This window comes from Soonwooa buanensis (assembly GCF_900167905.1).
Classification (GTDB): Bacteria; Bacteroidota; Bacteroidia; order Flavobacteriales; family Weeksellaceae; genus Soonwooa; species Soonwooa buanensis.
Map to the genome: position 1 here is coordinate 1 of NZ_FUYZ01000005.1, position 115,343 is coordinate 115,343.

Annotated in this window: 101 protein-coding genes (1 of these 101 running past the window's edge); 68 read left to right on the top strand and 33 right to left on the bottom strand. The window is 34.5% G+C overall.

Going from position 1 to position 115,343, the window contains the following annotated elements; all coding sequences use genetic code 11:
* Window positions 1-498 precede the first annotated feature (498 nt).
* Window positions 499-801 (top strand): ATP-dependent Clp protease adaptor ClpS, encoded by a 303-nt coding sequence (locus B5X62_RS08160; RefSeq protein ID WP_079666940.1) that lies wholly within the window; start codon window positions 499-501, stop codon window positions 799-801.
* 54 nt (window positions 802-855) lie between these two features.
* On the opposite strand, the gene B5X62_RS08165 is transcribed toward B5X62_RS08160, so the two are convergent.
* From B5X62_RS08165 to B5X62_RS08180, 4 genes are all read right to left on the bottom strand, one after another.
* Complete coding sequence (locus tag B5X62_RS08165; RefSeq protein ID WP_079666941.1) at window positions 856-1,464, bottom strand: DUF4230 domain-containing protein; 609 nt, start codon at window positions 1,462-1,464, stop codon at window positions 856-858.
* A complete protein-coding gene (locus B5X62_RS08170) occupies window positions 1,451-2,023 on the bottom strand; it encodes a TlpA family protein disulfide reductase (protein WP_079666942.1) in 573 nt (190 codons plus the stop codon). Before B5X62_RS08170 ends, B5X62_RS08165 begins: the two co-directional genes overlap by 14 nt.
* Before the next feature lie 17 nt (window positions 2,024-2,040).
* Complete coding sequence (locus B5X62_RS08175) at window positions 2,041-2,505, bottom strand: pyrophosphohydrolase domain-containing protein (RefSeq protein ID WP_079666943.1); 465 nt, start codon at window positions 2,503-2,505, stop codon at window positions 2,041-2,043.
* A gap of 151 nt (window positions 2,506-2,656) precedes the next feature.
* A complete protein-coding gene (locus B5X62_RS08180; protein WP_079666944.1) occupies window positions 2,657-3,793 on the bottom strand; it encodes an acyl-CoA dehydrogenase family protein in 1,137 nt (378 codons plus the stop codon).
* A 186-nt stretch (window positions 3,794-3,979) separates the two neighbouring features.
* Here B5X62_RS08180 and B5X62_RS08185 point away from each other — a divergent pair, with 186 nt between their 5' ends.
* The 5 genes from B5X62_RS08185 to purF all read left to right on the top strand — a co-directional run bounded on the left by B5X62_RS08185 (window position 3,980) and on the right by purF (window position 9,562).
* Window positions 3,980-5,812, top strand: coding sequence for an endonuclease (locus B5X62_RS08185; protein WP_079666945.1), 1,833 nt, complete (start codon window positions 3,980-3,982; stop codon window positions 5,810-5,812).
* 137 nt (window positions 5,813-5,949) lie between these two features.
* A complete protein-coding gene (locus B5X62_RS08190) occupies window positions 5,950-6,555 on the top strand; it encodes a SatD family protein (RefSeq protein ID WP_079666946.1) in 606 nt (201 codons plus the stop codon).
* Window positions 6,552-7,253 carry a DUF3307 domain-containing protein gene (locus B5X62_RS08195; protein WP_079666947.1) on the top strand — a complete coding sequence of 234 codons (702 nt, stop codon included), beginning with the start codon at window positions 6,552-6,554 and terminating at the stop codon, window positions 7,251-7,253. Before B5X62_RS08190 ends, B5X62_RS08195 begins: the two co-directional genes overlap by 4 nt.
* Before the next feature lie 61 nt (window positions 7,254-7,314).
* Window positions 7,315-8,034: a phosphoribosylaminoimidazolesuccinocarboxamide synthase gene (purC, locus tag B5X62_RS08200; protein WP_185116714.1), complete on the top strand. Its 720-nt coding sequence runs from the start codon at window positions 7,315-7,317 to the stop codon at window positions 8,032-8,034.
* A gap of 19 nt (window positions 8,035-8,053) precedes the next feature.
* Window positions 8,054-9,562 (top strand): amidophosphoribosyltransferase, encoded by a 1,509-nt coding sequence (gene purF, locus B5X62_RS08205; RefSeq protein WP_079666948.1) that lies wholly within the window; start codon window positions 8,054-8,056, stop codon window positions 9,560-9,562.
* Between the two features lie 179 nt (window positions 9,563-9,741).
* On the opposite strand, the gene B5X62_RS08210 is transcribed toward purF, so the two are convergent.
* Window positions 9,742-11,055 carry a helix-hairpin-helix domain-containing protein gene (locus B5X62_RS08210; RefSeq protein WP_079666949.1) on the bottom strand — a complete coding sequence of 438 codons (1,314 nt, stop codon included), beginning with the start codon at window positions 11,053-11,055 and terminating at the stop codon, window positions 9,742-9,744.
* Window positions 11,056-11,211: 156 nt separating this feature from the next.
* On the opposite strand from B5X62_RS08210, the gene B5X62_RS08215 reads away from it, so the two are divergent.
* Together B5X62_RS08215 and B5X62_RS08220 are read left to right on the top strand one after the other, a co-directional pair.
* Window positions 11,212-11,757, top strand: a complete 546-nt coding sequence (locus tag B5X62_RS08215; protein WP_079666950.1) for a hypothetical protein — start codon at window positions 11,212-11,214, stop codon at window positions 11,755-11,757.
* Window positions 11,758-11,783: 26 nt separating this feature from the next.
* The gene (locus tag B5X62_RS08220; RefSeq protein ID WP_221405224.1) at window positions 11,784-12,344 is read left to right on the top strand and encodes an OmpA family protein; all 561 of its coding nucleotides are present in this window, start codon (window positions 11,784-11,786) and stop codon (window positions 12,342-12,344) included.
* Window positions 12,345-12,384: 40 nt separating this feature from the next.
* On the opposite strand, the gene B5X62_RS08225 is transcribed toward B5X62_RS08220, so the two are convergent.
* Together B5X62_RS08225 and B5X62_RS08230 are read right to left on the bottom strand one after the other, a co-directional pair.
* Window positions 12,385-12,726, bottom strand: a complete 342-nt coding sequence (locus B5X62_RS08225) for a MerR family transcriptional regulator (protein WP_079666951.1) — start codon at window positions 12,724-12,726, stop codon at window positions 12,385-12,387.
* A 33-nt stretch (window positions 12,727-12,759) separates the two neighbouring features.
* Complete coding sequence (locus tag B5X62_RS08230) at window positions 12,760-14,067, bottom strand: DEAD/DEAH box helicase (protein WP_079666952.1); 1,308 nt, start codon at window positions 14,065-14,067, stop codon at window positions 12,760-12,762.
* Between the two features lie 252 nt (window positions 14,068-14,319).
* Here B5X62_RS08230 and rpsA point away from each other — a divergent pair, with 252 nt between their 5' ends.
* From rpsA to B5X62_RS08245, 3 genes are all read left to right on the top strand, one after another.
* On the top strand, window positions 14,320-16,110 hold the full coding sequence (gene rpsA / locus B5X62_RS08235; protein WP_079666953.1) for a 30S ribosomal protein S1: 1,791 nt from the start codon (window positions 14,320-14,322) through the stop codon (window positions 16,108-16,110).
* 142 nt (window positions 16,111-16,252) lie between these two features.
* A complete protein-coding gene (locus B5X62_RS08240; protein ID WP_079666954.1) occupies window positions 16,253-17,215 on the top strand; it encodes an EamA family transporter in 963 nt (320 codons plus the stop codon).
* 105 nt (window positions 17,216-17,320) lie between these two features.
* Window positions 17,321-18,079, top strand: a complete 759-nt coding sequence (locus tag B5X62_RS08245) for a T9SS type A sorting domain-containing protein (protein WP_079666955.1) — start codon at window positions 17,321-17,323, stop codon at window positions 18,077-18,079.
* 54 nt (window positions 18,080-18,133) lie between these two features.
* On the opposite strand, the gene B5X62_RS08250 is transcribed toward B5X62_RS08245, so the two are convergent.
* Both B5X62_RS08250 and aroB read right to left on the bottom strand, forming a co-directional pair.
* Complete coding sequence (locus B5X62_RS08250; protein ID WP_079666956.1) at window positions 18,134-18,730, bottom strand: porin family protein; 597 nt, start codon at window positions 18,728-18,730, stop codon at window positions 18,134-18,136.
* A 220-nt stretch (window positions 18,731-18,950) separates the two neighbouring features.
* Complete coding sequence (aroB, locus tag B5X62_RS08255) at window positions 18,951-19,994, bottom strand: 3-dehydroquinate synthase (protein WP_079666957.1); 1,044 nt, start codon at window positions 19,992-19,994, stop codon at window positions 18,951-18,953.
* A gap of 131 nt (window positions 19,995-20,125) precedes the next feature.
* On the opposite strand from aroB, the gene B5X62_RS08260 reads away from it, so the two are divergent.
* Both B5X62_RS08260 and B5X62_RS08265 read left to right on the top strand, forming a co-directional pair.
* Window positions 20,126-21,295, top strand: coding sequence for a proline dehydrogenase family protein (locus B5X62_RS08260; protein WP_079667141.1), 1,170 nt, complete (start codon window positions 20,126-20,128; stop codon window positions 21,293-21,295).
* Window positions 21,296-21,385: 90 nt separating this feature from the next.
* Complete coding sequence (locus tag B5X62_RS08265; RefSeq protein WP_079666958.1) at window positions 21,386-23,638, top strand: glycoside hydrolase family 20 protein; 2,253 nt, start codon at window positions 21,386-21,388, stop codon at window positions 23,636-23,638.
* Window positions 23,639-23,650: 12 nt separating this feature from the next.
* Here the strand turns inward: B5X62_RS08265 and B5X62_RS08270 are convergent, their stop codons facing one another.
* On the bottom strand, window positions 23,651-24,226 hold the full coding sequence (locus B5X62_RS08270; protein WP_079666959.1) for a hypothetical protein: 576 nt from the start codon (window positions 24,224-24,226) through the stop codon (window positions 23,651-23,653).
* A gap of 50 nt (window positions 24,227-24,276) precedes the next feature.
* Window positions 24,277-25,236 carry a hypothetical protein gene (locus B5X62_RS08275; protein ID WP_144038335.1) on the bottom strand — a complete coding sequence of 320 codons (960 nt, stop codon included), beginning with the start codon at window positions 25,234-25,236 and terminating at the stop codon, window positions 24,277-24,279.
* A gap of 415 nt (window positions 25,237-25,651) precedes the next feature.
* Here B5X62_RS08275 and B5X62_RS08280 point away from each other — a divergent pair, with 415 nt between their 5' ends.
* The 9 genes from B5X62_RS08280 to B5X62_RS08320 all read left to right on the top strand — a co-directional run bounded on the left by B5X62_RS08280 (window position 25,652) and on the right by B5X62_RS08320 (window position 33,896).
* The gene (locus B5X62_RS08280; protein WP_079666961.1) at window positions 25,652-26,650 is read left to right on the top strand and encodes an isoaspartyl peptidase/L-asparaginase family protein; all 999 of its coding nucleotides are present in this window, start codon (window positions 25,652-25,654) and stop codon (window positions 26,648-26,650) included.
* A gap of 165 nt (window positions 26,651-26,815) precedes the next feature.
* Window positions 26,816-27,358 carry a hypothetical protein gene (locus B5X62_RS08285; RefSeq protein WP_079666962.1) on the top strand — a complete coding sequence of 181 codons (543 nt, stop codon included), beginning with the start codon at window positions 26,816-26,818 and terminating at the stop codon, window positions 27,356-27,358.
* 28 nt (window positions 27,359-27,386) lie between these two features.
* Complete coding sequence (locus B5X62_RS08290; RefSeq protein ID WP_079666963.1) at window positions 27,387-28,040, top strand: hypothetical protein; 654 nt, start codon at window positions 27,387-27,389, stop codon at window positions 28,038-28,040.
* A 13-nt stretch (window positions 28,041-28,053) separates the two neighbouring features.
* Entirely contained in the window at window positions 28,054-28,740 is a 687-nt protein-coding gene (locus B5X62_RS08295) for a hypothetical protein (RefSeq protein WP_079666964.1), read from the top strand.
* Between the two features lie 13 nt (window positions 28,741-28,753).
* Window positions 28,754-29,566 (top strand): hypothetical protein, encoded by an 813-nt coding sequence (locus B5X62_RS08300; protein ID WP_144038336.1) that lies wholly within the window; start codon window positions 28,754-28,756, stop codon window positions 29,564-29,566.
* Window positions 29,567-29,577: 11 nt separating this feature from the next.
* The gene (locus B5X62_RS08305; RefSeq protein ID WP_079666966.1) at window positions 29,578-30,084 is read left to right on the top strand and encodes a hypothetical protein; all 507 of its coding nucleotides are present in this window, start codon (window positions 29,578-29,580) and stop codon (window positions 30,082-30,084) included.
* A 53-nt stretch (window positions 30,085-30,137) separates the two neighbouring features.
* The gene (locus B5X62_RS08310) at window positions 30,138-30,686 is read left to right on the top strand and encodes a hypothetical protein (RefSeq protein WP_079666967.1); all 549 of its coding nucleotides are present in this window, start codon (window positions 30,138-30,140) and stop codon (window positions 30,684-30,686) included.
* 60 nt (window positions 30,687-30,746) lie between these two features.
* The gene (locus tag B5X62_RS08315) at window positions 30,747-31,409 is read left to right on the top strand and encodes a copper homeostasis protein CutC (RefSeq protein ID WP_079666968.1); all 663 of its coding nucleotides are present in this window, start codon (window positions 30,747-30,749) and stop codon (window positions 31,407-31,409) included.
* Window positions 31,410-31,460: 51 nt separating this feature from the next.
* The gene (locus B5X62_RS08320) at window positions 31,461-33,896 is read left to right on the top strand and encodes a beta-mannosidase (RefSeq protein ID WP_144038337.1); all 2,436 of its coding nucleotides are present in this window, start codon (window positions 31,461-31,463) and stop codon (window positions 33,894-33,896) included.
* A 209-nt stretch (window positions 33,897-34,105) separates the two neighbouring features.
* On the opposite strand, the gene B5X62_RS08325 is transcribed toward B5X62_RS08320, so the two are convergent.
* Together B5X62_RS08325 and dusB are read right to left on the bottom strand one after the other, a co-directional pair.
* On the bottom strand, window positions 34,106-34,705 hold the full coding sequence (locus tag B5X62_RS08325; protein ID WP_144038338.1) for a hypothetical protein: 600 nt from the start codon (window positions 34,703-34,705) through the stop codon (window positions 34,106-34,108).
* A 4-nt stretch (window positions 34,706-34,709) separates the two neighbouring features.
* Window positions 34,710-35,702 carry a tRNA dihydrouridine synthase DusB gene (gene dusB, locus B5X62_RS08330; RefSeq protein WP_079666971.1) on the bottom strand — a complete coding sequence of 331 codons (993 nt, stop codon included), beginning with the start codon at window positions 35,700-35,702 and terminating at the stop codon, window positions 34,710-34,712.
* Between the two features lie 279 nt (window positions 35,703-35,981).
* Here dusB and B5X62_RS08335 point away from each other — a divergent pair, with 279 nt between their 5' ends.
* The 20 genes from B5X62_RS08335 (at window position 35,982) to rsgA (ending at window position 57,465) form a co-directional block, all read left to right on the top strand.
* A complete protein-coding gene (locus B5X62_RS08335) occupies window positions 35,982-36,371 on the top strand; it encodes a c-type cytochrome (protein WP_079666972.1) in 390 nt (129 codons plus the stop codon).
* Between the two features lie 4 nt (window positions 36,372-36,375).
* Window positions 36,376-37,305: a 23S rRNA (adenine(1618)-N(6))-methyltransferase RlmF gene (rlmF, locus tag B5X62_RS08340; RefSeq protein ID WP_079666973.1), complete on the top strand. Its 930-nt coding sequence runs from the start codon at window positions 36,376-36,378 to the stop codon at window positions 37,303-37,305.
* Window positions 37,306-37,392: 87 nt separating this feature from the next.
* Entirely contained in the window at window positions 37,393-39,087 is a 1,695-nt protein-coding gene (gene lysS, locus B5X62_RS08345; RefSeq protein WP_079666974.1) for a lysine--tRNA ligase, read from the top strand.
* Window positions 39,088-39,277: 190 nt separating this feature from the next.
* Window positions 39,278-40,681, top strand: a complete 1,404-nt coding sequence (aspA, locus tag B5X62_RS08350) for an aspartate ammonia-lyase (RefSeq protein ID WP_079666975.1) — start codon at window positions 39,278-39,280, stop codon at window positions 40,679-40,681.
* A complete protein-coding gene (locus tag B5X62_RS08355) occupies window positions 40,681-41,481 on the top strand; it encodes a class I SAM-dependent methyltransferase (RefSeq protein WP_079666976.1) in 801 nt (266 codons plus the stop codon). Before aspA ends, B5X62_RS08355 begins: the two co-directional genes overlap by 1 nt.
* An 11-nt stretch (window positions 41,482-41,492) precedes the next feature.
* Window positions 41,493-42,344, top strand: a complete 852-nt coding sequence (locus B5X62_RS08360; protein ID WP_079666977.1) for a glycosyltransferase family 2 protein — start codon at window positions 41,493-41,495, stop codon at window positions 42,342-42,344.
* Window position 42,345: 1 nt separating this feature from the next.
* Entirely contained in the window at window positions 42,346-43,395 is a 1,050-nt protein-coding gene (locus B5X62_RS08365; protein WP_079666978.1) for a hypothetical protein, read from the top strand.
* Between the two features lie 138 nt (window positions 43,396-43,533).
* Entirely contained in the window at window positions 43,534-45,864 is a 2,331-nt protein-coding gene (locus B5X62_RS08370) for an ATP-dependent helicase (RefSeq protein ID WP_079666979.1), read from the top strand.
* A gap of 15 nt (window positions 45,865-45,879) precedes the next feature.
* On the top strand, window positions 45,880-46,545 hold the full coding sequence (locus B5X62_RS08375) for an ABC transporter ATP-binding protein (protein ID WP_079666980.1): 666 nt from the start codon (window positions 45,880-45,882) through the stop codon (window positions 46,543-46,545).
* A gap of 9 nt (window positions 46,546-46,554) precedes the next feature.
* On the top strand, window positions 46,555-47,139 hold the full coding sequence (locus B5X62_RS08380; RefSeq protein ID WP_079666981.1) for a murein L,D-transpeptidase catalytic domain-containing protein: 585 nt from the start codon (window positions 46,555-46,557) through the stop codon (window positions 47,137-47,139).
* A gap of 8 nt (window positions 47,140-47,147) precedes the next feature.
* On the top strand, window positions 47,148-47,825 hold the full coding sequence (radC, locus tag B5X62_RS08385) for a RadC family protein (RefSeq protein WP_079666982.1): 678 nt from the start codon (window positions 47,148-47,150) through the stop codon (window positions 47,823-47,825).
* A 2-nt stretch (window positions 47,826-47,827) separates the two neighbouring features.
* Entirely contained in the window at window positions 47,828-48,730 is a 903-nt protein-coding gene (locus tag B5X62_RS08390) for a hypothetical protein (RefSeq protein WP_079666983.1), read from the top strand.
* Between the two features lie 109 nt (window positions 48,731-48,839).
* Entirely contained in the window at window positions 48,840-49,349 is a 510-nt protein-coding gene (locus B5X62_RS08395) for a DUF7935 family protein (RefSeq protein WP_079666984.1), read from the top strand.
* A 22-nt stretch (window positions 49,350-49,371) separates the two neighbouring features.
* The gene (locus tag B5X62_RS08400) at window positions 49,372-49,983 is read left to right on the top strand and encodes an inorganic pyrophosphatase (protein ID WP_079666985.1); all 612 of its coding nucleotides are present in this window, start codon (window positions 49,372-49,374) and stop codon (window positions 49,981-49,983) included.
* Window positions 49,984-50,197: 214 nt separating this feature from the next.
* Complete coding sequence (locus B5X62_RS08405) at window positions 50,198-52,921, top strand: sodium-translocating pyrophosphatase (RefSeq protein ID WP_079666986.1); 2,724 nt, start codon at window positions 50,198-50,200, stop codon at window positions 52,919-52,921.
* 294 nt (window positions 52,922-53,215) lie between these two features.
* Entirely contained in the window at window positions 53,216-54,298 is a 1,083-nt protein-coding gene (gene dnaX, locus B5X62_RS08410) for a DNA polymerase III subunit gamma/tau (RefSeq protein ID WP_079666987.1), read from the top strand.
* 191 nt (window positions 54,299-54,489) lie between these two features.
* The gene (locus B5X62_RS08415) at window positions 54,490-54,909 is read left to right on the top strand and encodes a hypothetical protein (protein WP_079666988.1); all 420 of its coding nucleotides are present in this window, start codon (window positions 54,490-54,492) and stop codon (window positions 54,907-54,909) included.
* A 154-nt stretch (window positions 54,910-55,063) separates the two neighbouring features.
* A complete protein-coding gene (locus B5X62_RS15720) occupies window positions 55,064-55,195 on the top strand; it encodes a hypothetical protein (RefSeq protein ID WP_262507647.1) in 132 nt (43 codons plus the stop codon).
* 148 nt (window positions 55,196-55,343) lie between these two features.
* Window positions 55,344-56,423 (top strand): chorismate mutase, encoded by a 1,080-nt coding sequence (locus tag B5X62_RS08420; protein WP_079666989.1) that lies wholly within the window; start codon window positions 55,344-55,346, stop codon window positions 56,421-56,423.
* Between the two features lie 115 nt (window positions 56,424-56,538).
* On the top strand, window positions 56,539-57,465 hold the full coding sequence (gene rsgA, locus B5X62_RS08425) for a ribosome small subunit-dependent GTPase A (RefSeq protein WP_079666990.1): 927 nt from the start codon (window positions 56,539-56,541) through the stop codon (window positions 57,463-57,465).
* 96 nt (window positions 57,466-57,561) lie between these two features.
* On the opposite strand, the gene B5X62_RS08430 is transcribed toward rsgA, so the two are convergent.
* From B5X62_RS08430 to B5X62_RS08445, 4 genes are all read right to left on the bottom strand, one after another.
* Window positions 57,562-58,806 carry a DUF1015 domain-containing protein gene (locus tag B5X62_RS08430; RefSeq protein WP_079666991.1) on the bottom strand — a complete coding sequence of 415 codons (1,245 nt, stop codon included), beginning with the start codon at window positions 58,804-58,806 and terminating at the stop codon, window positions 57,562-57,564.
* Entirely contained in the window at window positions 58,806-59,765 is a 960-nt protein-coding gene (locus B5X62_RS08435) for an NAD(P)-dependent oxidoreductase (protein WP_079666992.1), read from the bottom strand. Before B5X62_RS08435 ends, B5X62_RS08430 begins: the two co-directional genes overlap by 1 nt.
* A 180-nt stretch (window positions 59,766-59,945) precedes the next feature.
* Complete coding sequence (serC, locus tag B5X62_RS08440) at window positions 59,946-61,004, bottom strand: 3-phosphoserine/phosphohydroxythreonine transaminase (protein WP_079666993.1); 1,059 nt, start codon at window positions 61,002-61,004, stop codon at window positions 59,946-59,948.
* Between the two features lie 36 nt (window positions 61,005-61,040).
* On the bottom strand, window positions 61,041-61,391 hold the full coding sequence (locus B5X62_RS08445) for a 4Fe-4S dicluster domain-containing protein (protein WP_079666994.1): 351 nt from the start codon (window positions 61,389-61,391) through the stop codon (window positions 61,041-61,043).
* A 50-nt stretch (window positions 61,392-61,441) separates the two neighbouring features.
* Between B5X62_RS08445 and B5X62_RS08450 the strand changes: the two genes are divergently transcribed.
* Entirely contained in the window at window positions 61,442-62,476 is a 1,035-nt protein-coding gene (locus tag B5X62_RS08450) for an acyl-CoA reductase (RefSeq protein ID WP_079666995.1), read from the top strand.
* A 66-nt stretch (window positions 62,477-62,542) separates the two neighbouring features.
* On the opposite strand, the gene B5X62_RS08455 is transcribed toward B5X62_RS08450, so the two are convergent.
* Window positions 62,543-66,217, bottom strand: a complete 3,675-nt coding sequence (locus tag B5X62_RS08455) for a metallophosphoesterase (RefSeq protein ID WP_079666996.1) — start codon at window positions 66,215-66,217, stop codon at window positions 62,543-62,545.
* A 24-nt stretch (window positions 66,218-66,241) separates the two neighbouring features.
* Between B5X62_RS08455 and B5X62_RS08460 the strand changes: the two genes are divergently transcribed.
* Entirely contained in the window at window positions 66,242-67,444 is a 1,203-nt protein-coding gene (locus B5X62_RS08460; RefSeq protein WP_079666997.1) for a Pycsar system effector family protein, read from the top strand.
* Between the two features lie 68 nt (window positions 67,445-67,512).
* On the opposite strand, the gene B5X62_RS08465 is transcribed toward B5X62_RS08460, so the two are convergent.
* Complete coding sequence (locus B5X62_RS08465; RefSeq protein WP_079666998.1) at window positions 67,513-69,846, bottom strand: hypothetical protein; 2,334 nt, start codon at window positions 69,844-69,846, stop codon at window positions 67,513-67,515.
* 146 nt (window positions 69,847-69,992) lie between these two features.
* Between B5X62_RS08465 and rlmN the strand changes: the two genes are divergently transcribed.
* The 4 genes from rlmN to B5X62_RS08485 are packed head-to-tail and all read left to right on the top strand — an operon-like array spanning window position 69,993 to window position 73,924.
* On the top strand, window positions 69,993-71,027 hold the full coding sequence (gene rlmN / locus B5X62_RS08470) for a dual-specificity RNA methyltransferase RlmN (protein ID WP_079666999.1): 1,035 nt from the start codon (window positions 69,993-69,995) through the stop codon (window positions 71,025-71,027).
* 23 nt (window positions 71,028-71,050) lie between these two features.
* Window positions 71,051-72,004, top strand: a complete 954-nt coding sequence (locus B5X62_RS08475) for a sterol desaturase family protein (protein WP_079667000.1) — start codon at window positions 71,051-71,053, stop codon at window positions 72,002-72,004.
* A 6-nt stretch (window positions 72,005-72,010) separates the two neighbouring features.
* Window positions 72,011-72,886: a hypothetical protein gene (locus B5X62_RS08480; protein WP_079667001.1), complete on the top strand. Its 876-nt coding sequence runs from the start codon at window positions 72,011-72,013 to the stop codon at window positions 72,884-72,886.
* A gap of 60 nt (window positions 72,887-72,946) precedes the next feature.
* On the top strand, window positions 72,947-73,924 hold the full coding sequence (locus B5X62_RS08485; RefSeq protein WP_079667002.1) for a polyprenyl synthetase family protein: 978 nt from the start codon (window positions 72,947-72,949) through the stop codon (window positions 73,922-73,924).
* A gap of 9 nt (window positions 73,925-73,933) precedes the next feature.
* Here the strand turns inward: B5X62_RS08485 and B5X62_RS08490 are convergent, their stop codons facing one another.
* Window positions 73,934-74,629 (bottom strand): hypothetical protein, encoded by a 696-nt coding sequence (locus tag B5X62_RS08490; RefSeq protein ID WP_079667003.1) that lies wholly within the window; start codon window positions 74,627-74,629, stop codon window positions 73,934-73,936.
* 267 nt (window positions 74,630-74,896) lie between these two features.
* On the opposite strand from B5X62_RS08490, the gene B5X62_RS08495 reads away from it, so the two are divergent.
* Window positions 74,897-76,177, top strand: a complete 1,281-nt coding sequence (locus B5X62_RS08495; protein WP_079667004.1) for a replication-associated recombination protein A — start codon at window positions 74,897-74,899, stop codon at window positions 76,175-76,177.
* 101 nt (window positions 76,178-76,278) lie between these two features.
* On the opposite strand, the gene B5X62_RS08500 is transcribed toward B5X62_RS08495, so the two are convergent.
* Window positions 76,279-78,516, bottom strand: a complete 2,238-nt coding sequence (locus tag B5X62_RS08500) for a DUF2339 domain-containing protein (RefSeq protein ID WP_079667005.1) — start codon at window positions 78,514-78,516, stop codon at window positions 76,279-76,281.
* A gap of 450 nt (window positions 78,517-78,966) precedes the next feature.
* Complete coding sequence (pheA, locus tag B5X62_RS08510) at window positions 78,967-79,818, bottom strand: prephenate dehydratase (RefSeq protein WP_079667007.1); 852 nt, start codon at window positions 79,816-79,818, stop codon at window positions 78,967-78,969.
* Window positions 79,819-80,198: 380 nt separating this feature from the next.
* Here pheA and B5X62_RS08515 point away from each other — a divergent pair, with 380 nt between their 5' ends.
* From B5X62_RS08515 to B5X62_RS08540, 6 genes are all read left to right on the top strand, one after another.
* Window positions 80,199-80,951, top strand: a complete 753-nt coding sequence (locus B5X62_RS08515; protein ID WP_079667008.1) for a hypothetical protein — start codon at window positions 80,199-80,201, stop codon at window positions 80,949-80,951.
* Window positions 80,952-81,150: 199 nt separating this feature from the next.
* Window positions 81,151-81,426 (top strand): hypothetical protein, encoded by a 276-nt coding sequence (locus tag B5X62_RS08520; RefSeq protein WP_144038339.1) that lies wholly within the window; start codon window positions 81,151-81,153, stop codon window positions 81,424-81,426.
* A gap of 94 nt (window positions 81,427-81,520) precedes the next feature.
* The gene (locus tag B5X62_RS08525) at window positions 81,521-82,198 is read left to right on the top strand and encodes a CsgE family curli-type amyloid fiber assembly protein (RefSeq protein WP_159447640.1); all 678 of its coding nucleotides are present in this window, start codon (window positions 81,521-81,523) and stop codon (window positions 82,196-82,198) included.
* Window positions 82,199-82,201: 3 nt separating this feature from the next.
* Complete coding sequence (locus tag B5X62_RS08530) at window positions 82,202-82,633, top strand: curli assembly protein CsgF (RefSeq protein WP_079667011.1); 432 nt, start codon at window positions 82,202-82,204, stop codon at window positions 82,631-82,633.
* A 32-nt stretch (window positions 82,634-82,665) separates the two neighbouring features.
* Window positions 82,666-84,072, top strand: coding sequence for a CsgG/HfaB family protein (locus tag B5X62_RS08535; protein ID WP_079667012.1), 1,407 nt, complete (start codon window positions 82,666-82,668; stop codon window positions 84,070-84,072).
* A 22-nt stretch (window positions 84,073-84,094) separates the two neighbouring features.
* Window positions 84,095-85,591 carry a carboxypeptidase regulatory-like domain-containing protein gene (locus B5X62_RS08540; protein ID WP_079667013.1) on the top strand — a complete coding sequence of 499 codons (1,497 nt, stop codon included), beginning with the start codon at window positions 84,095-84,097 and terminating at the stop codon, window positions 85,589-85,591.
* Between the two features lie 62 nt (window positions 85,592-85,653).
* On the opposite strand, the gene B5X62_RS08545 is transcribed toward B5X62_RS08540, so the two are convergent.
* Together B5X62_RS08545 and B5X62_RS08550 are read right to left on the bottom strand one after the other, a co-directional pair.
* Window positions 85,654-86,307: a response regulator transcription factor gene (locus B5X62_RS08545; RefSeq protein ID WP_079667014.1), complete on the bottom strand. Its 654-nt coding sequence runs from the start codon at window positions 86,305-86,307 to the stop codon at window positions 85,654-85,656.
* 138 nt (window positions 86,308-86,445) lie between these two features.
* Window positions 86,446-86,856, bottom strand: a complete 411-nt coding sequence (locus B5X62_RS08550; RefSeq protein ID WP_079667015.1) for an acyl-CoA thioesterase — start codon at window positions 86,854-86,856, stop codon at window positions 86,446-86,448.
* A gap of 136 nt (window positions 86,857-86,992) precedes the next feature.
* Here B5X62_RS08550 and dnaA point away from each other — a divergent pair, with 136 nt between their 5' ends.
* From dnaA to B5X62_RS15470, 7 genes are all read left to right on the top strand, one after another.
* Complete coding sequence (gene dnaA / locus B5X62_RS08555) at window positions 86,993-88,444, top strand: chromosomal replication initiator protein DnaA (protein WP_079667016.1); 1,452 nt, start codon at window positions 86,993-86,995, stop codon at window positions 88,442-88,444.
* A 71-nt stretch (window positions 88,445-88,515) separates the two neighbouring features.
* Window positions 88,516-88,980 carry a low molecular weight protein-tyrosine-phosphatase gene (locus tag B5X62_RS08560; protein ID WP_079667017.1) on the top strand — a complete coding sequence of 155 codons (465 nt, stop codon included), beginning with the start codon at window positions 88,516-88,518 and terminating at the stop codon, window positions 88,978-88,980.
* Between the two features lie 3 nt (window positions 88,981-88,983).
* Window positions 88,984-89,682 (top strand): SAM-dependent methyltransferase, encoded by a 699-nt coding sequence (locus B5X62_RS08565; protein WP_079667018.1) that lies wholly within the window; start codon window positions 88,984-88,986, stop codon window positions 89,680-89,682.
* A 22-nt stretch (window positions 89,683-89,704) separates the two neighbouring features.
* Window positions 89,705-90,772, top strand: a complete 1,068-nt coding sequence (locus B5X62_RS08570; RefSeq protein ID WP_079667019.1) for an AI-2E family transporter — start codon at window positions 89,705-89,707, stop codon at window positions 90,770-90,772.
* Window positions 90,773-90,894: 122 nt separating this feature from the next.
* On the top strand, window positions 90,895-91,272 hold the full coding sequence (locus B5X62_RS08575; protein ID WP_079667020.1) for a hypothetical protein: 378 nt from the start codon (window positions 90,895-90,897) through the stop codon (window positions 91,270-91,272).
* A gap of 167 nt (window positions 91,273-91,439) precedes the next feature.
* Complete coding sequence (kbl, locus tag B5X62_RS08580) at window positions 91,440-92,633, top strand: glycine C-acetyltransferase (protein WP_079667021.1); 1,194 nt, start codon at window positions 91,440-91,442, stop codon at window positions 92,631-92,633.
* A 106-nt stretch (window positions 92,634-92,739) separates the two neighbouring features.
* A complete protein-coding gene (locus B5X62_RS15470) occupies window positions 92,740-92,913 on the top strand; it encodes a phosphatidate cytidylyltransferase (protein ID WP_144038340.1) in 174 nt (57 codons plus the stop codon).
* A 44-nt stretch (window positions 92,914-92,957) separates the two neighbouring features.
* Here the strand turns inward: B5X62_RS15470 and B5X62_RS08585 are convergent, their stop codons facing one another.
* Both B5X62_RS08585 and B5X62_RS08590 read right to left on the bottom strand, forming a co-directional pair.
* Window positions 92,958-93,449, bottom strand: coding sequence for a DinB family protein (locus tag B5X62_RS08585; RefSeq protein WP_079667022.1), 492 nt, complete (start codon window positions 93,447-93,449; stop codon window positions 92,958-92,960).
* 20 nt (window positions 93,450-93,469) lie between these two features.
* A complete protein-coding gene (locus B5X62_RS08590; protein WP_079667023.1) occupies window positions 93,470-93,763 on the bottom strand; it encodes a rhodanese-like domain-containing protein in 294 nt (97 codons plus the stop codon).
* Between the two features lie 130 nt (window positions 93,764-93,893).
* Here B5X62_RS08590 and queG point away from each other — a divergent pair, with 130 nt between their 5' ends.
* From queG to alaS, 4 genes are all read left to right on the top strand, one after another.
* Window positions 93,894-94,820 carry a tRNA epoxyqueuosine(34) reductase QueG gene (queG, locus tag B5X62_RS08595; RefSeq protein WP_079667024.1) on the top strand — a complete coding sequence of 309 codons (927 nt, stop codon included), beginning with the start codon at window positions 93,894-93,896 and terminating at the stop codon, window positions 94,818-94,820.
* Window positions 94,821-95,023: 203 nt separating this feature from the next.
* A complete protein-coding gene (locus B5X62_RS08600) occupies window positions 95,024-95,701 on the top strand; it encodes a TIGR02117 family protein (protein WP_079667025.1) in 678 nt (225 codons plus the stop codon).
* A gap of 79 nt (window positions 95,702-95,780) precedes the next feature.
* Complete coding sequence (locus B5X62_RS08605) at window positions 95,781-96,353, top strand: murein L,D-transpeptidase catalytic domain-containing protein (protein ID WP_245797175.1); 573 nt, start codon at window positions 95,781-95,783, stop codon at window positions 96,351-96,353.
* A gap of 507 nt (window positions 96,354-96,860) precedes the next feature.
* Window positions 96,861-99,464: an alanine--tRNA ligase gene (gene alaS / locus B5X62_RS08615; protein WP_079667028.1), complete on the top strand. Its 2,604-nt coding sequence runs from the start codon at window positions 96,861-96,863 to the stop codon at window positions 99,462-99,464.
* A 347-nt stretch (window positions 99,465-99,811) separates the two neighbouring features.
* Here alaS and B5X62_RS08620 read toward each other — a convergent pair whose 3' ends face one another.
* Entirely contained in the window at window positions 99,812-100,957 is a 1,146-nt protein-coding gene (locus B5X62_RS08620; protein ID WP_079667029.1) for a hypothetical protein, read from the bottom strand.
* 18 nt (window positions 100,958-100,975) lie between these two features.
* Window positions 100,976-104,455 carry a hypothetical protein gene (locus B5X62_RS08625; protein ID WP_144038341.1) on the bottom strand — a complete coding sequence of 1,160 codons (3,480 nt, stop codon included), beginning with the start codon at window positions 104,453-104,455 and terminating at the stop codon, window positions 100,976-100,978.
* 540 nt (window positions 104,456-104,995) lie between these two features.
* On the opposite strand from B5X62_RS08625, the gene B5X62_RS08630 reads away from it, so the two are divergent.
* Window positions 104,996-106,354, top strand: coding sequence for a T9SS type A sorting domain-containing protein (locus tag B5X62_RS08630; RefSeq protein WP_079667031.1), 1,359 nt, complete (start codon window positions 104,996-104,998; stop codon window positions 106,352-106,354).
* 49 nt (window positions 106,355-106,403) lie between these two features.
* Here B5X62_RS08630 and B5X62_RS08635 read toward each other — a convergent pair whose 3' ends face one another.
* The 5 genes from B5X62_RS08635 to B5X62_RS08655 form a co-directional block, all read right to left on the bottom strand.
* Window positions 106,404-107,288, bottom strand: a complete 885-nt coding sequence (locus B5X62_RS08635; protein ID WP_079667032.1) for a hypothetical protein — start codon at window positions 107,286-107,288, stop codon at window positions 106,404-106,406.
* Between the two features lie 124 nt (window positions 107,289-107,412).
* Window positions 107,413-107,889, bottom strand: coding sequence for a SixA phosphatase family protein (locus B5X62_RS08640; protein ID WP_079667033.1), 477 nt, complete (start codon window positions 107,887-107,889; stop codon window positions 107,413-107,415).
* A 289-nt stretch (window positions 107,890-108,178) separates the two neighbouring features.
* The gene (locus B5X62_RS08645) at window positions 108,179-110,866 is read right to left on the bottom strand and encodes a T9SS-dependent M36 family metallopeptidase (RefSeq protein WP_079667034.1); all 2,688 of its coding nucleotides are present in this window, start codon (window positions 110,864-110,866) and stop codon (window positions 108,179-108,181) included.
* Between the two features lie 505 nt (window positions 110,867-111,371).
* Entirely contained in the window at window positions 111,372-112,643 is a 1,272-nt protein-coding gene (locus B5X62_RS08650; protein ID WP_079667035.1) for an aminotransferase class I/II-fold pyridoxal phosphate-dependent enzyme, read from the bottom strand.
* Between the two features lie 50 nt (window positions 112,644-112,693).
* Window positions 112,694-113,731, bottom strand: a complete 1,038-nt coding sequence (locus B5X62_RS08655) for a PLP-dependent cysteine synthase family protein (protein ID WP_079667036.1) — start codon at window positions 113,729-113,731, stop codon at window positions 112,694-112,696.
* 216 nt (window positions 113,732-113,947) lie between these two features.
* Between B5X62_RS08655 and B5X62_RS08660 the strand changes: the two genes are divergently transcribed.
* Window positions 113,948-115,343: the start of a glycosyltransferase family 117 protein gene (locus B5X62_RS08660; protein ID WP_079667037.1), read on the top strand. The gene runs 2,093 nt beyond the window's last position; 1,396 of the gene's 3,489 nt are visible here — the first part of the coding sequence; its start codon is at window positions 113,948-113,950; its stop codon lies beyond the right edge, outside the window.

Below are 115,343 nucleotides of genomic sequence, written 5' to 3' on the forward strand. Positions count from 1 at the left end.
TTTGATAATGCTTTTCCGTTTTGTTGGATTTTACAAATAAATCCAAGGTTAATTTGCTAACATCTACTCCAATAAAAACTTTTTCCATAACTTTGATTTTAAGATTTTAAAGAGAAACTTATCTAGAGCTCAACTCCTTTATAATGGGTTTTAAACCCGAATTTCTATCTGAGTTTATGATAAGAAGTGTTTAAGTCTAAATCGAAGTATGAGCCACAACTCTGAGTAAATATTAGTTTACTTAAACACTTTTCTCTTTATCTTAAAGTTATCTCTTTTCTTGTTACAAATCTAAAGGAATAAAAATCTGAAAGATTTTGTATCGAGAAGCTTTAATAATAAGAAAATTAACTTGTTTTCGATACAATTTTCTTCGAAAACCACTCAAGGTGACGTTAATTTTCTTATCCCGAACTCAGGTTAATCTAAGTTTCAATAATATTTAAATAAAACTATTTTGTTTTTTGTGGTTTTAAATGAAATTTTAAATTTTAAAAAATGAAAATCTATAATCACGATTCTTTTGATAAACCGCAACGTCAGTACGAAGAAGACGTTTTGGTTTTGGAAAAAGAAGACGAAGTCTATAAGTTGGTGTTGTACAATGACGATGTTAATACATTCGATTTTGTAACAGATTGCCTTATTGAGATTTGCAAACATACCTTAGAACAAGCCGAACAATGTACAATATTAGTGCATTACAAAGGGAAATGTACAGTGAAAACTGGCGATTTGGATTTGTTAAAACCAATGAATCAAATGTTGTCCGAACGCGGATTAACCTGTGAAATTTTATAAAAGAATTTAATTTTTAAACATAAAAAAGTCCCGAACAATTCGGGACTTTTTGTTTTATAAATCAGGAAGTTTGATTGTGTTGGTTCGGTCTTCAATTTTATAATTGAGTGCTTTTGCGAGAACAAAAATCTCGTTAAGATTATCGATTAATTGTTTGTTACCTTCTTGTTTTAGTTTGGTATAATCAATGTTTTTCTCCATGTTTTTCTTCGCAGAATCCATAATGCCGTTGATGTCAGCTTGGCTAAAACGGTTGATCGCGTAATCGTCCATAAAGTGGATTTTAACATCAGGAAAAACCTTGATGTCCGCTTGTGGAAGCGCGTCAATCACCAATTTTTTGTTAACTGTGTCGACATCAATTTTCATCTTTTTTAAGTCATAAGAAACCTGTGCTTTTGCTGTTGTATAAAGCACCATTTCTTTAGGCAAGACATCATAACCGCCAATCGAAAAAGCCTTGCTTTTATGCGTTTGGAAACTAGAAAAATCCTGTTCCATAACCACCATTTTGTTCATTTTGGTGATTTGGTTGGTCAGTAGATAATAATCTTTGTTGATGACGGCGCCTTCTTCTTTGTGGCAGCCTTTCCACGCTAATAGACAAAAAATGGTTAGAAGAATTCCAACCACAAAAGATAATATTGTATTAATATTTTTCATTAACCTCTGGTGCTAATTTGGTTTGACCTTTCTTTTTTAAAATATTTAAGAGATCTTTTTCCAAGAATCCAGATTCAGGATATTCAATAATTCTGCCAACTTCGTTTCCATATTTTTTAACGATAAAAGTTGGTACTCTTTGGATATTAAAAAGTCCTTCTTCACCGTTTGGAGATTCTTTTTTGCGATTAACAGTGATAATTTGGATTTTGTTATGATTGACACCTGCTGCATCCATAATCTTCATAAAACGAGGGAACTCTCGATGACTATCGCCACACCAAGTTCCTAAAAATACGATGTAAGAATAACCCGAAACCTTCTCTTTTTTAAGCGCTTTTAAGCTTTCTTCATCTATTTTGTAATCGTTGTATTCTTTGTCATACCAATCCGAAAACGGTTCTTTTTTAAACTGTTCCAAAGTCTGTTCACCTAATAACATTTTGCCGTCAGATTGTGTGTCAACTTCGCGGTTAACGACAACTTTTTGTGCGAAACAACTTTGCATGCTTAATGCTAAAGCACCAAATAACATTAGTTTTGAAATTGATTTTATCATCTTTTTGTTTTTTTTAATTAAGATAGAAGAGACTTAAGGTCAGCAGGTGAGTAGTTGATACTTTTCAAAACTTTGTTGTCTTCTTTGCGATAAACATTAAATTTTTCGCCTGATTTTTCGAAGAAAACATCAACACCTTTGTCTTGATAATTTTTAACTGTTGCTTCTGCTTCTTCCTCTGTAGAACAAGCTTTTGACATGTTAGAACGTTGCACCTCGTCGAAAAGTTCCACAAATTTGTCACCCATCCCGAATTCTAAAACTGCACCAGAAAGTACATATTGAAGATCACAAAGTGCATCTGCAATTTCTACCAAATCATTATCAGCAATCGCTTGTTTTAGCTCGTTAAGTTCTTCTTGTAAAAGACTAACTCTTAGATCGCAACGTTCTTTTGACGGAATTTGTGGCGTATCCAGAATTGGTGCTTTAAAGGTTTTATGAAATTCTCCTACTTGGTTCAAGCTATCTATTTTGTCCATTTTTTTATAAAAGTTTAAGCAAATATAATGATTAAGGTGCAAAGAAAAAGACCGAAACAATTTTCCGGTCTTTATTTTTATTTAAAATCTTTTGGTTTTAGTTTACAATCATAGAATCATAAATTAAAACTCTTTGATCAAAAATGTATTTCTATTTTGTGATATCTCTTCCGATAACCAATCTTTGGATTTCTGAAGTCCCTTCACCAATTGTACAAAGTTTAGAATCTCTGTAGAATTTCTCAGCAGGGAAGTCCTTCGTATAACCGTAACCACCGAAGATTTGTACCGCATTATTAGAGATTCTTACACAAGCTTCAGATGCATAAAGTTTTGCCATTGCGCCTTCTTTAGTCATTGGTTTTTTAGCCATTTTTAAAGTTGAAGCTCTTTGGATCAAAAGTTCAGAAGCATCGATTTCTGTTGCCATATCAGCTAACATAAAGTTAATCGCTTGGAATTCTGAAATTGATTTCCCGAATTGTTGTCTTTCTTTAGCGTATTTAAGAGCGGATTTGTAAGCGCCTCTCGCAGTTCCTAAAGATAAAGCAGCGATAGAAATTCTACCACCATCCAAGATTTTCATCGCTTGTTTGAAACCTTCTCCAACTTCGCCCAATCTGTGAGAATCTGGTACACGTACATTATCAAAAATAAGCTCAGCTGTTTCTGAAGCACGCATTCCTAATTTATTTTCTTTTTTACCAGAAGAGAAACCTGGCATTCCTTTTTCTAAAACGAAAGCTGTAGAATTATTTTTAGCGCCTTTTTCTCCTGTTCTTGTCATAACAACAGCAATATCACCAGAAATTGCATGTGTGATAAAGTTTTTAGCACCGTTGATAACCCACTCGTCACCATCTTTAACCGCAGTTGTTGACATACCTCCAGAGTCAGATCCTGTGTTATGCTCTGTAAGTCCCCAAGCTCCGATAACTTTACCAGAAGCTAGTTGTGGAAGCCACTTCATACGTTGTTCTTCGTTCCCGAATTCGTAGATGTGGTTAGTACAAAGAGAATTGTGTGCTGCTACAGACAGTCCAATTGATGGATCAACTTGAGAAATTTCGTCTAAAATTGCTACATACTCGTGATATCCAAGTCCAGAACCTCCGTATTGTTCAGGAATAACAATTCCCATAAAGCCCATTTCGCCTAGTTGATGAAAAAGATCTTTTGGAAAAGTTTGACTTTCGTCCCATTCCATAATATTTGGGCGGATATTTTTTTCTGCAAATTCTCTAGCCGTTTCAGCGACCATTTTTAAACTGTCGATAGTATTGTCCATATTAATTTTTTGAATCCCAAATATAACTCAATTTAGAAAGGAGACAAAATTTTTCTTTTTAATGCTTAAGTTTTAGTTTATTAAAGTATTAGTAGTTAGTTTATTAGCTTTTAATAATATATTAATAATGTGTTTCAGTTTTCCAATAGATAATTATTTATCTTTAACGCCCTATAATTTTAGAGTATGAAAAAACTTTATTTTGGATTATTAATTCTACCAAGTTTGTTTTTTGGTCAAACAGGTGATTATTACAATGGTACCGAAAATCTTTCTGGTTACCAATTAAAATCAAAACTACACGACATTATTTCTGCCAAACCTATTAGCTGGAATTATGGTGATTTGCAAACTTTCTATGCGACGACGGATGTAGATCGTTATTACGAAAAGGATGGAAGTTTGTTGGATATGTATTCTGAAATTCCGACTGGTCCAGATGCTTATGTATACAATTTTAGTCAAATGATTGGCTCTGCTAATGCCGAAGGTCTTGGCTGGAATCGTGAGCATGTTATGCCTCAAAGTTCCTTCAATAGCAATTATCCAATGTATTCGGATTTGTTTTTTGTGATTCCGACGGATGCAAGAATCAATCAGTTGAGAAGTAATTATCCGTACGGAATAGTGGGATCAACAATTTTTCATACTTTTACGAATACTTCAAAAATTGGGAATAGTGCAGTACCAAACGCAACTTACACAGGTCGAGTTTATGAACCAATTAACGAATTTAAAGGTGATATAGCTAGGTCTTTACTTTATTTTGCTGTTCGTTATGAAGGCAAGTTGGGAAATTTTAATTTTGATACAAACGCAGATCCTACAAAAGATCAAAACCCTTTGAATGGCAGCGAGGAGCAAGCTTTTGAAAAATGGTACATCCAGATGTTGATTAATTGGCATAATCTAGATCCTGTTTCGCAAAAAGAAATTGATCGTAACAATTACGTTTATCAAATTCAGAAAAATAAAAATCCTTTTATCGATCACCCAGAATGGGTTAATTCAATTTGGAATCAAACTGTTGCGACAACTGCGCCACAAGCGGTTTCGGATTTAGTAACAACCAAAACTTCTGCGTATTTTGCTAGTTTGCAATGGATACCAAGTCAAGATCCAACGGTTATCGGTTATGAAGTTTACCAAGACGGAACGTTAATCGGTAAAACTTCTTCTAATAAATATGTTGCCAATCGTTTAACACCATTAACGACTTATAACTTCAGCGTTATTGCATATAATAATGCTTATTTGAAAAGTCCGCAAAGTAATATGCTATCAACCACGACTTTGGAAAATGATGCCTACGCCAGCGATTTGATGATTGATAAATATATCGAAGGGACGTCTAATAATCGTGCTTTAGAAATTAAAAACCTTACTGGACACGATATCGATCTCAAAAATTATCGTTTATCTGCGCAATATAAAAGTGGCGCAAACTACTATTTTGAAAAACCATTAGAACTAGAAGGAATTTTGCCACATGGGGAAAGTTTTGTAGCAATTAATCCTAATGCAACTTTGTCGTGTTATCCAACGGAAAATGCAAGATTCCAATCGGCGTCGCCAGCTTTGACATTTTCGGGTTACAATTATGTAGAGCTTAACTATAAAAATTTCCCTGTTGATGCGATTGGTAATAAAGGGATTGATAATACGAATACGGATAAATCTTTGTATCGTTTGGCAAGTGTTAAAAATCCGACCAAAACTTATGATGTCGCAGAATGGCAATCTTATCCAAAAGATTATTGTCAGAATTTAGGATCTTTGGCGACACAAGATGTGAGTTTGTTGGCAAATACAAGCATCTATCCAAATCCAGTTTTAGATATTTTGAATGTTAAATCAGATCAAATTATTGTCAATTTCCAGATTCTAGATTCTATGGGAAGATTGGTGAAATCAGGAACTTTGAATGCTAAAAATGCTTCAGTAAATGTTGCTAATCTGTCTGCTGGTGTGTATTTCTTAAAATTGGACGACAAAGTTCAGCAGTTTATCAAGAGATAAGCTATTTCGCTAATATGTGATAAATATAAGTTATTTTGCTAATATTTATTGATTATAATGTTTTTCACTAATATTTTAATTTATAAGCTTTTTGTATTATATTTTAAAATATTAGCGATTTTTATTATATTTGCATTATGAAAGCGGTCATCACAGGCGATATAATTGACTCTCAAAAATTCGGGGCAGAAGTTTGGTACAAAGCTTTGCAAGAGATTTTTGAAGGGAAAACTTCGCAAGAGTGGGAAAACTACCGCGGTGACGAGTTTCAGTATCTTATTCCAAATGCTGAAGATGCTTTTTTAGAGTTTTTAAAAATAAAAGCAGGCATCAAAAAAATCCAAGATTTAGACGTTCGTATCTCGATTGGTTTGGGTGATCAAAATTTTGTTGCTGATAAAGTGTCACAAAGTAACGGCAGCGCTTTTGTCAATTCTGGACGCAATCTCGAACGTATAAAAGCCGAAAAAATTAATCTTCACATCGCTTCAGAAAAACCAGAACTTGATGCTCAACTTAACCTTATTTTTAAATGGGTGAGTTTAACCGTTGATAGTTGGAGTGTGATGTCGGCAGAAATCGTTGATTTGTTTTTGAATAAAAAAGACATCAACCAAGACGAAGCTGCGAAGCAACTTAACTTGACACAATCCTCCATTAGCCAACGTCTAAAACGCGCTAACTACGATCTTTTGATGGAAACCGAAGCTTATTATCGACAACTAATCTCTCAGCAAAAATGATTTTTTTACCACTCATATTGGCTCATTTACTCGGAGATTTCGTCTTCCAGCCAAATGCGTGGGTTAAGGATAAAGAGCAAAAAAAACTAGCAAGTCCATATTTGTACATTCATGTGTTGTTGCACACAATTTTGAGTTTCGTATTTCTTTGGAATCTTAATTATTGGTGGGTTGCATTGGTTGTTGGCGTAACACATTTTGTGATTGATGCTGCAAAACTTCAGTTTCAAAAAACTAAAAATAAACGATTATGGTTTTTCATCGATCAATTTTTACATATTGCAGTAATTGTTGCTTTGAGTTTAATCATTAAACAAAATATAGATTGGAGTATTATCTTTAATGAAACCAATCTCAAACTATTTACAGCAGCTGTTTTCCTAACGACGCCTTGTTCCATTATCATTAAATTACTGATAAGTTTTTGGACGCCCAATCCACAAGATAAAGATTCGGTTCAGACAGATTCTTTAGCCAACGCAGGGAAATATATTGGGATTTTGGAACGATTGATGGTTTTCGTTTTTATAGTTGTTAATCATTGGGAAGGTGTGGGTTTTATGATTGCTGCGAAGTCGGTTTTTAGATTTAGCGATTTGGCACAAGCTAAACAACGGAAACTGACAGAATATGTATTAATAGGGACTTTATTAAGTTTTGGAATCGCAATTTTAACGGGAATTTTGGTTCAGATTTAAACCAATTATTTCCGTAAATTTGTATAGAAATAAATTAAAAGTAAAAAAGTAAAAAGAATAAATGGAAAAGAAAGAAATGCTTTATGAAGGTAAAGCAAAACAAGTTTTCGCAACAGACAAAGCTGACGAAGTAGTTGTAAGATACAAAGATGATGCAACAGCTTTCAATGCACAAAAGCGTGGTTCTTTCGCTAGAAAAGGCGAATTAAACAATGCTATTTCAACTTTAATTTTCGAATATTTAGCAAAAAATGGAATCCCGACACACTTTATCGAAAAGCTTGGTGACATCGAGCAATTGGTGAAAAAAGTGGACATTATTCCGTTGGAAATGGTGGTGCGTAACTATGTTGCAGGAAGTATGGCGCAACGTCTTGGTGTCGAAGAAGGTCTTAAATCGCCAGTAACTATTTTTGATCTTTGCTACAAAAAAGATGAGTTGGGAGATCCGCTAATCAACGATCATCACGCTGTATTTTTGGGCGCTGCATCTTATGATGAACTAAAAGAAATGTACGCTTTAACGGACAAAATCAACCAATTGTTGATTGCTCTATTTGATAAAATGAATATTATCCTTGTCGATTTTAAAATCGAATTAGGAAAAACTTCGGACGGGAAAATTGTTTTAGCAGACGAAATTTCACCAGATACTTGTCGTCTTTGGGATAAAGATACGATGAAGAAGTTGGACAAAGACCGTTTCAGAAGAGATCTTGGAGAAGTTACAGAAGCTTACGAAGAGATATATGATAGATTACAAAAAGCAGTTAATTCATAAGTTCTATAGAAATTAAAAAATGAATTTAGAATTTCAAAACTTCAGTTCGTTACCAAAATATGCGTTTCAGAATCGCTATAACGAATTCGAAGAATTAAAAAATCAAGAACCAGAAGCTGGCGCTTACCCATTTGACAAAATGGAAGAAGAATGCGGGATTTTTGGTTTGGTTTCCGACGAAAATACAGACACATTTTCGTTATCACAATTTGGACTTTTTGCATTGCAACATCGTGGGCAAGAAGCTTGTGGTATTACTGTTGGTAATGATGGGAAAATGTATTCTATAAAAGATGAAGGTTTGGTTTTGGACGTTTTTAAAACCATCGAAAATCCCGAAACTTTCATGGGAAATTGTGTTATCGGTCATACGCGTTATACAACAGCTGGCGACAAAAAGAAATACAATTATCAACCTTTCTTTGCAAAGAACGAATATGATCAAATTATCTTATCCATCGCACATAACGGAAATCTGACCAATGCCAAACAACTTAAAAAAGAGTTGGAAGAAGAAGGTGTGGTGTTCCGTGCGACTTCGGATTCTGAGGTTATTTTAAGATTAATTCAGAAAAACCTAGATCTTGGACTTCGTGGTGCGATTAAAGCAACGATGGAAAAGATTGAAGGTGCTTATTCTGTAGTTGGCGTTACTCGAAATAAATTCTTTGCGTTCCGTGATTTTAATGGTATTCGACCTTTAGTTTTAGGAGCAATCGACGAAAAAACTTTTGTTGTTGCTTCGGAATCTTGCGCTTTGGATGGCGTTGGTGCGCAATATGTACGTGATATTCTTCCAGGCGAAATCGTGTATACCAGCGATAACGAAGAAGGGCTTCAATCTTATTTGGTTAAAGAAAACTGCACAAATAGAATTTGCTCTTTCGAATATATTTATTTTGCACGTCCTGACTCGATGTTGGAAGGCATCAATGTGCACGAAGTTCGTGAGAAATCTGGTATGAAAATCTGGGAACAAGCGCCTGTTGAAGCGGATGTTGTGATTGGTGTTCCAGATTCTGGCGTTCCGGCGGCGATTGGTTTTGCAAAAGCTTCGGGAATCCCTTTCCGTCCAGTGTTGATCAAGAATCGTTATATCGGGAGATCATTTATCATTCCGTCGCAAGAGATGCGCGAGCATTATGTGAATCTTAAACTCAACCCGATTGTTTCCGAAATTAAAGATAAACGTGTTGTGATTATCGACGACTCGATTGTTAGAGGAACGACGTCAAAACGTTTGGTTAAAATTCTTAAAAAAGCAGGTGTTAAGGAAATTCACTTTAGAAGCGTTTCGCCACCAATTATTGCGCCATGTTTCTTAGGAATTGATACGCCGACGAAAGATGATTTAATTTCTGCAAACATGACCAAAGATGAGCTTAGAGATTATCTAGAAGTCGATAGTTTGGAGTTTTTGTCTGTTCCTAATTTGCAAGATATTTTAGGATCTAAGAATCATTGTTTCGGATGTTTCACAGAAAAATATCCTGTTGAAAAACCAGTAGAAGAAGATTTATTCCAATAATAAATTTCAGAAATATAACAAAAACAGCGCTTCGATTTTGAGGCGCTGTTTTTTTTGAATTAAGAATTAGGAATTAGGAATTAGGAATTAGGAATTAGGAATTAGCTTTACCTTAAACCTTAAACCTTAAACCGTCAACCAACAACCAACAACCATCACCCATCAACCTCAACCAAGACCTATTTCGTGTACCAACGCATTCTCGTTTCGTATTCGGGTTTTAGTTTTAAAAACTTCCAAATTTTTTCATCATTTGGATATGTTGTTCTGTAGAAGATAATTTTGTCCGCTGAATATTTGAAGTAAGGATGATTTTTCAACCATTCTTCAGGCGCTTCAACAAGCGTGTGTTTTTGGACATCATCTGTTGAAAATTTACAAGTGTTTATCAACTTTTGCATGAGGTCTTTGTCGATGTTGTAAGTGTCAAGCATTTGTTGTGTGTTCATAAATCCGCCAAGTTTTTTACGAAAACCAATAAAACTTCCTGCTGCTTTTTCATCAAAACCAAATTCTATCAGTTGTTTAAAAGTAATTTTATTTAAGTCTAATTTCGAGAAGTCAGTTTCTTGTTTTACAATAATTTTTTCAGAATTTGTTGTTTTAAAATTATTTGGATTGAGAATAATATAAGCTTTTAAATCATTGAATTTCTCCTCAGAAATCACAAAACACGACTTGAAATCTTCCAAACTGCGAAAACTTCCTTTGAGGTTTTTTTCACGATAATTAACGATAACTTGCGCTTGTTTATCACTAAAACCAAGCTTTTCCCAATCGTCGATTTCTAAAAGATTTGGATCAAAATTTTTGTATTTAATTTCTTTTTTAGTTTGAGTAAAAGCTTTGAAATTTTCAGGCGTTTTTTCAGGAAGAAGTAAATAAGGCTTCATTTGAGAAAACTGTTCATCATTAATGATAAAACAATCTTTAAGCTTTTCTTTTGATACAAAACTTCCGCCGAGATAGTTTTTATATTTTAAAATCGCTGCGGCTTGCTTTTCCGAAAATCCCATGTTTTGCCAATCTTGTTGCGAAAGTTTATCAGGATCGAACTTCCTATTTATATTTAAATTTTTTGCAATTTTTGAGTGGCTAGACTCTTCTTTCGGTTCTTTATTTTCCAACAAAATAAATGCTTCAAGCTCTTTGAATTTTTCTTCTGAGATAGCATAACACTTTTTTAGTTGGTTTTTCGAAACAAAATTTCCACCAACCAAATCTTTGTATTTCAGAATGGTTGAAGCTTGCTTTTCTGAAAACCCCAAGTCTTCCCAATCCTCGATGTGTAAGTCATTCGGGTTAAACGGCGTTATTGATTTTTGTGTCTTCTCGGTTGGTGCAAAAGTCAGATTTTCAATGTTTTCTGAGGATTTAGAAAATTGATTTTTGTAAAAATGGAATGTAATTTGAAGGCTTAAAAGAAACAAACTACTTATTAATAAAGCAATTATTTGTTTCCGTCTCATTTGATAGGAGAATTGCGTTTTCATTTTGTTTGTGTTTACTGTTAAAATTACAATATTTATAGAGAATATTTTACTTTTTTACTTTCTTTTTAATTAAGATTAAATTTAATTATGAATATTTCATTGAAATGCTTGTAATGATTTAAAATAAAATTTACAAACACCAAAAAATAAAAAATTATGAAAAAGTTAGTATTTGTCCTCGCTTCTCTTGCACTTGTTGCGTGTAAAGAGGCGAAAAAAGAAGAGTCGGTAGAAAGTGCATCAAGTTCTGAGGTTACAAAATCTGAAGAGAAAGCTCCTGATGATACCGCAACACCAAAAGTTGAAGCGCCTATTTCGTTAAGTACAAAATCTTTAGGAGGAGAGGTGATTTCTGTAATTAAAGCTAAAGTTATTGGTAAAGTTTTGTATGTTGAACTAACTACTAAAGCGGAGAATGCAGATGCGGGGAACACATCACTTCATGTTATTGATATTGGCGAAATTAATTATGTTGATGATGCTGAAGCAAAAAAACATGACGTTCTAAAAGATGATGAAGGTGTGTATCAAGCTTCACCATTGCAAACTTCGGGTTCTAGTAGATTGCAGTTTTCAACAAAGTATAAGGCGAGGGAAGTTTTAGTTAGTTTAAAATTTGCTGCACCGCCAGAAACAAGCAAAACGATTACGTTAAATATTCCAGATTTTGGTTCGTTTGACTCCATTCCAATAACACGATAGTCATGAGGTTTTCATATATATTAGCAATGTCTACTTTAGGTTTTATGGCTTGTACTAAAACTGAAAAAACTACAGTTGTTATCAAATCAGATTCTGTCCAGCAAAATGTTTTGACGGAAAACCAAAGCGAAATTGTTGGCGAAACAAAACCGACGACTACAACGGAATCTTCTGACAATGGAGGAAGTAGTTTGACGGGAAGTGTTAGCAACCTTAATATTAAAATAAATTTGTCTGCCGATCAATTATTTGATTTTGATAAAGCGGTTTTAAAACCTGAAGTTGACGTAGAATTGCAAAAAGCATTTGACGATATCAATGGAAAAACAGAAGCCAATGTTTTGGTTGTAGGTTACACCGATGCAAAAGGTTCTGACAGTTATAACAAAAGATTATCGGATCAACGAGCGATGGCAGTTAAAAAATGGTTAGAAGATAAAGGTCTTAAAAATCAAATTTTAACAGAAGGAAAAGGTGCAAAAGATCCAATAGCACCTAATACGAATCCCGATGGATCGGATAATCCTGAAGGACGAGCAAAAAATAGACGGGTAGAAATAAAAGTAACCACACAGAAATCTATTTAATTTTTAAACAAAAATGCTAACCAAAAAGTTAGCATTTTTTTTATTCAGGAATCGTGTCTAAAGATTTTTTTAGCTTTTTAAGTTCAGCTTTTACAAATTCTAAGCGGTCGATTATACTTATAGTTTCAGAAATTTTGGTATTCGTTGTTAACGCGATGCGTGCTCCGTCCAACGTATAGCCTTTTTCCTTCACCAAATGGTAAATCATCTTTAAATTTTTGATGTCTTCAGGCGTAAAATATCGGTTTCCTTTTTTATTCTTTTTGGGTTTAATAATAGGAAATTCTTGCTCCCAATATCTTATTAAAGAAGTATTTACGTCGAAAGCTTTTGCAACTTCGCCAATAGAATAATAAAGTTTGTCCGGTAGATTAATTTTCATGAAACAAGTAAATAATTACAAAATTAAGAAAATTTAATAAGCAATTTCCATTTTTACTTTCTTGCCTTTGAGTTTTTCGTTGGCTAGTTTTTTAATTAAATCTTTTATTTTCTTTCTAGAAATTGCAACGTAGGAAGTCGTGTCTTTCACTTCAATTAAACCAACGTCATCCTTTTCTAATTCACCTTTCTTCATCAAATAACCAACAATATCTACTTTGTTGATTTTATCTTTTTTTCCTGCGCTGATGTACAAAGTTTCAAACGGTGTTGCGGCTGGAATTCGAGTTTCGTCATTGACATTAACAACTGGAATATCTTTTTCTAAAAAAGGAAAATTATCGCCTTCTTTCATAATTAAATAGGCAAAACCTTTCGCGTTCATACGAGCTGTACGTCCGTTTCTATGAATAAACGCATCTTCTTTCGCAGGAAGTTGATAATGAACAATAGATTCCACTTCAGGAATATCCAAACCACGAGCTGCCAAATCTGTTGTAATTAAAATTCTCGCCGAATCATTTCTGAACTTCAACAAAGAACGTTCGCGTTCGTCTTGCTCCATTCCGCCGTGGAAGGTTTCTCTTTCAATTCCCTTTTCACGTAAAAGTTCGGAAATTCTATCAACAGCTTCACGGTGATTACAGAAAATCAAGGTTCTTTTATTTCCGATTTTACAAATCAAATGGAAAAGTGTATCCAATTTATCTTCGGCTGTTGTCATCACTTTTTTGAAGTGAATATCAGGTTTTGCTTCACCCAATTTCAAAAAGTCGATGTATTTTTCGTTCTGCAAGCCTGTAAAATCTGGAATTTCTTCCATCGCAGTTGCAGAAGTTAGGATTCGTTGTGAAAGATTTTCCAAAGTCGAAATAATAAAACTCATTTCCTCTTGAAAACCAAACTCCAACGATTTATCAAATTCATCCAAAATCAAGGTCTTGATGCTTGACGGATCGAAATTATTTTGTCTTAAATGATCGGCAACACGACCAGGCGTTCCAATCAAAAGAGCAGGAGCTTCAATCAGATTGTTAGCTTCAATCTTTTTGTCGTGACCACCATAACAAACGGTCACTTTAAAATCTGTTTTCATGGCTTTAAAAACTTGCTCAATTTGCAAAGCCAATTCACGCGCAGGAACCAAAATTAGAGTTTGAACACCTTTAGTTTTCGGTTTTAAATTTCGAAGAACGGGAAGCAAGAAAGCTAATGTTTTTCCTGATCCAGTCGGCGAAAGCAAAACAGTATCTTGGTTGTTTTCCGTCGTTTTGTATGTTGATTTTTGCATTTGATTCAGCTCCTGAATCTGCAAGTTTTTAAGAATAGATTCTAAATTCATGCTGCAAAGATAAGGTTTCGTGTTTAGTTTTAAGTTTAAGCTTGAAAGTTTAATGTTTTCAAACCGAAACAAAAAAACTTAAAACATTAAATAAAATATATCCTCATGTCAATAAAAAATTGTATTTTTGCACCACTTTTTATGGAGTGATTTCAGCGAGGTAAATGATTATAAATTAACATCTTCCGAATTTCTTTAGTCCATTTTAGCTGAAACTAAAAAGAAATAGGAATACAAATTAAAATTAGAATTATGTCAAAAGAGACAAATTCAGCAGAGGTTTTATTAAACCAAAACGTAGCACCAGAACAATTTGATTGGGATTCTTTCGAATCAGGTCTTAACGCAGAAGACAGATCAGAGAAAAAAGAATTAGAAGAAATCTACAATGGTTCTCTTAACGATCTTGCAGAAAACGACGTTATCGTTGGTAAAGTTGTAAGATTGACTGATAAAGAAGCTATCGTTGATATCAACTTCAAATCAGAAGGTGTAATTTCTCTTAACGAATTCCGTTACAACCAAGGTCTACAAGTAGGTGACGAGGTTGAAGTAATGGTTGACAAAAGAGAAGACAAAACAGGACAATTACAATTATCTCACAGAAAAGCTAGAACGCTTAAAGCTTGGGATAAAGTTAATGAGCTTCACGAAACTGGAGAAATCGTTAATGGTTTTGTTAAGTCAAGAACTAAAGGTGGTATGATCGTTGACGTACACGGTATCGAAGCATTCTTACCAGGTTCTCAAATCGATGTTAAGCCAATCAAAGATTACGATCAATACGTTGGTAAAACAATGGAATTCAAAGTTGTTAAAATTAACCCTGAGTTCAAAAACGTTGTTGTATCTCACAAAGCGCTTATCGAAGCTGATATCGAAGGACAGAAAAAAGAAATCATCGCTCAACTTGAAAAAGGTCAAGTTCTTGAAGGTACTGTTAAGAACATTACTTCTTACGGTGTATTCATCGATCTTGGAGGTGTTGATGGACTTATCCACATCACTGACCTTTCTTGGTCTAGAGTTAACCACCCATCAGAAATCCTTGAAGATGGACAAACAGTTAAAGTGGTTATCCTTGACTTCGACGATGAGAAAACAAGAATCCAATTGGGTATGAAGCAATTAGAAGCACACCCTTGGGATGCTCTAGATGCTAACCTAAAAGTTGGTGATAAAGTTAAAGGTAAAGTAGTTGTTCTTGCTGATTACGGTGCTTTCGTAGAAATCGCTCCAGGTGTAGAAGGACTTATCCACGTTTCTGAAATGTCTTGGTCAACACACTTAAGATCTGCAGGTGACTTCGTGAAAGTTGGTGATGAGGTTGAAGCAGAAGTTTTAACTCTTGACAGAGAAGAAAGAAAAATCTCTTTAGGTATCAAACAATTATCTAAAGATCCTTGGGAAAATATCGAAACTAAATATCCAGTAGGTTCTAAGCATGTAGGAACTGTAAGAAACTTCACTAACTTTGGTGTATTCGTAGAGTTAGAAGAAGGTATCGACGGTCTTATCTACATCTCTGATCTTTCTTGGACTAAGAAAATCAAACATCCATCTGAGTTCTGCAACGTAGGAGATAAGTTAGATGTTGTTGTATTAGAATTAGATACTCAAGCTAGAAGACTTTCTTTAGGTCACAAACAACTTCAAGAAAATCCTTGGGATAAATTCGAAACTAAATATGCTGAAGGAACTGTACACACTGGTACTGCAGTAGAAGTTCATGATAAAGGAGCTTCTGTACAATTCGAAGATGCTGAAGTTGAAGCATTCTGCCCATCAAGATTATTAGAGAAGGAAGACGGATCTAAAATCAAGAAAGGAGAAACTGCTGAGTTCAAAGTAATCGAATTCAACAAAGAATTCAAGAGAGTAGTTGTATCTCACACAGGTATCTTCAGAGACGAGGAGAAAAAAGCTGTAAGAGAATCATCTAACAAAGCAGTTGCTGGATCTTCTAGCAACGAAGAAAAATCAACTCTTGGAGATATCGACGCTCTAGCAGAATTGAAAAAGAGAATGGAAGAAGGTAAATAATCCTTAATCCACTTTTAAATACTAAGCCGCTTCAGAAATGAAGCGGTTTTTTTGTGGGATGTTTTTAGGATTCAAAAAATAGGCGTAATTTTGTCGCCCTTTGTTTTTAAATATCAAAAAGACATTGGATTAAAAAGAAATTATGCAACAGAATAATGTTTTGAAAGGTGTGATCTTAGTAGGACTAGGAGCCAGCTTTTATGGGATGTTGGCCACTTTTGTTAAGTTGGCTTACAAAGAAGGGTATACAACAGCCGAAGTAACAACCTCTCAATTTGTTTTGGGGATTTTAGGGATGCTATTATTAAATCTTTATCAGGCTAAATTTTCTAAAAAAGCTTATCCAAGCATCACTGCAGTTGATAAAAAGAAGTTACTGCTTGCAGGGACTTCCATGGGATGTACCAGTTTGTTTTATTATCTAGCGGTACAATATATTAATGTTTCGGTGGCGATTGTGCTATTGATGCAATCGGTTTGGATCAGCGTTGTTATCGAAGCTTTTATTAAAAAAGAATTACCAAGTCTTCGAAAAATGATTTCTGTCGCAATTGTACTTGCGGGGACACTTTTGGCAACCAACATTATCAATCAGGATATTGCAATGGATTGGCGAGGAATTATGTGGGGATTGTTAGCTGCATCGTCGTTTGCTACAACAATGTTTGCTGCTAATACGATTGCAACCTATGCGTCGCCACTTCGTAAAACTTTATTCATGCTTTGCGGTGGAGGGATTATTGTAAGTTTGTTTTTATTCTTTGGCCAGATTGGACCTTATTATTTTGATGGATTAAAGGCTTTTTATTCTAATTTTTCGGATAATCCTGCTAATATCCGAGCATTTGACTTTAGTATTTTTATTAAATATGGTTTGATTTTATCTTTGTTTGGAACAATTTTACCACCGATTTTATTTAATTCAGGCTTTCCAAAAGCCGGGTTAGGATTGGGAAGTATTATCAGTTCTATGGAATTACCAGTTTCTGTTGCCATGGCGTTCATTCTTTTAGATGAAAAAGTAGAAGCCATCCAATGGTGCGGAATTGCAATGATACTATTTGCGATAGTCTTAATGAATCTACCGCAGAAAAAACTAAATTAATAAGCTTTTGCTTTAAATATTATGAAATTCGCTCGTTTTTACTTGCGAATTTTTTTGTTTCTAAAATTTTGATTATCCTTGCAGTCCTAAATTTAAAATAATTTTATGAAAAAAGTTTTATGTTCTTTAGCAGTCGGGATTGCTGCTTTATCTTTTAGTCAAATTAACGATAACCAAGGTTTTGAAGTTGATAATGGAAACTATAGTAATGTTAGTTTTTTTAGAAGTAAAACAACACCAGTTTGTGAAGGCTCTTATGCTCTTATCCGTAGTTTTTGGAGCGGTGGAAAAGTTGGTTCTACGACTTTTTCATCATTTTCGTCTAATGGAGCTTCAATTACTGTCGATTTCAAATACAGAACTTACCTATTGGGTACTTCTGGGAAAGTAGAAGGAAGTATGAAAGTAGAATATTCTGCCGATGGTGGTACAACCTATACAGAGATAGGAAATTTTACTTTGGATAAAGTGATAACCTGCACAACTTTTTCTTACCAGATTCCGCAAGGTGAGGTGCCTAAAAATGCGGGTTTCAAACTTCGTGTTTCTGGAGAGCAAGCTGGGACAGGGGATTTCTATTTAATACTTGATGATTTTAAAATTTCCCAAGGTACTTTAGCGGTTTCTGATGTTGCTAAAAATGATGTTAAAATATATCCCAATCCAGTCAAGAATATGTTAATCATTAATTCTTCTTCAAAATTGACAGAGGCGAAAATTTCCGATTTCTCTGGTAGGTTGATAAAAGCTGAAAGTTTGAAAGATAATAAAATCGATGTTTCTTCTCTTAAAGCAGGAAGCTACATGATTACAGTAACCGACGAAAATTCTAAACAAACGACTTCAAAGTTCGTGAAGAATTAACACTAAATAATAAAGGCTGTCAATTGACAGCCTTTTCGTTTTATAATATCAAAATTAGAATTTATAATTCAATCCAACTTGGAAAGTATTATTTCTGTTTGTATGTTTTTCGTTATTAAGTGACGTTTCGCCGTCTTTGTTAATATCGGTGAAACCAGCAACATATCTCGCATTAATACCAATATTTTTATTGAAGTTAAATCCAAGACCAAGACCAGCTCCCATGTTAAAAGAGTTGAAATTATCCTTATCTAGATCTACCGTTTGCGTGTTACCGTTAACTTCACCTTTCGCTTTAGAGCTTACTAAGAATCCAAACTCAGGTCCTGCCTCTAGGTAGAATTGTGGCGTTGCATTAAACTGGAACATAACAGGTACTGTGATGTAATCTAACTTTAGTGTAGCAGACGCATTATCTGTAAAGTTAACTTTTGATCCCATTTGGCTATACATAACCTCTGGTTGAATACTGAATTGTTCTGATAAAGGAGCATTCATGAATACACCAGCGTTGAAACCTACTTTTGATTTTGTATCCTCGAATCCATCTTTAGATATTGATGAAATGTTAGCTCCCGCCTTGATACCGAATTGTTGTGCGAATGACATTGATCCTACTACAACTGCTAATCCTACAAATAACTTTTTCATAATATTAAATTTTTAAATTTCAATTTTAAATTTTGTTTTACGCCAAGAGTACTTTCAAATACTTTGCCAAAATCTTTATTTATTTCGAAATTTAATTCAATTATTCTTCATTATTTGTTAAAATTTTGAGTTTAAAATATTGATATTTAATGGGTTGTAATTTGTTTACAAAAATGTCAAAAACACTCGAATTTTAGTTGAAAATGATCCCAAATTTTGACTAATTTTTTAAGTTTTTGTAAAAATCTAAGGCTGAAATTAGCTTAGATTCGCTTACTTTTTGATCAAAAACACCAATTCCTATACCTTCGATTAATGAGAAATTGATGTTGCCATCCGTATTTTTTTTATCATTAAACATCAGCGCCAAAATATCTTCTTCTTTATATTGAGAAATATCAACATAAGGGAAAAACTTCCTGATATTATTGATGATTTCTAAACTTGTTTCTTCAGTTATTAATTGATTTAGGTAAGATAAATGCGTCTCGATAATCATGCCCAAAGCCACAGCTTCGCCATGAGGAAGTAATTGATTATTGGCTAAGTAAAGACTTTCGATGGCGTGACCAACGGTGTGTCCGAAGTTTAGATTTTTACGAATATTCTGTTCTTTAAAATCTTTTTCGACAACGTCTTGTTTTATTTCTGTACTTCTAAGAATGTAGGGTTCAAGGTTATTTTCGGATAGTTCTGTTATATTAATTAGATCTTCCCAATGTTTGGCATCTGCGATAAGACCATGTTTTAGCATTTCAGCAAAACCACTCCTAAGTTGGATAAAATCTAATGTTTTTAAAAATTTAGGATAAATAAAAACCTGCTCACTTTCTGCAAAAGTGCCAATAATATTTTTTAAAAATTGATGATCGATTCCAGTTTTTCCACCGATGGAAGCATCACACATCGCTAATAAACTTGTCGGAATATTGATGAATTTAATTCCTCTTTTATAAGTCGACGCCACAAAACCGCCCATATCAGTGATAACACCCCCTCCAAGATTGATAACCAAAGCTTTTCTATCAGCTTCAAACTCGGAAAGGATTTCCCAAAGTTGAACTGCCGTTCCGATATTTTTATGTTCTTCACCAGCTTCTATTTCGATAATCTCAAACGGAACATTGGTTTCCATATTGGCAAGCAAAGTAGGAAGGCAATATTCGTGGGTGTTTTCGTCAACCAAAATGAATATTTTGCTCGTCGAATTGTCATTTAAAAATTGATTTAATCCCGAGAAATCATCATCTAATAAAGTAATCATAAAATGCTTTTTTGCAAAAATATGAGAATTTTCATCAAGAATAGGTTTTTAAAATGTATTATTTTTTGGCTTAATCCAAGTTTTAATGCTTAGGAATGCTTAATTTTGAAGATTCAAATTTTATTCAAGATATGAGTATTTTTAATGATACTAAATTGGCCTTTGCAGATAAAACAGATGCACAACTTAAGAAGGCTTTTTGGATGTTCAAGGCGATCGAAAATCCAAGTTTGACGAGTGTGGGCGTTTCGATGCTTAACTTTGTGGTTAGAAATAATTTTCCTTTTGTTGACGGTATTGTAAAGCAAACTTTGTTCGAACAATTTTGCGGTGGCGAGACGCGTGAGGAAAGTATGAAAGTTGTAAAAACTTTATTCAAACATAGGATAGGAAGTATTTTCGATTACTCTATCGAAGGAAAAGTTGATGAAGAGACTTTTGATGCTTTTTGTAAAGAAATTAAAGATATTGTTCGTTTTTCTGTTGGTAATCCAGCCATTCCGTTTGTGGTTTTCAAGCCGACCGCTTTTGGTAGAATCGACTTATATGAAGAAGTAGGAAAGGGCGCAGAGTTGACGACAAGTCAAAAAGCAGAGTGGGAGCGTGTTGTTAAACGTTTTGATGATGTTTGTAAATTGTGCTACGAAAGCGATAAAAAAGTGATGGTTGATGCAGAGGAAACTTGGATGCAAGGTGCTGCAGATCAACTTTGTGAAGAGATGATGGAGAAGTACAATAAGGAAAAACCAATCGTTTGGAATACCATCCAAATGTACCGAACTGGCCGTCTAGAATATATGGCAGAACATCTTGAAAGAGCGAAGGAAAAAGGCTACTTCATCGGTTACAAAATCGTTCGTGGCGCTTATATGGAGAAAGAAAGAGCGCGTGCTGCGGAAAAAGGCTATCCAGATCCAATCCAACCAAACAAAGAAGCTTCTGATATTAATTACAATGCTGGTATCGACTTTATGATGAATAACCTTGATAGAGTTTCTGCATTTTTTGGTACGCATAACGAAAAGTCAACCGAGCTAATTATGGACAAAATGCAAGCTAAAGGTTTGGAACACGACAATCCGCATGTATATTTTGGACAATTGTACGGGATGAGTGATAATATCAGTTATTATCTTGCGGACAAAGGTTACAATGTTGCCAAGTATCTTCCTTATGGACCTGTGAAAGATGTAGTGCCATATTTGACAAGAAGAGCACAAGAAAATACGTCTGTTGCTGGACAAACTGGACGTGAGCTTGGTCTTATCGAAAAAGAATTGAAACGTAGAAAACAAGCTTAAGTTTTGTTTTAAACATAAATAAATCCTCATCAGTTTTGGTGGGGATTTTTTGTGTTAAATGAGTATATTTATTTTATCTAAGTTTTAAAAATGAAAAAAATTCTGCTTTCTGTTGTTGTCTTATTTTTGTCAAGTCAAATTATGGCACAAAATCAATTCATTCCCAAACCAAAAGAAGTCAAAGTTAATGATGGTTTTTTACAATTATCCAATGATTTTGTTATTCAAAGTATTGATTCAAATTCAGAAGCAGATTATCTAAAAAATCAACTTAAAAAAAATATTGGAAAAGATTTTAAAATTGGGAAATCAGGAAAAATTAGATTAGCGGTTCTTCGAATAAAAGAGCCCTCCGATAAGATGGCAGAATCTTATCGTCTTAAAATCGATAAAAACGGAATTTCAATCACGGCTTACACCAATATTGGAGTTTTTCGTGGTGTGCAGACACTTTTACAATTGATTGAAGAATATCAATCTGATTTAAAACTTCCTTTTTTAGAAATTTCTGACGCGCCCAAATTCGCTTACCGTGGAATGCATCTCGACGTTTGTCGACATTTTTTCACGGTTGAGGAAGTCAAAAAGTATTTGGATTATCTCGCGATGTACAAATACAACAAATTCCATTGGCATTTAACAGACGACCAAGGTTGGAGAATTGAAATCAAAAAATATCCAAAACTAACTTCTGTTGGCGCTTGGCGAAATGGTTCGCAAGTCGGAGCTTATTCTGATATGAAGTTTGATGATAAGAAATACGGCGGATTTTACACACAAGAACAAATCAAAGATGTTGTAAAATATGCCGAAAAATTACATATTGATGTTATCCCAGAAATCGAAATGCCGGGTCATGCGCAAGCGGCTTTGGCGGCTTATCCAGAATTGGGATGTACAAAAGGGCCTCATGAAGTTTGGAAACAATGGGGTGTTTCCGAGGAAATTTTTTGTCCGAAAGAAGAAACTTTTAAGTTTTTAGAAAATGTTTTGGATGAAGTGATGCCACTTTTTCCGTATCAATACATTCACATTGGAGGTGATGAAGCTCCTAAAATTAGATGGAAACAAAGCGAATTCTGCCAGAATTTAATCAAGAAATTGAATTTAAAAGATGAACTCGGTTTGCAAAGCTATTTCATTACGAGAATGGAAAAGTATATCAATTCCAAAGGCAAAAAAATTATCGGTTGGGACGAAATTTTGGAAGGCGGTTTAGCTCCAAATGCAACGGTTATGAGCTGGACTGGAATTCAAGGTGGCATTCACGCTGCAAAAACTGGCCACAAAGCGATTATGACGCCGACTTCTACCAATTATTTCGATTATTATCAAGGAAGTCCAGATACCGAACCTATTGCGATTGGGGGCGATGTGACTTTGAAAAAAGTTTATAATTATAATCCAATACCAAGTGAATTGTCGGAGGAGGAAGGTGAATTCATTTGGGGAACGCAGGGAAACCTTTGGACAGAATATATTTTGGATTTTAAACATGTGGAATATATGATTTTTCCAAGAATGATGGCACTTTCTGAAGTTGCTTGGGGAACTTCAAATCCTTCAGAATATAAAGAATTTGAAAACCGAGTGATTCAGCATTTTAATATTTTAGATAAAAAAGGAATCAATTATTCAAAAGCGATTTTTGAAGTCAATGGAAACGTTTCTGTTAGCAGTCACGGGAAAGTTTTTTATGATTTAAGTTCTGCAAAAGACCCTAAAAATATTCGATATACAACCGACGGAACCGAGCCTACAAATGCATCCAATGTTTATAAAGATATTTTAGAAATTTATAAAACCGGCACTATAAAATCCGCCTATTTTGAAAACGGACAACGCCTAAGTCCTATTACCACTCAAAATTTTAATTTCTCAAAATCGACTGGGAAATTTATTGAATTAGAAAATTCACCTGCCGAAGCTTATAGCACTGGTGGCAAAAATACGTTAGTAGATGGTGTTTTAGGAAATACCAAAAATTATGGCAAAAATTGGTTAGGCTTCAATGGAACCGACGTGGTAGCCACAATCGATTTTGATGATGAAGCAGAGTTTAGTAATTTAAAATTCAATACTTTGGACAGACAAGGAAGCTGGATTTATCTTCCAAAATCGGTAACAATTTCTGTTTCTAATGACGGAAAAACTTTTACAGAAATCAAAAAAGTATCCCAAGACGACATTATTGAAAGCAAAGGAATTATGGATATTTCTTTTCCAAAACAAAAGAAAACCTACATTAAAATTTCCATCCAAAATTATGGATTAATTCCCGACGGACAAGCTGGCGCAGGTAACAAAGCTTGGCTTTTTGTGGATGAATTGTCGGTGAATTAAAAATCAAAAATTTTATCGCTTTTCCCATTTAGAATTATTTTTAACGAAAAGGAATGTTCTAGAATCTTCATTGTCAGATTGATTTCGAAGAATGATTTCGACGCTGTCTTTTTTCACTTTTAATGCTTGAATGTCACGAACAGTTTTCTTGATTTTTAAAGAATCATTATTAAAATGTTGTGTTGTAGTACTAAATTCGTTATTGAAAGCAGTTCCCGTGAAAAGTATTTTTCCATCAATTGTATATTGCTCGTCAAAACCCTTTGAAAGATCGATGAAATAAGGATTTTCTTTAATGTGTTTTTGCTCCTCCAGTTTTTCATTTATAGTCGTTTTACCATCATAACGATCGTCATTTCCGCAAACGCCCAGAATCCTTTGAGTTACTAAAAATAGCGTGTCTTTTGGTGACATTGTTTTAGCAATTTCTTGGATGATTTCACTTTTCAATTGAGTAGAATTTTCAACTTCGGTTTGTTTTAAGTCTTTGGAACCTGAACCGCAAGCAACTGATACAAAAGCAATGGAGAGAAACTTGAACTGTTTTAGAGAAGCTTTGTAAATGTTTAGAAATAAGCATTTCATCATTTTTTAGTTTGGATTAGTAATTTGTTTTATAATAGAAAATTTTATTGCATCTATTTATTATTGAGTTTTCTTATCACATATACACCTTCGTTATCGTCCGAATTCCATGAGGTTGGATATTTGTAATATAGAAAGGATGGCGTATTTTCTTTTTTGAATTCGTCAGCAACTTCAAAAATAAAAAAGTCGGTTTCAATAGGATAAAAATTCAGTCCAGCGCCTTTCTGTGCTATCGATTTAAAAGTGATGCTGCTATTTTCGAATTGAAGTTTATTAACAGCCGTTCCCGAAAATTGTACAGGAATAATAGTATATGGACCATGTTCTACTTCTTCTTTTTTAAAGTATAAAGTTTTGATGCTGGCGCGTTTACTATATTTCAATTTGCTTTCTGGCTCGTTGCTAAAATCGTACTGATTGCCAGACGTAAGATAATCGCTATAACTGTCATTGTGCTGGATGTCTTTTAACAAATAAAGTCGATTGAATTTTTGCGGAATTATTTTATTATTCATTTTGTATTGAGGCGTTTTATCCATGCGGTATCCCGAACCATATTCGTTGGTGTACAGAACAATCCATTTTCCGTTCTGTCGAAAATATAGCGGTTTTAACCATGCTCTTTTTAGCGATTTTCGAAAACCCCAAAATACAACGTCAGAGGTTTCGTAAAGATTTTGAAACGCTAGATCCCAAGCGTCTTTATCCATGTTTCCCTCAGTATTTATGACTTTACTAAATTTCTCCAAATAAGGTTTTTCTTTTGATAAATCATAAATTCCGTACCAGCTAACCACGTAAGACGTTGCTTGCGTATAGTCCATGTTATCGGGCATACCATCGGGATCACGCTCATTCATATCCAAATAATATAATCTTGTACCTTTAGCGTCCAGTTTTGTAATGGCGTTGCTTTGCGCAATGAGGAAAAAATCATTTTGAGGATCATAGCGGATTTCATTCCAAATCGAACCTATGACTTTAAAGAGCTCAAAAGTTTTATTTTTCAATGTTTTAGATAAGTCTGGAACACTCTTACCTGACGGCAAAAAAAAATTAAAGTTGACTACGGTGCATCTGTGTACGAAAAATATGATAAAAGCAATACCTAGCAGTTTTAGAATAATTGGTCGCGTTAGTTGTATTTTCATAACGACATCATAAATGTTTAGCAATTATGAAGTTAATAATTCTCATTTAATACAAAAGATTTTAAGTGAATAATTTTATTTGTTAAAACAATTTATATTTAAAAAATGCAGCTTTCCAAGTTGTCGTGATCTATTATTAAATCTAAGGTTTTTATTTGTTTTAAAATAGTAGTAAAACGCTCTCTCATTATAAATTTGTTATCATTTTTAAAATAGATTTTGCGCAATCCAACAATATGCAGATATTTGTTTAGCACAATTTAAAAATCTTAATATGAGTTCTTCCAGACGAAAATTTATAAAAAATTCAGCCATTGTTTCATCAGCTTTATTGCTAAATCCTCTTGATGTTTTAGCTAGCACTTCAAACATCACAGAACCTAAAACAAGCAACAAACCGATTGTACTGTCGACTTGGGATTTTGGATTATTAGCTAATGTCGAAGCTTGGAAGATTTTATCAAAAAATGGAAGAGCCTTAGATGCTGTAGAAAAAGGCGTTCGTTTGGTGGAAGACGATCCAACCGAAAGAAGTGTAGGTTATGGCGGACGTCCTGACCGCGACGGAAAAGTAACTTTGGATGCTTGTATCATGGATGAAAACTATAATATTGGCTCGGTTGCAGCTTTGGAACATATCAAAAATCCGATTTCGGTGGCGCGTGCGGTTATGGAAAAAACGCCACATGTGATGTTGGTTGCCGATGGTGCTTTAGAATTTGCGATTTCGCAAGGTTTTAAAAAAGAAAATCTATTAACGCCAGAATCCGAGAAAGAATGGAAAGAATGGTTAAAAGAAAGTAAATACAAGCCGATTGTCAACATCGAAAATCACGATACAATTGGGATGATTGCTTTGGACGCGAATGGCAATTTGTCGGGCGCTTGTACAACCAGCGGAATGGCTTTCAAAATGCATGGTAGAGTGGGCGATTCGCCGATTATTGGGGCAGGATTATTTGTCGATAACGAAGTTGGTGCAGCAACTGCAACTGGCCACGGCGAAGAAGTTATAAGAACTGTCGGGACGCATCTCGTTGTGGAATTAATGCGACAAGGACGAACACCTCAAAAAGCTTGTAAAGAAGCTGTGGAACGTATTGTAAACATCGCAAAACGTCGAGGAAAAAACTTAAAAGATATCCAAGTTGGCTTTATCGCCTTGAACAAAAAAGGTGAGTATGGCGCATATTGTATTCAGGATGGATTTAGCTTTGCAGTGCATGATCAGAAAGGAAATCGATTAGAAAAACCAGAATTTAGTTTAAAATAAATTTTAATTCAAAGAAAATAAAAAATGCCTTGGAAGTTATTCTGAGGCATTTTTGTGTTTTGTGGGCAAATCTTCGCCATTCGACAAGTCAAACCAACCATTTGACAACTGGTACCGAAACTTAGTAACAAATCTTCTGACATTTAGCCTATAAAAACAAGTATCATGAAAACTCAAATTAAACTTTTTATGTTGTTGTTCGGGATTTTGTCAACCAATTTTGTTAAAGCACAAAAAGTCGTTGTTAAAAAAATACAGAATCTCCCGAAATCTTCAAACATTAAAATCAATAATAATCTTGTAACAATGCAGGTTATTGGCTCGTGGGAAATAACAAATGTGGATGGTCATATCTATGTAAAACCTGAAAAAAGCAATATGGAAATCGAAGCGCCACTTAGCTTTTGGATTGGGAAAGTATTTAAGTTTCAAAACAATGGAAAAGTAGATGTTGTTAACGGCAATTCGGTGATGATTAGTAGCGATTACACAATTGTTGATAATGGCAAAGCTTTTAGTATTCCGAAATATTGTGGCCAATTTTCGATGCCATTTTTGGTAACAAATTCGGGACAAAATATGACCATGACGCAAAGCCCAGAATCGTTCTATGCAATCCTAGCTTCGCAAACCAAAATACCTTTGGACAAAGTGAAAAGCATCTATCGAGTGCCTAGTGATATTGTTTTTCATTTAGTAAAAAAATAAAATTATTAATAATCTTAAAACACATATCATGAAAAAAACAAATGTTATCCTTGCATTATTCCTTGTCGTAATAAGCCAAACATTTTCTGCACAAGAAAAAAGCGGACCTCGAAAAATAGAGAATGTAAAAAAAATAGAGGTAAAACCAATTATTACAGGACAGGTCATTAAGCTAAGAAAAAAACTAAGTGTCAAATTGGTAAAGGTCTGGCACAAGACCAATTCGTCTTCCAAAGTTAGCCTAAGTCTTTATGAAGCTATTGCAGTGATGCGCAGTCATACTTTGTTATATCCCTTCCACAGTTCTACATGGAGTTATGCAGAGTTTTGTCCTACTTTTAATTTTGGTTATCAACTTGCGCCACAAGCCGCAGAAAAAAATTGTCCTATTGACAATATTCCTCCAGTGGAAGTCACAAGTTCTGCAAATATTGCTAATCTTGGGATGTCACTTCCTCTTTTAATAACAGATATTGATGATTATACCAATATTATTTTTGCGACTTCTAGCGCCAAAGTTACAATAGCAGACGGACGTTCTTTTGTCTTGGATCAACAACCTGCCGACGACTATCTTGTTAAATCGCTTTTTAATAAAGGAAAAGTGACGCATTATCGAAACCTAAGTTTTAACAAAGGCGAAGAGAAAATCATGTTGCAATACGAACTTGAATTGAAATAAAAAAAATACTACGATGTTAAATTTTAAAACAATTTCGCTATTTCTTGCACTTTTCTCATGTTTTGTTTTTGGACAAAAAAAAGAAACAATTCCAAAATGTTTTCAAGAGATTATGGATACAGATCCAACTGCAAACGCTTTGTATAAAGTTGATGTCGAGGGCGAGAAGCTTTTTATGCTGGTGCACAAACAAAAATTTGCAACACCAGATCGATCATCTCAAGCTTACAAAGATATAAACTGCGAAACCAAAGCACACCTTAGCTACGGTTATGCTGGATTAATGAAAGGTTCAAAAAAAGGAATTGTAACCGACACTTTGTGGATTCGAGATTTTAATTTGTTGTCGGATAGAGATTTTTATCAAGTTATTGACGCTCCCAAAAAGATTAATCCGCTTGGTATTTCAAAACAAAATATTGTGAAAGTTTCTTCTAAAAATGGATTGCAAAAATACAATAAGAAAGGCGATTTACTTCAAACTTTTAAAATATCAGCTCTTGATAGATACACTGTTAATTTGGATTCAAACAAAATTTCAAAACAAAGAATCTTAAATGCTCATTTTTTAAAAATAGACAATTCGTATTGGTTTTTTATGGATAATAATTTAGGCTATGTAAGACTAATTAAAACGGATAAGAATGCTAAAACTTTATCAAATATCATTTATGATTTACAATTTAAAAACTCTAATTAAAAAAATAATTACCATGAAAACAAAAACACAATTATTCGTCATTATGGCGTCACTTCTAGGAATTGGAAGTTTTAAAAGTCAAAAAACTATCTCCAAAGAAATAACAGATAGATATTACGAACTTTTAAAAAAGGGAGCTACGAAAAGACCGCTTCCGTTGCCTAAAGTATACAAGGTTTTGACTAAAGATATCCAAGCAAGTAATTTTAATTACCGAGCATATTACCCAGAGTCGAACAGTGAAAATGCGCGCAGAGGTATTATCATTCTTGGTGTTGGCGATGGCGGAAATGTTAATGATGCCTTGTTAAACAATCAATGCGAAGCCATTGCTAAAATGGGATTTGTTGCCATTGTAACGACTTATCAAAATGGAAGTTCTTACGCTGACGGCAATATAAAATTCAAACAAAATATTGAGGAAATTATTAGTAAAGAAGCTCCTGCGTACAACATTTCAAGATCCAATGTTGTTGTAGGAGGCGTTTCTAAAGGAGGTAACCTTAGTCTTGGCATCAGTCTTCCGGGACAGATGGGCAACGGCGGACAACCAATTGAGGGTATCAAAGGATTAATTATTGAGTGTGGTGGCGGCGACCAATGGAAAGGCAGCGCACTAAAGTTGCCCGTATTGTACATGGCAAATGCAACTGACGCTGCAACTAACGGTAACGGGACAGATTTCAAAACTGGGATTGAGTCAAACACAAACGCTAATGTTAAAGCTAAAAGTAAATTCCTAATTGCGTCAGGAGAAGGACATTGTACCAATGCCGCGGACTACAAAAACTTTATCATCAATAACATTAATTCATTTTTTAATTAAAATATAAGGTTATGAAAAACAATTATTTAAAACTTATTTTTATTTCGATGTTATGTCTTAGCATTGCTGTTCTTGTGGGTTGCGGTGACAAAACGGATGACGATTTACCGCCGACTATAACTCGAGAAAGTCTTCGTGGCAAGTGGATTGTTGACAATGTCGACGGCAAACTTTATATGACTGTACCAGGTACGCCCGAGGTCGAAGTCCCTCTGAATACTTATTGGAAAGGCAAAACATTTTATTTTACCAAAGACAACCGATTGTATTTGTATGATGGTGACATAGAAGTGAACGACATGGGAGAATATAATGTTAACGATAATAAAGTGACGGTAACTTGGTATCCCGGCGTGATGACTGTCGAATTATTTAACGATGGAAAAAATATGAAATTGACCAATCTGAAAAATGACTATTATCAAATGTTGGTTTTTTATACAGGTCAATCTCTTGAAGAAATTAAAAAAATGTATCGCGTTGAGACCGATGTAACTTTTAATCTTCATAAACAATAAACATATTTTTATTTTTTAAATTAAATTTGAAGTAATTTTTAAAAACACATACGATGAAATATTTACTTCCTGTTATTTTAATTTTTTGTTTAGCTTGTCAAAATAAAAAAGAGACTATTGCTACGGAACCTATTGTTAAAAAAGATTCTGTAAAAGTTGAAACAATGGATCCGCCAAAAATAAACGAAACTTTAGCAAAAGATTGGCTTAAGAAAAATATCGAAGCTTTTTTCAAATCCGATAACGATTATGACAAAGCGATGCAAACGATGACCACTAAAGACTATTACGATTACAAAACGGATGCAACCAATGTTGATTTGGATGTCGATGATGCATTAACACAAGAAGAGTTTGATAAAAAATGGAAATCAAAATTTGATACTAAAAAAGCAGGAATTGGCACCGGATTTTTAATTTCTGGTCAAGATTGGCAAGACATCAAAGTCACAAAATCTGATGTAATTAGCCAGAAAAATGATACTCTAATTTTTGATGTTAATATTCGAGATGTTGGATTTAATGAGAATTATCCGCGCATTATCAAAGTCAAAGCGCAAGATGGCAAGTTTTTAATTGCCGATGTTTTAGAAGATGAATAAACCCATAAAGCTTTCAAATTTTGAGAGCTTTTTCTTTTTATATTTGTGAAAAGTCAAATTATGTCAAAAATTGAAATCGCTTGTTTTAACGAAGCTTCTGCACTTTTAGCCATTCAAGAAAATGTCGATAGAATCGAGCTTTGCGAAGATTATTCTTTGGGCGGCATTACGCCAAATGTCGAAACTTTGCTTAAGTTAAAACAAAAATCAGACGTACCTATTTATGCCATGATTCGTCCTCGTGGTGGCGATTTTCTTTACAACGAAAAAGAGTTAGAACAAATGAAATCCGACCTTATGATGTTAAAAGAAGTTGGTGCGGACGGTTTCGTTTTCGGGATTTTGGATGAAAATAATCGTTTCGATTTTGATAAAAATCTAGAAATGATAAGCCACGCAGCAGGTATTCCTTGTACATTTCATCGCGCTTTTGACCGCATCGAAAATCAAGAAGAAGCTTTGGAAGATATCATCAAATGTGGTTTTAAAACCATTCTGACTTCTGGCGGCGCAAGTTCGGCAATGCAAGGTTTGGATAAATTAAAAGAACTTAAAAACTTGGCTGGCGATCGTATCACAATTTTAGTGGGCGGTGGCGTTAGATCAACCAATATCGCTGAGTTAAAGCAAAATTTTGATTATTTGCATTCGGCTTGTATTTCGACAGATTCAGAAAATATCGATGTTGAAGAGTTGAGAAAATTACTGCAACAACTTAGATAATTTGCCATGAAGTTTTTTTCATTCATCATTTTTTTAATAGGATTAAATTTTATGTCGTCTCAATCCACCACGCGAAGTCTTTCTTCCACAAACTGGGAATTCAAAAATGTGAAGGATGAAAAATGGCTGAAAGCCTCCGTTCCAGGGACGGTTCATACCGATTTGATGGCTCACAAAATTATTCCAGATCCTTTTTTAGACGAAAATGAGAAAAAAGTGCAATGGATAGAAAATGAAGATTGGGAATACCGCTGTCATTTTACGATTACAAATAAAGAGTGGAGCAACCTCAATAAACTCTTGATTTTTGAAGGTTTAGATACGTTTACAGAAATTCACATCAATGGTCGTCCGCTCACGAAAACCTTCAATATGTTTGCGCCAGAAGTTGTTTATGTGAGCGATTATCTGCGAGAAGGCGAAAATGTTTTGACAATAAAATTTACATCAAGCGTTAAAGAAGGAAAAGAATTAGCCAAAGAAATTCCGTTTCAGTTGCCTGAAAGTCCGAGAAGTTTGGTTAGAAAAGCCCAATATCAGTTCGGTTGGGATTGGGGACCTCGTTTGGTAACCGCTGGAATTTGGAAAGATGTAAAACTCATTACTTGGGACGAAGCCAAAATCGAAAATATTCGAGTTGAACAAAAATCAATAACAGATAAAAAAGCGGATTTGGTTTTTCATACCGAAATAGATGCATCTGAAATTGGCGATGACGATTTAGAAAAACTTCAAGTTTCGATTAATGGAAAAATTTATAAAAATTTAAAACTAAAAAGAGAACTCAATAAAGTTTCGTTTCCTTTTGAAATTAAAAATCCAAAATTGTGGCAACCTAATGGTGTTGGGAAACCAGAAATGTATGATTTTAAAATTTCAGTTATTAATAAAGGCAAAGTCATCGATTCCCAAACCGAAAGAATCGGACTTCGAACGATTGAATTGGTTCAAGAAAAAGATGAAAAAGGAAAATCTTTTTATTTCAAAGTCAACGGAAAACCTTTGTACATCAAAGGAAGTAACTGGATTCCTGCCGACAGTTTTTTGCCAAGAATTACGAAAGAAAAATACCATAAATTAATTGCTGACGCCAAAGAAGCCAACATGAATATGATTAGAGTTTGGGGTGGCGGAATTTACGAAGACGACGAGTTTTACAAGGCTTGCGACGAAAACGGAATTCTCGTTTGGCAAGATTTTGCGTTTGCGGGAAGTTTTTATCCAAGCGATGAGCGTTTTCAAGAAAATGTAAAAAATGAAGTTAAAAGCCAAGTAAAACGTTTGCAAAATCATCCGTCGTTGGCGTTGTGGTGCGGAAATAATGAAGTGGACGAAGCAATTGTTAATTGGGGTTATCAAAAGCAATTCAAATATTCAAAAGCAGATTCTTTACAAGTTTGGAGGGATTACAAAACGATTTTTCATGAAGTAATTCCAAAAACTTTGCAAGAAGTTTCTCCCAATGCGATTTATTGGCCGAGCTCGCCATCGATTGGTTGGGGACATAAAGAAAGTTTAACAGAAGGCGATTCGCATTATTGGGGCGTTTGGTGGGGCGAACAACCTTTTGAAATTTACAATGAAAAAGTGCCGCGTTTCGCTTCGGAATACGGTTTTCAGGGAATGCCAAGTTTGGAAGCAACAAAAGCCATGTTTTCAGGAAAACCTGATTTGAATTTAAAAAATCCAGTGATTTTAGCCCATCAAAAACATCCAAAAGGTTGGGAAATCATCAATAAATACATGGAAAGGGATTATAAAGTCCCGACCGATTTTGTGCAGTACAATTATGTTTCTCAGTTATTGCAAGCTCGCGGAATGCAAATCGCCATCGAAGCGCACCGCCGAAATAAGCCTTACAATATGGGAACTTTAATTTGGCAGCTTAACGATTGTTGGCCAGTGGTTTCGTGGTCGGCGATTGACTATTTGGGAAACTGGAAAGCTTTGCATTATCAAACGAAACGGAGTTTTGAACCTCAAATTTTTTCGATGGAAAAAGAGGGGAATAATTACAAAGTTTTTTTCATTAATGATGATTTTAAGAAGGTTAAAGGTAAATTTAAATTGAGTTTATTGAATTTTAAAGGCGAAACTATGCAAAGTTTTGACAAAGAAATTTTGGTAAATCAAAATAGTTCAACGCAAGTTTATGACTTCAATAATTTAATTTTTAAAGGGATAACTGATAAATTAGCCGTTTTAAAAATCGAACTAAAAACTCCCGATAAAATAATTTCTAAATTGCATTTTTTTGTTTCTCCAAAAGACTTAAATCTTCCAAAACCCAACATCAAAATCAAGAAAATTTCTCCAACCGAAATTGAAGTTTCCACAGATGTTTTAGCAAAAGATGTTTACTTAATTGGCGATACGCATTTTTCCGATAACTTCTTTGATTTACTTCCCAACGAAAAAAGAAAGATTAAACTTTCAAAAACTTTGGATAAAGTTGATGTGATGAGTTTGTGGGATACGATGCAGTAGTTTTTTTAGGAGCTTTATCACGCTGTCCGCTGTATCTTTGGGCTTGTCGCTCGGACGGCTCCGCTCCGCTCCGCCGCCTCACTCCAACCCAAAGGATGCCGCTTCCATCGTGGCTAGGGATTTCTCATCCGTAGAAAGTCTGTCCTTTTTTATTGATTTTTCTTGAATCTATAAAATTAGTCTAAACTTTCCTGAAATGTTACAGAAATTTAGGAAATCCAAATATCTTTAATCTCAGTTATTTTCCAACTAGACTTATTTTTAACAAGATAAATCAGGATTCCCACACCACATTTTGATCCGCAATTATGTTGTAGCCTTATGACTGCTTTATTTTGTGCGTAGAAAATAGGTTCAGACAAATCATAATCGCCTAAAAAAGTTCTATGTGGTTGATTGTCGTCAATTGGTAGGGATTTATCAATTCTTTTACCTATTTCTAATTGCCTAAGTTTAGAAAAATCAATATTTTTAGTAGAATAGTTCGGTCGAAACTCTACTATTAATTGCTCTTCTTTTGAAACACGAAACTCATCAGACGGATTAAGCGTGTCCAGAATGCTTAGTTTTGGAGATAAATAATAAGTAAGACTTTTAGATTTAATAAGACTATCTTCAATTCTTTTGGACCTTCCTATTTCTTCTTTTTCGCTAAGTTTTTGTGAAAAGTCATAATATGATAAAAGAATTCCGTAAGTAGAAACTTGATCTTTCAAAATCGTATTATAAATTTCATAAGTGTCGTTTTCTTTGTTTTCTGAACAAGATAAAACCAATAACGTTGAAATTAGTAAGACAAAAAAGCGCATTACTTTATGAAAAGCTTTTTTCGGAATAAAAAACTTTTGTCTCTTCAATTAAGTTTTCAACTTCCTCCAAAGTAACAGCTTGTAAAAATTTAGTTTTAAACTCTTTAAAATGCGGAATACCACGGAAGTAATTGCTGTAATGTTGACGCATTTCCATAAGCCCTGGACGTTCGCCTTTCCATTCTACAGACGATTCGGCGTGGTTTTTAACGGCCTCTAGTCGATCTGCAATCGTTGGTTCTGGTAAGATTTCGCCAGTTTCAAAATAATGTTTTATCTCATTAAAAATCCAAGGATAACCAATGGCACCACGACCGATCATGATACCATCGCAATCGAATTTATTTTTATATTCCAAAGCTTTTTGAGGAGAGTCGATGTCGCCATTTCCAAAAATCGGAATTTCAATATTTGGGTTGTTTTTAATTCTCGAAATATGATTCCAATCTGCTTCGCCTTTGTACATTTGGGCGCGCGTTCTTGCGTGGATCGTCAAGGCTTTGATACCAGTTGCTTGTAGTCTTTCAGCAACTTCATCGATGTTAATGCTGTCCGTATCCCAACCCAAACGAGTTTTAACGGTAACAGGAAGATGTGTTGAATCCACAACAGCTTTTGTCAAACGTACCATCAGGTCAATATCTTTTAGGACGCCTGCGCCAGCACCTTTGCAAACGACTTTTTTGACAGGACAACCAAAGTTGATGTCTACGATATCTGGATTTACAGTTTCCACAATTCTTGCTGACATCGCCATCGCTTCCTCGTCTCCACCAAAAATTTGGATACCAACAGGTCTTTCGTAATCGAAAATATCAAGTTTTTTTCGGCTTTTTATGGCATCACGAATGAGTCCTTCTGAAGAAATAAATTCTGAATACATCAAATCTGCACCATGCATTTTGCAAAGTCTTCTAAAAGGTGGATCCGAAACGTCTTCCATCGGCGCTAGCAAAAGCGGAAAGTCAGGAAGTTCTATATTGCCAATTTTTACCATGCTGCAAAAATACGCATTTTTAAAATTTTATTTTCATGCATTTTAAGAGAGAATTTTAGTGTTAAAATAAATTATAATATACCCCGAAATAGGTATTTTTTCACTAATATTCTTTTTGCAGATTTGCAAACACAAAAACGCAATCACTCATAAAATTGGGACGCAAAATAATCATTGGTTAAAATCGATGATTATTTAGCAAATTAAAAAAGAGAATGTCATTGACATTCTCTTTTTTTGTTCAAGATACTTTGATTAAATTTGTTGAAAAGTAAGATTATGAAAAAAATCCTTTTAGTAGCAGTTGGTTTGCTAGTTTTTTCTTGTTCAAAGAAAGCTGAGGCAACAGATTCTAAAGAATCAACAACACTTATTGAAGAACCTAAACAAGAAGAAGCGAAATTAACGCCTTTGGAAGAGGGTAAATCTTTGGTTGAAGGTGCGGATTGTTTGGCTTGTCATAAAGTTAATGAAAAAATGATCGGCCCAGCTTACGAAGAAGTGGCTGCGAAATACGAAAATACACCCGAAAATATTGACGCGCTTGCCGAAAAAATCATCCAAGGAAGTTCTGGTGTTTGGGGAAATGTCCCTATGGCTGCACATCCTGGACTTAGTAAAGAAAATGCAAAGTTGATGGCGTCTTATGTTCTAAGCTTGAAGAAATAGTTTGATGTCCGACGAAAAATCAAATCTTCATCCTAGAAATCTTCATCGACAAGCTTACGATTTTGATGATTTAATAATCGAAGTTCCAGAGCTTAAACATTATGTTTTCGAAAATAAATTTGGTGCAAAAACCATTAATTTTAGTATTTCGAAAGCGGTGAAACTTCTGAACAAAGCTTTGCTTCAGAAGTTTTATCATATTAAAGATTGGGATATTCCCGATGCCAATCTTTGTCCGCCGATTCCTGGTCGAGCAGATTATGTACATTATTTAGTAGATTTGTTAGCGGAAGATCTTGGTGAAATTCCTAAAAATAAAAATGTCAAATTAATAGATATCGGCGTTGGCGCTAATATGGTCTATCCAATTATCGCGAGTCAGTCATACCAATGGCAAGTTTTAGGAACTGACATTAATGAAGCTTCGCTGGAAAATGCTCAAAAAATATTAAATGCTAATCCTGAACTTTCCAATTTAGTTCAATTAAAAAAGCAGACGAATCCTGATTTCATTTTTAAAAATATAATTCAGGTAGAAGATAAGTTTACGCTGACAATGTGTAATCCACCTTTTCATAAATCTGAAGAAGAAGCGATAAAAGGAAATTCTCGAAAAACTAAAAATCTTAATAAAAACAAAACTCCAAAAGTTAATTTCAACTTTGGAGGTCAACAATCCGAGTTGTGGTGCGATGGTGGCGAATTAGCTTTTGTTACAAAAATGATTACAGAAAGTAAAACTTTTTCACAACAAGTTTTATGGTTCACATGTTTGATTTCTAAAAAGGAACATCTTCCGAAACTTTTAGAAAATTTAAAAAAGATAAGTGTCATCGATGTTAAAGTTATCGACATGGCGCAAGGTCAAAAAATAAGCCGAATTCTGGCTTGGACTTTTATTCCGAAAAACGAAAGAAAATCTTGGACAAATTAATTTAATTCAGTTTAAAAAAAATCTCAGCAAAGCAATTGACCATCAATTCTAAATTCACTAATTTTGCACGTTATTTAAAATAAGACAATGCAATTATCTGAACAGGAAATTATCCGCCGACAAAAGTTAGAAGAGCTCGGCAAAATGGGGATCAATGCATTCCCAGCGGAAGAATACACAATTACTGATACTACAGAATCTATAAAACAGGATTTTGCAGAGGGTAAACAGGTGAAGATTGCAGGTAGATTAATGTCCAGAAGAATCCAAGGGAAAGCATCTTTTGCGGAACTTCAAGATTCTAAAGGTCGTATCCAAGTGTATTTTAACCGTGACGAAATCTGTCCGGGAGAAGATAAAGATTTATACAACGAAGTTTACAAAAAGCTTTTAGATATCGGTGATATCATCGGTATCGAAGGTGATTTGTTCAAAACTCAAGTAGGCGAAATGACCGTTAATGTTAAGAATTTTATTCTTTTAACAAAGTCGCTTCGTCCTTTGCCATTGCCAAAAGTGGATGCTGATGGTAATGTTCATGATGGTTTTACCGATCCAGAAATGCGTTACAGACAGCGTTACGCCGATTTAGTAGTGAATCCTCATGTGAAAGAAATTTTCGTGAAGAGAACAAAATTATTCACTGCGATGCGTAATTTTTTCAATGATGCTGGATATTTCGAGGTTGAAACGCCAATTTTACAATCGATTCCAGGTGGAGCGGCTGCAAAACCATTTATTACACATCACAATGCTTTAGATATTCCTTTGTATTTAAGAATTGCAAACGAATTGTATCTTAAAAGATTGATCGTTGGTGGTTTTGATGGTGTTTATGAATTCTCGAAAAACTTCCGTAACGAAGGAATGGACAGAACTCATAATCCAGAATTTACAGCCATGGAAATCTATGTAGCTTACAAAGATTACAACTGGATGATGGATTTCACAGAGAAATTATTAGAATTCTGTGCAACGCAAGTTAACGGAACTGCAGAATCTACTTTTGGTGAACATCAAATTAGCTGGAAAGCGCCGTATCCAAGAGTTTCTATGCAAGAAGCGATTGAAAAATATACAGGTTTCGATATTACTGGAAAATCTGAACAAGAACTTTTCGAATTTGCAAAATCTATTGGTATCGAAGTAAACGAAACGATGGGTAAAGGAAAATTAATTGATGAAATTTTCGGCGAGAAATGTGAAGGAAACTTCATTCAGCCGACTTTCATTACAGATTATCCTGTTGAAATGTCGCCTTTAACCAAGAAACATAGAAGCAAAGAAGGTCTTACAGAGCGTTTCGAATTGATGGTTTGTGGGAAAGAAATCGCGAATGCTTACTCAGAATTGAACGACCCAATCGATCAAAGAGAGCGTTTTGAAGCGCAAATGGCGTTGTCTGAAAGAGGAGATGATGAAGCAATGTTTATCGACCAAGATTTCCTAAGAGCTTTAGAGTATGGTATGCCACCAACTTCAGGTTTAGGAATCGGTATGGATAGATTGATTATGTTCTTAACGAACAACCCATCAATCCAAGAAGTATTGTTCTTCCCTCAAATGAAGCCAGAAAAAGTAGCGCCAACAATTGAGCTAGGAGAAGATGAAAAGTTAATTCTTGAAATCCTAAAATCTGGAGAGCAAATGCCTTTGAATGACGTAAAAGAGCAAACCAAATTCTCAGGAAAGAAATGGGACAAAGCTTCTAAAACTTTAACTAAAAATAACTTGGTAAAAGTGGAAAAAGTAGATGATATTTTGTTGATGAAATTGGCATAACAGAATCCTAATGATATATTAAAAAAAACGAACTTCGGTTCGTTTTTTTGTTTCCGATATTTATCCACAGGCATGCTTTTAATTTTATGAATCGCATGAATAATTTTGTTCAAAAAAAATCTACAAAAAGAAAGTTTAAAATTTTCCACTTCTTCAAAAATATTTTAACTTTCCACTTTAATTTGATCGTATGACAGACTACAGAATAGAAAGTGATTTATTAGGAGAATTACAAGTCCCAGCGCAGGCTTATTATGGTGTGCAAACCCAAAGAGCTATTAATAATTTTAAAATTTCTGGACAGACCTTGTCGCAATTTCCTGAGTTTATTAAAGCTTTAGGTTATGTTAAAAAAGGTGCTGCTAGAACCAATTATGAGCTAGGTTTGCTTGATGAAGAACTTTATCAGTATATTGTTAAAGCATGTGATGAGGTTGTTGAAGGTAAATTTGATGATCAATTCCCAATCGATATGATCCAAGGTGGCGCAGGTACATCTGTTAACATGAATGCTAACGAAGTTATCGCTAACCGTGTTTTAGAAATGATGGGAAAATCACGTGGTGATTATCAATTCTGTTCGCCAAATGACCATATCAATTTATCGCAATCTACTAACGACGCATATCCTACAGCTATTAAGATCGCTTTATATAACATGAATGCGATTTTAGTTCAAAAATTAATTAAAACGATTGATGCATTTCGTGCAAAAGGTGTAGAGTTTAACGATGTTATCAAAATGGGACGAACGCAACTTCAAGATGCTGTTCCGATGACTTTGGGACAGGAGTTTGAAGCTTATGCAGCCAATCTTGAAGAAGATATTTCTAAACTAAATAATAACGCACTTCTCTTTGTTGAGATTAATATGGGTGCAACCGCGATTGGTACAGGACTTAATGCGCCACCAATGTATGCAAAACGTTGTGCTCTTAACTTGGCCGAAATTACAGGAATGCCGATGGTAACTGCGCCTAACTTGGTGGAAGCTACGCCTGATACAGGATCTTACGTTATTTATTCTTCGGCGATGAAGCGTCTAGCAGTTAAGATGTCGAAAATCTGTAACGATCTTCGTTTGTTAGCTTCTGGGCCTAGAGCAGGATTTTTTGAGATTAATTTGCCTCCAATGCAACCCGGATCTTCAATTATGCCAGGTAAGGTTAATCCAGTAATTCCAGAGGTTGTTAACCAGGTTTGTTATAAAGTGATCGGTAACGATTTAACAGTAACATTTGCAGCAGAAGCTGGACAGTTACAACTTAACGTGATGGAGCCTGTGCTTTGTCACGCGATTATGGAAAGCAACAACTTTATGAGCAACGCTCTAGATACGCTTCGTGAGAAATGTATTGTCGGTATTACCGCTAATAAAGAGGTTTGTCTTAATATGGTTAAAAACAGTATTGGTATTGTTACAGCTTTAAATCCGTATATTGGCTACAAAAATTCAACTAAAATTGCTCAAGAAGCTTTAGAAACTGGTAAAAGTGTTTATGATTTGGTGCTAGAACATCAGATTTTAACACAAGAAAAACTAGATGCTATTCTTGATCCTGCCAATATGTTGACGCCTCATAATTTATTATAATGTCTAAACTAAAAAAGTTAGTAAAAGCTACCCAAAATATTATTAGTGAACCGAGTTTGCTCAATCTCGTACTAGATGAGAACTCTGTTCGCGAACAAGAACATTTTCAAAAATATCCTAATCTAAAGACCTTGCCATTATTGTCTTTTGACGAATTGTTAGGTGTTCCTTTGGATGTGGATGTTGATTTGTTTGTGCTAGATGGAGGCTCTTTACCAACAGATATTGCGCTTCTTAAGTCTTTGGCTCAAAATAAGAAAAACTATTTTGAGATCGGAACTTGGCGTGGCGAAAGTGTTTGGAATGTTGCCAAAAACATAGATAATTGCTATACGCTTAACCTTTCTAAAAAGGAAATGATGGATTTAGGTTGGAATCCTAAATATGCAGAATTGCATGGCGTTTTGTCGAAAAAGAATCCAAATATTAAGCATCTTGAATCAAATACCAAGACTTTTGATTTTAAATCTTTGAATCAAAAATTTGACCTTATTTTTATTGATGGCGATCATTCTTATGAGATGGTAAAGCACGATACAGAAAAGGTTTTTGAGAATCTAATGCACGAGAATACGATTGTTGTTTGGCACGATTACGCCTACAATCCGGAGAAAGTTAGATATGAAGTTTTCAAAGCTATTTTGGATGCCTTACCGACAGAATTTCATCAACATCTATATCATGTCCAAAATACAATGTGTGCCGTTTTTGTAAAAGGAAATTTTAAAACCAAAACTTTTGAAAGTCCAAAAACGCCAGAATCATTGTTTAAAATTACGGTTAAACAGAATTCATTTTAATAAAATAAATTTTGAAATTTCTTATCATTATTCCCGCGCACAACGAGGAAGCTTGTATTTTGCAATGTTTGGAGTCTTTGGCTCAACAGAGTTTTCAGGATTTTCGTTGTGTTGTGGTTAATGATGGCTCAACAGATTCTACTCAAGAATTGGTTGAAAAGTTTTTATTAAAACATCCTAATTTTTGGATTAAAAATCTTCAAAAATCCGAACATCAACCTGGTGCTAAAGTTGTCCAAACTTTCGAAAAAGGTCTTCAATACGAAGATTTATCCGATGTAGATATTATTTGCAAATACGATGCAGATATTGTTTTTCCACAAGATTATCTTTTTAAAATAAGTCAAGGTTTCGAACAAAATCCCAAATTGGGAATGTTGAGCGGTTTGGTTTATATTCAAAACGAAAAAGGCGATTGGGTTTTTGAAAATTTGTCCTCAAAAGACCATGTTCGCGGTCCTATTAAAGCTTATCGAAAAGAATGTTTCGAAGCAATGAAGGGACTTCGCGCTGTTTTGGGTTGGGATAATATCGATGTCATGTTGGCGCAAAAAGCAGGTTGGGAAGTAGCTACAATCAAAGATTTGTGGGTAAAACATCTTCGTCCAACTGCTTATAAATACAAAAAACAAAAAGCTGAAAAACTTGGCGAATATTTTTACAATATTGGTTTAGATATTCCTCTGGCGATGATTTCATCAGCAAAATCCGCCATGAAATCCAAATCTTTTTCTGAGTTTTTTATTACAATTAAATCTTATTTTAAACAAAATCAAGAGCGTGTTTTGACCAACGACGAGATTCTTTATATTCGTCAACTTCGCTGGCAAACGATGTTTAAAAAATATCTAAAATCAAAGTAAGATGAAGAAAATCGCTTATATTGAACTAGATACGCACGCCGAAATTGCAAAGAATTTTTACGAACTTTTTAAAGATTCCAAAATCTTTGATGTTGATTTTTATTTGTCGGAGAGAGTTTACAAATTGTTTGATGTTAAGTCAAATTCTGTTAAACTTTCGGAACCGAGTATTATTTTGGATCAATTATCCAAACAAAAATATGATTTGGTGATTATCGGGACGGCGCACCGTTATTTTAATACATTTTTAGCGATTCGAGCGAAGTATAATTCAGCGATTATTTGTCACAATCTTAATTTTACAAAAGCTTCAAAAAGTCAATTGTTAAAATCGGTTTTTATCAAAGATTTTCGTTATCGATTAAAATTATTATTAAAAGAAAGTCTGTTATCTGCACCAGCTTTGTACCGAAAAGATCAAAGTCTTTTGGTTTTGGATAAAGCTTTTTCCAATGAGAGATTTCAATATTTAGGTCTATTTTTTAATCAATTTTTAAATGATGAAAATAAAGATGAGGTTTTAAGAATTGTCGTTCCTGGAGCTGCTTCACAAAGTCGTCGCGATTATTTTCATATTTTAGAAAGTCTAAAAAATCTTAATAATCCAACTTGTAAAGTCGAAGTTATTTTTCTTGGAAAAGCGAATTTTGAGATTCAACAAGCGATTGATAATTTAAAACCAGTTTTAGATTCGAAAGTTGAAATCATCAGTTTTCAAGAGAAAGTTTCGCAAGCAGATTTTGATGTTTGGATGCAAAAAGCAGATGTACTTTGGTGTCCTATTCAAAAAGAAACAGAATTTTTGGGCATTCCAGAATTTTATGGAATTTCCAAAATGACAGGAAATATTGGTGATGCAATTAAATTCGGAAAACAGGCTGTTTTTCCATTAAATTATCAAACAGACTTAGATTTTATTTATAACGAAATAGAAGATGTTTGGACACAATTTGAAGATTTAAAACAGCAAAAACTCAATCAATTTTCTGATTTTTCAAAAGAAAAGATTCGTGAGAAAGCTGAACAGGTTTTATTAAAAATGATAAAATAATTCTTTATTTTTCGATTTCTAAATTTTCAAATTCTTAAAACTAGAATCTATGTTTTTAAGTTTAAGAATTAGCCAGTCAGTCACTTACTAATCCCATAAAAATTCCCTAATTTTGTTATCCGAAATTTTGGATACGACATGGATTATTTGAAAGGATTAAATGAGTCTCAATACGAAGCAGTTACAACATTAGAAGGGCCGTTGATGGTTTTGGCGGGCGCTGGTTCTGGCAAGACGCGTGTGCTGACGATGCGCATCGCGCACCTTATTACAAATGGTGTTGACCCTTTCAATATTTTAGCTTTGACTTTTACCAACAAAGCGGCGCGCGAGATGAAAGAACGTATCGCAAAAGTTGTTGGCGAAAGTGACGCAAGGTCGCTCTGGATGGGAACTTTTCACTCCGTTTTTGCAAGATTGTTACGTAGTGAAGCACATTATCTTGGCTTTCCGTCCAATTTTACGATTTACGATACACAAGACAGTCTTAATGTTCTAAAAAAGGTTTTAAAAGAGATGAATATCGATTCTGATGTTTATAAACCTAAAAAAGTACTGGGACGAATTTCACAATACAAAAATAACCTGATTACGGTTAATGCGTACTTCAATAATCCCGAAATAATCGAGGCTGACGAGCGTGCGAATATGAAATTGATGGGCGAAATTTATCGCAAATATGTCGACACTTGTTTCCGATCGGGTGCGATGGATTTTGATGATTTGTTGTTGAGAACCAACGAGTTGTTGACGAGGTTTCCAGAAGTTTTAGCGAAATATCAAGATCGTTTTCGTTACATTTTGGTGGATGAGTACCAAGATACTAACCATTCTCAGTATTTGATTGTCAAAGCATTAGCTTCAAAATTTGAAAATATTTGTGTAGTTGGTGATGATGCACAGTCGATTTACTCTTTCCGTGGTGCGAATATTTACAATATTTTAAATTTCAAAAAAGATTATCCTGACGCGCATACGGTGTCTTTGGAACAAAATTATCGTTCGACTCAAAATATCGTGAACGCTGCTAATGTTGTTATTTCTAAAAACTTACAACAGTTTAAGAAAAATGTTTTCAGCGAAAATGAAGAAGGCGAAAAGATCAAAATCTATCGAAGTCTTTCTGATGCGGATGAAGCGAATTTCGTGGCATCTAATATTTGGGAAATCCGAAATCGTGAGCAACGAAAGTTTGAAGAATTTGCGATTTTGTATCGTACCAATTCGCAGACACGTGCTTTCGAAGATGCTTTGAGAAAACGAAATATTCCGTATCGTGTGTACGGCGGATTGTCGTTTTATCAACGTAAAGAGGTTAAAGATTTAATTGGATATTTACGACTTTTAGTTAACGAAAATGACAGCGAAGCTTTGTTGCGCGTTATCAATTATCCCGCACGAGGTATAGGCGAAACGACTCAGAATAAATTGATTGTTTTTGCTGATCAAAATAATATTTCGATTGCGGAACTGCTGAGTAATTTAGGTTTTTATGCGCCAAGATTAGGACTTAATAATGGTGTTCTTAATAAATTGGGAGAGTTTTGGTCGATGATTAAAGCTTTCCAAGTGATGTTAAAACAAGATAATGTTTATAATGTTGCGATGGAAGTTTCGAAGAGAAGTGGATTAATCAAACTTCTAAAAGATGACCAAACGCCAGAAGGAATTTCAAGGGTTGAAAACGTTCAGGAATTGTTAAACTCGATGCAGGGTTTCTTGGAAGAGCAACAACAATTGGAAGATGGCGACGCAAGTTTGTCAAATTTCCTAGAAAACATCGCACTTTCAGCAGATACACAACGTAATGATGACGAAGAAGATATGGTGTCGTTAATGACGATTCACCTTTCCAAAGGTTTGGAATTCCCTGTTGTACATTTGGTTGGTTTGGAAGAAAATCTTTTCCCAAGCTTTATGAGTAGCTCTTCACGAGAAGAATTGGAGGAGGAGAGACGTCTTTTTTATGTGGCATTGACAAGAGCCGAAAAGCAAGCCTTTTTCACGTATGCAATTTCGCGTTTCCAATGGGGAAAAATTACGGATGCGGAGCCTTCTCGTTTTTTAAGTGAAATCGATTCGGAGTTTCTAGAATTTATTAATCCTGCGATGGAGCGCCGTACAATTAACCGTTCGGGACTTAGTTCTTCAATTTTTGATGAAGCGCCATCTGCCGAAACGCCGTTCTTTAAAAAGAAAGAAGCAAAACGTACGATTGGTTCTACGCCAAAAGAAGAGGCGGTTCCGAAAAATCTAAAACCTGTTGCAACTGCCAGAATCATCAATCCGTCAGGACAATCGTCGCAAGACATCGAAGTTGGAGATCATGTGAGACACGACAGATTTGGCGTTGGTGAAGTCATTTTCTTAGACGGAACAGATCCGAATAATATAAAAGCTAAAGTTCATTTCGCGAACGAAGGCGAGAAAAATTTAATTTTAAAATTCGCAAAACTTACGAAGATTTAATTCCTATATTGCAATATGATTAAAGCTAAAAATATTCATAAATTTTATGGAAGTTTAGAGGTGCTTCGCGGTGTTGATATCCATATCAAACATGGCGAAGTGGTTTCTATTGTTGGAGAATCAGGTGCTGGTAAATCGACATTGTTGCAGATTTTGGGTACTTTGGATACGCCGTCTACACCCAATAAATTTGATACTTCAATTGATTTGGATGGGCAATCTTTTTTAAATATGAAAGATAAGGAATTGTCAAAATTCCGAAATCAAAATATTGGATTTGTATTTCAGTTTCACCAATTGCTTCCAGAATTTACAGCTTTAGAAAATGTTTTGATTCCTGCGAGAATTGCAAACAAAAACTTGAAAGAAGCGACAGATAAAGCGATTTCTATTTTTGAAGATCTTAATATCGAAAGTAGAATGCATCACAAACCAGGACAATTGTCGGGTGGAGAAGCGCAAAGAGTTGCGGTTGCTAGAGCTTTGATCAATTCTCCAAAAATTATCTATGCGGATGAACCGACAGGTAATTTGGACTCGAAAAATGCAGACGATTTACATCAATTATTTTTTGATTTAAGAGATAAATACAATCAGACTTTTGTGATTGTAACCCATAACACGATTTTGGCCGAAAGTACCGACAGAAAGTTGGTGATGAAGGATGGATTAATTGTTTAAGATTAAAACATGCGTTCCTTTTTTACATTTTTTGTATTTCTGTTATTGCTTTCTTGTTCGGATTCGAGTAAAGGGCAAACGAACGCAGATTTAGCATCAAGCAAAAATGTAATTGAATTAAAAAACTTTTTAAAAACCTCAAATTACGATCAAGATTTAGCTTTTTTAATTGATTTTACAAAAGCTTCGGGAGAATTTCGTTTTTTTGTTTACGATCTTAAAAATGATAAAATTCTTGAAAAAGGATTGGTCGCTCACGGTTCTGGTTCAGAAAAAGGAAAAACAAAAAAGGCTCTGAAATTCAGCAACGTAGAAGGTTCTTATTGTTCGTCACTTGGTAAATATGTTGTGGGCGAAAGTTATGTGGGCGATTTTGGAAAGTCTTACAGATTGTATGGTTTGGACGATTCTAACAGCAATGTGTTCGATCGAGCTATTGTTTTACACAAATTAAAATGTGTGCCAGATAAAGAACAAAATGATCCGATTTGTTTTAGTTTGGGATGTCCGATGTTGTCTAATAATTTTTTTAAATTAGTGGAAAAGTATATTGACAATTCGTCGAAGAGAATTATTCTGTTAGCTTATAATTAATTCAAAAAATGAGTATCAAATTCTTAGCTGAAGATGATCGTCCGCGCGAAAAATTTTTACTAAAAGGTAAAAATGCGTTGTCGGACTCGGAGTTGCTTGCCATTATTATGGGAAGTGGCAACCGTGACGAATCTGCTGTAGAATTGGCGCGACGTATTTTGGAAACTGTCGATAACAATTGGCATCAATTGAGTCTTTTGTCTGTTCAAGATTTGATGAAGTTTAAAGGTGTTGGCGAAGCAAAAGCAATTTCCATTGCAACAGCTTTAGAAATCGGAAACAGAAAAGCCTTGCAAGAAGTTCCTGATAAAATACAAATTGGCTCTAGTAATGATGCTTACAAGGTTTTTAAGGTTTTTCTTTCGGAATTAAGACATGAGGAGTTTTGGGTTTTATTTTTAAATCAAAGTAATAAAATCATACATAAATCTTGTTTGTCGCAAGGTGGTATCGCGCAAGCTGTTGTCGATATTCGATTGTTGTTTCGTTCAGCATTAGAACACGTTGCAACTAGTATTATTGTAGCGCACAATCATCCGTCGGGAAGTCTAAAACCTAGTGCCGAGGATATTAAAATAACCAAAGAAATAAAAGAAGCAGGAAAATTATTAAAAATTGAACTGCTAGATCATTTGATTCTTTCGCAAAAATCTTATTTCAGTTTTGCGGACGAAAACATGCTGTAGATATGATTAAAAAAGTAAAATATCAAGATATTGATTTCGAAAAGTATAAAAAATGTTTAGACATTTCAGTACAACGAAAAAGTTATGCTTATCCGCATTATCTTGATGTCGTAGCTGGTAAAGGAAGCTGGGAAATCCTTGTGAAAGGTGATTACGATGCAGTTATGCCAGTGCCGCTACAAAAAAAAATGGGATTGCAATTCGTGATTCTTCCTAAACTTTGTCAGCAACTTGGTGTGTTTTCAAGGTTTGATAATGCTGAAGTTAATCAAAAATTTTATGATGCTTTATGTAAGCATTATGCGGTTTGGTATTATGCTTTTAATGATGTCAATATTTTAAAAACTGATTTAGTTTCAAGGAAGAACTTCTTAATTCCTGTAGGTAATTATGAGGAAATTCGACAAAAGTATTCACCAAAAAGAAAACGTAAATTACGATTAGATCAAGAAGTTTTGGAAAATTCTGAACGTATTTTGGTCACCGATTTTTCCGAAATTAGAAATTTCATTCAAAATAATAGTACTGGTGTTGAAGGCCAAGATTTAGATGAGTTTATTTTGCGTTTTGAGGAATTTCATAAATTAAATTTCGTTAAGTTTTATGGTTTTAAATACCATAACAAATGGATTAATATGATCGCCATGTACGAAGATGACTTTTCGGCGATACTTTTGGGGACCTTTAATGATAAAGAATTTGTTAAACTTAGTGGTGCTTGCGTTTTAATAGACGACGCTATAAGATTAAATGTTGAACATAGAATATTTGATTTTGAAGGGAGTGAGCTTCCAAATGTTGAAGAGTTTTTCCGTGGATTTCGCCCAGAACTAAAGCCTTACCATAGTTTTTCGAATCCTAAATCTAAAGTTATCCAAAAGGCTTTTTTCAAATTGTTTTCTTAGAATTTTCTAATTTATATTAAGCTTTTGTAAAGCAAATAACTTTTATTAAATATTTTAGTAAAAACAAGCATAATTATTATTAATTTTGCAACCTCATTTAAAATGAAAAATGTTCGACTCAGATTATTTTCCTTATGCCGTAACAATCTTGATTGCCATACCTTTTTTGGTATTCGCAAAACAGTTTGTCTATGGCTTTCTTGACCTTAAAAAGAAGGAATTGCAACTGATCTCGGGGAAATCGAATAACGATATTAAATTGCAAGCTTACGAAAGAATGACGCTTTTTCTTGAACGTCTAAAACCTTCGAATCTTGTCATGAAATTTGATAAAAACCTAGCCGTTCATGAGTTTTTATTTTTAGTTGAAAAAAGTATTAACGAAGAGTTTGAGTACAATGCATCGCAACAATTGTACGTTAGCCAAACCTCGTGGGATAATATTTTGACTTCTAAAAATAATGTCATCCAGCTACTTCATAAGACTTACGAAAATCTTAGCGAGGACTCAAAACTCGAAGATTTCAAAACTGTATTCTTAATGAATTATGTTAATGATGAAGACTATATCAGCGAAAGCATAGACGGCTTAAGAAATGATGTTAATAAGTTAATTTAAAGATAAATAGTTTAATAAAATTATGATTCCAAATTTTAAATCGCATCCTTGGCACGGAATTGCTGTTGGACCAGATGCGCCAAACGTAGTAACGGTTTTTGTAGAAATCGTACCCTCTGACACGATCAAATACGAAGTAGATAAAGAAACTGGTTTCCTTAAAGTGGACCGTCCTCAAAAATTTTCTAACATTATTCCTGCGGTTTACGGTTTTGTACCAAGAACTTATTGTGATGAAGAAGTTAAAAAATTAGCTATCGAAAGAGGTTCTACAGACGTTACAGAAGGTGATCATGATCCATTGGATATTTTGGTGTTGAGCTCTCACAATATCCATTCAGGCGGACTTTTGATGGATGCTATTCCAATCGGAGGTTTCAAAATGATTGACAAAGGAGAGGCTGATGACAAGATTATTTCTGTGTTAGTTGACGACCAAGTTTACGGTCATATTCGCGATATTTCAGAACTTCCAAAAGCTGAGGTTTCTAGATTACAACATTACTTTTTGACATACAAAAACTTACCTTTCGAACCTGCAAATTGTAGAATCGATGAGATTTACGGTGCTGATCATGCGAAAGAAGTTATTGTAGCTTCTCAAAAAGATTATGCTAAAAATTACGGCGGATAATTTTTAAAATAAAATTTCAATATTTATAAAAGAGTAGGCATTTTGTCTGCTCTTTTTGTTTTTAATGGATTTTGTTTAAATTTTAATATAGGATCATTTTTAAATTTCAATAAGATTTTAAATAAATTTCTAAATTATTGTTTTTGCTTTAGTATTTGATATTTTTTATATATTTATCAAACCAATCACATTTTTAATATTAAAACAATAAACTATGGATTTATTTTATTTAGTTCCTCTATTTGGAGTAGTCGCCTTATTGTATACTTTTTTTCAGAGTAATTGGGTTAGCAGGCAACCTGCAGGCAATGACCGAATGAAAGAAATTAGTGGTTACATCGCCGACGGTGCGATGGCTTTTTTAACCGCAGAATACAAAGTTCTCACTTATTTTGTCATTATTGTTGCCTTATTACTTGGCTTTATGGGTTTTTCGAATTCTAATTCGCATTGGTCAATCGGTTTAGCTTTCGTTATTGGCGCAGTTTTCAGCGCATTAGCTGGTTTTATCGGTATGAAAATCGCAACCAAAGCCAATGTTAGAACAGCGGAAGCTGCTAAAACAAGTCTTTCTAAAGCGCTAAAAGTTTCTTTCACAGGCGGTTCTGTTATGGGAATGGGCGTTGCTGGTTTAGCGGTTTTAGGTCTTGGTTCATTGTATCTTATTATTAAACATTTGATTGCGCCAGACGCGTTAGTCAATTCTCACGAGATGGAACGCGCTATCGAAGTGCTTACTGGTTTCTCGTTGGGAGCAGAATCTATTGCCTTGTTTGCTCGTGTTGGCGGTGGTATTTATACCAAAGCTGCCGATGTTGGTGCTGATTTGGTAGGGAAGGTAGAAGCGGGTATTCCAGAAGATGATCCTCGAAATCCAGCGACTATTGCCGATAATGTTGGTGATAACGTTGGTGATGTTGCTGGGATGGGAGCCGATTTGTTCGGATCTTATGTCGCAACCGTTTTGGCAACAATGGTTTTGGGAAGAGAGACTTTATCAGTCGATCAGTTTGGTGGTTTTGCGCCAATTCTTTTACCAATGTTAATTGCAGGTCTTGGGATTCTTTTTTCAATCTTCGGAACTTTCTTTGTTAAAATAAGCGATTCTGCGGGGCTTAATCCTTCTAAAGTTCAGAATGCGCTTAACTTGGGTAACTGGGGAAGTATTGTTATCACAGCAATTGCGTGTTACTTTTTGGTTCAATATATTTTACCAGAAAAAATGATACTTCGCGGTTTTGAGTTTACTCGAAATGGCGTTTTCGGAGCAATTATCGTTGGTTTGGTTGTCGGTACACTTATGAGTGTCATTACAGAATATTATACAGCAATGGGCAAACGTCCTGTTAAAAGCATTGTTCGACAATCAAGCACAGGTCACGCGACTAATATTATTGGCGGAATCTCTGTCGGTATGGAATCTACGATGCTTCCGATTTTAGTTTTAGCTGGAGGAATTTATGGTTCTTATTTGTGCGCAGGACTTTATGGTGTTGCGATTGCTGCTGCGGGGATGATGGCGACGACGGCGATGCAACTAGCGATTGATGCTTTTGGTCCGATTGCAGATAACGCTGGCGGAATTGCAGAAATGAGCGAGCTCCCTAGCGAAGTTCGTGAGAAAACTGACATTCTAGATGCGGTCGGTAATACAACTGCTGCGACTGGTAAAGGTTTTGCGATTGCTTCGGCGGCGTTGACGGCTTTGGCATTATTTGCGGCATTTGTTGGGATTGCAGGTATTGATGGTATCGATATTTATCGCGCTGATGTTTTGGCAGGATTATTTGTTGGAGCGATGATTCCGTTTATATTTTCGTCGTTGGCGATTACAGCAGTTGGTAAAGCAGCAATGGCGATGGTTGAAGAAGTTCGACGACAATTCCGTGAAATTCCAGGTATTTTGGAAGGCAAAGCAAAACCCGAATATGAAAAGTGCGTTGCTATTTCTACAGATGCTTCTATTAAAAAAATGATGCCGCCAGGTGCGATTGCAATTTTATCACCTTTAATTATTGGTTTTGCTTTTGGTCCCGAAGTTTTGGGCGGATTTTTAGCAGGTGCAACTGTGAGTGGCGTTCTTTTAGGAATGTTCCAAAATAATGCTGGTGGCGCTTGGGATAATGCTAAAAAATCTTTTGAAAAGGGTGTTGTCGTTAATGGTGAAACTTATTATAAAGGTTCGGATTTACACAAAGCCTCCGTGACAGGCGATACAGTTGGTGATCCATTTAAAGATACTTCTGGACCATCAATGAATATTTTAATTAAATTAATGTCGATCGTTTCTTTAGTAATTGCACCAACATTGGCAAATATGTTTGGGGATAAAATTATTAAAGAACGTTTAGAAAAAATTGAAAACCTCAATTCTAAAATGATTTCTGGTTCTGATCAAAAAATTGAAACTATTGAAGAAAAGCCTGTCGTTTTAGGAACAGTAAATGCTGATGGCGACTTCGTTTACGAACTTGGAGATTTGGAAAAAGTGACATTAAATTCTGGTCAAGAAATTAATCTTGGTGCAAATAGCCAACTTTATGATTTGTATAAAAAACTTAAAGTAAAAGATGCTAGTTTAGTTGATAAAACAGCTTGGTTTACAATTGAAAATCTTTATTTCGAATCGGGAAAAAGTAATTTGAAAGCTTCGTCAGCGACGCAACTTGATAACTTAATTGCGATTATGAAAGATTTTCCTGATTTAAAAATAAAACTCGGTGGTTATACCGATAATACAGGCGATGTTGAAGGAAATAAAAAATTATCTTTAGAAAGAGCAAATGCAGCAAAATTAAAGATGACAGAGTCCGGAATTGCTGGCGACCGTATCGAAACCGAAGGTTATGGACAAGAGCATCCCGTATGTGAAGCGAATGATACGCCAGATTGTAAAGCCAAAAATCGAAGAATTGATGTCCGCGTGACAACATTATAGTTAGTAGTTTTGGAAGAGAAAGTCGACGAAAGTCGGCTTTTTTGTTTAGAGTCTGTTTAAATTTTATTGCTAAAATTTTCAGAGCTAATTTGAGATGAATTTTTCGTTTGATACATGAAAATTTAGCAGGCTAAATAAAATATATCAAATTAAAAATTGGCCTAAAGGAGCCTGAAATTTAGCAAAGATTTTTTGTAGTAGCATTAAAGAACTTCGTTAAAATTTAAAAAAGACTCTGAGGTTAAAAATTGGATAAAGATTTTAAAATTCAAATATATTCCCTATTTTTGAGCAATGGAAAATTTCGTTGTTTCAGCTAGAAAATACCGTCCGCAGGAGTTTGATACAGTTGTTGGTCAATCTCACATTACAGATACTTTGGAGCATGCAATTGATGAAAATCAATTAGCTCAGGCATTGTTGTTTTGTGGACCTCGTGGTGTTGGTAAAACGACTTGTGCGAGAATTCTGGCAAGAAAAATTAACGAAAAATCTGGCGCTAGCGATGATGATGGATTTGCTTTAAATATCTATGAGCTCGATGCTGCGTCTAACAACTCGGTAGATGATATTCGAGAATTAACGGATCAAGTGCGATTCGCACCACAAGTTGGGAAGTTCAAAGTCTATATTATTGATGAGGTTCACATGTTGTCAACGGCAGCTTTCAATGCTTTTCTTAAAACTTTGGAAGAACCGCCTGCACACGCAATTTTCATTTTAGCAACAACGGAAAAACACAAGATTATTCCGACGATTTTATCACGTTGTCAGATTTACGATTTCAAAAGAATCACCATCGAAGACATCCAAGATCATCTTAGAAAAATAGCTGATAAAGAAGGTGTAACTTACGAAGACGACGCACTTTATATGGTTGCGCAGAAAGCGGATGGTGCTTTGCGTGACGCTTTGTCGATTTTTGATAGATTGTCAACTTTCTCTCAAAAGAATATTACTTTAGAAAAAGCGGCGGAAGTTCTTAATATCCTTGACTACGACCAATATCTTAATATTGTTGATTTAGCAAAAGAGAACAAAATTCCAGAAGTGTTAACCGCTTTTGATACCATTGTTAAAAAAGGATTCGATCCGCATGTTTTTATTGCTGGATTGGGAAGCCATTTCCGTGATTTGATGATGTCGCAAAATCCTCAAACTTTAGCATTAATCGAAGTTGGGGAGAAGACGAAACAAAAATTCTTTGACCAAAGTCAAAAATGGACGGCGCAACAGTTAATCGACGCCATCGAAATTTGCAACTTTGCGGATATTAATTATAAAAATTCTAAAAATCCACGTTTGACTGTCGAGATTGCTTTGATGCAACTTTCGAGTCTTACAGCTGGCTTGGAAGCTAAAAAAAAAAGTTCTTAATATTAGCGCCACTTCTTCAAGCTAATCTTAAAACACCAACGACTTCGACGCCACAAGTTCCTCAAAATAAAGTACAAACTGAGGTTAAAAAATCTGCGCCTACTTTTCCTGAAGAGCGTCCAAAAGTTGAAAAAGCATCAAAACCTTTGCAACAACAAGCGAAGCCTTCTGAGTTCAGCATTAATGCGTTTATGAACAAGAAAGAGGAGACGGAAGAGCTTTTTGCACCAGCTGAGGAAGATTTACCAAAAGAGCATTTTTCGCAGCCTGATGTCGAAAGAGAGTGGAAGGCTTTCCTTCTTAAATTATCGAAAATAGATTCGGTAGCTTATAATGCAATTAACAATTTTAGACTGACAAAAACCCACGAAGATCAAATTGAAGTGTTATTTTCATCTTCAACAGCGAAAGCAGAATTCGATAAAGTTGCTGGAGAATTTGTAAATCATTTTAAACATAAAGTGAAAAATTATGGAATAAAGCTTCACTTTAAAGAAGATAAAACGATTGTTCAGGAAGTGATGACGAAGAAAAAATTATTCGAAAAATTCGCTGAGATTAATCCTGTTCTAAAGGATCTTAACGATTTGATGCGTTTTGATTTGACTTAAAATTTTTATCCAAATTTCATTTATTTAAAAAAAATGAAAAAAAATACTTTGTATTTGCTATAAAGTTTTACCTTTGTCTTGTATTTCTGCCCAAGTGTGGTAGATGATTTAATCAAAAATAGCTAATAAAACCTTTGTAATAAAGGAATTATCAATGGAATCAAACCATTTTCCATATTCAACAACTTTAGAATCTGCCTTTACTTTTGGTGGATTGTTTAGCTTTTTTGGTGCTTATTATTTTAGAAATTTTGGAAGTTCTTACCGATATTATTGGTACAGCTAACTAAATTTCTTTCTCAAAAAAAAGTGCGTTTTTCGCATTTCTGTAATCATTTAAGATTTTTTTAAACGACATTTTTTTGGAAAAGAATTATAAATCCTCATTTATAACAGATTAACACGTGTATTAACTCAGCAAATATTTAGATAAAATGAACTTAAACGAACTAGAAAATAATTGGATAAAAGGCTTCGAAAAACCTGTCATTATTGCAGGTCCTTGCTCTGCGGAAAGTGAAAGCCAGATGTTGGAAACAGCTAAAAGACTTAAAGAAAGTGATGCCGATGTTTCTGTATTCCGTGCTGGAATTTGGAAACCTCGTACCAAGCCAAACGGCTTCGAAGGTGTTGGCGTTATCGGTCTTAATTGGCTTAAAAAAGTGAAAGAAGAATACGGTTTCAAAACGGCGACGGAAGTGGCAAATGCACACCATGTTTTTGCAGCTTTAGAAGCGGATGTCGATGTCCTTTGGATTGGCGCGCGTTCAACAGTTAATCCTTTCACGGTTCAAGAAATTGCGCAAGCACTTCGTGGTATTGATAAACCAGTTTTGGTGAAAAATCCAGTGAATCCAGATTTGGCTTTGTGGATTGGTGCCTTAGAAAGACTTTTAGGTCAAGATGTTAAAAATTTAGGTGTTATCCACCGCGGTTTCTCAACTTACCAAAAGACAAAATACCGTAATATCCCGAACTGGCAAATTGCTTTAGACTTCAAACATCAATTCCCGAATATTCCTATGTTTATCGATCCGTCGCATATTTGCGGAAACAGAACTGGATTGGCAGGCGTTACACAGGAAGCTTTCAATGTTGGTTACGAAGGTGCGATTATTGAAAGTCACTGTAATCCTGATGAAGCGTGGAGTGATGCTTCGCAACAGATTACACCAGAAGTTTTGGCGGATATGATTAACAGTATCCAGATTCGTAAATCTGATATTTCTGGTTACGAAGACGAAATGGGAAAACATAGAACTTTGATTAGTGATTTGGATTTCCAATTGATCGAGTTGTTGTCGCAACGTATGAAGATTTCTGAGAAAATCGGAACTTTGAAAAAAGAAAATAACATTGCGATTTTCCAGCCAGAACGTTGGAGAATTATTGCAGATTATGCCGCTCAAAAAGCCAATGAATCTGGGATGAGTCATGAGTTTATCGAAAAAGTTTTCAAAGCGATACATGAAGAATCGATTGAAGTTCAGAATAAAATTATGATTAATAAATAAGCGTTTTTAACGTCAAATTTTTAAACTTCACTTCTATGATGTTGATTTTGCGAGAGCGATTAGAAATCCTTAGCTTTGTCAACGTTCTAAAAGTGAAGTTTTTTATTTAAAATTAATGCAAGGAATCGTCATTAAATCCACGGGAAGTTGGTATCAGGTTTTGGAGGAATCTGAGAAAAAAATCTACGAAGCACGCATCAGAGGAAAATTCAAATTGATAAAAACCAGATTGACAAATCCTTTGGCAGTGGGCGATTCGGTGGAGTTTACTTTGGAGCAAGATGACATTGCGTGGATTACTAAAATCTTTCCTCGCAAGAATTATATTATTCGCAAGTCGGTTAATCTTTCTAAAGAAGCGCACATTATCGCTTCTAATATGGATTTGGCTTGTATTATTTTTACGCTAAAACATCCTGAGACTTCTTTGGGGTTTCTAGATCGCTTTTTGGCGTGTTGTGAATCTTATGATATAAAACCATTAATTTTATTTAATAAAGTTGATGTGTTATCTGATGAAGAGTTGGAAATCTTAAACGAGATGCAAGCAATTTATAATGAAATCGGTTATGATAGTCTCGAAATTTCTTCTTATGCTCATCTGAATCTTGAAGTTTTAAAAGATTTTATTAAAGATAAAACGTCTTTGTTTTTCGGTCATTCGGGAAGTGGAAAGTCAACTTTGGTGAATGCTTTGCAACCTGATCTTAATATTAAAACTGGCGAAATATCGGATGTTCACCTTAAAGGAAAACACACGACGACGTTCGCACAAATGCACTTTTGGAATTTTGGAGGAAGTGTAATCGATACGCCGGGTGTTCGAGAGTTTGCGCTCATCGATGTTGAAAAAGAGGAGATTCAACATTATTTCCCTGAGATTTTTAGAATGTCACAGAATTGTAAGTTTCATAACTGTTTACATATTAACGAACCTAAATGTGCGGTTCTCGAAGCTGTCGAAAATGGCGTAATCGAAGGCAGTCGCTATATCAATTATCTAAAATTGATGGAAGAAGCGGAAGAACAACAAATGAAATAATTTTTTTATTTCTAAAATGTTTTCAAGTACAATTTGATAATAAAAAAAAGGATAACAACTTGCGTTATTATCCTTTGTAATATGTTTAATGTAGAATTATTTCATATCGTACATCATTAATGCTGTGATAAGTTTTGGTTCGATGTAGGTGCACTTTGGCGGCATCTTAATCTTTTTATCCGATATCTTTATCAAATCTTGAAAGCTTACAGGATAGACTCCAAAACCAGCTTCGTACTTTCCAGAATCTACTTTTTCCTTAATTCTTTCGATGCTTTCTTTGGTTGAGTTACCTTTGATGTAATCTGTTTTTTCAGCACGTTTTTCTTCGGTATCAAGTTTTAAAATCTTTTCAAAAACATACTTTTCGAGCAGATAATGATCCATGTCATTAACTTCTTTCTCGGAAAGACGTATATCGTGTTTAACATGAAGACTGTAGAATTTACCATCCAAATACATGCTAATATGGAATTTCTGAGAAGGGTAGTAGATCTCTTCGCCTTTCTCATGGATTTGGAAATCTTGCGCCAAAGCTTCGAGTAAAGCTTCTTTACCTACACCATTTAGATCTTTTAAAAGTCTATTGTAATCGTGGATTTTAATCGATTGGTTGGATACGATAAAGCTGTATACAAAGTTGAAATGTTCGCTGCCAGAATATTTTTTATTTTTTTCGCGAAGACGTTTTGCATGCTCGCCAACACTTCCGATACGGTGGTGACCATCTGCAATGTAGAACGAATCGATAGGATCTAATACTTCTTTAAATTGTTGAAGCTTTAGGCGATTGTCAATTTTCCACATTTTGTGTCTTACGCCACGATCATCAAGGTAGTTAAGGATTGGCACGTTTTTTTGCTCGTGGGACATTAGAAGTTCCACTTTTGCGTTAGCATTATAAGTTAAAAGTACAGGTTCTGCTTGGATGTGTACTTTCTCAAGATAATGTGCCATTTTCATTTTACGTTCAGTAATGGTAGACTCATGTTTTTTAATCTTACCATTAAAGAAATCATCGACACTTACTAAACCAAGAAGACCTCGGAAGCTATGCTTATTTGGCATAATCTGCTCGTACAAGTAGTAAGAAGAATCGTCTTGCATTAATTTTTTTGCATCCAGTAGCTCTTCAAAGTTGGTGCGAACTTTTCTCAAGTTGCGGTCAACATCTTTAGATTTGCTGACAACAGCAGGTTTTATCATTTGGACATAAGAATCCTCAACGTTGGCTTTGTTGTTAATTTCGTCCTGCGAATAGTTGTCGAGAGAAGGTGTAGGGAAGATGTCCAAAATCTCTGGACGAGGTCTTACACCTCTAAAAGCTTTGAAAGTTGGCATTATTCTAATTCCTTTTTGATGTTGATGATTTGGTCAGCAAGCTCTAACCCAATACGCTCTTGCGCATCTATGGTATTACCACCAATATGCGGTGACAATGATAAAGCTGGATTCATAAGTAGCGGTAATTCTGGTTTTGGTTCGCTTTCGAACACGTCCAAAGCGGCACCAGCTACTTTTCCGTTCTCAATATAGTCTACTAGAGCCACTTCGTTAATAACACCACCACGCGCTGCATTAGCTATAAAGACGCCATCTTTCATCATTTCGAATTGAGGCGCGTCAATAATATAAGACTTCAGTTTGCTTGTGTTAACTGTGATAAAGTCTGCTTTTTGTAGGACTTCATCTAAAGTTACAGATTTTATTTCAAACTTTAAGCTTTGACCATCAAAAAAGTTAAGTTCTACGGCCTCTGTTTTTGGTGTTCTGTTATAAGCAACAATATTCATTCCTAGAGAAATCCCTAGTTTAGCCACTTCTATACCTATTTTACCAAGACCAATGATACCTAAAGTTTTTCCTGAAAGTTCATAAGCTTTTGCAAATGATTTTTTAAGGCTATCAAATTTAGTATCACCTTCTAGAGGCATTAGTCGATTAGACTCGTGAAGGTTTCTCGCTAATGAAAAGAAATGTGCAAAAACCAACTCTGCTACAGATTTGCAAGAAGCAGTTGGTGTGTTAATGACATAAAGGCCTTTGTCAATTGCGTATTCTACATCGATATTGTCCATCCCGATACCACCTCTACCAATAATCTTTAGGCTAGGTGCAGCATCGATAAGTTCTGCACGTGCTTGCGTTGCACTTCTTACCAATAATACATCAACTTGGTTATCGTTGATGAACTGCGTAAGTTGCTCAGGAGCGACACGATTGGTAAGCACTTCGATACCTGCGTCGGTTAGTCTGTCTACTGCGGATTGAGAAATCCCATCATTTGCTAGAACTTTCATTGTTTAATGTTTGGTGTTGATGATCAGTTGCCTGATACGTTCTGTTTAGTTTTTAAAATTGCACAAAAATACGAAAGTTTAAAAAACTAGCCAATATTTTTTTGTGAATTCATATTAATATATGAAAACGCCCTCTATTATTGAAAATAGAAGGCGTTTTTTTGTAATATCTTTAAAATTTTAAGCAAGGTTTTTCATAACATCAACTAAAACCTGTACACTTTCGATTGGCATTGCGTTATAGATACTTGCTCTATAACCGCCTAGATTTCTGTGTCCGTTAAGTCCGCTAATGCCAGCCGCTTTCCAAGCAGCGTCAAAAGCTTCTTTCTTACTTTCATCAGTCAATTTGAAAGACACATTCATTAAAGAACGATCTTCTTTAGCCGCATAACCTTCGAATAATGGATTGTTGTCAATCTCATCATAAAGAAGTTTTGCTTTAGCTTCGTTTTTAGCTTCAGCAGCGGCGATACCACCATTCTCTTCAAGATGCTTAAGTGTTAAATAAGACACGTAAACTGGGAATACTGGCGGTGTATTTAACATTGATTCTTTAGCAATGTGTAGACCTAAATCTAAGTAAGATGGCAGATTACGACCTGTTTTACCAAGAATATCTTTTTTAACAACCACTAAAACCGCACCTGCAGGTCCCATATTTTTTTGAGCACCAGCATAGATCAAATCAAATTTTGAAAAGTCTAATTGGCGGCTGAAGATGTCAGACGACATATCGCAAACCATAAGAGTATCCACTTCTGGGAAGCTCTTCATTTGTGTTCCGTAGATGGTGTTGTTAGATGTACAGTGGAAGTAGTCATAGTCTGCTCCAACTTTGTAATCTTTTGGGATGTAGCTGTAATTATCCTCTTTAGAAGATCCTACTACATCGATGTTACCTACTTTTTTAGCTTCTTTAATAGCGCCAGCTGCCCACGTCCCCGTATCGGTGTAAGCTGCTTTGCCATTTTCTGTAAGAAGATTCATAGGTGTCATTAAGAACTGAAGACTTGCGCCACCTTGTAGATAAAGCACTTCGTAGTCATCGCCAAGATTCATTAATCTTTTTACGATGGCTCTTGCTTCGTCCATTACGGCAACAAATTCTTTACTTCTGTGTGAAATTTCTAGCAAAGAAAGCCCCATGCCGTTAAAATCCAAGATCGCTTCTGAAGCTTTTTTGAAGACTTCTTGTGGAAGGATACTTGGTCCAGCACTGAAATTGTGTTTTTTCATTTTATTTTATTAGATTTCGGTGTCTAAAGTTAACGATTACTCGTTATGTAGGAAAGCTTTTTTTGCTAATAAAGATTCTTCCGACTCTACATGGTCGTCATCTGGCACACAACAGTCTACAGGACATACTGCAGCACATTGTGGCTCTTCGTGGAAGCCTTTACACTCTGTACATTTGTCTGACACGATGAAATAAACATCGTCGCTAACTGGCTCTTGAGGATCGTTAGCATCTATGGTTAGTCCCGATGTCAACGTTACACGCCCTTCTAGAGTTGTTCCTTCGGAAGCCTTCCAGTCTACTGCACCTTCATAAATTGCGTTGTTAGGACATTCTGGTTCGCATGCCCCGCAATTAATACATTCATCAGTTATTTTGATAGCCATTGCTATATTATTTTTAATTTTGTGCAAAATTACGAAAAATAAGATAAGTAATGATTAATCAAGATAAAATTTATGGACTGACAAAAGTTGGTAGTTTTTTAAACAACTATTTAACTCAATCGCCTGATACTTATGATACTAAACAACAAGAATTGCAAGCCATCCTTAAGCGTTCGGAAGTTGAAAACCCTTGGTTCGATGAGGCTAATTTGCGTTTTTCTTTAGAAAGTTGGGCATCTTTGCTTAATGCCTCAGCCCTAGAAACGTGGTTGTCGAAGTATCATTTTGAATCAAAAAACAAAAGAGTAGGCCTTATCTTGGCGGGTAATATCCCTATGGTAGGTTGGCATGACGTGATGTCGGTAATCTTATCTGGTAATATCCCTGTTATTAAACTATCATCTAAGGACCGTTGGCTAATTCCTTTTTTGTTAAAACTTTGGAATGACAATGCCGAAGGTGGCATCAGCTATGAGTTGGTAGAAAGGTTAGAGAATTTTGATGCTGTTATTGCGACAGGTAGCAACAATACGGCACGTTATCTCGAATATTATTTTAAAGATCATAAAAGCATTATCAGAAAGAACCGAACTTCGGTAGCAGTTGTATCGGAAAATGATAGCGACGAGGATCTTAGAAAACTGGCAGATGATATTTTTATCTATTATGGACTAGGTTGTCGTAATGTAACACGATTGCTGATCCCTGAAGACTATAAACTCGATCGCCTTTTTGAAAACTTTATTGATTACCAATCGATTATTAATCATAATAAATATGCCAATAACTACGATTATAACCGTGCGGTTTTTCTACTAAATCAAGATAAGTTTTGGGACAATAACTTCGTCATGTTAAAAGAGGATGATAAGTTGTTTAGTCCTTTAGCGGTTATTAATTTTAGTCGTTACAAAAGCCTAGATGAGGTTAAGGCTTTTATTAACGATAACGAAGGCGATATACAAGCAGTGGTTACCAATCTAGACTTGGGTACAGAAAGCGTAAAACTAGGGGAGGCGCAACAACCATCACTAGATACCTACGCTGATAATGTTGATACAATGGCATTTTTGGCAGGATTATAAAACATTAATTTAAAATTTAATCCAAACAAAAAGGAGAAACTGTAATAAGTTTCTCCTTTTATTTTTTTAAAAATCAACCCCGAATCCGAGAGCAATTCTGCCGCCATCGCTAGATCGGAAATAGCTTGCTTGTACACCAATTTTGTCCAAAGCATTTAGCCAAAGTCCCAGACCAAAAGAGTTGTGCCACTTGTCGGTGATTTCGTTCGGGATCCAAACGCGTCCGAAGTCAAAACCTGCAAACAAACCTACATTTATTGGTAAATAAGCATTTTTAATAGTTCCTAAATCGAATCTCAAATCTGTGGTTTGATAAAAACTAGATTTACCGTAAAAACGATCGAATCTAAATCCTCTCAAGTTTTGATTGCCACCCAAAGTCGCCATTTGGAAGAACTGATAATCGTTGGATAACAGCCATTTTGCTTCTGCATAAGTGCTGACAATTACTTTTTCGTTGTTGGTGATGTAATGGATAAAACCTAATCCCGTCTCGAAAGTTGGAAGTTTGTTATCCGTGTTTTCAAGGTTTTGACGATAACTAAACGCCGCCTTGAATTTCATTCCCAAACTTGGATTTACATTTTTGTTTAAATTTTCAAAATCAAATTTTAAATCGATTCCTGCAAAATGCTGTGTTTTGAAAACTTGGTCATCCACAATATTTGGAAGACTAATGCGACGATTGGCTGTTTTTTCGATTTTAATAGCTTCGTAGGCTAAATTTGCGGTAAACCAACTTGCATTTTTCCTCCAATTAATCGAAGGTTTAACATAAAATTCTTTCGCACGGACACGATAAAAATCTTCTTCAAAAATCTTTTCTTCATTAATTGTTAAATTCCCGTTTCCAAAATAATTTCTGATGAATCGAGAACTCGTAAATCCAGTATTTAAGCCATAATACCAATTACCAACTAATCTTGGGAAAATGCCTTCGTAAGCAATTTCGTAACCTTTAGAGCCTGTGAAATAGTTGGTTTTGAGATTGTGTTTTGCAGCAAAAGGATTTCGTTTAAAACCATTTTTAACAAAACTTGTCGTCATGCCCAGCACAATTTCGTCGTCAGGATTATAACCAAGGTTAGGTGTCGCAGTCCAAAAGCTGTATTTAAGGCGTTTGTAATTATATTCGTTAAGGTCATAATCATCTGTTAATTTCGCCGACGCATTTTTAGAAATCGTATTATTTTTAGATTTGTAATCATAAATTTTGACACGATTATCTCTTTCGATATTGTAGTTGTCATGGTTGAGACCGCCCAAAAGACGCAGTTTAATAGGATTGTTTTGATCACCTTTTACGACTAAATCATCGTCGTCGCCCAAAGTGTAAACCCAAATTTCTGAAGTTTCATTTTTATTATAAACTTTTTCGAAGGTCAACTCTTCGCCGTCTTTTTTATTTCTAAATATTTTTACTTGCGTTTCATGATTTGGAAGACGTGTAATTTCGAATCGATCTTTTTTATTAGTTCCTGTCAAAATTACGGTTTTTCTTAACACCTTATAATAATCGGAAGCGTAGGTTGCAAGGTCATTTTTACGCAATTCAAGATTTTGTTTTATAGATTCGATGTCGGCATTTTGTACTTCTTTCGGCAAGTTTTTAAAAGCTTCTTCGATAACATTTTTTGTTAAATTAGCTTTAATAAAATCTGCTTCGCGCTTCCAATCTTCTTCGGTTGCATTGTTTGTAAATGCCAAATCTAAAGGGAATGGCTCCATATTAAACCATTTTACATTTTTGATTTTTGGTCCAAAACTTTGCATGTGACGAAGTCCCGGAAAGTTCAAAAACATTTGGGTTGCCAAGCCATCATATTTTACAAAAGCTTGGTCACGATCTTTAGGAATAGGAGAAATTAAAACCTTGTCGCCAACAGCTTTTTGTTCCCATTTCCATTGGTCATAATGTCTGTCCCAATCGCCGATTAGCATGTCGAAAAGACGTGCGCGAATGTAAGCGGATTCGTCCATTTTGTATTTTTCATCTTTAGCCAAAAGTTTAATAACATCTTCTGTACTCAAGACTTTATTTGGATTTTCTTCGGTTTCGGCAGGTCGAACTTCCAGATAATACAATTCGTTTCCAAAATTTTGATTGTACTTACCAAGTGCATTTTGTTTCGGAACATATACCAAACTCGGATCCGTATGTTTAACCCCGATAGATTCTGCCATAGTACCGATTGCTAAAGGCGTGTAAGGATTAGAAGACGTGTAAAAATCCAATAAAAATTGATCTGCAAATCCGTCTGCAAAATCGTCAACAACATAACGATCTTTAAAAGCCACCGATTGCAAAAATCTTACGCCACTTTTATGAAGCGCTCGGATAACATATTCGCCTTTTGGCGTGTCCAATCGCAAAGAGTTGGTCTGATGTCCGCCACCAGCTCTCGTTGCTTTTGCGCCACCGTAAAGCGTGTCCAAATCCAAAGTAGGAACCGAAACTTGCGTACCATACATTTCGCGATAGTTGTTGCCCCAAAGCATTTTATAAAATCCAGATTTTTTGGTGTCTTTTTGATTGTAAATACTTGTCGTTGTTGTCGCTGGAAAGTCTTTTGGATAATCGGTTTTTGTATAATTATCACCTTTTAAAACTGAATGGCTAAAAAGCAATTTTTCTTGGTCGTTTTCTCTTCCAAAATAGTCAACGAAAGCTTCTCCTTTTTTTGAAATTTTTAAAACGGCATAACCATTTTGTCCGTAAGAAAAATCATTTGGAGAAATAGCTGCTGCAGCTTCGGATTTAGATCCCGCGCCGCTGATGATTTGGCGGATGTTACCTTGTTCGATGTATTGTAGATTGTGATCGTGACCAGAAACAAGGATCACATTTTCTTTATCAGCAATTAAAGTTTTGATTCTAGCTGCTAATTTTCGATAATTAGGATTTGATAAATCTTGGTGCGTGATACCGCCAGTTGCTCTCATTAGATTAATTCCAGTTGCTAAGATTGGCAACGGAATTTTGTTCTCTAAAGGGAATAATTGTTTCTCCATCGAGTAATAACCGCCGTGCGAGCCGTGGTCAATTAATGGATGATGGACTGCTACGATAATTGTTTTGTTTTGATTTTTCGAAATTTGATCTTCAAATTCTGTGAAAAAATCTTCCCTTGTTTTGATGTCGCACTTTTCATTAATACCTGGGTTTTTATCCCAATCTGCTAAAAACCATTCGGAGTCGATCGTTATTAAAGCGATGTCTTTTCCGATTTTTCGAGTTTCGATGGCGCAAGAATTTTTTGGAGAAAAAGCTTTTTTGTCATTTAGTTTTTCAATGACATAATCTTGTTCTTCTTTTAGACCAATAATGCCGTTGCTGTACCAATCGTGGTTGCCAGGCACAAAAATACTTTGACCTTTGAATTTATTTGCTAACGCGATTTGGTCGTCGAGTTTTTCTTCCGCTAATTTTCGGTCTTTAGAATCTTTGCTAGGAAGTCCACGCGGATAGATGTTATCACCAAGAAATAATAGCGTGCTGTTTTGGTCAGCGGAGTCAAGTTTTGATTTTAATTGATTCAGAATTTTCTTTGCATGATCTTGGTCGGCATTACCAGCGTCGCCTACGAGATAAAAAGTGTGGGCAATATCTTCGTCTTTTATACGTTGTGAAGTATTAAAGTTTTTGATATTTTTTCCATATTGAGCTTTTTCTGTAGCACAAGAAATGCTTATAATTGCCAGTGCAGAAAGCATGGTATATTTTGCAGCAAATATTTTCATAAATTTGAATCAAACATTTTATAAATGAACATCGTACACAAAGCGGAGCAATACGTTATTCAACTTTTCAAAGATAAGCTTTCTCCAGTTTATTCTTTTCATAATCTTGAGCACACCAAAAGAGTGGTTGCTGCTACAGAATTGTTGGCCAAAGAAGAGAATGTTAACGAAAAAGACATGGAGATTTTGACGTTGGCAGCGTGGTTTCATGATGTTGGTTATTGTCAAACTTGTACAGTCCATGAGAATGTTGGGATGCAAGAAGCAGAAATTTTTTTAAAACAAGAAAATATTTCGCAAGAAGAAATTGATGCGGTTAAACAATTGATCCATGCAACTTCGATGGAATATCAACCGCAAAATTTGTTAGAAAAAATTATGAAAGATGCCGATTGCTCACACATTGGATCGGAAGACTTTTTTAATATTACAGAAACTCTACGCCAAGAATGTAAGCAAGTTTATCAAAAGAAAATAAGCAAGTTGGATTGGGCAAATACAAATTTGCAGTTTTTGACGCAACATCATCGCTTCTACACAGATTACGCAAAAAAAAATTGGGAAGAGACTAAAACTGAAAATGTAGAAAAAACGTTAGAGCTAATTGCTGACCTCATTAAGGATAAAGAAAAATCGAAAAATACAGAGGAAGAAAAGGCATTGCTTAATAAGAAAAAACTTGAAAAATTGGACTCGCCAGAACGTGGTATAGAAACGATGTTCCGTGTGACAATGAATAACCATACGCGTCTAAGTCAAATTGCAGATACAAAAGCTAACATTTTGTTATCGGTTAATGCGATTATTATTTCGGTGGCGTTATCGACGATTATTCCGAAACTTGACTCGCCAAAAAATGCACATTTGGTGATTCCGACTTTTATGATGATTGCTTTTAGCGTAGCCACTATTATTATGGCGATTATGTCGACACGTCCAAAAATATCAAGCGGAACTTTCACTAGAAAAGAAATCGAGGAACGAAAAGTGAATCTTCTGTTTTTTGGAAATTTCCACAAAATGCCTATTGACGAATATATGTGGGCGATGAAAGAAATGATGAAGGACCGAACTTATCTGTACGATAGTCTCGTTAAAGATTTGTACTATCTTGGTATTGTCCTGAATCGAAAATACAAATTGTTGCGAACAACTTACACTATTTTTACAGTTGGGATTTTGGTTTCGGTGCTTACGTTTTATTTGGCTTTCCGAGAAATTATTTAAGAAAAATAAAAGCTTGTAGAATTTTACTACAAGCTTTTTTTATAAAGTCGTTTTGTTTTCGAATAAAATTAAATTTCGGGATAAAATTCGTATTGCATTGGCGTTGGATCGTAGTTGATACCAACTCTTATCGCTTGTAGACCGGCGATACCTTGTAGATCTTCGATATCTACAATCTCAATATTATCTTCTAGATGGCCTTCGTTCTGAAGGATTTTGATAAATTTAAGATAATCGTATTTTTCGGTTTCTTGAGAGAAAACAACACTCAGTTTTCCTGTTTGTACAAGGCGTTCTGTTGTATTTTTAATTAAAGATTTATCGATGCGTTTTTTAATCATTTCATAACGTGCATTGTAACTTCCGTCGACATCAAAACGTTTTTCATCCATTCGGAATCTTATGCTAATTGGCGCACTGTAGACTAAAATAAGAGATGTGATATCCAACTTCATAGGAAGTTTTTTGGTAAGTTCTCGGAACTTAATTTCGCTTTCTGTCATCACGCGAAGCTGCCAAAGTCTCAGGTTTTTAAGATATACATTGTCAAAACTCAGCCAAGGTGCGATGCTTGCGCCCATGTAGAAATTATGCTCGACACCATCCGTTTTGAAACGTTCATAATAGAATGGGAAGCGTTTCTGTTGCTCGTCTTGGCGTTTGTCTAGTAGATTACTGAGCTCTTTATTAATCATCGAAATACTGTCATCAAACTGTTTTCGATAATGATAAATAACGGGCGAATTTTTTTCTAATTGTTTGAAATAGGTCGTGATTTCCTCATTATTACTAAGGCTTTCGAACTTTAATCGGTTAAGCGTCGGGTAGATTTCCTCCTGCAAAAAAGATTGGATTTCGCTTTCAGTATTGGCTTTCAGGCCAAATTTTAATTCATTCTTTTTTGAAGTGAGTTTATCAAAAATCGGTTGAAGATCTTCGGAAGACGTTAAAGTTGCTAGTAAGTTGTTGAGGATATCGAGATTAGTTTTAATGTCTTTAACAATCGCTTTGTTACGTTCATTACTAGAGTTCTTAACATCCGATTGTCCGTAGAAAGGAATTAATTTATCAAAAATAATACTTTTGTAGGGCGATTTATCAACATGTTCGTTAGCGATATTGATGTGCTTCATCGCTTCATCGTGGAATTTCCAGTAGACACTCGGGTGTATCGCCGTATATTCTTGTTGTATCAACGCAACAACGTGGTTTTCGAGATTTTCGTAGAGCTGGTTAATTGTGTCTTCTAGATAGATGATAACGCTGTCCATTTTGTTAGCATTAATACTGTTGAGCGCTTTTCTAGAAGAGGTTAGCTCCATAATACCAAGAAGTTTTCCATCTTTATAAAGTGGTGCAAAAATGGCGCTTTTTATTCCTAAATTTTTAAAAGTCGAAACTATAAAAGCATCGGTTTTTTGAAGTTCTACTTTGTCAATATCCGAAATACTAAAATATCTACGTTGGTCTTTGGCGTTTTGTAACAAAGCTTCGTGCACTTTGTCTGACAAAAATTGTTTCGGAATTGTTGATAGAATTTTACTTTCGATAACTGTATTAATAGGTGTTATCTCAAATTTATTTTCTTTATAATTAATAGCGGTATAACCAATTTCTAAATCAGAAAGTCGGAAAATTGATCGGAAAATATTCGTAATGTCAGATTTGATGTTGCGATAATCATCCTTCGCTTGTATCAACTGACTTTTGAGGTTAGAAACTGCGATTTCTGAAGTGGCATCGTACATCGACACAATTCCAAAACCTGTGAGCTCCCAAGAGCTTGGCGGGAATTTTTCTTTCCAAAGATCAATGTTATCGAAGTTATCGACCAGTTCTTCAATTTCTTCTTGTGTTAAAATTTTTGAAGTTTCGGTTGTTTTTATTTCGATAAAGTCAGCATTGGTTAAGATTCGATAATGGTTAAGATAACCGTCTTTATTTGGAATATCATATATAAAAGGAAAATCAATTTTTACAGGTGTTCCAAAATAAGATTCCAAAATCACACAACAACTTAAAACATAAAATTGTTCTGCAGTGAAGCCACTAATTTGTAAATAAAATTCTTCGCCAGCATTTTCAATGATTTTCTGAAAACGCTTTGTCGGGTTATAAATGAAATTAGCAAACGGAATACCTACAGCTTTTATCTCATTGTTTGTCAATAATGGCGGGAAAAGCTCACTTAGCAGTTGCTTATAAAAATAATCGTTTTCACTTAGCAATCTATCGGATAGGGCGAGTCCAAGATTTGGATTTTTTTCAAGTTCGTTAAGTATATACTCATGTCGCTCCGCATACAATTTGTCAACTTCAGCTAAGGATTTTATTTCATCAATTAAAGTTTTAAAAGTAAAAGTAATCTGAAAAGGAGAATCAAAAGGTTGATTAAACGTCATAAGCTCACAAGTTTGTATTTGCAAAGATACATAATATCAAGGCTCTATATTTTAGTATTAATATGATTTTAATATTCGAAATCGATTCTACAAGTAGATGTGCTCTATATGAAAAGCCTTATCTTTGCACCGAAAATTAATATAATTTGAAAGATATTCGTACGTTAACTCTTGACCAGTTAAAAGACTATTTCGAAAGTATTGGTGAGAAGGCATTTCGCGCCAAACAAGTCTATGATTGGCTTTGGAGTAAAAACCAACATTCGTTTGAAGATATGACCAACCTCTCAAAAAATTTGAGAGAAAACTTGATGCGTGATTTTTTTATCAATCCTATTGCTGTTGATCTTTTACAAAAATCAAAAGACGGAACCATCAAAAATGGTGTTAAACTTCATGACGGATTAATGGTGGAATCGGTTTTAATACCAACCGAAACTCGTACTACAGCTTGCGTTTCTTCACAAGTTGGATGCTCGCTTAACTGTGAATTTTGTGCAACCGCAAAGCTTAAAAGAATGCGAAATCTAGAAGTTGCCGAGATTGTCGATCAAGTTGCATTAATTGATAGCCAAAGTAAAACGTACTTCGATCGTCCGCTTTCCAATATTGTATTTATGGGAATGGGCGAGCCGATGATGAATTATAAAAACGTTGTTGAAGCCATCCGAAAAATAACAGAACCAGAAGGTTTGGGGATGTCTGCAAGACGAATTACAGTGTCAACTTCCGGAATACCAAAAATGATAAAAATGTTGGCTGATGAAGGTCTTCGCGTCAAATTGGCGTTGTCATTACATTCCGCAGTTGAGAAAACTAGAAACGAGATTATGCCGTTTTCGGATAAGTTTCCGTTGACAGACATTATGGAAGCTATGCAATATTGGTATCAAAAAACGGGTTCGGTTATCACGTTCGAATATTGCGTTTGGAAAGGCATTAATGACAAAGATGAAGATATCCGAGCTTTAATAAAATATGCGAGACAAGTACCATCAAAAGTTAATTTGATACAGTATAATCCAATTGGCGAAGGTAAGTTCGATCATCGAAGTATCGAAGCAGAAGAACGTTATGTTCGCGAGCTGGAGAAAGCTGGTGTTACAGTTATGGTCAGAAAAAGTCGTGGCGGCGATATTGACGCAGCTTGTGGACAATTAGCAAATAAAACAGCAGAATAATATAGATATAAATTTATTTTACCATGGATTTTGTATTTGGAGAAAATGCTTTAGAAAGTGTTTATATGTGGTCAATTCCGCTACATGCTGCGGTGATTTTGGCAGAAATGATATACAGCAGTGTTGCGCAAGCGAAGTTGTATAGTGGAAAAGATTTGTTTACAAATATCTATCTCGCTTTAATGAATTTTAGCCTTGACTTAATAATGAAGGCTTTCGCGATGGGCGTGATGTTTTTCTTTTATAGCTTCCGAATTTTTGATTTCGATATGGGGACTTGGTATTATTGGGTATTTTGCTTTATGGCAACCGATTTAGCTTATTATTTCCATCATTTGGTCGATCACAAATCAAGAGCATTTTGGGCGGTGCATATCACGCACCACAACTCTGAATATTTTAATTTAACAACAGGATTCAGAAGTCCAGTTTTCCAACCATTATACCGTTATTTATTCTTTTCACCATTGGCTTTTTTAGGATTAAATCCTTGGTCGATTATGGTTTGCTACGCTGTTGGTCAAGTCTACGGAACTTGGGTGCATACGCAGACGGTTAAGAAAATGGGATTCTTAGAATATATTTTGGTAACGCCGTCGCACCACCGTGTTCATCATGGTTGTAACATCAAATATTTGGACAAAAATATGGGAATGGTGTTTATCTTTTGGGATAAAATTTTTGGAACATTCGAGCCTGAAGATCCAAAAGTTCCGGTAAAATTCGGGATCTATCCAAAAATGCCAGATGATGGACCTTTGACGACTTTGTTGTACGAATGGCGAAAAATTGGAAAAGATCTTCGTCAACCTAATTTGACCATTAAAGACCGTTTCAATTATATTTTTAATTCTCCGGGTTGGCGCCATGACGGAAAAGGAAAAACCGTTAGCGATTATCAACGCGAATATTGGGCTAAAAAAAAGGCGCAAGCTAAAGCCAAAGAATCGCAGAAAGAGGAAACAAAAATTGCTTAGTTCACTATGAAATTTAAAATTTTATTAATCTTTATTTTTTGTGTGAATCTTGGATTTGCGCAACAAGCTGAGATTTTTAAAATTAAAAATTATCAAGTCGCAGAGCTTTCGGATTCGTTGAAAGAAAGCTCAGGTTTGGATTTTATTGGTGATAAACTTATAAGTTTTAATGATAGTGGCAATGCTGGAGATTTATTTTTGCTAAATCCAAAAACTGGAAAAATCACAGATTATATTCCTACGCAACTTAACAACCGCGATTGGGAAGCTGTTACAAAAGATTCAGCGAATCTATACGTTGCGGATTTCGGAAATAATAACGGAACAAGAAAAGATTTAAAAATATATAAAATTCCTTTTTCTGGGGAGAACTTCAAAGTTGATTCAACACAAGTCATTTCTTATTTTTATCCAGATCAAAAAGATTTTACTTCTAAAAATCTAAATACAGATTACGATGCAGAAGCTGTAATTTTTTATAAGGATAAACTCCAAGTTCTTACGAAAGAATGGGCGAGTAGAAGTGTAACACGCTATGAAGTTGATCCCAATGTTTTTGAACAACAACCTGCAAAAAAGCTAGAGTCTTATGATACAGGATTTGTTGTGACCGACGCTTCTTATTTTGATAAAAAACTGTATGTTGTGGGTTATACGAAGATGACGCAAGTCTATTTAATGATTTTTGAAGAATCAGAAGATGGATTTTTCTTTTCTAAAAAAGGAAAAAAATACCATTTAGGAAGTGCGTTGTCCGTTGGACAAATCGAAGGAATTGCTGTTAACCATGATGGAATCTATATTTCTAGTGAATTTTTCAAAACACCTTTAGGAACTGTGAAGCCGCGATTGTATTTTATCCCAACTGAAAAATTAAAATAACGAAATTTCGTTTCTCGCAAAGAAAAATTTATCTTTGCGTATTACCTAATAATTCTTGCTTTGGCTAATATTGTAGAAGAAATCAAACGTCCGATAAGTACCGAGATGAAACTTTTTGAACAAAAGTTTTATGAATCGATGAAGAGTAACGTGTCTTTGTTGGATAAAGTGACTCGTTTTATCGTGACAACAAAAGGGAAGCAGATGCGTCCGATGTTTGTGTTTCTTTGTGCAAAATTAGTTGGTGACGTTAACGAGAAAACCTATCGTGGCGCATCGATGATCGAGTTGATCCATACGGCGACTTTGGTGCATGATGATGTTGTGGATGAGAGTTTTAAAAGAAGAAATTTCTTCTCGATTAACGCGCTTTGGAAGAACAAAATCGCTGTTCTTGTAGGTGATTATCTGTTGTCAAAATCGGTTTTACTGTCTACGGACAATAAAGATTTTGATTTGCTTTCTGTTATTTCTCGTACGATTCGCGAAATGGCAGAAGGAGAATTGCTTCAACTAGAAAAAGCTAGAAAATTAGACATCACCGAAGATGTCTATTACGAGATTATCCGCCAAAAAACAGCCACTTTAATTGCGGCTTGTTGCGAAGTTGGTGTTTTGTCGAATAACGCTGACGAAGTTCTTGCAAAGAAAATGAAAGACTTCGGGACTTACACTGGGATGGCGTTTCAGATTAAAGATGATTTGTTCGATTATACCAGTAGTAATATCATCGGAAAACCTGTAGGTATCGATATTAAAGAGCAAAAAATGACCTTGCCTTTAATACATGCACTCAAAACTTCAACACCAGAAAATTACAAAAAGTATTTTAATACGATAAAGCGTTACAACAACGATCCTAAAAAAGTTCGTGAGTTGGTTGATTATGTAAAAACTTCTGGCGGGATGGATTACGCCATCAAAGTCATGAAAGATTATCAACAAAAAGCTTTAGACATTCTTTCCGAATTTCCTGATTCTGAAGCTAAAAAATCATTAGAATTGATGTTGGATTATGTGATTAGCAGAAAATTGTAATGGTATAATTTAGTCAGATATTTTATAAATACTTATTTCAGAAACGCTTCCAGTGAGAAGATTTAACGAGATTCCGCCCCGATAATACTCAAAAGAAAGTATGTCATCTTTGTTCAATTTGTGGATTGAATTTATTTCGGTATCGCTTATTAGTAGACTTAAAACTAGCGGCAAAGTAGCACCACTAAAGTCTTTTTTATTAATTTCTGTATAACCGCCAGTTGTCAAATGTTTTAGAATGCCAATTTTCGGCGTTCCTCCAAAATTTAATAACGATAACTGTACACCAGTTCCGTATCTGAATTTAAAATTGATAGCATAAACGCCAGCTACAGGCACTTTGTAAGTGGATGTCGTCTCATTAAAGTTGCTGGTGAAATTTGGATCTTTTGTGAAACTCAATCGATCCCATCCTGTGAAAAGATTTCCGCTAAGAATTGTGCTGCCAGATGATGTCGCCTTTGTAATTGTTGTGTTGACGTAGGCTTGTATTAGAGAGATGTCTGCTTTTGTTACTTCGGAAGTTGTTTGGTTGTAAGTTAAGATTTTGGTATTGCTGAGACTAGTAATTTCTTGGACGGTATTTATTTTTGTGTTTCCGTTGATGTGCAAAGTAGCTTCGGGATTGGTAGTGTTAATACCAACTTGCGCATTTAGCGTAATTGTAAAAATTACACTAAGACTAATTAGTAATTTTGTTTTCATGGTGGTTTTGGTTTTTAGTTTATAAGTTTTATTACATTGGCTTGGGTTATTTTTATAAAATTAGCAATATTTTTAGTTGTAATTTATTTTTAATTATTTATTTTAACGATATGTTTAATTAATATTGGTTATAATTTGATATTTTGCATTTTATTTATTGGTTTTTAATTGTTTTTAAATTATTTTTTCCTTTTAAATTAATACCAGAATTAAATTGTGTGATTTTTGTTAAAATTGAATTCGTTTTCTATTTCGTAATTTTGAAATATGAATAGTAATTCGCCTTTAGCAGAAATTTTGCGTCCTAAAAATCTTGAAGAAGTTGTTGGTCAAGAACATTTGACTGGTCCCAAAGGTCCTATCCGTCGTATGTTGGAGAATGATACCATTAATTCACTTATTTTCTGGGGACCTCCAGGAACGGGCAAAACGACTTTGGCGGAAATTATTTCTGAACAATCGAAAAGAAAATTTTATAAGCTAAGTGCGGTGACTTCTGGTGTTAAAGATGTTCGCGATGTTATCGACGATGCTAAAAAGCAAAATCTTTTTTCTGGAAAATCGCCGATTTTATTCATTGATGAGATTCACCGATTTAATAAGTCACAACAAGATTCTTTGTTACACGCTGTCGAAAAAGGTTGGATAGTCTTGATTGGTGCCACGACGGAAAATCCTAGTTTTGAAGTGGTTTCGGCGCTTTTGTCACGAAGTCAAGTTTATGTTCTCAAAGCTTTGACGTTTGAAAAGTTGGAAGAACTGGCAGATACAAGTCTTCAAAAATACAATGAACTCAATAAAACCGATTTTGTCCTCGATGACAAAGCGGCTTTTATACAGTATTCTGGTGGTGATGCCCGCAAATTAATTAACTCGATTGAATTGGTGCTTAATCAGTTTAAAAATTCGAAAATTACACACATCACCAATGATGAGGTTTTGTCGGTTTTACAAGAAAACATGGCGCTTTATGACAAAAACGGTGAACAACATTATGATATTATTTCGGCTTTCATTAAGTCGATTCGTGGAAGTGATCCAAATGCTGCGGTCTATTGGCTGGCGAGGATGTTAGTCGGTGGTGAAGATATCAAATTCATAGCGCGGCGACTGGTAATTTTGGCGTCCGAAGATATTGGTCTTGCGAATCCAAATGCCTTGGTGGTGGCGAATAATTGTTTCCAAGCGATCAATATGATCGGAAATCCTGAAGCACGAATTATCCTTAGCGAAACGGCAATTTATCTGGCGGTTTCTCCCAAAAGTAATTCGGCGTATATGGCGATTAATGAAGCGATGGCTTTGGTGAAAAAAACTGGAAACCTTGCGGTGCCATTACACCTTAGAAATGCGCCAACCAAATTGATGAAAGATATGAACTACGGAAAAGACTATCAATACGCCCATTCTCACGAAGGTAATTTTGTGGATCAAGAGTTTTTGCCAGAAGATATTTCGGGATTACAATTTTATCAGCCTGGGCAAAATTCAACAGAACAAAAAATTAAAGATCAGCTCAACAAAAAGTGGGGAAGTCGTTATGAGTAGGTTGTAGAGTTCTCTTTTTTTAATATAATTAAACGCTTCATTCATAATAATTTTAAAATTATCATAAATGAAGCGTTTTTGTTTTTTTATTAAGCTGTATTTTAATCTTCGTTATTCTCCGTTTTGGTTTCCACCATTTTAGAAATAATTTTTTTAAGTCTTTGGAACAAGAACGAACTTAATAACAACAAGACGCCAAGTAGGATAAATGCGACAATTCTTGATACATTATCCAACTGCCAAACATCGTACAAATATAGTTTTGCAATCGTAATACCTATTAATACAAAACCAATTTTGTTGATTTCTGGCTTTGATTTTTGTAAACCATAATAGATAAAACTTGCTGCCAAAATTGTCCAAATAATAGGAAGATAAAGTACAATAAAATGACTTTGTAACCATTCGTAATCTTTCAGTTGATTCAGTTTTAGTAAAATGTAAATGTGATAAATTTCAAAACTTATCAAATACACGAACACAAAACCTATAGCCCAATATGCCAATTTTTCGTTTAGGAAACTCGTTTTAGGAATAATACCAACTAAACAAACCAAAACTGGAATCCAATACAATAAGTAAATTAGATAAAAACTTTTGCTGACCTCATGTTTAAAAATGCTAAAATTAATATCCGTCACCGAAACATGGATGAGCGCAAACAAAAATAAAAGACCAATCAAAATGTTGACGAATGTAGGTTGGTAGTTAAGTTTTTGTCGTAAAAGTAACATTGCGAACAAATAGTAAATCGTGTAAACAAGGATGATACAAGAAATAAATGTGTCAGACTGATTTTGGATGTGATACCAAATCTCAAACGAAATCGAAAAATAAATGACAACATAACTTAGTCCTGAAAAAAACTTCACATATTGAAATCGACTTTGGTCATCGACATCTTCACTAAGGTTTTTAATGTAAAATAAATTGAACAAAAATGATGCGATTACAACCAAACTTGTCAGAAAAATTGGATTGAAAATTACAGCTAAATGACTTTCAGAAAAATAATTGCTCCACGTATAGATTTGCGAAATAATCAATATCGGAAACAAAATATTAAAACATTGTTTGAAGATTTTTTGTTCCGTTTTTTTCCAAATAAATAAAAGTAAACTCGCTTCGATCGCCCAAATGATTGTCACAAAATAAGTTTCTAATTCTAAAGCGACAGCTATTGTGGCAAGGCTTATGGCGATGCCCGTAAATACTGCAAAATTGAGACTTTTTGTATCCGCTTTTTTGTCTCTAAAAATGAGTAATGCGTTAATGATTGCAAAACCAATTGGAAGTAAACTAAATCCTTTGATATTCTCGCTCCAAAGAACATAGATTCCTCCTAAAACAGCGAAAATATTGATGAAAACTAAAAGTAATATTTCTGCTGTAGAAATAATTTTTGTTTTGAAATAATTTTGTAACGCAAAAGCGTAAAATATCAAGTAGGATAAAATGATAAAGTAAATAATCTTGGTGCTTGGTGCGTCAATAATCCATGTTAAAAAATAAATGGAAGTGAAAGTAAAGGCTAGCCAGCCGAGACTTTTCCAATTTCTAAGGAAAGCAATAACTAGCATTCCGATGTTGAGAATACTTAAGTAACTGAATAAAAATAGATAATTACTTTGTCCAGTACTTACTAAAATTGGTGCTAAAAAACCGCCAATTAATGCGACGATATTTAAAACTTCACTTTTATAAAAATTTGCAAGAAGAACCGATGCTAGCGTGATGATTGCTAAAATCCCAAATGCAACATTTTGCGAAAACATACCATATTCTTGAAAAGCAATTGTGATTGTTAGATAGAAAACGCTGATGCCGCCACCTGTAATAATTGATCCAAAAATTGAAAAGTTTTTTCTGAGCCAATGTCCGATGCCTAAAAGGATTCCGCCAGTTATCATCCCAATTGCAACGCGTCCCGATTCACCAATCCAATTGCGATCGATCGCGTATTTTACAAAATAACCGATCCCTAAAACCAATGTGAAAATACCAATAACACTCAATGCATTTTGTTTTAAAAAAGACATTAGTTGCTCTAGTTTTCCTTCAAAAACGTTGGGTTCTTTTGGTGTGATTTTCTCGTCAAGGCTTGGTTTTGGAGGTTCAGGTTTAACAACAAACTCTGGTTGTAGTGTTGTTGAGGTTTCGATTGGTTGTTGCTCAGGCTTTACTTCCTGAGGAATAACTGGTTTTTCAAAAGGAAGATTGATGTTTGTATTTTGACCTTTTAGTCGAGATACTTCTTCTTCAAGCTCTTTTATTCGTCCATTAAAATGGTAGTAAATCCAAATAACGATGACGATAAAAAATAGGAGTAATAATTCCATTTGTTTTAATATTACTCAAATATATTCATTTTAAAATTTGTAAAGTTTTATTTAAACTACTTCCTTATCTATCTTGAAAATCCAAATCATAGCAAGCATGGAAGCGGAATATAATAGCATTAGTAGTGTTAACGTCCAGTTAAATGTGTTCGAAAAATCTTGATTTAATATTAAAAATGAAAAAACAATACAAAATGGTGATACTATACTTAGTATTATTTTTGATTTTTTTTCAGAAAGTTTTTTGTAAAAAAGATAGTACGCGTAAGCTATTATAGCCATTGGAATAGAGGAAAATGCAATTCCAAATATAAAAGCAAATAAAAACAATGGAATAGAATCAATTATTACGGAAAATTTGAAATTTTCGGCATTTAATATAGCAAAGATGCAAAAGAAAATAGCACCTAATATTGCAGTAGAAAACCATATTTTAAGGATGTATAGCATTTAACTTTCCAAAAGATATTCATTGTAATTTCCAAGAAAATCGACTTTTGTTCCGAGTGCTTTTAATTCTTCTAATGCATTTTCGTGGAGAATAGGATGCCAATCGCCAACAATATTTAGGAAAAAGAAATAGTTACCCAAACCTGTTTTTAAGGTTCTAGATTCTATTTTGCTAAGGTTCATATTACGCCAAGCAAAAACAGAAAGTACCTGATGCAATCCTCCGGCATGGTCTTCGGGTAAGCTAACAAGCAATCCCGATTTGCGACCGATATTCTCTAAACCCGAGTTGTCATAAGACTTTTTCGATTTCGAAATAATAATAAAACGCGTATGATTTTGTTCAAAATCATGGATGTTACGTTGAATGATTTCTAAATCATAAAGCTTTGCAGCAAACTGATTAGCAACTGCCGCAAGTTTTCGGTCTGGGTTTTCAGAAACATGTTTTGCAGCTGCTGCAGTTGACGAAAAATCTTGCTTTGGGATATTTTTATAATGCTGATCCAAATAATGGAAACTCTGCGCTAGAGCTTGCGGATGCGAATATATTTTTTCTAAATCAGCATCATTACTTTGTGATTTATGAATCATGAGATGATGAGCAATTGGCATAACAGCTTCGGCCTCAATATGGATTTCAGGTGTTTTATAAAGATAATCCAAGGTCATAGAAACTGTTCCTTCAATCGAGTTTTCTAACGGGACAACGGCTTTGTCAACGATTCCGTCTTCAACCGCCCTGAAGCAATCCAAAATACTAACCTGCGGAATTTTAGTTTCTGTCGGAAAAAGTTGCGTTGTTGCTAACTGCGTGAAAGAGGCTTCTGGCCCTAAGAATGCGATTTTCATATGGTATTAAAACAAGGTTTTGTTTTTACGCAAATTAATTTTTAGCATAGTTAATATTTTTACTTCTAAGTAATGGTCTTTTTTATAGAAAATTGATTTTTTGCATATTTTTTTTAAAAATAGAAAGTGTTGAAGTTAACTAGATGATCTAGATGTAATGCTTAGAATAGCATCTTTTGAATGGATTCTTAAAAAATTCTTAAAATGAGATTTTAATAAATCTATAATTAACAGATGCTTACGAGAGTTAGGTAGCTATTAATGGGTATGTAAAGGGGTAACGGAAAATAGTGATGTCCAAAAATCATATATAAGAGCGATTTTTTTTTGAATTGAGGGGATATATCTTTGGACTGTTAAACAATTAAAAACAATTTATCATGAAAAAGTTAATTTTAACTGCATGTGCAGTTTTCGCAACAAGTTTTGCATTCGCTCAATCAAACAATGATGTTACAACACAATTAGGTAATGGTAACTCTGCTCAAGTAGATCAAGTTGGCGCTGTTAATGACAACTCTATTATGCAACAAGGAGATGACAACATCGCAAAAACCGACCAAAACGGAGTTGGTAACATGAATGAATCCGAAAGTTACGGAAATCGTAACGAAATTGACGTTACACAACTTGGTTATCAAAATGACAGCTATTCTGGACAACTAGGAGATGATAACTATGCTTGGGTTTCTCAAACTGGTTTTTGGAATGAAAGTGCACAATATCAAATTGGTAATGCAAATGATGCTCAAGTTCTACAAGTTGGTTTGGCAAATATGAGTCAACAAGTTCAATTGGGCGATGGTAATACTGCATGGGCAATTCAGGACGGAATTCTTAACAGTAATGACCAATGGCAAGAAGGTGATGGCAACTTTGCGTACGCTAATCAATCTGGAATGTTGAATGAATCTATCCAAACGCAATTAGGCGATGGTAACCTTGCACTTGTTTATCAAGATGGTTTAGGAAACTATGCTGATCAATGGCAACAAGGTACTGGTAATGGTGCATTAGATCAACAAACTGGTAACCTTAACAGTTCTATTGTTACTCAGCTTGGAGACGGACACATGCATGTAGGTACTCAAACAGGAGATAATAACTCAATGGTTATTAACCAAAGTAACTAGGGAATTAGTTTAATTTTTGAGAGGAAGACTTGTTATCAAGCCTCTTCCTCTCTTTTATTCTTTTATTCTGTCAAAAATGAAAACAAAATTTCTTTTGATAATCTGTTGTCTTAGCTCTTTTTTAAGGGTTAAGTCACAGTCATTTAAAGAAATTAACTCAAATAATATCTTTAGTTATCTTTCGAATGCTACTGTGGATATGCAATCTAAGCAAAGTGCTAGTAATATTATCCAAATAGGAAACAATAATCTTATCGAAGCTACTTTAATTAATGATCAACTTATTAGTGTACAGCTCGGTAATAATAACCAAACTAGTTACAAGGATTATAATCCATCGCAATCAGCAGGAATGTTGATACAATCTATTGGCGATAATAATCTAATAATGGTTGATGGTAGCAATTCGATTTCTAATAACATGAGTGTGGAAGTTATTGGCAATAATAAAACGATATTTATAGAAAACAGATAATATATTTATCATGAAGTATTTTAATTTCTTGTTTTCTTGCTTTTTAATTCTTTTCCCGATATCTCTTTTTTCTCAAATTGAAAACGTATTCAACGTGAAGGCTGTTATTGAAGTTAAAAATGCTGAAGATATCTCATCGATTTATGCTAAAGCTATTAATAATGATGAAGTTGTACACGATCTTAACTATCTTCTTATAAGTATTAAGCAATCGTCAAATGGTAATATGACAAATAATAAGCAAGAAGGCAAGTTTGTTATTAGCCCAGATGAGACTAAAGATTTATCACATGTTACGATTAACCATACAAAAGATGATCAGATAAAGATTTATTTATTCATTCGAAATGAAAAAGAGAATAAACTAATTTCTAAAGACTCTTTATTTATTAATGTAACTGATGGTGTCCAGATGAGTACAAATCGATCGATTAAAAATCCAGATACCGAAATTACCGAAGAAGATTTTGAACTTAAAGGACTTGTGGTTGATAATACCAAAAGTAAAGTAGGGAAAGACTTTTTTGAAACATTTTATAATACTTATAGAGATTCTACTGAGCAATATGCTTTTGTAATTAATGTTAATGAGTTGCCGTCAATTGGAAGAAATGGAATTATCAATATCGATACTAGTGATCAAAATATTTATAGTTTTCGAGTAGTGCCAAATGATGAATATATAGCTGCTCAAGCACAAATGACCATGCGTTATCTTAATAAGTATTATAGGGAAAGTAAACTATTAGATAAGGAGTTAGGAGCTCCCTAAGACATGAAAACAAATAATAATATCCTAAAATTTTTGCTAGTCTTACTTTTTAGCTTTAGTTTTTTTTTACAATTAAAGTCTCAGCAAATGGCTTATAAACCGATTAACCCAGCTTTGGGTGGTGAGTATTTTAATTATAGTTGGCTACTAAGTTCGGCTAATGCGCAAAATCAGTTTGACGATAATAAAACAACAGGTTTTAAAGCCCAAACCGCGATTGGTGGATTTCAAGAGAATCTTAACAGACAGATTCTTAGTCAAATCTCAAAAAACCTATTTGGAGGTGAGTTTGGAGAGGCAACACTAACTCCTGGTGTTTATACTATGGGATCTTTAAATATATCGATCTCAGACTATTTTGGAGGACTAAATATCAGTATAGTTGATATCAAAACTGGTGAACAAACTAATATTAATCTTCCTAATACAAATTGAAATAAAATAATGTAACCCAAAAATCTGAAAAAATGTATTTTAACCGTAACCTAAAAAAAGTACATTTTCTTCTTTCGATTTTATTTATTTTTCTTTACAGCTGTAGTGCTTTGTTTAAAGCTCCTACAGGTTACCAAAGTTCTACATTGGGCGAAGTGACACCTTATACAAAGTTGTTAAAAACTTTACCAGAGCCTAAAGAAAAAACGGTGGTAGCTGTTTATAAATTTAAAGACCAAACTGGTCAATACAAAGCTTCAGAGAATATTTCTAATTGGAGTACAGCGATCCCGCAAGGGACGACTTCAATTTTATTAAAAGCTTTGGAAGACTCAAAATGGTTCACAACAATTGAAAGAGAAAATATTAGTGATTTGCTAAACGAAAGACAAATCATAAAATCTACTCGTCAAGAATATGTAGCACTTCAAAATCAAACAAGTGCTCAAAAAAGTTCAGCAACTCCTTTGCCTCCGCTCTTGTTTGCAGGGGTGATTATTGAAGGTGGTATTGTTTCATACGATACTAATATCATGACAGGAGGAGCTGGTGCACGTTATTTTGGTATTGGAGCAAGTTCTCAATATCGACAAGATCGTATCTCTGTATATCTGCGTGCTGTATCTACCAATAATGGTAAAATTCTCAAAACCATTTATACTTCAAAGACAATATTATCGCAATCTCTTAGTGGAAGTTTTTTCCGTTATGTTGATCCAGAGCGTCTACTAGAAGCTGAAATTGGTGTCACAAAAAATGAACCTGTGCACCTTGCTGTAAAAGAGGCAATAGAAAAGGCTGTTTTCTCTTTAGTTTTGGAAGGCGTTAAAGATGGACTATGGGAATCGGAAGCCTCAAATAAAAAGGTAATTGATAGTCTTATTACTAACCAAAAAACGGAGGAGGAAATTAACGATAATTTCAGAGTTGATAATCGGATAATGGCTGATAAACGTGGTAGTTTTGCCATTAGAGGAGGATTGCAATCGAACACTATAAAAGGTGATTATGTTAACGCTAAGGCTAAAGTTGGATTTAATATCGGAGCTAAATTATTCATTAATAAAAGTTTTAATATAGACGCTTCTTGGTCAGATTTTTATCTAGAAAATTCTGGAATCTTCAAAAGAAAATTCAATAGTTTAGATTTTAATTTAGAATATATTCTTATGCCTTCGGATAACATAAGTCCTTATGCATATGGAGGTGTGGGCTTGATCGGCTCTAGTTATTCCTATTTTAATAATATTAAAACTAAAATTAATGCTGGAGTCGGTGTCGAATATATGCCGCTGCCTAAGTTTGGGTTGAGGTTGTACGGTGAATATGACTTTGGAATGAATGACGATTGGGACAACTTTGTCAATGGGAAACGGAATGATAATCTATTTCGAGTTGGCTTTAGTCTTAATTATTATTTTGGAAAACCTAAAAACTAATGTAACCTAAAAACTTTGAATTATGAACTTAAATAAAATTCTGCATTTCCTTTTACTATTCCTGCTCGTATTTTCGGTAGGTTGTAGTGAGGATCTTGTGGAAAAAAGCAATAAAGCAAGCATAAAAGGCACGGTTGTTAAATACAAATCAAATGAGCCTTTATCAAAAGTGAAAATTACGACGGCACCAACTACAGAAACTGTCTTCACTGGTGCGGATGGTAGTTTTATTATTAACGATGTGCCAATTGGAGATTATTCTGTTAAAGCAGAATTAGATGGTTATATCATGGAAATAAAAGGAGCCAACCTCAAAGATGATGGGCAAACAGTAAGTGTGGTGTTCGAGATGAAGGACGATAATGCACTTAACTCACCACCATCGGTTCCAGATCTTATTACGCCTGCAGATAATGCAGAAAACCAAGCTTTGTCTGTAAAATTAAGTTGGAATTGTACAGATGCGGATAGTGACTCTTTGACATACAAAGTAATTTTGAAAAATAATAAAAACAACAATGTTAAAACTTATAAAAACTTAGTTGATAAAAATTTAACTATTGATAGTCTTGTGTATGGTACAAGTTATTTTTGGCAAGTCGTAGCGTCGGATAATATTAATCCTGAAGTTTTTAGTAAGATAAATAAATTCACAACTATTAAAACTCCAGAAAATCGTTTTCACTTTGTTAGAAATATAGGTAATAATTTAGGGATTATGTCCTCTAACGAAGCTGGTAGCAGTTTTCAATTAACTTTAGATAATACAAGTGCGATAAGACCAAGGAAAAGTAATGCAGCTGGTGTTATTGCTTTTATAAAAGTTGTTGATGGTAATCCCAATATTTTTACCGTGAAACCAGATGGATCAGATTTGTTTAAAGTCACAACAATACCAATTTCCGGATTTAACATCAATGAGTTGGACTTCTCTTGGAGTGCAAATGGTAAGGAAATTTTGTATCCTAGTTTTGATAAGTTATATCGTGTAAATAAAGATGGTAGCGGAACACAGTTGGTGTATCAAACACCTGATGCCAGCTTTATTTCGGAGTGCGCTTGGTCAGCAGATGGGACAAAAATTGCTTTAAAGACTAATAATATCAATGGCTATAATGTGAAAATCTATGTCATAGATATGTTAGGGAATGTAATTAAAGATATTATAAGCGGCGTGACAGGTGCTGCTGGTGGATTAGACTTTTCGGTTGACGGAAGTAAAATTTTATATACAAAAGATATTTCAGGTTTTGAAAATAGTGACTATAGACAGCTCAATACTCACATTTTCATTTACGATTTAGTTACTGATACAACTTTAGATGTATCAAGTAAAACGAAAATCCCAGCCGGCTATATTGACATTGATCCTCGATTTTCGCCAAACGAAGCAGAAGTTATTTTTACTCAAACTTCCAATGACGGTATATCTAGGAAAGATGTTTATAGGCTTTCTATATCAGATGAGGATTCTAGAAAGTTGCTTTTCAGCAATGCCTGGATGCCCGACTGGGAATAGGTTACATTTTTTTCAGAAAGAACCTCTTCAATATTGAAGAGGTTCGTTTTTTTTTAAACTAATTAATGATCAATAAGATTGTGTTGAATGGCAAAACGTACTAATCCGGTAGAGTTTCTAATATTCAACTTTTGAAAAATATGTCTTCGATGTGTTTCTACAGTATTGAAACTAATAAATAATTTATCAGAAATTTCTTTACTGTTGCAGCCATCACATATAAGTTGGATTACTTCTAATTCTCGATTAGTAATGCTATCGAGCGTATCGCCAAGACTTAAGTTTTTTTGAGAATTAGGAGAGTTAAGTAAAGACTGCATGATTTTTTCACGAAGTTCTTCACCAACATACTCTTTTCCATTTTTGATGCAAGTTAATGCCTCAACTACTACTTTACTATCATTGTGTTTTTCGACAAATCCATCGATACCAAGTTGAAAAAGATCGGTAATTCTTTTGATCTTGTTCTCACCAGTTAAGATTAGGATTTTCGTATTTTGATGAAGTTTTTTTATCGATTTGATAAACTCTGTAGGATTTTCGTTTTCAAATACTATTTCAGTGATTATTAAATCGACTTGGTTTTTTTCTAACCATTGGCTAGCCTCATAATGAGAGTTTGTAAATCCTGCAATCTCGAATCCTTTTTTTCGCGATAGGAGTGATACCAAACCATCAATAACGATTTGATGTTGGTCAATAATGTAAATTTTCATTTGGTTATTTAGTTTTAGTTTAAAATTATTTAGTTTTTATGGTGACATATTAATGTGTATTTCAATTGTTTTTTGTGTTTTAAAGTAAGAGTACTGCAAGATACTGATTTTAAATAAAATATAACGGATTTTAAAACATTATTTACTCCATTTTGTATCAATTAAAGCCATAAGAAATTCTGGACATTTAATAATTTTATTATTTTCGGCATTCAGAAAGAATAGAGTAGTACTGGCTTCTGTAATTTTTTCATCATTTTCATTATATATTTCGTAATCAAAGATGATTCTTACGCCAGGTTTTGTTTTAACATAAGTTTTAATATTCAAAACTTGGTCATATAACGCAGGTTTTATATATTTGATTTGATATTCCGACACGGGAAGAAAAATACCTTTCTTTTCGATCTCATCATAAGATATTCCAAGTGAACGAAATAGCTCTACTCGGGCTACTTCTAAGTAGGTTGCATAGTTACCATAGTAGACATATTTCATAGGGTCGGTTTCGGCGTAACGTACTCTTATTGAGGTTGTTGTGTGTATCATTTTAAGCGATTATTAATACATACAAATATATTTTTTAATAAGCAATAGAGCAAAAATTTTTTTTATTAAATTATAATTAGATATTTGTCACCCCTATGAAAATTAGTGGTCTAACCTGGAAAAAGCAGCAAGAAAAATGGATGAAAATTTAGTTTTGATATGGGAAAAATGTCTTCAGTTCATGCGAGATAATCTCAATGCTGCAGAGGATCATTCGGACCTTAAAAAATTAGAAAACTCTTTTGATTTATTATTTGATAAAGTTAAACCATTATCTTTAGTTAATCATAATTTGACTTTATTAGTTCCTAGTGACTTTTATAAAGAATATATCGAAGACAATTATTTGTCTTTGCTATCTGCTGCGCTTAAAAAATACATTGGTAAAGGGGTTAAGCTTTGGTATTCTGTTATGGAAAACAAACCAGTTGGTAAAGAAGCTCCAATTACTGTTAATGTAAAAGGTAATAGTACGCAAACGCCTAAAATACAGGAAGCTTTACCAATCCAAAAAGAAACGAACATTAATCCGTTCGTGGTTCCAGGTATCAAAAAAGTTAATATAGAATCTAACCTAAAAGCAGATTTATCGTTTGATAATTTTGTAGAAGGAGAGAGTAATAAATTGGCTGCGACAGTTGGTAAAACTATTGCTAAACGTCCTGGTGCAACTGCTTTTAATCCATTGTTTGTACATGGTGGTTATGGTGTTGGTAAGACGCACTTAGCACAAGCTATTGGTCTAGAAGTTAAAAATTCTTGTCCAGATAAAGTAGTTTTGTATCAATCTTCGGAGAAATTTATTCAAGATTTTATTAAAGCGGCGAAATCTCAAAACAAAACAGATTTCCAAAATTATTATCAGTTAGTTGATGTTTTAATAATTGATGATATCCAGTTTTTATCAGGAAAAGCGGCAACACAAGATAGTTTCTTCCATGTTTTTGATTATCTACATCAAAACGGAAAACAGATTATTTTGACGTCTGATAAAGCGCCAGCTGACATTATGGATATTCAGGAACGTATTGTTTCTCGTTTTAAATGGGGTTTAACAGCAGAAATTAAATCGCCTAACTTCGAGACACGTCGTCAAATTATCGTTGATAAACTAAGTCGTGACGGTATCGTTTTAACAGACGATATGCTAGATTTCTTAGCAACAGAAGTTAAAACCAACGTTCGTGAGTTGATGGGCGTTATCAATTCGGTGATTGCTTACTCAACAGTTTATAAGTCGGATTTAAGTTTAGAATTACTTAAAGAGACGATTAACAAAATTGCGACAACTCAGAAGAAAACGATCAATATTCCTTATATTCAAGAAGTGGTTTGCGAATATTTCGGGATCAACAGAGAGTTGTTGTTGTCAAAATCTAGAAAAAGAGAAGTAGCATTGCCACGACAGTTAGCCATGTATTTTGCAAAAGAATTAACCAATTCTACGTATACAAAAATCGGTGAAGAAATGGGCGGAAAAGACCATTCTACGGTAATCTACGCTTGCGACACGATTCGTGATGTTTCGAAAATCGATAAAGAAATAAAAAAATATATCAAAGATTTGAAAGAACGTATCAATCATTAATCGATGATAAATAATATAGAAAAGGCTTTAATTTATTTTAAAGCCTTTTCTTTTTTTAATAAATTCACAACATGAAAATTTTAATGCTTTGTTTAGGGAATATCTGTCGCAGTCCATTGGCAGAAGGAATATTAAGAAGTAAATTATCCTCTGACTTTGAGGTTGATAGCGCCGGAACTATCTCGATGCACGAAGGTGAAAAAGCGGACAAGCGTTCGATAAAAGTGGCTGCTAATCACCATGTCGATATTAACGAACATCGTTCGCGCCCGATTACTACTAAAGATTTTGAAAATTTTGACAGAATCTATTGTATGGATTTGCATAATCTTCAAGATGCATTATCAATGGCGAAAAATAATGAACAAGGTGCAAAAGTTAGTTTAATTTTGGATGTTCTTAATTCTGGAAAAAGCAATGAAGTTCCCGATCCTTATTGGGGCGATTTATCCGATTTTGAAAAGGTTTATCAAATGTTGGATGAAGCCTGCAATGTGATTGCAAAGGAAATTAATTTTAATTCAAAAACAATCTAAAGCATGTTATATTTGTTACCAGCATATTTGTCAGAAAATTCGCCGATTGATTATTTTGCGCCAACCATTCGTGAGATTATTATGAATGTCGATCATTTTTTTGTTGAGAACGAAAAAACTGCAAGACGTGTTATTAAATTTTTTGCGCCTGAAAAAAAACAATCTGAACTAAAATTATATTTACTCGACAAATATTCTGAAACGTCGGATCTCAAAGAAGCACAAGACTTGATGAAGTCGGATGTGGATTTTGGATTGTTGTCAGAAGCGGGCTTGCCGTGCATTGGTGATCCCGGAAATATTATGGTGAAGTGGTCACACCAACACAACATAAAAGTTGTTCCAGTTAATGGACCTAGTTCTTTTGTTTTGGCTTTGGTAGCGAGTGGTTTTAATGGTCAACAATTTAGTTTTAGTGGCTATTTGGCGATCGATAAGCAAGAAAAGAAAAAGCAAATTCAGCATTTAGAAAGTTTGATGCAGAAGACTGGTTTTACCCAAATTTTTATGGAAACGCCTTATCGTAATAACCAAATGCTGGAGGATTTAATTAAGTATTTACAACCAAATACTCAGCTGTGTATCGCGGCAAACATCAACGATCCTGAGCACGAATTTATCAAAACAAAATCTGCTAAAGATTGGTCAAAATCTAAACCAGAATTACATAAAATACCAGCCGTTTTTTTAATCGGAAAATAATAAAATACCAAACACAAATACTATGAAAACCACATTTCCATTTTATCTAAAACTCTCGAGTGTCCTTGTAAGTATAGTGATTTTAGGTTTTTTAGCTAAACTTGGCGAACGCATTATTGTACCCATGATTTTGGGTTTGTTATTCTCAATTTTGTTAACGCCCGCTAGTCGTTTTTTAGAAAAGAAACTAAGGTTTTCTAGAAGTATGTCGTCGATATTTGTTAGCATTTTAGCAATGTTAGCGATTTCGGGTGTTGTTTATATTATGGCGGTTCAGATTGGTAAGTTATCCGAAGATTGGCCAGCTTTCCAAAAACAAATTACAGATCTGTTTGATCAGTTGCAGAGTTGGTTTTACAACACATTTGGCGTTAAACGTAGTGAGCAATTAACATATATTAATGATACTGCCAAAAAGAGCATTAGTACAGGGACAGCTATTTTGGAAAAGATTGTCAGTTCGGTATCTTATGTTTTGATGATTTCGGCATTTACATTTTTGTTCACTTTATTTTTCTTGTTGTATAGGACTCGATTAGTTCATTTTTTAGTATTAAGTTTTAGTAAAGACGAACATAAAAATGTTGTGTACGAAGTTGTTGAAAATATTCAATTTATGGTAAAAAAATATCTAGTAGGTTTGTTTTTACAAATGATAATAGTGATGATTTTATCCTTTATCGCGTATACAATTATTGGGATTAAATACAATGTAATGTTGGCAGTTTTAACAGGCGTTCTCAATATTTTACCATACATCGGCATTTTTACGGCTTTGCTAATTGGCGTTCTCATCACATTTGCAACATCAAGTTTGTCGAGTGTATTATTCTTGGTGATTTCTATAGTTGTTATCCATGCGATAGATGGCAATATTATTATGCCAAAAGTTGTCGGTTCTAAAGTGAAGATTAATTCGCTTATTGTGATTGTTGGTTTGGTGGTTGGAGAGATGCTTTGGGGGATTTCTGGGATGCTGTTAACGATTCCGATTCTTGCGATTGCAAAAATTGTATTTGACCGTATCGATAATACCAAAGCTTGGGGTTATCTAATGGGCGAAGACGACGATGATGAAACCGAAAAATAATATTTAAAATCTCAGAATATTCTGAGATTTTTTATTTGTGAAATCTTTGTAAAATATTTAACCTTTGTTAACGTATGACTTGCACCAACTTTGCAAATACTGTTATTATAAAACACAGTATCATGTTAAATAAAAAAGTAGCCGGTCTTTGGATCGATGGGAGAAAAGCAATTGTTGTAAGTAATCACAATGCCGAAACTATTTCTGATTTTGAAGTAAAAGGAAATCTAAAAGTTGAAGTACAAGTCGGTAATTCTAACGAACATACTGCGAACAATGTAGAAAAAACCAACAGAGTAAAATTCTATAAAGAGATAGAAAAAGAAATCACCAACAGTACAGAGCTTTATATTACTGGTCCTGGCACTGCGCAAGAGGAACTTAGAAATTACCTTCTAGAAACGCCTCAATACAAAAATCTAAAGATAACTTTAGGCACAGATTCGCAGCTTAACGATGCAGAAGTTCTTAATGAAGTTAAAAGTCACTACGGTGTCTAAGTCATTTATATCAAATTAAATTTTTCAATATTAAACCATTCGTAAGAGTGGTTTTTTTGTTTTTGTAGGATTAAATTTTAAATGAAATTAACACTTTCTAATCGCTTTTCAATCGTTGTGTTGATGGCTTTTTTTGTACTTTTGTTAAAACTGAAAAGTAGAAAATTATGATCTCTAAAAAGTATCTCGAAAATTTACAAAACGAATTACAAAATATCGATAACGAAGGTCTCTTCAAAAGAGAACGTATTATCACCTCACAACAATCTGCCGAGATTGAAGCTAATGGAAAAAAACTTCTTAATTTCTGTGCCAACAATTATTTAGGATTATCAAACAATCCAGAAGTGATGAAGGCGTCACAAGACATGATTGCATCACATGGTTATGGGATGTCTTCGGTTAGATTTATTTGTGGAACGCAAGATATTCACAAAGAGTTGGAAGCTAAAATTTCTAAATTTTTAGGACTTGAAGACACCATTCTTTATGCTGCATGTTTCGATGCTAATGGTGGGGTTTTCGAACCATTATTCTCGGACGAAGATGCAATTATTTCTGATGAGCTTAACCACGCTTCAATTATTGATGGTGTTAGATTGTGTAAAGCGGCGAGATACCGTTATAAAAACAACAATATGGAAGACTTAGAAGCACAATTAATTGAGGCTTCGAAGAAAAATCATAGATTCAAAATTATCGTTACTGACGGCGTTTTCTCGATGGATGGTATTGTTGCTGATCTTAAAGGTGTTTGTGATTTAGCGGACAAGTACGATGCTTTAGTAATGGTTGATGATTCTCACGCCACAGGTTTTATTGGTAAAACAGGTCGTGGAACGCACGAAGCTAACGACGTTATGGGTAGAGTAGACATCATTACATCAACTTTAGGAAAAGCTTTAGGTGGTGCTTTGGGCGGATTTACTTCTGGAAAAAAAGAAATCATCGATATGCTACGTCAACGTTCTAGACCTTATTTATTCTCAAATTCTTTGGCGCCAGGTATTGTTGGTGCTGCGATGAAGGTTTTGGATATGATTTCTGATGATACATCTTTGCGCGATAAAGTAATGGACAACGCTGAGTATTTTAGAACCGAAATGAAAGCTAAAGGTTTTGATATTCCTGATGGTGACGCTGCAATTGTTCCTGTAATGTTGTACGATGCGCCACTTTCTCAAAAAATGGCGGAAAAGCTTATGGATGAAGGTATTTATGTAATCGGATTCTTCTATCCAGTTGTACCAAAAGGTAAAGCGAGAATTAGAGTTCAGCTTTCTGCAGCGCATACGAGAGAGCATTTGGATAAAGCGATTGCTGCTTTCGAAAAAGTTGGAAAAGAATTAGGTGTTATCTAGTTTTAAAAATATTAAAATACAATTAAAATCCTACATCAACTGTAGGATTTTTTATTTATTGGCAGTAATCTTGCTAATAGTTTGATGTTTTTAATATTTAATAAAAATGAAGAAAGTAAGCCTTGGATTTTTTGCAGTTTTAGTGTTGTCGATGTTGACAAGTTGTGAAGCAGTAAGTACCGTTTTTAAAGCCGGAATGTGGTGGGCTTTTATCTTAATGTTCGCTGGTATTGCCTTAATTATTTGGATCTTATCCAAATTTATGGGAGGAAAGAAGTAACAATTATAAAAAAAAATCCGATGATTAATCATCGGATTTTATATTTATTTTTCGTCGGCAGATGGTCCGTAGATTCCTGGTAGAGGAAGATCTAGCATTCTCATATAGACTGTCAATTGACCTCTGTGGTGGATCAGGTGATTGGTGATAATGTAACGCACCGCACCTATTCTTGGCAACTGCGAGATAACATGATCGCCAGCTTTCAAAGTCCAATCTTGTAACCAAAACGCTTCGTCTTTAGAATTTACAAAATCAATATTCTTTTGTAGATTCTCGTCCAACATTGTTTTTAGCTCGTCAAGACTATAATTTCCCATTGGCTTATAATCTACATGAAAATCGAAAACATCTTTGTCCGCAGCACCAGCAACCCAAGAATGTAATTCTACAATGTGGCTAGCCAATTCTCCAACTGACATCGATTTTTCGTGAGGTTTCCAAGTCCAATGATCTTGATTTAGGTTATTAAGAACACGTTTTGTATTGTTAGTTTCGTGTTTTAGTTCCGCTATAATTCCGTCTTTAATGCTCATTTTTATAGGATTAAATAAAATTATTTTTTTAAATTTTCCAAAACTTCGCTTAGATCGTTATAACCACCGCCATTATATACGTCAGTTAGACCTTCTGCTTTAAAGTATTCTGTAGCTTTTCCACTTCTATTTCCACTTCTACAAAAGAAAATTTTTGTTCCGCTAAGATTTAGGATTTCTTGTTTGCGATCTTCAAGCTCGCCAAGTGGAATATTTTGTGCTTCCTCGATGTGTCCATCCATTTCTAATTCCATTGGTTCGCGAACATCGATTAGGTGATAATTACCAGTTAATAATACATCTTCTATAGCCATTTTATTTAATTTTTTTGATTCTAAACAAAACTACAACTTAATTTTTGGATTCATCTTTTTAGAAATTATAATTTTTATTTAAAATTTCTATACTTCTTATTAATGCTTTAGAAAACTTAACTTTGCAATCGTGAATTCATCCGAAAAACTGACGAAATTAATTAAAGATAAAGCCAAGAATTTTGGCTTTCAGTCTTGTGGTATTTCAAAGTCAGAATTTTTGGAAGAAGAAGCGCCAAAGTTGGAAGCTTGGTTGAAAAATAATTTCCATGGCGAGATGAAGTATATGGAAAATTATTTTGACAAACGTCTCGATCCGCGATTGTTGGTGGAAGGTTCTCGATCTGTTATTTCGCTCAGTTATAACTATTTTCCGAAGCAAGATTTATTTAAAGATAAGTTGCAGAAAATTTCTAAATATGCTTATGGTGAAGATTATCATGAAGTTATAAAAGAAATTCTTCGTGAAATGATTTCGGAACTTCAAGACGAAATTGGCGAATTTGGATTTCGTGTTTTTGTTGATTCGGCGCCAGTTCTGGAGCGTGCTTGGGCTAAAAAATCTGGTATTGGCTGGGTTGGTAAAAACGCGAATATCATCACAAAACAAAGTGGATCTTTCTTTTTTTTGGCGGAGATTATTTGCGATTTAGATTTAGAGTATGATCACGCAACAACCGATCATTGCGGAACTTGTAGAAAATGTATCGATGCTTGTCCAACGGATGCGATTGTCAGTGATAAGTTAATTGACGGCTCCAAATGTATTTCTTATGCAACCATCGAATTAAAAGAAGAAATTCCTGATTCTTTTAAAAATAAAATGGAGAATTGGATGTTCGGTTGCGACATTTGTCAAGATGTTTGTCCTTGGAATCGTTTTTCGGCACCGACATTAGAAGAGAAATTCCACCCGAATGAAGCTTTGCAAAACTTCACCAAAACGGAGTGGAAAGAAATGACCCAAGAGATTTTTTCTTCGGTTTTCAGAAAGTCACCAGTTAAAAGAACCAAATTTGCGGGTCTTAAGCGCAATTTGGATTTCCTGTCAGATTAATATTTTTTCTGAAATCTTTTTGGCGCTACTTTAACTCGGAATTTGAATCGACGGTTGTTTTTCTGATTTTTTTGCATAAATATTTGCTTGATTGGTTTCCTAAATTTAATCAAAAGCTTTTAATATCAGTTAATTCCGATGTTAAATTTTTGTTTCAATCATCTTAAATTTTATCCTATATTTAATTTTTAATTTAATAATTGATGAAAAAAGTACTTTTAAGTATTCTAAAGATGATAGGCATTATTATCGGAATCGTTTTGCTGTATGTAATTGTTGCGTATTTTCTACCGATGATTCCTGTTAAAGCCGAACAAACCAACGATCCCAAAACCATAGAAGCATATATTTTGACCAACGGTGTACACACCGATATTGTGGTGCCAACCAAAACAGAACAGATGGATTGGAGCACCAAAATCTTGTATGCCAATACCAAAGGAAAGCAAACAGATTTCAAATACACCTCATTTGGTTGGGGAGACAAAGGCTTTTATTTGGACACGCCGACTTGGGCGGATCTCAAATTTTCAACAGCTTTTAATGCCGCATTTTGGTTGAGCGACTCGGCGATGCATGTCACTTTTTATAACCAAATGAAAGAAGGCGACGACTGCAAAAAAATTATGCTGACCGAAAAGCAATATCAAAACCTTATTAAGTTTATCGATGCGCGATTTGATCACGATGCTAGCGGAGATTATGTCTTGATTCCGACAGATGCGGTTTATGGAAACAACGATGCCTTCTATGATGCAAAAGGCAGTTACAGCTTTTTGTACACTTGTAATACATGGGCAAACAACGCTCTAAAAGCTGCTGGGCAAAAGGCTGCTATTTGGTCGCCATCAGATTTCGGAATTTTCCAACATTATAAATAGAATGAGGACGCTCTGTTTCGTATTTTTATTGGTGTCATTTTTTAGTTGTTCAAAAGAAATTTTAGAACAAAAAAAATTGATGATTACAGACGAAACTTCCATTAAACAAGAAAAACCAGAACTCGATTTAGAAAAAACAAAACTAAAAGCCGACGAAGCTTTAGCTTTTTGTAAAGCGCAAAATTTTAATACAGATTTTTGCATTCTTATTGACATGAGCTTGCATTCCGGAGTCAAACGATTCCTCGTTTATGATTTTAAAAAGCAAGAGATAACCAATCAATATCTTGTCGGTCATGGCTGCGGCGATGCATCTTGGAGCGCCGACGAAACCAAAGATAATCCCACATTCAGCAATGTAGAGGACAGCCATCGCACGTCTTTGGGTAAGTACAAATTGGGCGCGCGTGGTTACAGCAATTGGGGCGTCAATACCAAATATTTGATGCACGGTTTGGAAGATTCCAACAGCAATGCGGTCAAACGAATTATCGTGTTCCATTCGTGGGAGAAGATGAGCGACGAAGAGGTTTTTCCGAAAGGTTCGCCTGAAGGTTGGGGCTGCCCGACGATTTCTAATAACGCATTTCGTGAAATCGATCCACAACTTAAAGCCTCCAAAAAGCCAGTTTTGATGTGGATTTACAATTAATTTAATTTTTATTTTGGCGGACAATTCGGGCTATTCAGGGGTTTCGTCTTCAGAAAGCCTCCGCTTTTCCAACGCCTTTTCTTCAGACCGCTCCTTTCAGTCGCGCCCTTACTATCCCGGCCGCGATTTCGGATTTGTTGAGGATTTCGGTTTTTTAGTTTTATTTCCATCGAAAAGCTTAGAGTCTGTTTATATTTTATTGCTAAAATTTTTATAGACAATTTGAGATGGATTTTTTGCTTCATATTTAAAGATTTATCGGGATAAATCAAAAATATGAAGTGAGAAATAGGCTCAAAGAGGCATGAAAATTTAGCAAATAAGGTTGGAACGCTTCAAAAAAAAGTTTTGGTAAAATTTTAAACAGGCTCTTATTTTTTCTATCCAAAAAGATGATAAAATTCACTAAATTTGCATCTTGTAAATTACAAAGACAAGAGTTGAGAGCCATGAACCAAGTTGAAAAACTTTAAACCTAAAACTCAAAACTCCAAAACTTGAATAAATATGACTTCACAAGAAATACGCCAGCAATTTTTAGACTTTTTCAAAAGCAAAGAGCACCTTATTGTGCCTTCTGCGCCAATTGTTTTAAAAGATGATCCTACTTTGATGTTCTCCAATTCGGGGATGACGCAGTTCAAGGATTATTTTTTAGGTTACAAAGAACCAAAAGCCTCAAGAATTGCCGATACACAAAAATGTTTAAGAGTTTCTGGAAAGCACAACGACTTAGACGATGTTGGTCGTGATACCTATCACCACACGATGTTCGAAATGTTGGGTAACTGGTCTTTTGGCGATTATTTCAAGAAAGAAGCCATCGATTGGGCTTGGGAATTGTTGACTGAAGTTTATGGAATTCCAAAGGAAAATCTTTACGTAACTATTTTTGAAGGTGATGCATCTGAAAATTTAGACAGAGATACCGAAGCTTATGATTTTTGGAAAGCTCACATTGACGAAAGTCGCATTATCAACGGAAACAAGAAAGATAATTTCTGGGAAATGGGTGCAAGTGGACCTTGTGGACCATGTTCAGAAATTCATGTTGATTTAAGAACTGACGAAGAAAAAGCAAAAGTTTCAGGTCTTGAATTGGTGAATAACGACCATCCTCAAGTTGTGGAAATTTGGAACCTCGTTTTCATGCAATACAACCGTAAAGCAGACGGAAGTTTAGAAAACCTTCCTGCAAAACACATCGATACCGGAATGGGCTTCGAGCGTCTTTGTATGGCTTTACAACACAAAGAATCGAATTATGATACTGATGTTTTCACACCTTTAATTGCTAAGGTTGAAGAACTTTCAGGGAAAAAATATACAGGAATTTTAACGGACGAAAAAGACATCGCGATTCGTGTTGTGGTTGATCATATTCGTGCAGTTTCGTTTGCGATTGCCGATGGACAGCTGCCTTCTAACAACGGAGCAGGTTATGTTATCCGCAGAATTTTAAGAAGAGGAATTTCTTATGCTTATCGTTTTTTAGGCATGAAAGAAGCTTTCCTTTATCAATTGGTTGACGTTCTTAAAAACCAAATGGGCGCAACTTTCCCAGAAATTGTGAAGCAAGAAACGTTAGTGACGGAAGTGATTAAAGAAGAAGAAATTTCTTTCTTAAGAACGATTGAAAACGGTTTGGTAAGAGTTCAGAAATTAATTGAGCAAACGATTTCAAAAGGAGAAAAAGTGCTTCCAAGTGAAGAGGTTTTCGAATTGTATGATACTTACGGTTTTCCAGATGATTTAACGAGAATTATCGCAGAAGAAAAAGGTTTGACGATTGATGAGGCAGGTTTCGAAGCTGAATTGCAAAAGCAAAAGCAACGTTCTAAAAAAGATTCGGCTGCGAAAGTTTACGATTGGGTTGTTTTAGAAGAAAAGCCAGAAACCTTTGTTGGTTACGACAAAACGGAAAATGAAGTTGTCATCACGCGTTACAGAAAAATTGAGAATAAAGACGGTGAGTTTTATCAAATCGTTTTAGACAATACACCTTTCTACCCAGAAGGTGGTGGACAAGTTGGCGATAAAGGAAGTTTGGAAAATGCAGTTGAAAACATCGAAGTTTTAGAAACTAAAAAAGAAAATAACTTGATTATTTCTTTAATTAAAGAACTTCCGAAAGATGTTTCTGCAGTTTTTTATGCGAAAGTAAATTCGGCGGACAGAAGAAATTCTCAAGCAAATCACTCGGGAACGCACTTGTTGCACGAAGCTTTGAGAGAGGTTTTGGGAACGCATGTTGAGCAAAAAGGTTCTTATGTTGGTCCAGATTATTTGCGTTTCGACTTCTCGCATTTCAGTAAAATGAATGAGGAAGAATTGGCTTTGGTTGAGGAAAAAGTAAATGCTAAAATCAAGGAAAATATTGCGCTTCAAGAGTTTAGAAATATTCCAATTCAAGAAGCTTTGGACAAAGGTGCGATGGCTTTATTTGGAGAAAAATATGGTGATAATGTCAGAATGATTCAGTTTGGAAGTTCGAAAGAACTTTGTGGTGGAACTCACGTGAAATCAACTGGCGAAATCGGACATTTCAAATTGGTTTCAGAAGCTTCTGCAGCAGCTGGAATTAGAAGAATTGAGGCTATTTCTGGCGATAAAGCACAAGAATATTATCAATCTTTAGAAAATCAAATCTCTGAGCTTTCTCAATTATTGAAATCAAAAGACGTTTTGAAATCTGTTGAGAAATTAATGGAAGAAAATCATATTTTAAAAACTGAATTAGACGCTTACAAAAAAGAAAAAGCAAAAGGCGAAATCTCCGATTGGAAAAATGCTTATGAGCAAAAAGGCGACAAACAATTATTGGTAAAGAAAACCTCTTTGGACGCTGCTTCAGTGAAAGACATTGTTTTCGAATTGAAACGTGAAATTCCAAATTCAGTAACAGTTATTATTTCGGATGCTGATGGAAAACCAATGATAACGGTTGGTGTTTCAGCAGATTTGGAAAAAACTTACCAAGCTGGTGCAATCGTAAAAGATTTAGCAAAAGAAATCCAAGGCGGCGGCGGCGGAAATCCAGGTTTCGCAACTGCAGGTGGTAAAAATCTGGATGGATTGGAAAATGCTTATCAGAAAGCATTAGGATTGTAAAAAGATTTTAAGCTTTATAATATAAAAAAGAATCGGGAGCAACAAAGTTGCTCCCGATTTTGCTTTTCAGCGAACTGAAAAACGTTAAATATAATGATGGTTTTTAGTTTTTTTTTAAGAAAAGAAAAAGTAACAGATCATTCGACTTCCAAAAGAAAACGATAAAGCAAGTAGAAGTTTTCCAATGAATTTGATTTTAAAAGTCATTTGTAAGTTGGATTGAAATACTGAAATCTATGTTAAAATAGCGTGTTCAAAGGCAGACATAGAGATTTTACAAATGAAAATTATTGTCGAATGATTGTTACAGTTTCCTTTTTCAAACAATACAAATCACCTACTTGCTTTTATTTTGCCATTCTGTATGGGAAGTAGTTAACCACTTTGTCCATAAGATTATTCATTAGTTTGTCAGTTTCATCGATTAGAGAATATTTAGAACCAGCATTCTCGTCCAATTTCCAAACCCAATCGCCAGAAGCACCGTCGAATAAGGTAATTTTGATGATACCTGATTTACTTTCTTTGTTGTTCATTTTTTGTACATAATCTCCAGCGATAACAGCGTCAACACCTAATGCTTTCGCAATTTCTTCTTTGCTCGTTGTATAAAGTGTCGACATAATGCCGCTATTTTTTAGTTTAAGATTGGTTGTGCTAATGTCTTGAAACTCAATAGAGTAACTATTTTGGTTTCTTAACAAAAATTTGTAAAGGCTTTCTTGTACTTTTTCTTCTATTTCTTTTTCGTTACGGACACGTTCTTTTTTACTGGTAATTTGTTTTTTGTTTTCACCTTCGATGTCAACAGAAAAAGGAATAATTGCTACAGTCTTATGTGCTGTGATATAATCGTCATAACGTTTTGAAAGGAAAATATTTTTGTTTTTCGACTTATCCAAACTCGTTTGTAGATCAGTACTTTTTTGGAATAATTTTCCTGAAGTAAAAGGATCTGTACCAATAATTCCATTAGTTGCAGCACCCAAAATCATGTTTCCAAGACTAGGTTTTTTCTTTTCTTCAGGTGCTTTTGTCGTCACTGTACCAGTCGACTGAACCATCATATTACCTAGATTACCTGTAGAACCTGCGATTTGGCTGATTGTTTTTGGTTTTTTAACCAAGCTATTAATTAAAGCTGGATTGTTATTTAGTGTAGTGACAATACTTGGATTAAGACTAAGAGCTAAAACAACATCTTCATTTTTAGTCAATAATTTTAAAAAATCTGGACTTGCATTAATTGTATTGATAATGTTCGGGTTAGCAATTATTAAATTTAGAACTTGAGGTTCGTCAACGACTGCATCCAATAGTTTTTCATTCATGTTTAATGAATTGATTAACTGTGGATTAGCGTTAATTGCGTTAAGGATTTGTGGATTTTTCTTAATAGCTTTGGTAACTGCCTTTGTTGGAGGCATCGCCATTTGGGCATTAACTTGTGACGCTGCTACAAGGAGAAGCGCAGAAAGTAAAATTTTTTTCATGATGTTAAGATTTGTTTGTTAGTTATTGTTGAAATAAGGGAAATTCTTGTTGAGTCTCTTGATAACATTGACAACGGTTTTTGACATGTCGTAAATTCTGGTTTTAGAATTTTCGTTGATGTATTGCCAAAGCACTTTGTCGCTATCTTTTCCGAAGACGTTAATGGTAAATTTTGATTTGTCTTTCGGATCTAATGTTGGATCAAGGATAGAAGCCGTCGTTTGCGAAAATGTCTTTTCACGCAGGCTTACCGTGTCATATTTGTGAGATAATGCATCTTTACCAAAATCAAAGAATTGTAAATCGATCATATCATTTAATAACATTTGGTTGATTTTAGAATTCACGATAACTTCGGCAACGGTTTTCTGTTCTTGCGTTAATCCTTTAGAAATTTGTGCAAACAAGTTTTTATCAATTCCTAAATTATCATTAGCATAACTTGCCATAATCTCCTGATGATCGCCTTTTACAATACCATTAAGGACTTCTTTGGTATCAGATAATCTGTACGCAAGCACTTCCAATTCTTCTGGTGTTTTATTAAGAATTGTAAAATCTTCGTCGGCTGCAATACCTAATAATTGATTAATTTTTGAACGGTTATCAATTAAAATATTTGCTGTGGCTTCGTCATTACCAAGAAGATTTGCGAGTTGGATTTTATCACCTTTTAGAAGAGACAAAATACCTTCTTTATTATTAAGTAACAAGTCCGAAGCTTTGGAAATAGCATTGTCGTTAAGCCCCGTTTTTAAACCTGAAAACCAAACTTTAAGCGTTCCTGACGGCGAATTGTCATTAAGTATATCGCCTAACAAAGTTGTTGAACTGCCGATAATTTGAGCAAATTGTCCAATCTGGCTGAAGTTAAGTTCTACACCAAAAAGATTTCTGTTTTGCTGTAATAAACCAGTGATAATATTTTGGATATTTCCGCTGTTGATATTGCTGATAAAATCTTTGTTATTACTGATGAATAGTCCAAGTTGCTGGATATCGATACCTTCTAATTTGTTTCCAAAAAGTTGAGTTCCGTTTTGTGTAAGATTATTAATAATCGATTCTTGATCAAGATCTATTAAACTGCTGATGTTGTTTTTATCCGTTAATATTGAAGCATATTTTTGGACGCCATCTGTCGATAATTTGTTACCGATAATTTGGCTACTATTTGCTAGAGCCATATTCACCAATCCAGAATAATCACCTTTGATGATTCCTCCCAAATGGTCTTTATTTTTTAAAATTAAATTGGTATAAAATGACGTTGACTCATCTCCGAAACTACCTACCAATCGCCCAACATTATTACCCAAAGCCTCTTGCCAAGCATTCGACGTATCTCCAGATGCTAGCTTGCCGATAAGCTCTTGGTTGTCAATTAAAATATTTCCGAATTCGCCCAACTGGTTTTTGTCCAGCACAGTTCCTAAAAGATTGGCATCTTTACTAAGTAAGGATGTCATCATACTTTTCGCATCGCCATTCATTGCATTTCGTAAAAAATCTTTGTTGTTGCCAAGTAGTTTTGCAAATTTCTGAATATCAACATTTTGTATTTGATCTCCGAAAATTTTCAAACCATTTTCTGTCAAATTAGTTACAATCATTTGCGTATCGCCAGATAAAAGTCCGGTGATAGCTTCTTTATTTGTAAGAAGAGAGGCGTAATTTTTTGCTTCTTCCGATGGTAAAATTTCGCCAATTAAAGAAGCATTGTTACTTAGTAAATCACTTGTGAAAGAAGTAAAATCACCACTAACAGCTTTCGCAAAAAGATCTTTATTTTTTACAATTAAATCTGTGTAAAAATTAGAAGAAGTGGTCGGCACCATTCCTGATATGGTAGAAATGTTCTTGCTTAACATATCTTGCAACAGATTAGAAGTATCGCCAGAAGCTAGTTTTACAATAATATCAGAATTGTTATTTAAGATTTCTCCAAATTTTCCCAATTGTGCTGCGTCTAGTGCTGTCCCAAGAATATTACTGTCTTTACTTAATAAAGAATTCAGCATTTTTTTTGGGTCACCATCGATAGTACTTTGGATAAATTCTCTATTATTTGCAATAAGTTTTGCAAATTTTTGTACATCCGCATTTCCTATTTGATCTCCGAAAAGCTGCGCTCCACTTTGTGTTAAAGTCGAAATAATAGATTGCGTATTACCAGACAATAAGCCTTTAACAGCTTCTTTATTGGTTAGTAAAGCGGCATATTTTTGAGCTTCACCCAGTGGAAGTTTTTCGCCAATTAAAGAAATATTATTAACTAACAAATCTGTTGTCAACGCTGTGAAATCACCCTTCAAAGCTTTACCAACTAGTTCTTTATTATTCAAAATTAAATTAGAATAAAAAGACGCATTATTACCGCCAATCATGTTGGTTACATGACCGATATTTTTGTCAAGAACATCATTTAACAAATTGCTAGTGTCACCCGTCGCTAACTTCGCAATAATACTTGCATTGTTGCTAAGAGCCGTCGTCAAAAATGAATTTTGTTCACCTGCATATTTGCTCGTAATACTTGTTACATTACTAGAAATAATATCGAACATAATCCCTTTCGTATTACCGTCAATTACATTCTGTACAACTTTAGTGTTGTTTTGTATCAACTTGACAACTTGAGGGTTAAGGTTGAGTTCGCTGCCTAATAAGCTGGCATTATTGGAAACTAAATCACTAAATAAATTTGAGGTATCACCTTTCGTAAGTTTAGTTATCGTTTTTGAATTTTTTGCTGCAATTTCTGCTACTTTTTGCCAATTACCTTCGGGAAGAAGAGATCCTGCAATCGAGGTAATTGCGGCAATATCTCCAGATTTTAATTTTTGATAAAACTCACCAGGTTTTGTAATTGCATCTATTAAAGCATTTGGATTTTTTATAAACTTAAGCGCCTGTATCCCAGGAATATTTCCTTTAAGCTGAGATATTGCTAGATCACTTAGAGCTTTAGAAAGGTTCTGCCAACCAGTTTTTTGATTATCAACTTCGAGGTCATACGTACAAATAAGTACGGCGTCGACATTTAATAATTTAGCTAAATATGATGGTGGATAATCGCCAGGATGTAAGAAGTAGCCAATATCCTGAAGAAGTTTATTGGTTATTCTTATGTCTTGTAAATAAATTTCGGATTTGTAATTATCAAATACATCCCAAAACTGTTCTTGCAACAATTTACCAATCATCTGTTGATTTTCAAATTGTTGTTCAGCAATTTCTTCGGTGTAATCTAAAGGTTTGATGTACGATATCGCCGTATTAAAAGGAATAATCGCAATCTTGACATGCTCGTCGATTTCATCTTTGAGATTCTCATCAGCGTATATAACGTCATTTTGGTTAGATTTCAGTAAGGTTGCATACTTGCTTGCAATACTAATAACTGATGTAATCTGGCCAAGTTGAGCGTTAACTAGTGTCATGGGAAATAACGTCATCCCAAACAGGAGGAGAATTGAACATTTTCTTCTCAGCATAATTTTAGTTTTTCGTTAGTTGGTTAATGGTTTTGAGTTAGACATTTATAAGTACTTAACTCAGGCGTTTCAATCTTGACGCAAAGATGTTTTATTTAAAAATTAAAACTAAATTTTACTGAGGTAGTTATAAGGTAGTTCCATCTACTACCTAGAAGAGTAGTTTATTTAACGTTTTGATTATTAATGTTTTAGCAGCTTGTTGTAGACGGTTGATTTTGTATTTGTAGACAGATTTTCAAAAGTTATTTTTTGACATTTTGGAAGATTATTAGAGATTTTATTGATAATCATGACTTAGGTTTTTGTGCTCTATTGATATTAAAATATTTGCGTTTTGTTTGCTAAAATTGGTAACCTAAAGACTTTTTAAAAAGCAATTAACTGCCATTTTACTTATCAAAATTATTTTTGTAATAGGTTGAATATTAGTCTTGTATTAATTTTTTGTTTAAAAATTCATGCATTTTAAAATAGCATTAATTGTAGCTTTTCGATGCTTGTTTTAATATTGTTGAGATAAATAACAACTTAAATAATATGAAAAAGAAAAATTTACTTTTACAACTTTGTGGAGCAATGCTTCTTGTGTCTTCTGCAATGAGTGCGCAAGAATATAGAAAGATTACACAACCCAATTCAGCGTTTCAAGATGTTAACGATAATGGCGTTGCGGTTGGTTTTGGATTAATGTATGATTGGACTACGAAGGTGGTAACTCCAAAAGAATCAGTAGTTTATAGATTGAGATCTATTAATAATAATGGCGATATGACCGCTGGTGTTACTGTTGGTGCTCAAAAAGTTGCGTCTTACAAGCTTAATGGTAGCAATTCTTGGACTTCAATACCGCTGCCGCCAAATACAATTAATTCAACTTTATATACAGAAGGGGTTCCGTATCAAATTTCAGAAAACGGAAAGTATATTGTCGGAAGTATGGGCTTATTTGACAATCAATTACAAAAAGATATTGTAATACCTTTCATATTTGATACAACAACAGGCGTGACCAGTAGAGCTTCGAATTCTGATTTTGTAGACGGAACTTTTTTAACAGTTAATAATGCTGGAGATACTGCAGGATGGATTGATATTCCGTTGACAAGTACGAGAAGAGTGCCGACTTTATATAGTAATTCGGGTGTTTTTAAGTACATCAAAAATAACAGCGGAAATTTGCCGCAGGTTATTAATAACGAAGTTAAAGCCATTAATAATAATGGGGTAGCGGTTGGACAATTTGATAATTTACCATTTATCTACGATCCTGCTACGGATACATATACGGAGTTTGCAAACCCTAATCCTACTAAATATTTTGGAGGTGCATTTTCAAGCATTTCGGAGGACGGGACTATTGTAGGAATGTGGTATACAGCAGGACAAAGTAACCGTTTTGCAACGATATATCATCCGAATTTGGGGACTACACCACTAGATCTGAAAGCATATTTAGAATCGAGAGGCGTTACAGTCCAAAGTGGTGGTACTGCTAACAATATGGGGCCAGCTTTAGCAATTTCTCCAAATGGAAAATTTATCATCGGTTTTGAAGATGGACCTGCAGTTGTTGCTTACGGATGGATTGTTAACATTCCTGAATTGGTGCTAGCTAACAATGAGGTTGAGGCCAGTAAACTGACAGTTAATGTATATCCTAATCCTGTTATTGATGACATTAATATTGACTTGAGAACTTCGAAAGCTGGCGTTGCAAAAGTCGAGCTTTATTCGCTTGATGGTAAACTTATAAAATCTGAAAATAAGAATTTATCAAACGGAATTAACCACATTAATGTTAATGTTGCTCAAGCTGCAAAAGGAACTAAGAATCTTATCTTGGTTATTAATACACCTGAAGGTAACAGGATTTCTAAAAAGTTGGTAATTAAATAATTATATATTTTGTATTGTGGAAAGCGATGGATTTTGTTCATCGCTTTTTCTATTGTTGAATATCGCCATAGACCAGCTTTCGGAATTCTAATTCCATTTTCCATGGACGCAATCCAACGCTTATGCGTCTTTTGTCAAGGTTTTTGATGTCTTTTAATTGGTCATTACCAAGACCGGTCATGATTCCGTAAGTGAAAATTCCATTAGTTTTATCTGCTGCGTCTATTAGAGTGGCATAGAGCTCTGGAGGAGCTTCTCCGTTTTTTACATAACTAAAGAAAATTGGTTTGAAATATTCTATATCTCGGAGGTGTAGTACAATTGTTGTAAAAAATTCATTTTTGTTGTCAATAGTATAGTTACCGATAAGTTTTGGGTTGAAGTAGCCATACTCTTTTAACATTGTTTTAATTCTGTTTTCATTATAATTATCAACCCTATCAAATTCTTCTTTTGACACATTTGTTAATCTAACCCGTTGATCCTCAGATTTTATTTTCAGATATTCATTTCTCAAAGCTACATTTACATTTTGTCGCCAGTTGTCTCTTATTATTTTTGAATTTTCAACAAACTGAGTCCAATTTTTATCTTGTTTTAAAACTTGAAGATGTTCATTTTCACTTATCAAATCCAAAGAATATCCATTTTCGAACAAAAAATTAAGATACTTATAAGCTTCATTATTATTGTTGCGACTAGCTTCGATGCCAGCAAGCATTTCTGGAGCGCTGAGAATTGAATTGAAGATTAGTTGACAATTTTGTTCTGCTTTTTTAAGATTGACATAAGCAGAATCAAAATTTTTTTTTAAATACTGAATTTGCGCTTTATAAACGTGCGGATAATAGTCTTCGATATAATTGCATTTTTTATTTTGAGCAAAAGAAAATAAGCAACAAACTATTAAGAATGAAGAAGTTATATTTTTCATGATTTGTTTTTCTGATAACGTTTCTATAGAATAAAATATTGTTTTATTCGAAAAGAGTACCTCAAAAACATTTATTTAATGCAATTATTTGATTTTAAATAAATTAGAGTTATTATAAAAAAAATCAAATATTTTTGGGAGAGTAGAAGTACAAGAATTTTTTATTAGCCATTTCAAAATCTGACCAATCTTCGCAATCTACTTGATAAGCTACAACACCGCAAGTTGGGAGATTTATAATTTCGTCCGTTAAATAATTTGCAAAATTCGAAATACCATTATTGTGCGAAAATATTGCGACACAGTTGCTATCTTTTGGAAGTCCGTAGATTACGTTTTCAAAATGTTGTTCTCGAGCGTTATAAAGTTGATGTTCAGTCGAAAAATTTTTGTCGAAAACTTTTGAAAATAGAGCGCAAGTATCCTGTGCTCTTTTAGCTGGACTACTAATAAAAGTATCGATGTTAACGGAGTTATTTTTTAGAAAATTCGCCATTCTTGGGGCATTTTCTTGTCCTGTTTCGGTAAGTGGGCGGTCAAAATCTTCCACGCCTTCTGGCCAGTCGCTCTTGGCATGTCTTATCAGCAAAATTGTTTTCATGTGCTTTTTTTCTTCAGAAATAAAATTAGGAAAAAAATCATTTCAAAATTTAATTAATTTGAAAATCAATCTGATATGCATAAAATTTTCTAGATCAGGAAGTCCAATTATTTGTTCAGTAATAATCAGTTATCGTTTAGCTCTGTTTTAAAGAGTCAAAAGTTAGAAAAGTTAATATAAATATGCTTTCTGAATAAAGATACTATAAAGGAAACATTGCTATAAAAAAGCGCAACCACAATTGGTTGCGCTTTCCCGTTTGTAAAATTAAATAATATAATTCGAAATGCTACTTTCTAATTATCAATTTTTGAGATTGGTCGATTCCAAATCCTTCAACTTTAACAACGTATACGCCGTTAGTAAGTTTAGAAGTGTTGATACTTTGGTTAGAACCAGATGCGATTTTGCTTTCGGATACAAGGTTGCCAACCATGTTGTAAATTTTAACAATTAAGTTGCCTTTTGCATTTTTAGTATTTATGAAAATTTGGTCTTTTGCAGGATTAGGATAGATGCTAGTATCTGTTTTAGAAGCAGTTTCGTTTGTTGCTAACTTACATTCTTGAGGAACTTCAAAGTCTTCAACTTGGTCATATAGTTCTGGATTTGGTTCATCTAGCTGATACCAGTTACCGTTTAGTCCACCAGGACTTGCATTAACACCAAGACCTCTGTTTGCGAAGACATCCCATATCAAACATTTGTTAGCACCGTTATTTATCTGCTGATCAGCTTCTATTATTGCATCTCTACCATTAATGAAGGACGGGTTACATTGCTGTAACTTCATACCATCCATCACCAATTGTAGTGTTTTAGCTGTACCACTGTTAGCGTCTGCAGTTACATCAGAATTGTAACCGTATTTATCAACCATTTTCCATGTAAGATCCCATAGCATTGTTGCCCACACAAATCCTATTGAATGTACGTCAGGCACTGTTCCAATATTAACTCCGAACATTGCAGCTGGAACCTCCATACCATTAGTTTTACCATATGTGAAATTGTTAATGCTGAAGTCCGGAGAGTATTTAGCAGGACGAATACCCGCACCTGTTGTAGGTTCACTAAGTGCATAAGTTCCGATTCCTCTAGGGATTGTTGCATTGTCAGTTGGTCTTAAGGTAAGCATTAATGCCATATAATCTGACCAACCTTCGCCCATTTGTTCATTAGAGTAGCCTGCGTTAAGACATGTCCCATCGCCTAATCCTGTTAATCTGTTAGAGATACCATGTGTATATTCATGAGAGACAATGGCGTTATCAAGACTACCATCGGGTTGAGTAATCGTTGTATAATCTTTATTAATGTTAATGTTTACTGGTATATTTTGATCTAGTTTTTGTTTTAGTTTAAGCCCAGATTCGTTGTTGATCAATGCACTGTAAACTGGTTCTTCATAAAAAGTTGGAGCATAAGAAACTACTGCATCTGCTGGGTTTGCATTGTAGAATAAAGCACCGGCTGCACCACCTGCTAAAACATATAAAGATTTGTCAGTAAAGGTACATGTGCCGCGTTTTACAAGGACGATTTTACCTGTCACATTATTAGTTAGCTCGGTACAAGCATCTTCTGGCTGTGCAACTACAAGGTCGCCAGTGACACCATTTTCTGGCCAAGATGTTATGGTCATCGGAAATTTGGTATCTGTAGCAAAATCTGCCAAGTCCGAAGGTGCATTTACATGAACACCGCTATAATATGGAGGTGTCCAAAGATACATTTGCATAACGCCTGGTGTACCTTCTGGGTAAGGTGCAAAATTAGCATTATCCAGTCCTCCGCCATCTTGTCCTTGTGCTAATATAAAATCTTTTTCTTCACCACCTTTGCCAAGGTTGTTATATTGAAAATTTCTTGCACTTTCTGTAAATCCGAATTGATACGATACATCATGAACCATGTTATTAATATAAAACAAGTTGGTTAATGCAGCATCTCTAAAAGTATATGCAGGAAGACTTCCGTCATAAGGGAAATCAAAATTACGCTCTGTTCCACCATAAGCTAATTGTGCAGGATCTACAAGTTGGTCAGTATTATCTGGGTCAGAGTAGCTCGTAACATTATTTCCTACTGTAAAATCATGCAAATCTGTAAGGTCAGCATCTCCTGTATTATTCCAACCAAGTGGCGCATAAGTTTGGTTAAATGGTTCATCAACAATTGTACGATTTCCAAAACTTGGAGATTCTACAGGTAGTTTGAAGACATTATATTTTGCAGCACTAGATTTTAGTAGGCTAGTGGTTGCTGTTTTATTCTGTGGAAATGCAAATGTTTTTTTTGCATTTTCAGAATTATAATTTTGAGCTAAAAAACTCTCACTGTCATGAAAGTGATCTTTAACAGTTGTATTGTATTGGAAAAGAATTTCAGAATTTTGAGCATCTACTAAAGTCAACCAACTATTTGAAGTTCCTTTTTCAGTAAATCTTATTTGATGTGCCAATCTAGCTTCCGTTCCTTTAATAAAATAAACTAGTTCGTCAGTTACATCGCCAACAGAATTTATTTTTAAAAGTCCTTTTTTATCATAATTATTTTTTGCGAATTTATAATCTGCTTGATTTTTAATTTTCAAACGATTAGCAGCAATAGCGAATGCACTTTCGGCACTTAGGCTAGCTTTATTACTTGCAATATTAGATGTGCTAGTAACTGAAGTTGCAAATCCGTTGGTTGCGGAAACTATTTTTTTATCCTTTATTAAAAAAGTTGCAGATTTTGCAAAAACAGGTATTCCGTTTATTTTTTGTTGCACAACTACCACATCTGCATTCATAGATTGAGAGTTGTCGATATTTCTAATTTTAAAATCGTTGATTGCAGTTGGCACTGCAGCCATTTTTTTATCAGATTTTAAATATTGTGAAATTTGATCTTCGTAAGATTGTGCGTTTCCAAAAATAAATGCGAAAACAGCTGGTAGAATTAAAAAAGCCTTTAGTTGATTTCTTTTCATAGTAACTCAGGTGTTGGTTAAAATTTTCAGTTAACTGAATAATTTAAGAATTAAAATTGTTGTTTGGTTTATTGTAATTTTTAAATATAAAATCCTTAAAATTTTATATAAACAAAAAGATATTTTGAAAATAGTATAAGATTTAGAAAATATTACTGTTTTTGTTCGGTTTTAAATATACAAACATTTGTTAATGATGCAAGAAAAATTTAAAATTTTTGTAACGTATTAGAAATCAATATATTGCGAATGATTATTGTTGAATTTAGTACGAAGAGTAGATAATTTATCTATCGAAAAACTAACTAACGTTAGTTAATTTTTTAAAATGCAGTGATTTTTTATAAATTCAATTTATGAAGAAAGTGGGTTTTTATTTACTTTATTAAAAAATAAATTATTACAATATTGTTAGAAAATGTATTGATATTTTATTAATTTAATAAATAAAAAAACGTCGACTTCTAGAAAGAAATCGACGTTGTCAGTATTGTATTTTTAAAACCTAGATTGGTTTGAATTCTAAATGTTGCTCTGCTAACAATTTTTCAGCTTGTTCTTTATAATGTCCGCTAACCAATTTATCATGGATTGCTTCAAAAGCAGCCAAAGTTTCATTAATCTCAGCGTCTGTATGAGAAGCGGTTGGGATTAATCTTAATAAAATCATCCCTTTCGGAATAACTGGATATACAACAACCGATGTGAAGATTCCGAAGTTTTCACGAAGATCTTTTACTAGAAGTGTCGCTTCAACTGGTGTACCTTGCATCATAACTGGCGTAACACAAGTGTTGGTATCACCAAGGTTAAAACCTCTTTCTGTTAATCCGTTTTGTAGTTTATATACGTTTTCCCAAAGTTTAGCTTTAATCTCTGGACGCGTTCTTAGTAATTCTAATCTTTTAAGACCACCAATAACCATCGGCATTGTCAAAGATTTAGCAAAAATCTGAGATCTTAAATTAAATTTTAAATATCTAATGATATCTTTGTTACCAGCGATAAATGCTCCAAAACCTGCCATTGACTTAGCAAATGTTGAGAAATATACATCAATCTGATCTTGACATCCTTGCTCTTCACCAGCACCAGCTCCAGTTTCACCTAAAGTCCCGAATCCGTGTGCATCGTCAACCAATAATCTGAATTGGTATTTATCTTTTAGCGCGCAAATTTCTTTTAATTTACCTTGTTGTCCTCGCATTCCGAAAACACCTTCAGTAATTACTAAAATTCCGCCACCTGTTTCTTCTGCTACTTTAGTCGCTCTTTTTAAGTTTTTTTCTAAACTTTCGATATCGTTATGCTTGTAAGTAAAACGCTTACCAGAGTGCAACCTTACACCGTCAACGATACAAGCGTGAGAATCCATATCATAGACAATAACGTCATGACGATCAACCAAAGCATCGATTGTAGAGACCATACCTTGGTAACCAAAGTTAAGTAGATAAGCCGATTCTTTTTGAACGAAATCTGCTAACTCTCTTTCCAATTGTAAGTGTTGGTCAGTTTCTCCAGACATTGCACGTGCGCCCATTGGGTAGAACATGCCGTATTCTGCTGCTGCTTTTGCATCTGCAGCGATAACTTCTGGATGATTACAAAGCCCTAAATAATCGTTGGCACTCCAAAAGATAACTTCTTTACCTTGGAACTGCATTCTTGGTCCGATTGGTCCTTCTAATCTAGGGAATATAAAATAACCTTCGCCATAATCTGCAAATTGTCCTAATGGTCCAGGGTTTTGTTTAATTCTGTCAAAAATATCCATGTACTATTTCTTTATAAAAAATAAGCTCCCGATAAAAACCGGGAGTATTTTTATTTAATTATTTCTGTTTTAAAAACTTCTTCGTAATTGTGAAAGCAATTGTTGACAAAACCTTGCTCTGCCATCCATTTGTCACTATACACTTTAGTAATGTAACGAGAACCGTGGTCTGGGAAAATCACAACAACAACATCAGTCTCTTTAAGAGGATTGATATTAGTATATTGTATTAATCCTTGCACCGCAGCACCAGTTGTGTAACCGCCCATGATTGCTTCTTTAAGAGCAATTTCTCTTGTGCGGTAAGCACTCATCTCATCATTAACTTTGATAAAACGATCCACTTTTTCAAATAAAAGTGCAGAAGGAATTAAGTTTTTCCCCATGCCTTCAATCTGATAAGGATGAATCTGAGTTTTATCTATTTTACCTGTCTCATGATAAGTTTTAAGAATAGAACCATCAGCATCAACACCAATAATTTGGATGTCTGGATTTTGTTCTTTCAAATACTTAGCCGATCCAGTTAATGTTCCGCCAGTACCAGTACAAGCCACAAGATGAGTTATTTTACCTTGTGTTTGTTCCCAAATTTCGGGACCAGTTGTCTGGTAGTGCGCATCAATATTTAATTCATTAAAATATTGATTGATATAGATTGAATTAGGCGTTTCGCTAGCAATACGCTTAGCGACTTCGTAATAAGATCGAGGATCGTCGGCTGCTACGTTAGCTGGACAAACGAAAACTGTTGCTCCTAAAGCTTTTAGGTAGGCGATTTTTTCAGGTTTTGTTTTGTCACTTACAGCCAGGATACATTTGTAACCTTTGATAATACACACCATTGCTAGAGAGAAACCCGTATTGCCCGAAGTAGTTTCTACAACGACAGAGTCAGGCTTCAATAGTCCTTTCTTTTCGGCACTTTCTATAATATGAAGCGCTATTCTATCTTTGGTAGAATGTCCAGGGTTATAAGATTCCAACTTAGCGTATACAGTCGCAGGAATGTCCTTTGTAACTTGATTTAATTTTATAAGGGGAGTATTCCCAATTAAACCAAGAATGTTATCGTATACATTAGTCATTATTTAACATTTTTCTCACTAAAAAACTGTTTGCAAAAATACAAAAAAAATAATAGCGAAGTTAGTCTTTATCACTAAAAAATATCAGCTATTGCTTTTTCATGGTTTTTTAAAGTATTATCAAACTTTCAAATATTGCGCCAAAAATTAAAATTCTGTTAAAAGACGAATGAAAATCAGTTAAAAGTCTTATTTTCGCACTAATTTGTGTAAAATATGAAGAATTGGACTTTTAAACAATGGAATACCATCTTGGGTTGGGTTGTTTTTGGCATTGCTTTAATCACGTATTTATCAACGATGGAGCGTCGTCTCAGCTTTTGGGATTGCGGAGAATATATTTCTTCCGCAGTTAAACTGGAAGTAACGCACGCGCCTGGTGCAGCTTTATTTCAATTAATTGGAGCTGTATTTGCGATGTTTGCGTTAGGTAATTCCGAGAACTATGCTTTAGTAATTAATGCTTTGTCGGCAATTTGTAGTGCGTTCACCATTTTATTTTTGTTTTGGACGATTACACATTTCACAAGAAGATTATTTAATAAAGAATATTCGGATCTTTCGGTAACCGAGCAAATTGGCGTATTGTTTTCTGGAGCTATTGGTGCTTTAGCTTTCACATTTTCTGATACATTTTGGTACTCAGCGGTTGAAGGCGAAGTATATGCGATGGCAACCATGTTTATTGCATTATTACTTTGGTTAAGTACTAAATGGGAGAACGAATATCATGACCGTGGCAGTGAGCGTTGGATTATCCTAATTTTCTTTATAGTAGGACTTTCTGTTGGGGTACACATGATGTGTATGTTGGCATTGCCAGCAGCTTGTTTTGTGTATTATGCTCGTAATTATAAATTCACTTGGAAGAATTTTATCATCGCAAATCTTGTTACCTTATTAATATTAGGTGTTGTTTTTAAAGGTATTTTCCCTTTGATCATGACTTTATTTGGTAAGAGTGAAATCTTCTTCGTTAACGGAATGGGACTTCCTTTCAATAGTGGGACGATTTTCGCTTTTGCAGTTTTGGTTTTGATTTGTTATTTCTTAATCAATTATTCAAGAAAAATAGGGAAGTCGCTGTATCAAACGATTGCTTTGTCGATTGTATATATGGTGATTGGTTTCTCTTGTTGGATGGTGATTCCGATTCGTGCCAACGCAAATCCTCCTATGAACCTGAATGATCCTGATAACGCAATTGGGATGTTAGATTACTATAATCGTGTGCAGTACGGTGATTGGCCTACAATGTATGGTCAAAATTATACAGCATATCTAGATTACAACGGAATTCTTAAAAACGAAGACGGAAGTTTTAAAACTGACAAAACTGGTGATATTTACGAAAAAGATGAAAAATCTGGACGTTATCGTGTGGTTGGTGAGCGTTTTAATTATGTTTTTAATCCTGCGCAAGTTAGCTTCCTACCGAGAATGTTCAGTGAAGATAAAAGCGTTATTGCTAATTACATGTCGATGTATGGTGCGCCAGATTTTACATTTAATTATGATAACGAGGACGCTGCAAATAGCCAAGAAGCACAACAATATTTCGATGGTTTAAGAAAGAAATTCGAGAACGGAAGTTTAAAATATAGCGATTATA

What these genes read in the sequence shown, in the direction of transcription:
- B5X62_RS08165 (WP_079666941.1), bottom strand. Translation starts at nt 1,464, where the DNA reads ATGAAAAATATTAATACAATATTATCTTTTGTGGTTGGAATTCTTCTA.
- purF (WP_079666948.1), top strand. Translation starts at nt 8,054, where the DNA reads ATGAATTTAGAATTTCAAAACTTCAGTTCGTTACCAAAATATGCGTTT.
- B5X62_RS08230 (WP_079666952.1), bottom strand. Translation starts at nt 14,067, where the DNA reads ATGAATTTAGAATCTATTCTTAAAAACTTGCAGATTCAGGAGCTGAAT.
- B5X62_RS08645 (WP_079667034.1), bottom strand. Translation starts at nt 110,866, where the DNA reads ATGAAAAGAAATCAACTAAAGGCTTTTTTAATTCTACCAGCTGTTTTC.
- B5X62_RS08305 (WP_079666966.1), top strand. Translation starts at nt 29,578, where the DNA reads ATGAAAAACAATTATTTAAAACTTATTTTTATTTCGATGTTATGTCTT.
- B5X62_RS08490 (WP_079667003.1), bottom strand. Translation starts at nt 74,629, where the DNA reads ATGAAAACAAAATTACTAATTAGTCTTAGTGTAATTTTTACAATTACG.
- B5X62_RS08240 (WP_079666954.1), top strand. Translation starts at nt 16,253, where the DNA reads ATGCAACAGAATAATGTTTTGAAAGGTGTGATCTTAGTAGGACTAGGA.
- serC (WP_079666993.1), bottom strand. Translation starts at nt 61,004, where the DNA reads ATGAAAAAACACAATTTCAGTGCTGGACCAAGTATCCTTCCACAAGAA.
- B5X62_RS08605 (WP_245797175.1), top strand. Translation starts at nt 95,781, where the DNA reads ATGATTACAGACGAAACTTCCATTAAACAAGAAAAACCAGAACTCGAT.
- B5X62_RS08515 (WP_079667008.1), top strand. Translation starts at nt 80,199, where the DNA reads ATGAAAAAGTTAATTTTAACTGCATGTGCAGTTTTCGCAACAAGTTTT.
- B5X62_RS08535 (WP_079667012.1), top strand. Translation starts at nt 82,666, where the DNA reads ATGTATTTTAACCGTAACCTAAAAAAAGTACATTTTCTTCTTTCGATT.
- B5X62_RS08405 (WP_079666986.1), top strand. Translation starts at nt 50,198, where the DNA reads ATGGATTTATTTTATTTAGTTCCTCTATTTGGAGTAGTCGCCTTATTG.
- B5X62_RS08295 (WP_079666964.1), top strand. Translation starts at nt 28,054, where the DNA reads ATGTTAAATTTTAAAACAATTTCGCTATTTCTTGCACTTTTCTCATGT.
- B5X62_RS08630 (WP_079667031.1), top strand. Translation starts at nt 104,996, where the DNA reads ATGAAAAAGAAAAATTTACTTTTACAACTTTGTGGAGCAATGCTTCTT.
- B5X62_RS08600 (WP_079667025.1), top strand. Translation starts at nt 95,024, where the DNA reads ATGAAAAAAGTACTTTTAAGTATTCTAAAGATGATAGGCATTATTATC.
- B5X62_RS08220 (WP_221405224.1), top strand. Translation starts at nt 11,784, where the DNA reads ATGTCTACTTTAGGTTTTATGGCTTGTACTAAAACTGAAAAAACTACA.
- B5X62_RS08210 (WP_079666949.1), bottom strand. Translation starts at nt 11,055, where the DNA reads ATGAAAACGCAATTCTCCTATCAAATGAGACGGAAACAAATAATTGCT.
- B5X62_RS08625 (WP_144038341.1), bottom strand. Translation starts at nt 104,455, where the DNA reads ATGCTGAGAAGAAAATGTTCAATTCTCCTCCTGTTTGGGATGACGTTA.
- aroB (WP_079666957.1), bottom strand. Translation starts at nt 19,994, where the DNA reads ATGATTACTTTATTAGATGATGATTTCTCGGGATTAAATCAATTTTTA.
- B5X62_RS08450 (WP_079666995.1), top strand. Translation starts at nt 61,442, where the DNA reads ATGATTAATCAAGATAAAATTTATGGACTGACAAAAGTTGGTAGTTTT.
- B5X62_RS08520 (WP_144038339.1), top strand. Translation starts at nt 81,151, where the DNA reads ATGCAATCTAAGCAAAGTGCTAGTAATATTATCCAAATAGGAAACAAT.
- B5X62_RS08325 (WP_144038338.1), bottom strand. Translation starts at nt 34,705, where the DNA reads ATGCGCTTTTTTGTCTTACTAATTTCAACGTTATTGGTTTTATCTTGT.
- B5X62_RS08540 (WP_079667013.1), top strand. Translation starts at nt 84,095, where the DNA reads ATGAACTTAAATAAAATTCTGCATTTCCTTTTACTATTCCTGCTCGTA.
- B5X62_RS08530 (WP_079667011.1), top strand. Translation starts at nt 82,202, where the DNA reads ATGAAAACAAATAATAATATCCTAAAATTTTTGCTAGTCTTACTTTTT.
- B5X62_RS08195 (WP_079666947.1), top strand. Translation starts at nt 6,552, where the DNA reads ATGATTTTTTTACCACTCATATTGGCTCATTTACTCGGAGATTTCGTC.
- B5X62_RS08655 (WP_079667036.1), bottom strand. Translation starts at nt 113,731, where the DNA reads ATGACTAATGTATACGATAACATTCTTGGTTTAATTGGGAATACTCCC.
- B5X62_RS08640 (WP_079667033.1), bottom strand. Translation starts at nt 107,889, where the DNA reads ATGAAAACAATTTTGCTGATAAGACATGCCAAGAGCGACTGGCCAGAA.
- dnaA (WP_079667016.1), top strand. Translation starts at nt 86,993, where the DNA reads ATGGATGAAAATTTAGTTTTGATATGGGAAAAATGTCTTCAGTTCATG.
- B5X62_RS08185 (WP_079666945.1), top strand. Translation starts at nt 3,980, where the DNA reads ATGAAAAAACTTTATTTTGGATTATTAATTCTACCAAGTTTGTTTTTT.
- B5X62_RS08445 (WP_079666994.1), bottom strand. Translation starts at nt 61,391, where the DNA reads ATGGCTATCAAAATAACTGATGAATGTATTAATTGCGGGGCATGCGAA.
- lysS (WP_079666974.1), top strand. Translation starts at nt 37,393, where the DNA reads ATGCAATTATCTGAACAGGAAATTATCCGCCGACAAAAGTTAGAAGAG.
- B5X62_RS08565 (WP_079667018.1), top strand. Translation starts at nt 88,984, where the DNA reads ATGTTATATTTGTTACCAGCATATTTGTCAGAAAATTCGCCGATTGAT.
- aspA (WP_079666975.1), top strand. Translation starts at nt 39,278, where the DNA reads ATGACAGACTACAGAATAGAAAGTGATTTATTAGGAGAATTACAAGTC.
- B5X62_RS08225 (WP_079666951.1), bottom strand. Translation starts at nt 12,726, where the DNA reads ATGAAAATTAATCTACCGGACAAACTTTATTATTCTATTGGCGAAGTT.
- rpsA (WP_079666953.1), top strand. Translation starts at nt 14,320, where the DNA reads ATGTCAAAAGAGACAAATTCAGCAGAGGTTTTATTAAACCAAAACGTA.
- B5X62_RS08270 (WP_079666959.1), bottom strand. Translation starts at nt 24,226, where the DNA reads ATGATGAAATGCTTATTTCTAAACATTTACAAAGCTTCTCTAAAACAG.
- B5X62_RS08285 (WP_079666962.1), top strand. Translation starts at nt 26,816, where the DNA reads ATGAAAACTCAAATTAAACTTTTTATGTTGTTGTTCGGGATTTTGTCA.
- B5X62_RS08585 (WP_079667022.1), bottom strand. Translation starts at nt 93,449, where the DNA reads ATGAGCATTAAAGACGGAATTATAGCGGAACTAAAACACGAAACTAAC.
- B5X62_RS08375 (WP_079666980.1), top strand. Translation starts at nt 45,880, where the DNA reads ATGATTAAAGCTAAAAATATTCATAAATTTTATGGAAGTTTAGAGGTG.
- pheA (WP_079667007.1), bottom strand. Translation starts at nt 79,818, where the DNA reads ATGAAAATCGCATTCTTAGGGCCAGAAGCCTCTTTCACGCAGTTAGCA.
- B5X62_RS08315 (WP_079666968.1), top strand. Translation starts at nt 30,747, where the DNA reads ATGTCAAAAATTGAAATCGCTTGTTTTAACGAAGCTTCTGCACTTTTA.
- B5X62_RS08475 (WP_079667000.1), top strand. Translation starts at nt 71,051, where the DNA reads ATGGATTTTGTATTTGGAGAAAATGCTTTAGAAAGTGTTTATATGTGG.
- dnaX (WP_079666987.1), top strand. Translation starts at nt 53,216, where the DNA reads ATGGAAAATTTCGTTGTTTCAGCTAGAAAATACCGTCCGCAGGAGTTT.
- purC (WP_185116714.1), top strand. Translation starts at nt 7,315, where the DNA reads ATGGAAAAGAAAGAAATGCTTTATGAAGGTAAAGCAAAACAAGTTTTC.
- B5X62_RS15720 (WP_262507647.1), top strand. Translation starts at nt 55,064, where the DNA reads ATGGAATCAAACCATTTTCCATATTCAACAACTTTAGAATCTGCCTTT.
- alaS (WP_079667028.1), top strand. Translation starts at nt 96,861, where the DNA reads ATGACTTCACAAGAAATACGCCAGCAATTTTTAGACTTTTTCAAAAGC.
- B5X62_RS08245 (WP_079666955.1), top strand. Translation starts at nt 17,321, where the DNA reads ATGAAAAAAGTTTTATGTTCTTTAGCAGTCGGGATTGCTGCTTTATCT.
- B5X62_RS08300 (WP_144038336.1), top strand. Translation starts at nt 28,754, where the DNA reads ATGAAAACAAAAACACAATTATTCGTCATTATGGCGTCACTTCTAGGA.
- B5X62_RS08355 (WP_079666976.1), top strand. Translation starts at nt 40,681, where the DNA reads ATGTCTAAACTAAAAAAGTTAGTAAAAGCTACCCAAAATATTATTAGT.
- B5X62_RS08415 (WP_079666988.1), top strand. Translation starts at nt 54,490, where the DNA reads ATGAACAAGAAAGAGGAGACGGAAGAGCTTTTTGCACCAGCTGAGGAA.
- B5X62_RS08550 (WP_079667015.1), bottom strand. Translation starts at nt 86,856, where the DNA reads ATGATACACACAACAACCTCAATAAGAGTACGTTACGCCGAAACCGAC.
- B5X62_RS08460 (WP_079666997.1), top strand. Translation starts at nt 66,242, where the DNA reads ATGAACATCGTACACAAAGCGGAGCAATACGTTATTCAACTTTTCAAA.
- B5X62_RS08335 (WP_079666972.1), top strand. Translation starts at nt 35,982, where the DNA reads ATGAAAAAAATCCTTTTAGTAGCAGTTGGTTTGCTAGTTTTTTCTTGT.
- B5X62_RS08320 (WP_144038337.1), top strand. Translation starts at nt 31,461, where the DNA reads ATGTCGTCTCAATCCACCACGCGAAGTCTTTCTTCCACAAACTGGGAA.
- radC (WP_079666982.1), top strand. Translation starts at nt 47,148, where the DNA reads ATGAGTATCAAATTCTTAGCTGAAGATGATCGTCCGCGCGAAAAATTT.
- B5X62_RS08575 (WP_079667020.1), top strand. Translation starts at nt 90,895, where the DNA reads ATGTTAAATAAAAAAGTAGCCGGTCTTTGGATCGATGGGAGAAAAGCA.
- B5X62_RS08590 (WP_079667023.1), bottom strand. Translation starts at nt 93,763, where the DNA reads ATGGCTATAGAAGATGTATTATTAACTGGTAATTATCACCTAATCGAT.
- B5X62_RS08650 (WP_079667035.1), bottom strand. Translation starts at nt 112,643, where the DNA reads ATGGATATTTTTGACAGAATTAAACAAAACCCTGGACCATTAGGACAA.
- B5X62_RS08215 (WP_079666950.1), top strand. Translation starts at nt 11,212, where the DNA reads ATGAAAAAGTTAGTATTTGTCCTCGCTTCTCTTGCACTTGTTGCGTGT.
- B5X62_RS08560 (WP_079667017.1), top strand. Translation starts at nt 88,516, where the DNA reads ATGAAAATTTTAATGCTTTGTTTAGGGAATATCTGTCGCAGTCCATTG.
- B5X62_RS15470 (WP_144038340.1), top strand. Translation starts at nt 92,740, where the DNA reads ATGAAGAAAGTAAGCCTTGGATTTTTTGCAGTTTTAGTGTTGTCGATG.
- dusB (WP_079666971.1), bottom strand. Translation starts at nt 35,702, where the DNA reads ATGGTAAAAATTGGCAATATAGAACTTCCTGACTTTCCGCTTTTGCTA.
- B5X62_RS08400 (WP_079666985.1), top strand. Translation starts at nt 49,372, where the DNA reads ATGATTCCAAATTTTAAATCGCATCCTTGGCACGGAATTGCTGTTGGA.
- B5X62_RS08455 (WP_079666996.1), bottom strand. Translation starts at nt 66,217, where the DNA reads ATGAAAATATTTGCTGCAAAATATACCATGCTTTCTGCACTGGCAATT.
- B5X62_RS08260 (WP_079667141.1), top strand. Translation starts at nt 20,126, where the DNA reads ATGAGTATTTTTAATGATACTAAATTGGCCTTTGCAGATAAAACAGAT.
- B5X62_RS08500 (WP_079667005.1), bottom strand. Translation starts at nt 78,516, where the DNA reads ATGGAATTATTACTCCTATTTTTTATCGTCATCGTTATTTGGATTTAC.
- B5X62_RS08280 (WP_079666961.1), top strand. Translation starts at nt 25,652, where the DNA reads ATGAGTTCTTCCAGACGAAAATTTATAAAAAATTCAGCCATTGTTTCA.
- B5X62_RS08160 (WP_079666940.1), top strand. Translation starts at nt 499, where the DNA reads ATGAAAATCTATAATCACGATTCTTTTGATAAACCGCAACGTCAGTAC.
- B5X62_RS08395 (WP_079666984.1), top strand. Translation starts at nt 48,840, where the DNA reads ATGTTCGACTCAGATTATTTTCCTTATGCCGTAACAATCTTGATTGCC.
- B5X62_RS08190 (WP_079666946.1), top strand. Translation starts at nt 5,950, where the DNA reads ATGAAAGCGGTCATCACAGGCGATATAATTGACTCTCAAAAATTCGGG.
- B5X62_RS08290 (WP_079666963.1), top strand. Translation starts at nt 27,387, where the DNA reads ATGAAAAAAACAAATGTTATCCTTGCATTATTCCTTGTCGTAATAAGC.
- B5X62_RS08310 (WP_079666967.1), top strand. Translation starts at nt 30,138, where the DNA reads ATGAAATATTTACTTCCTGTTATTTTAATTTTTTGTTTAGCTTGTCAA.
- B5X62_RS08620 (WP_079667029.1), bottom strand. Translation starts at nt 100,957, where the DNA reads ATGAAAAAAATTTTACTTTCTGCGCTTCTCCTTGTAGCAGCGTCACAA.
- rlmF (WP_079666973.1), top strand. Translation starts at nt 36,376, where the DNA reads ATGTCCGACGAAAAATCAAATCTTCATCCTAGAAATCTTCATCGACAA.
- B5X62_RS08250 (WP_079666956.1), bottom strand. Translation starts at nt 18,730, where the DNA reads ATGAAAAAGTTATTTGTAGGATTAGCAGTTGTAGTAGGATCAATGTCA.
- B5X62_RS08170 (WP_079666942.1), bottom strand. Translation starts at nt 2,023, where the DNA reads ATGATAAAATCAATTTCAAAACTAATGTTATTTGGTGCTTTAGCATTA.
- B5X62_RS08365 (WP_079666978.1), top strand. Translation starts at nt 42,346, where the DNA reads ATGAAGAAAATCGCTTATATTGAACTAGATACGCACGCCGAAATTGCA.
- B5X62_RS08480 (WP_079667001.1), top strand. Translation starts at nt 72,011, where the DNA reads ATGAAATTTAAAATTTTATTAATCTTTATTTTTTGTGTGAATCTTGGA.
- B5X62_RS08635 (WP_079667032.1), bottom strand. Translation starts at nt 107,288, where the DNA reads ATGAAAAATATAACTTCTTCATTCTTAATAGTTTGTTGCTTATTTTCT.
- B5X62_RS08390 (WP_079666983.1), top strand. Translation starts at nt 47,828, where the DNA reads ATGATTAAAAAAGTAAAATATCAAGATATTGATTTCGAAAAGTATAAA.
- B5X62_RS08465 (WP_079666998.1), bottom strand. Translation starts at nt 69,846, where the DNA reads ATGACGTTTAATCAACCTTTTGATTCTCCTTTTCAGATTACTTTTACT.
- B5X62_RS08570 (WP_079667019.1), top strand. Translation starts at nt 89,705, where the DNA reads ATGAAAACCACATTTCCATTTTATCTAAAACTCTCGAGTGTCCTTGTA.
- B5X62_RS08435 (WP_079666992.1), bottom strand. Translation starts at nt 59,765, where the DNA reads ATGAAAGTTCTAGCAAATGATGGGATTTCTCAATCCGCAGTAGACAGA.
- B5X62_RS08175 (WP_079666943.1), bottom strand. Translation starts at nt 2,505, where the DNA reads ATGGACAAAATAGATAGCTTGAACCAAGTAGGAGAATTTCATAAAACC.
- B5X62_RS08370 (WP_079666979.1), top strand. Translation starts at nt 43,534, where the DNA reads ATGGATTATTTGAAAGGATTAAATGAGTCTCAATACGAAGCAGTTACA.
- kbl (WP_079667021.1), top strand. Translation starts at nt 91,440, where the DNA reads ATGATCTCTAAAAAGTATCTCGAAAATTTACAAAACGAATTACAAAAT.
- rsgA (WP_079666990.1), top strand. Translation starts at nt 56,539, where the DNA reads ATGCAAGGAATCGTCATTAAATCCACGGGAAGTTGGTATCAGGTTTTG.
- B5X62_RS08430 (WP_079666991.1), bottom strand. Translation starts at nt 58,806, where the DNA reads ATGCCAACTTTCAAAGCTTTTAGAGGTGTAAGACCTCGTCCAGAGATT.
- B5X62_RS08545 (WP_079667014.1), bottom strand. Translation starts at nt 86,307, where the DNA reads ATGAAAATTTACATTATTGACCAACATCAAATCGTTATTGATGGTTTG.
- B5X62_RS08495 (WP_079667004.1), top strand. Translation starts at nt 74,897, where the DNA reads ATGAATAGTAATTCGCCTTTAGCAGAAATTTTGCGTCCTAAAAATCTT.
- B5X62_RS08420 (WP_079666989.1), top strand. Translation starts at nt 55,344, where the DNA reads ATGAACTTAAACGAACTAGAAAATAATTGGATAAAAGGCTTCGAAAAA.
- B5X62_RS08180 (WP_079666944.1), bottom strand. Translation starts at nt 3,793, where the DNA reads ATGGACAATACTATCGACAGTTTAAAAATGGTCGCTGAAACGGCTAGA.
- B5X62_RS08265 (WP_079666958.1), top strand. Translation starts at nt 21,386, where the DNA reads ATGAAAAAAATTCTGCTTTCTGTTGTTGTCTTATTTTTGTCAAGTCAA.
- B5X62_RS08380 (WP_079666981.1), top strand. Translation starts at nt 46,555, where the DNA reads ATGCGTTCCTTTTTTACATTTTTTGTATTTCTGTTATTGCTTTCTTGT.